We start from the raw sequence: 115,343 nt of genomic DNA on the forward strand, positions 1-115,343 counted from the left end.
ATGCTGTTATAATTATCATCGATTAAAACATTTTCACTTAGCGTGTCAAGTTTTGCAAAATGATTAACGCCACTGGCAAAAAACATATAGGCAAACAAGGGTAGTATAAATAATATACTAAGAACAATATGTTTTTTTTGAATTATCATAATTTACAAAAATAAAAAAGGCAGTCTTCAAATGGACTGCCTTATCGATGATTTAACCAATTTTTATACTATTTAATATCGTTTAAAAATCCCATGTGATATGACCATTAGTATATACATCTTCAATGTAGCCACCTTCAATTAATAATATGGCAACCAAATAAGAAATTAAGAAGACGGCAGTCCAAACTACAGCTCGTCTTAAGCCTTTGGTTTCATGCTCCATATGCATAAATGCCCAAGTAATGTAATAGGCTTTTATTATGGTTAAAATGATAAATATCCAGTTTAATATTGGTGTATTAATAAGTTTAGTTTCAACAAAAAAAGTTGGTCTTAAATAACCAAAAAAGACTTCAACAATCGTTAAAACCGAAAGGATGATAAATACCGACCAAATGCGTTTTTTTGCTGAAGATGAGTCCTGTGTTGTTGTGTCGTGAGTCATATCAAATATCGTTTAAAAAAATTATACCAAATAGAAAAATGTAAATACAAATACCCAAACCAAATCAACAAAGTGCCAATAAAGACCTACTTTTTCAACCATTTCGTAGCTACCGCGTTTTTCATAAGTACCCAGTAATACATTAAGGAAAATTATAGTTAAGATAACCACACCAGAAAAAACATGAAAACCGTGAAAACCAGTAATGAAAAAGAAAAAATCTGCAAACAAAGGTGCACCGTATTCATTTTTGGTCAAGTTGGCACCTTCAATAATACCTATGCCTCTGTTGTTGAGATAGTCTAATGAAGTTTGTCGATCTAATATAGTTTTATGCCCATTTTCATCCAGCTTCATCGTGCGGATTTTAAGGTTTTCTTTGGCAGTAAAACCTGTTTTAATTTGCTCTAAAGTAAATTTAGGTATGGGCTTTTCATCTTTTTTATACCAAATTCCTACGGCTTCTGTATGCCGTTGTCTATGGCTTTTGTTTTCACCCATAGCCACATTTTCTAAAGCCACGCGTTTGCCGTCGGCATCAACAAATTGAAGGATTTTTCCGCTTCGTGTTTCAACGGCACCGTATTCTCCTTTGATAAATTTTGACCACTCCCAAGCTTGAGAACCTAAGAAAATTGAGCCACCAAGAATGGTTAACGCCATATAAATTATCACTTGGTTTTTCTTCATATGATGACCTGCATCAACGGCTAAAACCATCGTCACAGATGAAAATATCAAAATAAATGTCATCAAAGCCACATAAAACATCGGTGCATCTACACCATGTAAAAAAGGAAAATGGTTGAACACCTCATCAGCAATTGACCATTCGGAAGAAAATTTGAATCTTGAAAATCCGTATCTTGCCAAAAACCCAGAAAAGGTCAATGCATCAGATAATATAAAAAACCACATCATCATTTTGCCATAACTGGCTTTTAGCGGTTGTTTTCCGATGCCCCAAAGTTTTCCTTCAGTTCCTGTTTTTGCAACAGCAGTCGTATCCATAGTTTAGGTTTTATTTAAGAATTAGGCAAAAATAGTTAAATTTATTATTTATAGAAACTTAAAAATAAAAACAAAAATAACCACAATACATCTACAAAGTGCCAAAACGTTGTACCTATTGTAAATCCAAGCATTTTGTTAGAATTGTATCGTTTTCTAAAATGATTATAAATTAGCACTAAAAGCACAATAATGCCAGCGGATAAATGTACTAAATGTGCCATCACCAAAACATAAATGTATGATGAATTAATGGTACTGGTTTCTCCAGTAAAATAATAACCGTTTTCAATTAAGGTTTCAAAGCCTTGTAATTGTAAGCCGACAAAAGAAGCCCCTAATAAAAATGTAATAAATAAGAATAACGAAGTGAGTTTTCTGTTATTTGATTTTAAAAATTTTTTTGATAAAAAAAGCGTTAAACTGCTCAATACAATCACAACGGTGCTGACGCTAAATATTTCTGGCAACTCAAAGTCAGACACCCAGTCAGGGCGTTTACTGCTTACCACATAGGCACTGGTCAATCCCGCAAAGGTCATGACCATACTGATGATACCAAACCACAACATCATCTTTTTGGATCGATCTCTTTTTTCTTGTTCTGAACGCTCTTCTATAGCCATATTCTAAATATTTTATCTCCTACGTAAACCAATTGTATTAAAGTTATATATGTTACACTCGCTAACATTAATTGTTTAGCCGATTTAGTGTCTCTTTTTTGGTAAAGCCGAATTGCAAAAAACAGCATTATTAAGCCTAAAAGTAAAACAATTACTGCTGAAATTATGGTCAATTTTAATTCGCCAGTAACACCAAACACAGGAATGATGGAAACTGCAATCGTCCAAACACAATATAAAATAATTTGAATGGCAGTGCCTGTATCTCTTTTGCCTGTTGGCAACATAAAAAAACCACCACTTTTATAATCGTCGTACAACCACCAACCTAAAGCCCAAAAATGAGGAAATTGCCAAAAAAATTGAATCATAAACAAAGTACCAGGTTCTATCCCAAAATTGCCTGAAGTAGCTACCCAACCTAACATAAATGGAATTGCTCCTGGAAAGGCTCCAATAAAAACAGATAGTGGTGTTTTGGTTTTTAAAGGCGTGTAAATCGCCACATAAATAAAAATAGAAACACCTCCAAAAAAAGCAGTTGTCGGGTTGATGATATACAACAATGTCAAACCGATTAGAGTTAAAACCACTGCGGTAATCCACGCGATGCTAATCGGCATTCGTCCACTGGGCAAAGGTCGGTCTTTGGTTCGCTTCATCAATGCGTCTAAATCTTTTTCTATAATTTGATTAAACGCATTTGAAGCCCCAACCATAGCATAACCGCCAACAAACAACAAAGCAAAGGTCAAGGATTCAAATTGTTGAGCACCTAACACATAACCCGCCAAAGACGAAAACACAACGCTTAAAGATAAACGGTGTTTAGTGAGGGTTTTAAATTCACTCAACCATGATATTTGAGCAGTATGCGTAATGGCTTCTGACAATTGTAATTTTTTGCAAAGATAAAATTTAAAACACGGTTTTTGGCTTGTATAAATCTTAATCTTTTCTAAGTTAAATTTTTAGTACATCAATGGCAAAATTAATACATTATACCTTCATCTTTTAATTAGAGTATCCTCATTCTTCTAAAAACTTACAGGGAAGAAATTGAAATCATAGAAAATGGATAAATCCATTCACAATCGAATATTTGCAAACTTTAAATACAAGATGACATCAATCTTGTTAAGCATTAGGTAAAAATGTCAGTGTTTTATAAATTGGTAGTATTTTTGCCGTTTAAAAATTAAATTGTTTTAATTTAAACAAATAAAATATTATGATGTCCTATTATATTCTTATCGGAGCCATTATGTTGGTCAGCTGGTATGTCAGTAATAAACTGAAATCAAAATTTAAAAAATACTCTAAAATTCAATTAGAAAATGGCATGAGTGGAGCTGAAATTGCTCGTAAAATGTTAGCAGATCACCATATTACTGATGTAGAAGTTATTTCAACACAAGGCAGATTGACTGACCACTATCATCCAACTAAAAAAACAGTTAATCTTAGCGAAAGTGTTTATAACCAACGCAATGCTGCTGCAGCTGCTGTTGCCGCACACGAAGTGGGTCACGCTGTTCAACATGCCAAAGCTTACAAATGGTTAGAGATGAGAAGCCAATTGGTGCCTGTTGTAAGCGTAGCTTCTCAATTGAGTCAATGGGTGATTTTTGGCGGTATCATTTTGATGACTATGGTTTCAGTAGGTGTTGGCCAAATGGTATTATTGGCAGGAATTATCATGTTTGGTTTAGGTACACTTTTCAGCTTCATAACCTTGCCAGTAGAATACGATGCGAGCAACCGTGCTTTAGCATGGCTTAAAAGCAATGGTATCGTCAATACTGACGAATATGCTTATGCAGAAGACAGCCTTAAATGGGTCGCAAGAACTTATGTTGTGGCGACTGTTGGTTCATTGGCAACTTTATTATATTTTATCACGATTTATTTAGGAAGAGACTAATTTATGCTTAAAAACGATTTATTTCTCAGAGCTTTAAAAGGTGAAAGCGTAGAACGTCCACCTGTGTGGATGATGCGTCAAGCTGGTAGATACTTGCCAGATTTTATGAAACTCAAACACAAATACGATTTTTTTACCCGTTGTCAAACTCCCGAATTAGCAACCGAAATTACCATCATGCCTGTTGATCAAATCGGTGTTGATGTTGCGATTTTATTTAGCGATATTTTAGTCGTTCCACAAGCGATGGACATTGAATTTGAAATGAAACCTGGCATAGGACCTTGGTTGTCAAATCCAGTTAACAGCGAAAAGCACATCAACGAAGTCAACATTCCTGATGTTCACGATCGATTAAGTTATGTATTTGAAGCCATAAAATTGACTAAAAAAACTTTAGACCATCGCGTGCCATTAATTGGTTTTGCAGGATCGCCGTGGACAATTTTTTGCTATTGTGTGCAAGGTCAAGGTTCTAAAAATTTTGATAAAGCCAAAGCATTTTGTTTTTCACGACCAGATTTGGCTCATGATTTATTGCAAAAAATCACAGACACTACTATTGCGTATCTCAAGGCTAAAGTTGAAGCTGGAGTTGATGCTGTTCAAATTTTTGATTCTTGGGGTGGCATGTTATCACCTAATGACTATCAAGAGTTTTCGTGGCGATATATCCAACAAATTATCGATGCTTTGAAAAATGATGCTCCAGTTATTGCTTTTGGAAAAGGCTGTTGGTTTGCCCTTGAGCAGATGTCAACGTCTGGAGCGTCAGCCATAGGTGTAGATTGGACGTGTTCGCCTAAAACAGCACGAAAGTTGACAAACAATCAAATCACATTACAAGGAAATCTTGATCCATCGCGACTTTTATCTCCTCCAAAAATCATCAGAAAAATGGTGCATGAGATGATTGATGAATTTGGAAAAGATAAATATATTGCCAATCTCGGTCATGGTATTCTACCCAACATACCTGTTGATCACGCTCAAGCTTTTGTTGATGCCGTAAAGTCTTATGAATGATTTTATTATTTTAATCAATTTTTAAAACCCGCGTTCTTTCTGCAATTGCTCGTAAGCTTCTTGCACTTTATTAAATTTTTCTTTTGCCCCTTTTTGATAGGCTTCATCCATGTTTTGTAGTTTATCTGGATGATATTTTTTCACCATTTTTCGGTAAGCTTTTTTAATTTCGGCATCACTTGCTTCTTCGTCAATTTCAAGAATTTTATAGGCTTCATCAGCAGATTTGACAAACATAGCCTTTATGCTTTCAAAATCTCTGTAACTGATCTGAAAATGACGTGAGATTTCATGTATTTTGTTGATTTCTTTCTCACTAATATGACCATCAGCTTGACCGATATTAAATAAAAAATGAATAATTTGAAGCCTGACTTCATATCTTACTCTAGGTCTTAAAAACTGACAAATATTACTGGCTGAAATCTGTCGTTTTTTGATAACCTCATTAAAAGTTTTAAAAGTTGCATTGGCTCTTTCCTTACCGTAAGCTTGCACAAAATACCCGCGAACATAATCCAATTCCTTTTGGCTTACACTGCCATCGGCTTTAATCACTAAACTTGCTAATGACAATAAATTTAATTCAAAATCGCCAGGAGAAACACTTTGCCTGCTTTGAAAAACATCACCAAAAGACTGTTGACTTCTTTTAGGCATAAACACTAAGTCTAACATGCTTCCTATTAAATAGCCAGCTAAAGCACCGACAAAACCACGAAAAAAAAAGCCAATAATAGCACCAACCCACTTTAACATAACAAAACAATATGATTGCAAATATAAAGGCAATATTACATTATGCTAAGGTTTTTATTGAGAATTAAACTTATATCATTTAAGCTCAATTCATAGAATGTTAGTGTATCATTAAAATTTAAGACTTTAAAATTCATTTCTTTAGATAAGCCTTATATTTGCATTTTAATCTAATCTAAATAATAAAAACACAATTCTGTGCAATTAAAAAAAGAAGATATATACAAAGCTTTAGAAACCATCAGCGTAGCTGGTGAAGGTCAAAATATGGTTGAAAGCGGTGCTGTTCAAAACATCATCACTTTTGCAGATGAAGTCATTGTGGACTTAAAATTATCAACACCAGCTCTACATATTAAAAAACGTGCAGAAGTTGATGTCATGAAAGCCATTCATGAGCACGTTTACGAAAAAGCAAAAGTAAAAGTCAACGTCAAAGTAGATGCACCTAAAGAGAAAAAAGTTAACGAAATAAAAGGAAAACCCATACCTGGTATTCAAAACATTATTGCTATCGCCAGCGGAAAAGGTGGTGTAGGAAAATCTACTATTACAGCAAATTTGGCCGTCAGCTTGTCAAAAATGGGGTTTAGAGTTGGTTTGCTTGACGCAGATATTTACGGACCATCCATCCCAACTATGTTTGATGTTGAAAACGAAAAGCCACTTTCAGTAAAAGTTAATGGCAAATCTAAAATGAAGCCAATTGAGAGTTATGGGGTTAAAATACTCTCTATAGGATTTTTTACTAAACCCAATCAAGCTGTCATATGGCGAGGACCGATGGCTGGTAAAGCTTTAAACCAAATGATTTTTGACGCCAACTGGGGCAAATTAGATTTTTTATTGGTGGATTTACCTCCTGGAACTGGCGATATCCATTTGTCTATCATGCAATCTATGCCTATTACAGGTGCAGTTATTGTAAGCACGCCTCAAAATGTAGCTCTTGCTGATGCCAGAAAAGGTGTTGCAATGTTTCAACAAAAAAGTATTAACGTGCCAGTTTTAGGAATAGTTGAGAATATGGCTTATTTCACACCTGAAGAATTGCCCGACAACAAATATTATATTTTTGGTGAAGCAGGGGCAAAGCGTTTGTCTGATGACATAAACATTCCATTTTTAGGCGAAATTCCTTTAGTACAAAGCATTAGAGAATCTGGTGATGTAGGAAGACCTGCGACCCTTCAAGAAGCAACACCAATTGTTGATGCCTTTGATGAATTAACCAAAAACGTAGTTCAAGAAGTGGTTGATAGAAACGAAAATTTACCACCAACAGATGCGATTAAAATTACAACAATGGCGGGCTGTAGTGCCGTTAAAAACAAATGATTATGACAGGACAAGAATTAAAACATAATGTAGAAAATGCACTTGAAGAAATCAGACCTTTTTTGCAAAATGATGGTGGAGACATTGCCTTACTTGACATTGAAAACGATGACACAGTAAAAGTTCAACTCTTAGGCACTTGTGTTGGTTGTAGTGTCAATCAAATGACACTTAAATCTGGTGTTGAAATGACCATCAAAAAACACGCTCCACAAATCAGGTCTGTGGTCAATGTAGAAACTGAGTGATTTATGACTGAAGTCAGTTTAAAGTAGTTGATAATTTAAAACATTTGTATTTCTAAATTTTAAATTTATGATTGAGACAGATATACTAATAATAGGTGCAGGGCCAACTGGGTTGTTTACAGTATTTGAAGCAGGTTTGCTAAAACTCAAGTGTCACTTAATAGATGCCTTACCTCAACCAGGTGGTCAGTTGAATGAATTGTATCCCAAAAAACCTATTTACGATATCCCAGCATTTCCTGAAATTCTCGCAGGCGATTTGGTAAACAATCTTATGGAGCAAATAAAACCCTTTGAACCTGGCTTTACTCTTGGAGAAAGAGCTGAAGATATAGAAAAATTAGATGATGGCAGTTTTATCGTTACCACAGATCAAGGCACAAAACATCATGCCAAGATTGTTGCTATTGCTGGAGGTTTAGGAAGTTTTGAGCCACGAAAACCACCTATCCCAAAACTTTCAGATTATGAAAACAAAGGGGTTTCATATATGATTAAAAACCCTGAAGTTTATCAAGATAAAGACGTAGTCATAGCAGGTGGTGGTGATTCAGCCTTAGACTGGAGTATATTTCTATCTGATGTTGCTTCAAATGTAACTTTAATTCATCGAAGAAACGAATTTAGAGGAGCTTTAGAATCCGTAGATCGTGTAAAAGAATTGAAAGATATGGGCAAAATAAAACTCATCACCCCAGCAGAAGTCATTGATGTTAATGGTAACGGACATTTAGAGAATGTAATAGTTAGAAAAAACAATGATCCCGATGAAAATTTTGAACTGAAAACCGATTATTTTATTCCGCTTTTTGGACTTTCGCCAAAATTAGGACCTATTGCTAATTGGGGATTAGAAATAGAAAAAAACGCCATAAAAGTGAACAATAGTTTAGATTATCAAACCAATATTCCAGGGATTTATGCCATAGGCGATGTCAATATTTATCCTGGTAAACTCAAGCTTATTTTATGTGGTTTTCACGAAGCTACACTCATGTGCCAAAGTGCTTATCAACGTATATATCCTGATAAAAAATATGTTATGAAATATACCACAGTTGGTGGTGTTACAGGCTTTGACGGCAAGAGAAAACAAGCACCTAAATCCGTTGTTAGAAGCATAGATTAGTATGTCAATGAGCAAAGATATCAATATCACAATAACCGATAGAGAAGGAAAAACACATAAAATATTAGCACCAACCGATATGGGAATGAATCTGATGGAAGTGATTCGTTCGTATGAACTTGCACCAGAAGGCACTATCGGAATTTGTGGCGGTATGGCTATGTGTGCGTCATGCCAATGCTATATCAAATCTGATACTGAACTTCCTGAAATGGAAATGGACGAAGAAGCTATGCTGGCAGAAGCATTTTTTGTCAAAGACAATAGCCGATTGGGCTGTCAAATCACAATTACTCCAGATTTAGATGGTCTTGAAATTGAACTCGCACCAGAAGAACCTTAGATTTTTATAAATTATAAGACTTGATTGACCACTCATATTAAGGACTTTGCTTAAATTTGTTGTAAAATTTATCAAAATGTCAAAAGACCAATTTGAATCACCAGATTATTACAACATAGACGATTTACTCACCGAAGAGCATAAACTTATTAGACAAGCTACACGAGATTGGGTCAAACGCGATGTAAGTCCGATTATTGAAGAAGTCGCTCAAAACGCCAAATTTCCAAAATCCATCATCAAAGGTTTATCAGAAATTGGGGCTTTTGGACCTTATATTCCTGAAAAATATGGCGGAGCTGGTCTTGATCAAATTTCTTATGGTTTAATTATGCAAGAAATTGAACGTGGCGATAGTGGTGTTCGTTCTACAGCTTCAGTCCAATCATCTTTGGTTATGTTTCCCATTTGGGCTTATGGCACTGAAGAACAAAAGCAGAAGTTTTTACCAAAATTAGCTTCAGGAGAAATGATGGGTGCTTTTGGTCTCACAGAACCCGATCACGGCTCAAACCCTAGTGGAATGGTAACTAATTTTAAAGATAAAGGTGATCATTATTTACTCAATGGAGCTAAAATGTGGATTTCTAATGCACCGTTTGCTGATGTTGCTGTAGTTTGGGCTAAAAATGAAGAAGGACGAATTCATGGCTTACTTGTTGAACGTGGAATGGAAGGCTTTTCTACACCAGAAACTCACAACAAATGGTCATTAAGAGCTTCAGCAACAAGTGAGTTGATTTTTAACGATGTCAAAATACCAAAAGATAATATTCTCCCTGGCAAAAGCGGACTTGGTGCACCTTTATCTTGTTTAGATTCTGCACGATATGGCATTGCATGGGGAGCGATTGGTGCGACCATGGATTGTTATGATACGGCTTTGAGATATGCTAAAGAACGAACGCAGTTTGATAGTACCATTGCAGGTTTTCAACTTCAGCAAAAAAAATTAGCTGAAATGATAACTGAAATCACCAAAGCTCAACTTCTCGCATTGCGTCTGGGTCAACTAAAAAACGAAGGCAAAGCAAGTTCAGCTCAAATCTCTATGGCCAAACGCAACAACGTAGAAATGGCTATTGATATAGCACGAGAAGCCAGACAAGTGCTTGGAGGAATGGGAATTACAGGCGAATACAGCATTATGCGCCATATGATGAACCTAGAAAGTGTGATAACTTATGAAGGTACACATGATATTCATTTATTGATCACAGGCTTTGACATTACAGGAATTTCTGCTTTTAAATAAACTTGGATTTTATAATTCTAATTGCTTATAAGTTCTATAAAACAACTTGACATGAGCGTTTAAAATTTTAATTTGATTATCAGTATAATTGCACTGCAATCGGTCAAAAATAATCATAAAATTTCCTTTGTTATTTTTAAATCTAAATGTAAACTCATCTTGTTGTGCATCGCCTAAGTCATCATATTTATCTGTGATGTTTTTTAGATACATACTCATGTCGGTTTCAAATAACACTTCATCATAATACCTTAAACTAATAATGTTTTTATCATCATAATACATGACTAAGGCTTTATCTTTCTCTCGATAGTTTTGCAAATTTAATTCAGTATAGTTTGTATAATCTGAGATGTTTTCAGCGTAATTTGGTTTAAAGGAATTTAAATGATAGCTGTTTTGAGGATTTGATTTGTGCTTTTTAGCTATGGCATCTTTAAGCGTTTGAGTTTTATCATCAGAGGCTAATATTTTAATGTTTAATTTATCAACTATTTTTCGAGGTAAATTATAAGATAGCGTATCAGAAAATAAACTATCTGGGTTAAAACCAAAATAAGCTTTTGTTTTTTCCATAGCATTACGCTCATTTATATACCAAATAATACTTTTAAATCGATCATATTCTTTATTGGTAAAGCTTCTTTCAGTTTTTTTGTCAACACTTTCCATAAGCTCAGCAAGCTCTTTGACTTGAGCATTAATTGAAATTTTGAAAGCTGATAATGGGTAAAATGTGCAAAGCAATATCAAAACGAACATCGATTTTGCATACAAACTCAATGCTTTTTTATGCGACACTAACATATAAATTAGCATCCCACAAATCCAAAACGCCAAAACCAAACCCAAATAGCGTAATTCAGTAAAATTATAATCTGCTATACGCCTATAAAGTGCAACAAACAAAAGCGGTAAAAGCGGTAGAATAGCATAAAAATAATAAGGGTAAAACTTTTGTATGAGTTTAGAAACATGTGTTTTTCTAAAAGGTTCAATACTGATGTGTATAACAAAAGCAAGTAAACTTAAACCCGATATCAAATAAGTTACAAAACCTTCGGGCAACTCCCATTCAATCAAAATTTTTAATGCATATACATACACGATAAGTAAATATAAAAGGCTTAACGGAATCAAAATATATAGCACTAATACTTCTCCAGCTTTAGGTAGTTCGAGTTGACCTCCTAATTTATCCAACCTTGGAAAGTCGCTTAAATACACAAAAGTATTGACTACACCTAAGCAAAAAATGAAAGTTTGAAAATAAATATTATCATTGAAATTAATTTTGAATAAAATTTCGAGCGTAGAAATAGCAATGGCTAAGCCAACATACAAAATCACAGTATAGATACCACTCCTGACCAATGCAATAATGATAGATTTGAGATAATCCCAAAATTTATATTTGTTCCAAGATTTGATAAAAGGAGCAAAAACAACAAAAACATGACCAGCAAGCATAAGCAAAGCCCATTGACCATAGGCTAACGAAGCATTAGGCAAATTCTCGCTAAGTCCGTAGATGTAATATAAAATCAAACCCGTTAAAACACAAAGTTTTAATACAAACCGATAGAGTATAGAATGGCTTAAAGCCTCAGAAACAAACTGAACAGCAATAAACCATGACACTCCTAAAATCAGGATTAATTGGATACCAGTATTTTTAGTCACTGTATCTAAATCATTCTGATTATAAATCATCATCAAATAAATACTGCCTAAAACTGACCAAGTTAAGGTTGCTGGAAATCGTTTAAATGCTAAAAAAGCTTTGTGAGATATATCCTTAAAAAAATTCATAATGGCTTATTTTGTTTATAACCTTAAAATATTTTATATTTTCGTTTTTAATTGAAGCTACTAACATAACACTATTTTTTATACTATGGCTGGACACAGTAAATGGGCAAACATCAAACACAGAAAAGGTGCCCAAGACAAAAAACGAGCAAAGCAATTTACCAGAGCTATAAAAGAAATTACAGTTGCTGTAAAAGAAGGTGGAAGCCCTGATCCTGAAACCAATCCTACACTGCGGAATGCTATTGCAAATGCAAAAGGTATCAACATGCCTAAAGACACCATTCAAAGAGCCATCAAAAAAGCAAGTGGAACAGATGCAGACCATTATGAAATGGTTACTTTTGAAGGTTATGGCCCTCATGGTATTGCTATTTTTGTGGAATGCACTACAGACAACACCAATAGAACGGTGGCTAATATACGCTCTATTTTTACCAAAGCTGGAGGCAGCCTAGGCAAAAACGGTTCGATAGAATTTTTGTTTGACCGTAAAGGCGTGTTTTTAATTGACAAAAGCTCCTTAGAAATAAACAAGGAAGAACTCGAGTTAGAACTCATAGAAGCCGGAGCTACAAATATAGAAGACGATGATGATGCACTAGTAGTTTACTCCGATTTTAATGATTTTGGAAAAATGAATGAAGCTCTAGAAAAACTCAATATAGAACCAAAAAACGCCGAACTTCAACGTATTCCAATTAACACCATCAAACTAAATATCGATCAAGCTAAAAGCATAATGAGTTTAATCGACAAATTTGAAGATGACGATGATGTTCAGAATGTTTATCACAATTTAGAAATTACTGATGAGTTAATAGATGAATTAGAATAAATTAAAAATTCAACAACACTCAAATTAATAAAAAGTTAAGCGAGGTATAGATTTGTAAAAATGTGATAAGCAATAAATAAAAAGTATTACTTTTGAAAAAACTAATTTTATCTTATGAAAAACAATAAAATAGCTGTCATAGGTCTTGGCTATGTTGGCTTACCTCTTGCTAGACTTTTTGCAACAAAATACAACGTGTTAGGATTTGATATCAATCAAACCAGAGTTGACAACCTTAATTCAGGTCATGATGATACACTTGAAGTTGACGATGACATTCTACAACGTGTATTGATCAAAGAAAACAAATTAGACAAAACAGAACACGGTTTGTTTTGTACCACCCAACTATCACACATAGAGTCTTGTAATATTTTCATCATAACTGTGCCAACACCTGTTGATAAAAATAACAGACCAATTTTAACCCCATTGATTAAAGCATCTGAAAGCGTAGCTCAAGTTCTTAAAAAAGATGATATAGTTATATACGAAAGCACTGTTTATCCAGGAGCCACCGAAGAAGAATGTGTTCCTGTTTTGGAAAACAACTCAGGATTAAAGTTTAATAAAGACTTTTATGTAGGCTATTCACCAGAACGAATCAATCCTGGAGATAAAACACATACGGTAGAAAAAATCCTTAAAGTAACCTCTGGCTCAACACCTGAAATCGGCAAAAAAATAGATAACCTATATGCTGAAGTTATAACAGCTGGTACACACCTTGCCCCTTCCATAAAAGTAGCAGAAGTCGCTAAAGTGATAGAAAACTCACAACGAGATATCAATATTGCATTTGTTAACGAACTAGCAAAAATCTTCAACTTGATGAAAATAGACACCAATGCCGTCTTAGAAGTCGCTGGAACCAAATGGAATTTTTTACCTTTTAAACCAGGCTTAGTCGGTGGTCACTGCATTGGTGTTGATCCTTATTATTTGGCTCAAAAAGCACAAGAAATTGGTTATCATCCTGAAATTATTTTAGCAGGAAGACGACTTAATGACTCAATGGGAGAATATGTATCAAGCCAAGTCGTTAAATTGATGTTGAAACACGATTTAAAAGTCAAAAATGCAAAAATTCTTGTTTTAGGAATAACCTTTAAAGAAAACTGTCCAGATGTCCGTAACACCAAAGTTGTGGATGTGGTCAAGCAACTCAGCGAATACGAAACAAATGTAACAATCTACGATCCTTGGGCAAATCCTGAAGAAGTGCTACACGAATACCATTTAGACTCATGCAAGGAATTACCAAATCAACAATACGACGCTATTGTGCTTTGTGTTGCTCATGATAAATTTCAAAATATTGATTTTGATAAACTCAAAAAACCCAATGCCGTTGTTTATGATGTCAAAGGTGTTTTAGGTGAAAAGAGTGATGCAAAACTTTAATTTTTAATATATGAATATTGAGTCATTAAAAAATAAAAAAATATTAGTTACTGGTGCGACTGGTTTTATAGGTTCAAATCTTTGTGAGTTTTTGTTAAAAAATGATATACAAGTCAGAGGCTTAGATAATTTTGCAACAGGTCACCATCAAAATATCAAAGAAATTTTAGACCAAAAGAAATTTGAATTTATAGAAGGTGATATTCGTGATTTTGAAACTTGTAAATCTGCTTGTCAAGACATTGATTTTGTTCTACATCAAGTCGCTTTAGGTTCTGTGCCACGCTCTATTGAAAACCCAATTCTGACAAACAAAGCCAATATCGATGGGTTTTTAAATATGCTTGTAGCTTCAAAAGATAACGGGGTTAAACGTTTTGTATATCTTGCTAGTTCTTCCACTTATGGCGATTCTAAATCTTTACCAAAAATTGAAGACAACATTGGTAAACCTTTATCGCCATACGCCATCACTAAATATGTCAATGAATTATATGCAGAAAACTTTAAATTGATATATGATTTAGATACAATTGGTTTGCGTTATTTTAATGTTTTTGGCAGAAAACAAGATCCCAACGGTGCATATCTGCCGTAATTCCAAAATTTGTCATTCAACTCATGAAGCACAGAAGTCCAACAATAAACGGTGACGGCACTTTTTCTCGTGATTTTACTTATATAGACAATGTCATTCAGATGAACATTTTGGCTTTAACAACAACTAACAAAAAAGCACTTAATGAAGTTTACAATACAGCCGTAGGAGATCGCACAACAATCAAACAAATGTCAAACTTGTTAAAAAAATTCTTATCAAAATACGATTCTAAAATTGCTGATATACCTATAAATCATGGTCCAAACCGCCAAGGCGATGTGCCACACTCATTGGCTTCAATCGATAAAGCCACAAATCTTTTAGGGTATAAACCTTCCCATAAATTTGAAGAGGGTTTACAACAAGCTGTAAAATGGTATTGGAAAAACTATTCTAAACATACTTAAATGTCATATCAAAAAAAAATACTGATTCTTGGTGGAGCAGGTTTTATAGGAAGTCATGTGGTTCGTAGATTTATAAAAAAATATCCAAACTTTCAAATTTTCAACCTTGACAAATTGACTTATGCAGGCAATCTTGAAAATTTAAAAGACATAGAAAAAGCTGAAAACTACACATTTTTAAAAGTAGATATTTGCGATAGAAAAACTATAGAACAACTCTTTAAAAAGCATAGATTTGACACCGTAATTCACTTAGTTGCCGAATCTCATGTAGATCGCTCAATTACTAATCCATTTGCATTTGTAGAAACCAATATTATGGGGACTTTAAATTTACTTCATGCAGCACAAAATGTGTGGAAAGATAGCAACAGCGAAAAATTATTTTATCATATCAGCACAGATGAAGTTTATGGTACTTTAGAAAAAACAGGACTTTTTACAGAAGAAACACCCTACGATCCCAATTCACCATATTCCGCATCTAAAGCCAGTTCTGACCACTTTGTAAGAGCATTTGGAGAAACTTATGGTTTACCTTATATTATCAGCAATTGTTCTAATAATTATGGACCAAATCAATTTCCTGAAAAACTCATTCCTTTGTTTATAAACAATATCATCAATCATAAACCTTTACCTGTTTATGGAGATGGCAATTACACAAGAGACTGGCTTTATGTTATCGATCATGCCATTGCAATTGATGTGATTTTTCAAAAAGGAAAACTTGGAGAAACCTATAATATTGGTGGTTTTAATGAGTGGAAAAATATCGATCTCGTAAAAATCCTTTGCCAACAAATGGATGATAAACTCAACAGAACAGCAGGCGAAAGTGAAAAACTTATCACTTTTGTAAAAGATAGACCAGGACATGATTTGCGCTATGCTATTGATGCCTCAAAAATCTATAAAGAATTAGGTTGGAAGCCTTCAGTTACCTTTGAAGAAGGCTTAAGCAAAACCATAGATTGGTACCTCCAAAACCATGCTTGGTTAAAAAATGTTACCAGTGGCGACTATCAAAAATATTATGAAAAGCAATATTTATAACTAATCTCAAAAATAACTCAAAATGAAAGGCATAGTACTAGCAGGTGGATCAGGAACCAGATTGCATCCACTGACTTTAGCAACGTCTAAACAGCTATTACCCATTTATGATAAACCGATGATATATTACCCTTTATCGGTGTTAATGCTCGCAGGTATAAAGGATATTCTAATCATTTCAACACCAGAAGATTTGCCAAATTTTAAGAGATTGTTGGGCGACGGTTCAAAATTTGGCATCGCATTGAGTTACAAAGAGCAACCTTCGCCAGATGGTTTAGCTCAAGCTTTTATTATTGGTGAAGATTTTATCGGTCATGACAACGTTTGTTTAGTTTTGGGCGATAATATTTTTCACGGTGCAGGATTACAAAATTTGCTCAATAATGCTGTAAAAAATGTTGAAAATGAGCAAAAAGCGGTTATTTTTGGCAATTATGTTAATGATCCTGAACGCTATGGCGTAGCAGAATTTGACCAAAACAAAAATGTAATCAGTATAGAAGAAAAACCTAAAATTCCAAAGTCTAATTATGCTGTAGTTGGGCTCTACTTTTATCCTAATTCGGTGGTTAGAATAGCCAAAGATGTTAAACCATCAAACCGAGGTGAACTTGAAATCACATCAGTAAACCAACAATATTTAAGTGAAGACAAGCTTAAAATGCAAATTCTTAGTCGTGGTTTTGCATGGCTAGATACAGGAACCCACGAAGCCCTTACCGAAGCTACCGAATTTGTAAAAGCTGTAGAAAAACGAACTGGTCTCAAAATTGCTTGCTTAGAAGAAATCGGTTTAAACAAAAATTGGATTGATAAACAGCATATCGCCAAACAAATAGAAAACACTAAGGGCAATTACTATGAATATCTTAAATCTATTCTAAAATAATAGTCATGAAAAAAACAGCCATCATTGTTTCGGGATATTTTAATCCGATTCACAAAGGGCATTTAGAATATTTTTTAAATGCTAAAGATCATGCTGATAAGCTTTTTGTCATCGTTAATAACGATTTGCAAAGAAAACTAAAAGGCAGTAAACCCTTTCAAGATGAAGATGAACGTTTGTTTATTGTCAGTAACATTAAACCTGTTGATAAAGCATTTCTGTCTATAGATAAAGACCGAACAGTAAAAGCATCTATCAAAAAAATATTTGATGAGTATAAAGATAATTACGAATTTATTTTTGCTAATGGTGGAGATCAAGACAATCAAAGTATTCCCGAAGCAGAAATTTGTAACAAATTAGGGATTAAGCTTTTAGATGGTTTGGGTGATAAAATTCAGTCCAGCAGTTGGTTGTTGGAAGACAATTGATAAACTAAAAATTTGATTAAAATAATTTACCATCAAAACTAATAACAACATCAAATTATTTAATTTGTCACAATAAGACAATAAACGTCCTATCGTGAGTAGGTATTTAGAAAGATTACAGGATATTAAAGCTTGGCTTAAGGCTGAGTCTATTGGCATTGGTGATATTCTGAAACGCTTAGAAGCTCAGGATATGAAGGTTTCTCGACGTCAAATCAATCGAGATTTTAGTGCTATTCAGTCTATGTTGGAGGATAGTGAAATGCTTAAGCATTTTTATAAAGATGGTCAAAAATATTTTTATATCCATACAGCAACTCCTTTTAAATCTGAAAGGGTTGCGATAGAAACCACCGAGATTTATCACACCAATTTCTACAATCAAATCCTTACTGATGAAATTCAGTTGTAACTAATCAGTGTCAAAAATAAGACTATAAATTTTGGATAATACAAACTGAGCATATATTTTCTTTGTGCTTATTTCAATTTTTTAAAAAAAATTTCAAATAAGCCACTCATTAGAGCTTGATTTTAAAAATCAGACCTTTATCAACATTTTTAACTTTTTGGATTGATAACTAATTGGTTAATAATTTGTTTGTTACAAACATACCACCCTACATTTGTAAGAAAAAAAGTTGGAAAAGGATAAGCTTATAGAATCACTCTTGCAGAAGGTAGAAGAACTTTCTAAAAAGCTAATTGCTTTAGAATTAGAAAATAGTCAACTTAAAGCACGACTTACCAAATATGAAACTCCAAAAAACAGTAATAATAGCTCCATACCACCCTCAAAGGATGAAAATAGACCAAAGAGGAAAAGCCTAAGAATAAAGACAGGGCGTAAGCCAGGTGGGCAAACAGGAAGAAAAGGCAATACTTTGAAGATGGTTGAGATACCTGATGTTACAGAAGAACACATACCAGATTATTGTAACTGTTGTGGAAACGACCTTTCATCACTTCCACATCAATATGCAGGAAGTCGACAGGTATTTGACATCCCTGAAATAAAAATAAAAGTCACAGAACCACAAGGTTTATAAAAAAGTTTGTCCTTGCGGTTGTGAAACAAAAAGCGACTATCCATCACAAGCAAATGCACCCGTAAGCTATGGGAATAATATTGAAAGTTTAATAGGATATTTTCATACCAGACAATACTTGCCTTTTAAGAGAATGCAAGAAATGTTCAATACGGTTTTTAATATTCCTATAAGTGAAGGAGGAATACACTATTTATTAAACAAACTTGTCACTAAAGCTGAACCTGCATATAATCTGATAAAACAAGAAATAGCAAACTCAAAATCACCTATCGGTAGCGATGAAACAGAGTAAAAGTATCAGGAGACAAAAACTGGGCGTGGACATGGCAAAATGAAAAAGCAACCTTTATTACCATAACTGATAATAGAGGACAAAAAAGTATAGAACAAACCTTTGAAAATGGTTTTGAAAATGCTGTGTTAGTGCACGATTGTTGGAAGAGTCATTTCAATACCAACGCTCAATCACACCAAATTTGCATGGCACATTTACTTCGGGATTTAAACTATCTAACTGAAAAATACGATCATAAATGGAGTAGAGCTTGCAAAAACTTATTTTTAAAAGCCATCAACTTTAAGAAAAATATAAAAGATATAGCCTTTAACAAGGATTGTCCAATAAAGAAAAGTATAGAAAAAAGAATGGATATCATCTTAAATCATGATCCGCCAAAAGAACATAAAGAATTAATAACTTTTAAAAAAAGACTTATAAAATACAGGAACTATATCTTTACATTCCTCTATCATCTGGATGTACCTCCAGATAACAACGCCTCTGAAAGAGCAATAAGAAATATAAAAGTAAAACAGAAAATCTCTGGACAATTTAGATCAGAACAGGGCTGTGATAACTTTGCCATACTTAGATCTGTAACAGATTCTTGTTTAAAAAATCAGCAATCAGTTTTATCTACACTAAATATTATTGCTAATTTGCGGACTGATTAGTTACATTCAGTTTAATTTAGAGTTGATACAAACCGCTATCAAGGAGCAAAAAAGGCTAAAAATAAAATTGATAAAAGACGATGAAACCAGTGATAATTTAGATGTTGATACTGAAAATGTAGTGGTTTGCCCTGTTAAGATGGTCTATCACAGAAACAGTTACTATTTGGCTTGTTTTAATGCTGAATTAAAAGAAGTCGAAGTTTTTGGTTTAAGGCAACTTAAAAATATTGAGTTAGGCAAACCTTTTAATAACTTCAAATTACTAGAAAATCAGGTTAAAAAGGAACTCAAAACCCGTTTTGGCGTAACCAAAAATATCAACAATAAAGTCTATGATATTGAAATTAAATTTACTCCAGTTTTGGGTCGGTTTATCGAAAATCATCATTGGCATGAATCACAAAAATTTAAAAGTGTTAACGGCGATTATATCTTATACTTAAAATGTGGTATCAATAGAGAGTTGATGGGTTGGTTATTTCAGTGGATGTATAATGTCAAAATTGTAAAACCTTTATTGCTCAAGCAACTTTACAAAAAAACTTTAAAAGAATCTGAATTAATTATAAAAGATCAAAATCCTTTTGTGTATAGAAATATCTTTACAGACAAAGTTGATAGTAGATTGTGAGATATTGTGAATTTTTACTTCTTTAGTCGTCAACTCGAAAACTTTAATTTTAAAGCCACGAATGCACTTTACATTGCCACGAATGCACTAATGGTTTCTCGTTTTATAATTCTTTTTTTATATTGCCACGAATGCACTAATGGTTTCTCGTTTTATAATTCTTTTTTTACATTGCCACGAATGCACTAATGGTTTCTCGTTTTATAATTCTTTTTATATTGCCACGAATGCACTAATGATTTCTCGTTATAATTCTTTTTTTATATTGCCACGAATGCACTAATGGTTTCTCGTTTTATAATTCTTTTTTTATATTGCCACGAATGCACTAATGGTTTCTCGTTATAATTCTTTTTTTATATTGCCACGAATGCACTAATGATTTCTCGTTATAATTCTTTTTTTATATTGCCACGAATGCACTAATGGTTTCTCGTTATAATTCTTTTTTTATATTGCCACGAATGCACTAATGATTTCTCGTTATAATTCTTTTTATATTGCCACGAATGCACTGCTTGTTTTATAACGAGCAATCATGACAGAGCTATTCCTTAATTTTGGACAGTGTTTGTTTTAAGTGATTTAAAACAAATTTCTTAAACCCAAATTATAATCCTCCATAATAGCGACGAATACACAGTTTTGTCTGGGTTTGTGGATAATTCGGGTTAAAAATAAAACCCAAAAGCACCAGTAATTCCAAAAGTTCTCGAATCTTGAATATCAAAATAGTTGCCTCTAAAGTGAAAGTCAATCCTAAAAACTCTGAAAATATTGCCTATTCCAAAACTATAAGAATAGTAAACATTTTGGTCTGGAGCCAATAAGACAGGGTTTGATGTTGAAGCGTTGAGCATTATACTTTCGTTAGACAATTTGCCATACATACTTCTGAAAGTGACGATTTCTCTTAAATCTAAATCTCTTAACAGAGGAATTCTGGCAAAAAGCCTACCGTTAAAATTATGCTCCATATGAAGGCTGACATATTCATCGGTTACAAATTCATAGTAATCCAACAAGGGAAAAGTTCCTTCTATAGAAAATAAGGTTTCATTGCCTGGGACGACATTAAGCAATCCGAGTGGTACGCCACCAAAGGTTTTTCCTGCTTCAATTGTTGAAGTAAACCGCCCAAATCCGCCCATTAAAATAGGTTGTCTGTAAAGGAGTTGTAATCGGTCGTAATCAAAATCGCTATCAATAACGCCTTTTAAACCTTTGGAATATTTGAGCATAAACTCTGGATATTTTCCAGGGTTAACCACGTATTGCTCAACTCCATAACCTGTTGCTTTTCTGTTTGGAGTATAATTTGCGGTTAAAGAAAGTTCGGTTTGAGTGATTTTTTCTTGACGTTGAGTTCTGGCTTCGTCTGTATAAAAAGCTAAGCTAAACACATTTGTATCAGCACCAACTAAGGTTCTATAGTTGCCTTCTAAACGCAAATTGAAGTTATAAAAAGGATCAAACTGAAGAGCGAGACTCGATAGATTGATATTGGTTAAGGTGTTGTTTGCCGAAAGGGTTAAAGGTGTACCAGACAACAAACTCCTTCCTAAAACATCATTTGAGCTGGTTAAGCTTCCCCCGAGTTGTTCTACATCACGACGGTTTCCTGCCGAAAGAATGAGTCTAGATTTGCGGTCTAGCATAACTTTACCAGATATGCCGTATTTGAATTTATCATCCTTGAAACCATAGGCGGTAAAACCTTGCAAACGCCAAGTATCATTTTGACTAAAATAAGTTCTTCCGCCAACTCTTAAACGCAAACCTTCAATATCATTATATCCGAATGTGGAAAATACTGGACCAAAATCCCAACCGTCAAAGCCATAATAGTTGGTTGCCAAAACGGTGGCAACATCATAAACTTGTTTAAAGGCTTTAACTGTTTTTAAGGTGTCAACTAAGGTGTATATTTCTTTTTCGTCTTTGTTGAGTGGTTCTAAACGGTTTTTTGCCCAAAAAATACTATCGCGATTAAAGACTTGTTCTTTGTATGGATCGGTTTGTCTATCGTAAAATTCTTTGTCTTTTTTTACATCAAATTTATAGTTATCATATAAGGTTGTGCGTTTACCGTAAACACCACGAGAATCTTCTTTTTTTCTAAAGGTAAAATCAGTCATAAAATAGTCACGTGTCATTAAGAAAATAGAATCGTTAAGCACGTCAAATTCTTGTTCTATATAAACATCCTTTACCCAGTTGATGTTGGCACTTTTGGTCATTGCCAAATTGATTTTTTTGATAGCCCAAGTGGTATCATTGACCCAAAAATCACCCTTAAAGGTCAATTCGTTTTTTCGTCTGGGGTAATAAACAATGTGGTAAGTCCATTTGTTGCCAATAAATGTGCTATCAGCCAAAACATAGTTGTAATTATCTATGCCAGTGGTTGATAATGGACTGACAAAACTTTTATCAAAAATCTTGATGTAATTGTCATAAACATTATATTCTGCATACAAATCTTTGATGAATGCGATAAGATTTTGGTTGTTGCTAAAACCTGAGTTTTTGTTACCCTGTAAGACTTCTTTTTCTTTATCGATGATGTTATCGCCGTAAACTTTAGAAACCGATTCATTGATAAAAATGGGCAAATAAGTTTTGCCTGTAACTTCATTGGTATCGGTTTGGGTAAAAATAAACTCCATGCCTTTAAACAGTCGGCTTTTGATTAAAGCACTATCAATGGTATTAAGGTCAAATTGAATTTTTTCATACTTGTCGTATTGGTATTGCTTAAACTTTTTGACACCGTTGTCTCTTCGGTTTTCCCAAATTTTCCTCAAAATATCAATAGCGGGATTGTTTTTCTTGGATGTTTTACCTGTATAAATCGTAACTTCAGACAGGGCTTCTGCGTCTGACTCCAATTTGATTTCGATATCATAAGTTGCACTTTTGTTTAAGGGTAAAGTGTAAGTTTTATAACCCATAAAAGACACTTCTATGGCTTCATAATCATTATCTGATTGGAGATAAAATTTTCCGTTTTCGTCAGTGATGGTGCCAACTCTTGAATCTTTAAAAATAACGTTGGCGTATGGAACTGGTTCGTCAGATTCGTCATAAACATAACCGCTGACTTTGGTTTGGGCTAATGAAAGAAACCCGCAAAATAAAACAAAATATGTAAAATAAAATTTATTCATAAAAATAAAAAAGCTTCACTTGCATTAAACAAATGAAGCTAGGGTTTAAGGTTGTTAATTTTAAATATACATTACTTTTTTCACCGCTTTAATCACATCTTCATGATTTGGCAACCATTCTTTAAGTAAAACGGGTGAATACGGTGCAGGTGTATCAGCCGTATTGAGTTTAATGATTGGTGCATCGAGATAATCAAATGCATAATGCTGAATATGATATGCAATTTCAGTAGAAACATTACCAAAAGGTAAAGCTTCTTCAAGACATACTAAACGATTGGTTTTTTTTACTGAATTTACAATCGCTTCATAATCTAAAGGTCTAACGGTTCTTATATCTACAATCTCGCAAGAGACGCCATCTTTTTCTAATTCTTCAGCGGCTTTGTAGGCTTCTTTGATAATTTTTCCGAAAGAAACAATGGTCACATCTTCACCTTCTCTTTTGATATCGGCTTTACCAATCGGAATGGTATATTCTTCTTCTGGCACTTCACCTTTGTCTCCATACATTTGCTCGCTTTCCATAAAAATGACAGGGTCATCATCTCTAATAGCTGATTTTAAAAGCCCTTTAGCGTCATAAGGATTTGAAGGCACAACGACTTTAAGACCTGGTGTATTGGCATACCAATTTTCAAAAGCTTGTGAGTGCGTTGCTCCAAGTTGACCAGCCGAAGCTGTTGGCCCTCTAAAAACAATAGGGATATTGATTTGACCACCTGACATCTGACGTATTTTTGCAGCGTTATTGATGATTTGATCAATTCCAACTAATGAAAAGTTAAAAGTCATAAATTCAATAATAGGTCGATTGCCATTCATAGCTGAACCAATACCTATACCACTAAAACCGAGTTCAGATATCGGCGTATCAATCACACGCTCTGGACCAAATTCGTCTAACATGCCTTTTGAAGCTTTGTAAGCTCCGTTATATTCCGCGACTTCTTCACCCATTAAATAAACCGATTTGTCAGCTCGCATCTCTTCACTCATGGCTTCACAAACCGCTTCTCTAAATTGTATTGTTCTCATATTTTTCAAAATTATAAAAGCACCACAAAAGTAAACAATCAAATGACTTAAAAGGTTATCAATTTAATAAAATTTTATTATGCATGCATAGTAATTTTCAACATAAAATATTATCTTCGCATACGTTATAATAATGCTAAAAATATCAAACAATGAAAATATTAGTATGTATAAGTCATGTTCCTGACACGACGTCTAAAATTAATTTTAAGGATAACGACACTGCTTTTGACACAAATGGTGTTCAATTTGTGATTGGTCCCAATGAAGAGTTTGGTTTAACCCGTGCTATGTGGTTTAAAGAAAAGCAAGGAGCATCTATAGATGTGGTTACTGTTGGCGAAAAAGATGCTGAACCAACTATGAGAAAAGCACTTGCTATTGGTGCAGACAAAGCGATACGAGTTGATGCTAAGCCCGTAGATGCGTTTCAAGTGGCTCAAGAAATTGCCGATGTAGCCAAAAATGGCGACTATGATTTGATCATTGCTGGTCGAGAATCTATTGATTACAACGGTGGCATGGTGCCTGGTATGGTGGCTAAAATGATAGGTGCTACTTTTGTCAACACCTGTGTGTCTTTAGAAGTAGAAGACCAAAAAGCTACAGCTATCAGAGAAATTGACGGTGGTAAAGAAACATTAACTTGCGATTTACCATTAGTTGTTGGAGGTCAAAAAGGTTTGGTAGAAGAAAAAGATTTGCGCATCCCAAATATGCGTGGCATCATGATGGCAAGAAAAAAACCTTTGGAAGTTAAAGACCCTGTTGCCGAAAATTCGTTAGTTGAATTTAAAAAATTCAGTAAACCTGCACCAAAAGGTGAAATCAAAATGATTGATGCTGAAAATTTAGATGAACTAATTGATTTACTTCACAACGAAGCTAAAGTGATTTAATACATTAAAAAAACAAAATTATGTCAATACTTATATACGCAGAATCAGAAAACAAAAAGCTAAAAAAAGTGGCTTATGAAGTGGCTTCTTATGCGGCTTCAATCGCTGAAAAAACACAAGACGATGTTGTAGCAGTAACCATAAATGCTGAAAACACTGACAGTTTAGGACAATATGGTGTGAACAAAGTTTTAAATGTTCAAAATGAAAGTTTAGATAAATTTAATGTAGAAAGCTATTCAGAAATTTTGACCAAAGCTGTTAGAGAAACCAATGCTGACATTGTGGTCTTAAGCCAAAGTGATAATGCCAAATATATAGCACCTTTACTTTCGGTTGTTCTAAAAGCAGGTTATGCTTCAAATGTGGTTGAACTTCCTGAAACTGAAAATGGTTTTCAAGTCAAACGAAACGTATTTACCAACAAAGCTTTTGGTATGGCTGAAGTCACTACAGATAAAAAAATTATCGGACTTTCTAGCAACGCTTTTGGATTGCATGAAAAAGAAACAAACGTTGAAACAGTCGATTTTAGTCCAGAACTTTCAGACACAAAAATTGAAGTTAAATCTGTCGATAAAAACAAAGATAAAGTTAGCATAGCCGATGCAGAAATAGTAGTTTCTGGCGGGCGTGGTTTAAAAGGACCAGAAAATTGGGGTATGATTGAAGAACTAGCCGAAGTGCTTGGTGCAGCTACGGCTTGTTCAAAACCAGTGAGTGATATGGGTTGGCGTCCACATAGTGAGCACGTCGGTCAAACAGGAAAACCCGTAGTCGCAAATCTGTACATTGCCATTGGAATTTCAGGTGCCATTCAGCACTTAGCGGGAATCAACGCTTCAAAAACAAAAGTAGTCATCAACATTGATGAAGAAGCCCCATTCTTTAAGGTCGCCGATTATGGTATAGTTGGCGATGCTTTTGAAGTTGTGCCTAGATTGACTGAAAAATTAAAGGAATTTAAGGCTAATAACGCTTAATTTTATAAATTGCACCTAAAATAGCGGTCTAAGATAAACGAGCAATTATCGTTGTTTTTTAGATCGTTTTTTATTTGAGTTTTATGGATTTAGTGCAATTAGACATTAAAGGAATTTCTTATAGTCAGACTCAGACTGGTGCCTATGCTTTATTGCTTAGCGAAATTGGTGGTTCAAGGCAATTGCCTATTGTTATTGGTGCTTTTGAAGCCCAATCTATTGCCATTGCTTTAGAAAAAGACATCAAGCCACCAAGACCATTGACCCATGATTTGTTCAAAACCTTTTCAGATAGCTTTGATATCACAATTCAAAAAGTCATTATTCATAAGCTTGTTGATGGTATTTTTTACGCCAGTTTAATATGTAAAAAGGGTAAAAATGAAAAAACTATCGATGCCAGGACAAGTGATGCTATTGCTTTGGCATTACGTTTTAAAGCACCTATTTTTACTTATAAAAACATATTGGATAAAGCAGGTATTCAATTGAAAACCTCAACATCTTCAAGCCAAACTCAATCCCCAAAATCAAAAGTTGAAACCGAAATTAAATCCAGTTTTGATTTAAAAAGTTTAAGTTTGAAAGATTTAAATAAATTACTTGAAGATGCCGTTCAAAATGAAGAATACGAAAAGGCGACTCAAATTAGAGATGAAATATCCAAAAGAAGTTAAGTTATACATATGAAAATATACGCCTTTCTCCTTTTATGTTTTGTTTTGGTTATAACCACTTCAAAATTAAAAGCCCAAAACAACCAACTTGATTCTTTACAAACACAAAATGACAGCATCCAATCATTTACCTCAACAGAAAAAACACTAAAGATAGGTGATATTGAAAAAGCACCACAAAAAATTATTCCTATAGAAGGCTTTAGCTTTAAAAGTTTGTGGCGTGGTCTTTTAGGAATGTTTGTTTTGTTGACTATTGCATTTGCTTTTAGTGCCAATCGAAAAGTCATCAGTTGGCGTACGGTTATTATTGGGTTAATTTTACAGTTGATATTGGCTTTTGGTATTTTAGAAATAGAATGGGTAAAAGCTATTTTTGATTTTGTCGGCAATATTTTTGTTCAAATCTTAAACTTTACAGCAGCTGGCGACGAATTTTTGTTGGGTGATTTGATGGATCAAGACACTTATGGTTATATCTTTTTGTTTCAAGTTTTACCAACCATCATTTTTTTCTCGGCTTTAACTTCAATTTTATTTTATCTCGGCATCATACAAGTTGTTGTTCGTGGTTTAGCCTGGCTTCTTTCTAAAGCTTTAGGCGTTTCAGGTGCTGAAGCTTTAAGCGTTGCTGGTAATATTTTTCTCGGGCAAACCGAATCACCTTTAATGATAAAAGCTTATCTAGAACGCATGACACGTTCAGAAATTTTATTAGTAATGATTGGTGGTATGGCTACAGTAGCAGGTGGTGTTTTAGTCGCTTATATCGGTTTTTTAGGTGGTAATAATCCAGCTATGCGATTAGAGTTTGCAAGGCATTTATTAGCCGCTTCGGTAATGGTCGCACCTGGTGCTATTGTCATTTCAAAAATTCTTTATCCGCAACAAGCTAAAGTTGACAATTCAGCAGAAGTATCTATGGATAAAATTGGCTCTAATATTTTAGATGCCATTGCCAATGGCACAACCGAAGGCTTGCGATTGGCCGCTAATGTTGGTGCAATGCTATTGGTATTTGTGGCTTTAATTGCTATGATCAATTACGGGTTAGACGCTTTTGGCGGTCTTGTAGGTTTAAACGATTTTGTAGCTCAAAACACACCATATGAAAAATTTTCTCTCGAAGCTATATTAGGCACTATTTTTTATCCTGTAATGTGGTTAATAGGTGTTGCAAAAGAAGATTCAATGTTGATGGGACAACTTTTAGGTATAAAACTGGTTGCCAGTGAATTTGTTGGCTATATTCAATTGGCTGAGCTAAAGGATTTGGGTAGTGCTATTCATTTTAAATATGAAAAGTCTATCATTATGGCGACTTATATGCTTTGTGGTTTTGCCAACTTTGCTTCTATTGGTATTCAGATTGGTGGTATTGGGTCTTTAGCACCAGGGCAACGCAAAACTTTATCACAGTTTGGTATGCGTGCTTTGCTTGGTGGCACATTAGCATCACTGATGTCTGCAACAATAGCTGGAATGATTTTAGGCTGAGATTAGCTCCCCAATTTTTGTCTATCGGCATCAAGTTTTAAAAAGATAAAAATCAAAATTGTAAATCCCCATAAGCCTGAACCACCATAACTAAAAAAAGGCAACGGAATTCCAATGGTGGGAATCAATCCTGTAACCATCCCGATGTTTACAAAAAAATGAATAAATATTATACCGAACACGCCATAGCCGTAAACCCGACTAAAAGTTCTTTTTTGACGTTCAGCAAGATATAGTATTCGACTTAAAAAAGCTACAAAAAGCAGAACAACAATTGCACTTCCAACAAACCCAAATTCTTCACCGACGGTTGTAAAAATATAATCAGTATGTTGTTCAGGTACAAATTTGCCCTGTTTTTGAGTGCCGTTTAAAAAACCTTTGCCTGTCAATCCACCACTTCCGATAGCCACTTCACTTTGATATAAATTATAACCGCTACTTTTTGTGTCTGCATTAGGGTTTATTAGCACTTCAAAGCGTTCTTTTTGGTGGGGTTTCAATACTGAATTATAAATAAAATTCACACTAAAAATAAAGCCGAAACATAAAATACCTATTAAAACGGGTTTTAAAATACTGTTTTTCCTTTTTTTTCTAAAATAAATAATGCTTATAAAGATAAGGCCAAATGCAATAGATGTAAGGGTTGAACCTAATACTAATACGCCTACAAAAATAGTTATAGCAAGTATAACACCCCAAATGTAAAACCCTGGCAAACCTTCTCTATATAAAGCTATAAGCAAAGAAAAATAAACCAAAGCACTACCTGTATCGGGTTGCAAAAGTATAAGTAAAACGGGAATAGCTATGATTAAAAAAACATTGACTTGATGTCTGAATTTGTTGATATTTACATTAAGACCACTTAAATATTTAGCCACGGCGAGAACAACTGTTGCTTTTGCAAATTCGGCAGGTTGCAAACTAAAACTTCCAAAAGAATACCACGCCGTTTGACCATTTATGGTTTTTCCAAAAAACAATAAACCCAGCAAAAGTATGAGAGAAAAAACATAAATGATAGAGCTGAAACGTTCATAAAATTTGCTTTCAATGGTTAAAACAAAAAGAATGATGACAAAACTTAAGATAATCCAAAGTAATTGTTTTCCATAAAAAGTAGATAAATCGAAGTAGTTCTTAGCTTCGGCGTCGGTCAAAGTTGTAGAATAAATACTCAACCACCCAAGTCCAACTAACAATGTAAAAAGCAAAATGCTTAACCAATCTATCTTAAAAAAAGTATTATTCATTGAGATTAAGATTCTCTAAAATGCTATCATTTTTGACCATAAAATCTATTTTTTCATAATCTTCTTTAGGGCTATTTTCTAAAAGCCAAGTTTCCATATCAGTTCTTGTAATTTTACCTTTTATGTATCTTTCAATCATCAAACTGGCTATTCTACCAGCATAACGCGAACCCCAATAGCCGTGTTCAATAAATACAGCAATAGCTATCTTTGGATTATCTACTGGAGCAAAAGCCACAAAAATGGAATGGTCTTTAAGTTGAACAACTTTACCATCTATTACTTTTTTGTTTTCTGCCGTTCCTGTTTTTCCTCCTATTTCTATGCCAGGGATTTGTAAATATTTTGCAGTTCCATATTTATAAACTTGATGCATCCCTTCTACAATAGGCTCAAAATGTTTTTTGTCAATTGTGGTGTAATGTTTTTTGGTATAAGTTGTATCTTTTATAGCATTGCCTTCAATAGATTTTAAAATATGCGGTTTGATATACCAACCTCGATTAGCAATAGTCGCTGTCATGTTTGCTAATTGAATAGGTGTAGCTAAAACTTCGCCTTGACCGATGGCATTTGAAATAGTGGCTGTTGCATACCATTTATAAGTCGGGTAATTATACATTCGGTTGTAATAGGATGAATCGGGAATAAACCCCTTACGACCAATGGGTAAGTCATAACCTAAATATTGACCTAAACCAAAACTTTTCAGATGATTGTGCCAAACTTCTATACCTTGTTGTGGAGTTTCAAAATTGTTGATAGTATTGAGATAAATTCGCGAAAAATAAGAATTACAAGAATGTGCAATTCCCGTTATCATATTGATAGGATTGGGATGATGATGACACCCTAAGACTTTTCCTCTTGCGTATTGAAACCCACCGTAGCAAGTGTAGCTGTCCTTAATATCTACAGCACCTTCTTGTAAAGCTATAAGACCCGTCAAGACTTTAAAAGGCGAGCCTGGAGCGTATTGTGCTTGCAAAGCTCTGTTGTATAGGGGTTTGGTAATGGTGTCGTAATATAATTTCGTATAATTTCTCGATCGTTTTCTGCCAATAAGAAAACTTGGTTCATAAGTTGGTTCAGTGATTAAAGTCAATATTTCTCCTGACTGAGGCTCGATAGCAACAATTCCACCTCGTTTATTTTTCATCAATTTTTTGCCATAAGCCTGAAGTTTGGCATCAATAGCTATCGTTAAGTCTTTTCCTTTTTGAGGTAAGGTATCATATTGACCGTTTTTAAAAGAGCCTAAATCATTATTAAATCGGTCTTTTTGTATGTATTTTACACCTCTTACACCTCTTAATTTTTTTTCGTAATACTGTTCTACACCTTGTCGCCCAATTAAATCTCCAGAGTGATAGTAAGGTTTTTCTCTAATATCTTTATTGGAGACTTCTTGGATATATCCCAAAAAGTTTGCTCCTAAATCTAATTGATAATCTCTTAAAGAACGTTTTTGAATGTAAAAACCCTCAAATTTATACATGTTTTCTTGTAGATAAGCATATTCAGATTTTGTGAGTTGTGCGGTTATCAGCGAAGGTGCATAATAAGAATATCGTTTGGCTTTTTCTATTCTTTTGATTAGCGTTTTTTTATCTAAACTTAAAAGCTTTGCCAATTCTACTGTGTCAAAAGCATCAAGGTCTCTGGGGACAAGCATGACGTCGTAGGCTGGTTGATTGCCAGCAAGCAAAACCCCATTTCTATCATAAATATAGCCACGTTGTGGATAATCGTATTCCACTTTAATAGCTAAGTTTTCTGATATATCTGTATAAGAATCACTAAAAACCTGAAGGTACAACAGTCTTATAAGGAATATTAGAGCTGAAAAAAAAATCAATATATATGGAAAAAATCTTCTCATTAGGGTTTAAATAATCTCAGAATTATTATAATTAAAATTGAACTAAATATACTTGAATATATAGTATTTTTTAAAATATCCAAGGCATAGTTTATGCTAAAATATTCCAAAGAAAACATTAAAAAATGATGTATTAACACCATCAACACCACGTAAATGATTTGTTTACTAAAATCTGCTTTTTTTAAATTTACACTATTGTAATCGTAGCTCAAACCAAATGACAATCTTAAAATAACTGGTCTAAGATAAGCTATTATCAAAGTGGAGCCAGCATGAACGCCACCAGTATCATTAAACAAATCTATCGTAATTCCTAAAACAAATGCTATGAGTAAAAGGTATAATCTGTTGATATCAAAGGGCAACATCAATATAAACATCATATAAATATAAGGATTAATATAACCTGACAAAAGCACATAGTCTAAAACAAGCACCTGAACGAGTACTAAAAGTATGAATTGTATGATATATTTTATATTAAAACTATTCATCATTCGTGTCTAATAAACGTTTGGCTTCTTTTATTTTTTTAGGAATGATAACATAGGCATGATTGATATTGGTCATGTCCTCAAATAGGTTGACTTCTATATTGTAGTAACCAATATTTTCATTTAGCTCATAATCTTTAATTAACCCAATTGGAATATTTTCGGGAAATATTAATGAGTTGCTACCCGTTACAATTGTATCGCCAACAATAAAACTTGCAGAGCGCGGCAGATCTTGAAGGTAAATGGTATTAGGGCTTAAGCCATCCCACTGAAGTGAACCAAAATGGTTGCTACCTTTTAATTTTGCATTGATTGATAAATTTGTATTAAGTATTGAAATAACTCTTGAATAGTTTTTAGTGCTTTTTTCAACAATACCAAGAATTCCGTTTGGTAAACTTACAGCATAATTTACATCAACGCCATCGCTTAAACCTTTATTGATGAGGACATAATTATCTACTTTAGAATATGAATTGGAAATGACCTGACAAGGTTTAAAAATATAAAGTGAATCTAAAAAAACAGTATCGTTTTCAGCAAGTTTGATATTATACAAACGTTGTTTCAAATAAATGTTTTCGAGCTGGAGTTTTTCATTTTCTATATCGAGCTCAAAATATTTAGTAAAATTATATCTCACATCTAATAAAAAAGCAGAAAATATATTAGTTGAAGATATCCATTTTGACTTGTGATAAGTGTGAGATTGAATAGTAAGCTGAATAGATATGACAAACAGCACAACAAATAAAATTCCTACTTTGTTTCGGATAAAGAACTTTATAATCTCTTGCATGCATATTCATTTATTTGATTAACACAGGCTTAAAGCGTTCAAGATCTTTTAGAGTAATGCCAGTACCTCTTACAATAGCTCTTAAAGGGTCTTCGGCAATAAAAACAGGAAGATCGGTTTTTTGAGAGAGTCTTTTATCTAAGCCTCTTAGCATAGAACCGCCACCTGCCAAGTAAATACCAGTATTGTAGATATCAGTCGCCAACTCAGGTGGTGTTTGAGACAAGGTTTCCATTACGGCATCTTCCACTCGTAGAATAGATTTGTCTAAAGCTTTAGCGATTTCACGGCTAGATATTTCTACTTGTTTTGGTTTTCCTGTCAACAAGTCTCGTCCTTGCACACTCATATCTTCAGGAGGAGTTTCCAAATCTTCTGTCGCCGCCCCAATTTGTATTTTTATCTTTTCTGCGGTTCGTTCACCTACAAAAAGATTGTCTCTTGCGTGCGCATATAATAGATAATATCATTGGTAAAAACATCGCCAGCAATTTTAACAGATTTGTCACAAACAATTCCGCCGAGTGCAATCACAGCAATTTCTGTGGTTCCACCGCCAATGTCCACAATCATATTGCCTTTGGGTTGCATGATATCAACACCAATACCAATAGCGGCAACCATAGGTTCGTGAATTAAATAGACTTCTTTGCCATTAACACGTTCTGCACTATCTTTTACCGCTCGCATTTCCACTTCTGTAATACCACTTGGGATACATATTACCATGCGTAATGATGGTGAAAACAAGCGTTTTTTTAAGGCTGGTATTTCTTTGATAAACATGCTTATCATTTGCTCACTGGCATCAAAATCTGCAATCACACCATCTTTTAATGGTCTAATGGTTTTTATATTCTCATGGGTTTTGCCTTGCATCATTGAAGCTTCTTTGCCAGCTGCAATAATTTTTCCAGACACACGATCTCTGGCAACTATAGACGGTGCGTCTATAACGACTTTATCGTTGTGAATAATCAGTGTATTGGCTGTTCCTAAATCAATCGCTATATCTTCGGTTAAAAAATCAAAAAAACCCATGCTTGTTGTTTAATAATCAATTGGCAAAAGTAATCAATTAATGTTTAAAATGTCGTATTCCTGTCATCACCATGCTCATATTATTTTCATTACAATAATTGATGCTCAATTCATCTTTGATAGAGCCACCTGGTTGTATCACGGCAGATATTCCTGCTTTATCAGCAATCTCTACACAATCTGGGAATGGAAAAAACGCATCACTGGCCATGACTGCTCCTTTTAAGTCAAATTTGAAATGCTTTGATTTTTCAATACTTTGCTTGAGTGCATCTACACGTGAAGTTTGTCCAGTTCCACTTGCAATCAGTTGTTTGTTTTTAGCTAAAACAATGGTATTAGATTTGGTATGCTTACAAATTTTTGAAGCAAAAACTAAATCATCTATTTCAGTATCAGACGGCGATTTTTGAGTTACTGTTTTAAAATGTTCTTTTTGGTCGGTTTTTAAGTCTCTGTCTTGAACCAAAACACCATTAAGACAAGTTCTGATCATTTTGTTTTTAAAAGCACTTTGTTTTAAAATAAGAATTCTTCTGTTTTTCTTTCCTTTTAAAATTTCAAGGGCTTCGTCTTCAAATTTTGGTGCAATGACGACTTCACAAAACAGCTGATGAATTTCTTCAGCTGTTGCTTTGTCTATTTTAGTGTTTGCAACTAAAATGCCACCAAAAGCCGAAACAGGATCGCCAGCCAGAGCATCTTTATAAGCTTCTAAAATTGTATCGCGTTGTGCCAAACCGCAAGCATTGTTATGTTTTAAAACGGCAAATGTTGGTGCTTCTCCTTGAAATTCGTTAATCAAATTTACCGCAAGATCTATGTCTAACAAATTGTTATAAGACAAAGCTTTGCCGTGCAATTGCTCAAAAACCTCATCAGAATTACCATAGAAATTTGCATTTTGATGTGGGTTTTCGCCATAACGTAAAGGCATAACCTCTTTTTTAGACAATCTCAACTCTGCATTGGTTTGGGGTTGATTGAGATATCCAAATATTTTAGTATCATAATGAGATGAAACAGCAAAGGCATTAACGGCAAAAGCTTTTCGCTCTTCAAAACTACTTTCAGCCACAGGCTTATTCAAAATATCTAAAACAGCTTGATAATCTGACTGAGAAGCCACACACAACACATCTTTATAGTTTTTGGCTCACGCACGAATCAGTGAAATACCACCGATGTCTATTTTTTCAATAATATCTTCATGATTTGATCCCGAAGCTACCGTTTCTTCAAAAGGATAAAGGTCAACAATGACCAAGTCTATTTCGGGGATGTCAAATTTGGTTAAAGTTTTTTTGTCACTTTCATTATCTCTTCTGCTTAAAATGCCACCAAAGACTTTTGGGTGAAGCGTTTTAACACGACCTCCGAGAATGGAAGGATAATTGGTAAGACTCTCTACAGCAGTTACCTTAGCACCACAAGATTCTATAAATTTTTGAGTGCCACCTGTAGAATATATTTGAATATTGTGTTTTTTTAAAGCTTCGATAATCGGCTCTAATCCATCTTTGTGAAATACAGAAATCAGAGCAGATTTTATAGGTTTTTGAGGATTCATAAGACTGTAAAATAGGTTTTTGCAAAGCTAAGTTTTTATAACTAAAAATGGCGTTATTTTAAACTTCAAATTGAACGTTTTCAAACAAAAATTAAAATTAATCATTCATATGCTTTGGATATTTTAACTTAAACCTTTTTATATACTGATATTCAGTTATTTACAGCACCATTTGAATAATTTAGAAATCTTTTAAAATAATCATCAAAAAACTTGCATTTTACGTCAAAAAATCTATTTTTGCAGAAATATTAAAATTTAAAGAAATGTACTGGACTTTAGAGTTAGCGTCATATTTGAGTGATGCTCCTTGACCGGCAACCAAAGACGAATTGATAGACTATGCCATACGAACTGGTGCACCTCTTGAAGTAGTAGAAAATTTACAGTCTATTGAAGATGAGGGTGATACTTACGATTCTATTGAAGAAATTTGGCCAGATTATCCTACTGATGAAGATTATCTCTGGAACGAAGATGAATATTAAATGATTTTCAAATAATTTAGTTATCCAAAGTCTCTTCAAAGAGACTTTTTTTATAAAATTTTTACATTTAATAAGATAATTTTGATGTCACAGCTTTTGGCAAAACCAAATGTTTCAACATCGAACCTCTCGACAAGATTGAGCAAACTTAGTCGAGATGTAACTTGCTCACCACTCCTATAGAACTTAAACAAAATGATTTCAATATCAATATGTTAACTAAAAATTAATTCACATAGGGTAGGTAAAATATTTTGAACACGCATGAGTTCTCTTTCAAACAAATTTCTGGTTTTAACACAACCTTGACAATTTGGCACAAAAAAAGATTAATCAACTAAATTTTAACGCAACTGACAATCTTAGCATACTTTTTGTTTTAACTTTGAAACTGCAAAAATTTATAATCCATTATGGGCATTTTAGATACCGTACTTAAAACTTTTGTTGGTGATAAAACCAAGAAAGACCTTAAACAAATATATCCAATTGTTGATCAAATCAAATCTTATGAGTCTGAACTCGAGAAACTTGATTTAGAACAGCTTAGACAAAAAACACTTGATTTTAAAGCTAAAATTAAAGCGGCTAACGCAGAAGAGTTAGACAAGATTGAAGCACTAAAAAAAGATGCCGATACTTGTGAAGATATCGATGAAAAAGAAAATATTTATACCCAAATAGATGACTTAGAAGACGTGGTCTATAAAAATTCTGAAAAAGTTTTGGATGACATTATGCCTGAAGCTTTTGCCGTTGTTAAAGAAACCGCCAAACGCTTTTTTCACAACACTGAACTTCGTGTAAAAGCTACAGAATTTGATCGTGAGCTTTCTGCTGAAAAAGACTACATCAATCTTGATGGTGATTACGCTATCTGGTCTAACTCTTGGGATGCCGCTGGAAAACCAATCACTTGGGATATGATACATTACGATGTGCAACTTATCGGCGGTATCGTTATGCATCAAGGCAAAATAGCCGAAATGCAAACAGTGGAAGGAAAAACCTTAGTAGCGACTTTACCGATGTATCTCAACGCATTGACGGGCAACGGTGTTCATCTCGTCACAGTCAACGACTATTTGGCTAAACGTGATAGTGCTTGGATGGCTCCAATTTTTCAATTTCACGGCTTGAGTGTTGATTGTATAGACTACTACAAACCCAACTCTGCTGAACGTCGCCGAGCTTATAAATGCGATATCATTTACGGAACAAACAACGAGTTTGGCTTTGATTATCTCCGTGATAACATGAGCCATTCAACTGATGATTTGGTGCAACGCAAACACAATTATGCCATTGTTGATGAGGTCGATTCGGTTTTAATTGACGAAGCTCGAACACCCTTAATCATTTCTGGTCCAGTTCCTAAAGGAGATGTGCATGAATATGACCAACTGAAACCTAAAATCAATCAGCTTGTTGAGATTCAAAGAAAATTCTTAGTCAAAGAACTTGCCGAAGCTAAAAAACTCATTGCTAATGGCGATACTAAAGAAGGTGGTCTGAAACTTTACCGAGTCTTTAGAGGTTTGCCTAAAAACAAAGCTCTCATCAAATATTTGAGTGAAGAAGGCATCAAACAACTCTTGCAAAAAACTGAAAACCACTACATGCAAGACAACAATCGCGAAATGCCAACCGTTGACAAAGACTTGTATTTTGTGATTGAAGAAAAAAACAACCAAATTGACTTAACCGACAAAGGTGTCGATTTTCTATCAGGAGAAGATGATCCTGACTTTTTTGTGATGCCCGAAATAGGAACAGAAATCGCTAAAATAGAAAATGAAGGGCTTTCTAAAGAAGAAGAAATTCAAAAGAAAGAAGAACTTTATAGAGATTTTGGCGTAAAAAGTGAACGTATTCACACTATGCGTCAATTGCTAAAGGCTTACACGTTATTCGAAAAAGACACCGAATATGTAGTCATGGACAACAAAGTGAAAATTGTTGATGAGCAAACTGGTCGTATCATGGACGGACGCCGATATTCTGATGGTTTACATCAAGCTATTGAAGCTAAGGAAAATGTAAAAATTGAAGATGCCACCCAAACTTTTGCAACTATTACTTTGCAAAATTATTTCCGAATGTATAGTAAACTGTCAGGGATGACAGGAACAGCGGTAACCGAAGCTGGCGAGTTTTGGGAAATTTACAAACTGGATGTGATTGAAATTCCGACCAACAAACCCATAGCACGAGACGACAAGGAAGATATGGTTTACAAAACTAAACGCGAAAAATATAACGCCATTATAGACGATGTTGTCAAATTATCAAAAGCAGGAAGACCAAGATTGATAGGAACAACTTCTGTTGAAATTTCTGAATTGCTTAGCAAAATGCTCAACATCAGAAAAATTAAACACAACGTTCTTAACGCCAAATTACACAAACGCGAAGCCGAGGTCGTTGCCGAAGCTGGAAAAAGCAGTGTGGTAACCATAGCGACCAATATGGCTGGACGTGGTACAGATATAAAACTTACCGATGAAGTTAAAAAAGCTGGTGGTTTAGCCATCGTCGGAACAGAACGCCACGATTCTAGACGTGTGGACAGACAGTTACGCGGGCGTGCAGGTCGTCAAGGAGACCCAGGAAGCTCACAGTTTTATGTCTCTCTTGAAGACAATCTTATGCGTTTATTTGGTAGTGAACGTATTGCCAAACTCATGGATCGTATGGGGCTCAAAGAAGGCGAAGTGATTCAGCATAAAATGATTTCAAACTCTATTGAACGTGCCCAGAAAAAAGTAGAAGAAAATAATTTTGGTATTCGTAAACGTCTTTTAGAATACGATGATGTTATGAACGCTCAACGTGAGGTGGTTTACAAACGTCGTTTTCACGCATTATTTGGCGAACGCTTGCGTATAGATATTGCCAATATGATTTACGATACAGCAGAAAGCATTGTCAACATCAACAAACAAGCAGAAGATTATGCCAATTTTGATTTTGAACTCATCCGCTTTTTCTCTATGGAATCACCTGTTGATGAAACGGAATTCAAAAAAACATCTATAGACAAGCTTATTGATAAAGTTTACGAAACAGCTTATAAACAGTATGAAGAAAAAATGGTAAAAAGTGCTGAGCAAGCTTTTCCAGTCATCAAACAAGTTTATGAAACTCAAGGCGATAAATTTGAACGTATTGCTGTGCCTTTTACCGACGGACAAAAAACACTTCAAGTTGCTACTAACTTGAAAAAAGCTTACGAAAGCAACGGTAAGCAATTGATAACTGATTTTGAAAAAAACATCACTCTCGCTATTATTGACGAAGCTTGGAAAAACCATTTACGCAAAATGGACGAACTCAAACAAAGCGTTCAATTAGCCGTACACGAGCAAAAAGATCCTTTGCTGATTTATAAGTTTGAAGCCTTTGAGCTCTTCAAAGTTATGCTTGATGAGGTCAATAAAGACGTGGTGTCATTCTTGTTTAAAGGAGAATTACCTGAAAGAGACAACACTCATATTCAAGAAGTTAGACAAACCCGCCGACCTGAAAAAGTTCAAACCCGAAAAGACGAAATTCAAAATCTAGATGAACGTGCAGCCGCTTCAAGACAGGCTGGTCAAAATGCTAGCAACCAAGGCAATCAAGTTGTAGAAACTATAGTTAGAGACAAACCTAAAATAGGAAGAAACGATATTGTGACCATTAAAAATATTGAAACTGGGGAAAACAAAAGCTTAAAATATAAAAAAGCTCTTCCTATGCTCAATCAAGGCCAATGGGTTTTGGTTGAACAAAATTAAGCCTAATAAAGTCATGGAAAAATTTAAAATTGAATTCAAATGGGCATCGATTTTTACTGGTATTAATTTGATTTGGATTTATATTGAAAAATATTTAGGGCTACATGACAAATATATCGATTACCAGTCTATTGTAAGTCTCGTTATGTTGCTTCCTTTAAGTTTGTGTATTTATATGAGTTTAAAACAAAAACGCGAAGACTACTATAAGGGCGAAATGACTTGGCAAAAAGCCTTTATTTCTGGTTCATTATTGAGTCTGCTCGTGGCAGGTTTATCGCCAGGACCCGTTTATGTGATGTCTCAATATGTCTCTCCAGACTTTTTTGAAGTGGCAAGAACGACCAATGTAGCAAGAGGAATGAGTGAAAAATTTGCCGAGCAACTTTTTAATCTAAACACTTATATCAGTCAAGCCATAATGTTTTACTTAGCCTTTGGCGTTATGATTTCAGCTGTGATTGGATTAGTTGTAAAACGTCAATCAACTCAAAAGTCTTAAAAGCTAAAGTTCAACTTAATTTTTTATATTTAACATTAAAAAAAGAAAATGAATTCAAATTTTAACAGCATTATTAAAAGTAAAACACCTGTTTTAATTGACTTTTATGCCGATTGGTGTGAAATATGTAAAATGTTAGCACCCATTTTAAAAGAGGCGAAATCTGAATTAAAAGACAACATCAAAATCATTAAAATTGATGTTGACAAAAATCAAAATTTAGCAAAACAATATCAAGTTCGCGGTGTTCCTACAATGATTTTGTTTAAAGACGAAAAACCCGTTTGGCAACAAAGTGGCGTTTTACAAAAGCAAGATATTATTAATATAATTAATCAACACTCATGAAAAATTTAGTTATAATTTTAATAGGTTTTTTACCTGTTTTAGGATTTACACAAACCGAAGAAGTTGTTATCAATAAAAACATTCAGGCTCTTAGAATTTCAGCAGGCATACAAGTTGAATTAACGACCAACGCTAAAGTCAACAAAATTGAAGCTGACAAACGTGTTTTGGAAGCCATAAATTATAAAGTTAGCGACTATGAACTCAAAATAGGTTTATCATTAGAAACTATTTTTGACGGTGATTTTCCTTTAAAACTTAAAGTTTACACTAAAAATATTGATCGACTTAATGCCGTTCAAGGTTCTACAGTAGAAATTCAAAACCTGATTAAAACAGACCGATTTTTTGTTCGTGCTACCGAAGGCTCAATTGTATCTGGCGAGTTTAAAACGCAATCTCTTGAGCTCAAAGCACTTTCAGGCGGAATCATTGACATTAGCGGAAAAAGTAAAGATCAAGATGTATTAGTCAATACTGGCGGTGAATACAAAGGGAAAAAATTAAAAACCGAAAACACAACTGTTAAAGTTACTTACGGAGGCAATGCGGTTGTTTTTGTTACAGAAAACTGCGAAGCCAAAATTGTTGTTGGTGGCAATATTGATGTTTATGGCAATCCAAAGTATGTGAATGAAAAAACCACTTTTGGTGGTAAAGTTAATATTTTTAAAGACTAATAAAAACTGATGGCTTAACTCAGTTTTTTAACATAACTAAAACATTAGTTAAAATAACTTGAGTTCGATTTATAGAAATCTATAAATCAGATGATTACATCTTTTTGTTAGCAAATTTTGACATTTCGAGCCTTTGGAAATTTTGAATTTCATTTAATGAAAAGCGACATTTTATGAGTTAGAATCGAAAAAATCGACCTACAAAAATTTATCGTAAAATTTGAAGTGAGTCCCGCACGTGCTGGATAGGCATTGAACGATAAATTTAGATAAATATTTGTAAGCCTAGACTTTTTTGTTGAAGCCTGTCCTGAGCACAGTTGAAGGGTTTTGGGCGATGCAAAAAAGAAAAGAATAAACGTTGTAATTATCTAAATATGTGAATATTATAAAAAAAACGTCATTGGTACGAAGAATGAGGATAAATCTCATCCTACTGAGATGTCTCGTCGCTTATGCTTCGCTCTGCTGATATGACAAATGATTAAATATCTGTATTTTATATGAATATCTTTTATTGGAATTTATATCGAACTCACGTTAAAATAAATCAAAACAGAAATATCTTAGCACAGAGCTATATCTTAAAGTGAATGTTTTAACTTTGTAAGACAAATTTTAAAAAATGATAAGTTTTAATTCATCCGATTTAGAAACACCAGAAATTTATGGATACTTAGTTGTCGCCGTTGGTCCAAGACCTATTGCTTTTGCAAGCACTTTGAGCAAAGATGGTACTCCAAATTTATCACCGTTTAGTTTTTTTAATATGTTTAGTTCCAATCCACCAAGTATTGATTTTTTCACCATTAAGGCGGATGAGAAACAACACAACAAAACACACGCTTGTCAATTGTAAAGAAACCAAAGAAGTTGTTATCAATATTGTTAATTATGATATTGTTCAGCAAATGTCTTTGTCAAGCACAGAATATAACGAAGGTGTTAACGAATTTGTAAAAAGCGGTTTAACGATGCTTAAATCTGATATTGTTAAGCCTTTTCGGGTTGAAGAATCTCCTGTTCAATTTGAATGTAAAGTAAAAGATATTATTGAGTTAGGTCAAGAAGGAGGAGCTGGAAATTTGATTGTTTCAGAAGTCGTAAAATTGCATATATCAGAATCTGTATTAGACGAAAACGGAAAAATAGATCAGTACAAGTTAGATCAAGTGGCTAGAATGGGAGGGAATTGGTACACAAGAGCCAACAGAGGTATGTTTGAAGTGCCAAAGCCTTTGTCGCAATTGGGTATAGGCGTAGATCAAATCCCTCAAAACATCAAAAACAGTAAAATTTTAACTGGAAATGATCTCGGTAAGCTTGGTAATGTTGAGACTTTACCAGAAAAACATCAAATAGATGAATTTTTGAAAGAAGAACATCTGCTTGAATTTGTTAAACATTCTGATGATACAGGATTACACCAAAAAGCTCATGAATATTTAAAAGGAGATGATACCTTTGCGACTTGGTGTATTTTATTATCAAAAAAATCATAATATTATGGAAGTAGAAGGCAAAATAAAAGTAATTGGCGAAACTAAAGAATACGGAAGCAACGGTTTTCGCAAACGCGAAGTCGTCATCACAACAGAAGAGCAATATCCACAGTTTTTGAACATTGAATTTATTCAAGACAAAACCCAATTAGTTGATAAATTTTCTGTAGGTGAAAACGTGAAAATCGGAATTAATCTTAAAGGTCGAGAATGGGTGAGTCCACAAGGCGAGACCAAATACTTTAACTCTATTCAAGGTTGGCGAATAGAGCGTTTAGACCAAAGCCAAAATCAAGATGCTTCAATTCCGCCAACAGATCAATTTGAACCTGTAGATGATCTTAACGAAGAAGATCCTGAAGATGACTTACCGTTTTGATTTGTGTAAAATTCTTTTGAAGTCTAATCAACAACTTTAATCAAAGTATCTTTTGAATTTGTAGTAAAGCCAAGCTTAGAATTTATACTTATTGTAAAAGTATAAATGCTGGTGTTTAATGTTTCAGGTACTTTAAAAGTTGTTTTTAAAGTTTTGATTTCATTTGCCTTTAATGTCTTAAGCTCTGGCAAGACTAAACGCACAGATTCAAATTTTGTTGGGTCGTCTTTTAAAAAAGCAATGTAAAAACTAAGAGGCATTTGTTTATCATCAAAGCGATAGTCAATATTGGTTGTGTTTGAAATTTCTAAAATGATATCATAAGTTTTCCCTTTTTTCAAAGTCTTATCCTTTATATCATATTTAATTTTGATATATCTTGAATCTTGATAGTAATCAACAAACCAACCTTTAAAAAGATTATCATTAAATTGATATTCAGAGGCGTAATGTGAATTCATATCATATATAAAAACTTTTTGTCCAAAATATTTTTTCTCCCAAGCCCACAATTCAAATTGGGTATGTCGTTTTCTATAAAAAGGTTTATTAGCCACTTTGGCTTCTGAGTTTGCAAAATAATAGGTCGCAGGTTTTTGAAAAGAACCTTTAAATATGACGGGTTTATCTTCTACAAATTCTTTCATTGTCTGGTAGTAAGATGTTTTATTGTCATCAAAACTCTGAGCTGGAAGTTTGTCTAACGAAATTAAAACTCTAGCTACTAAAACTAAACTAACCAAACTAACTACAACATATTTTATGGAATTATAAGATTGCGACAACTGGAGTAAATAGGGATAAACAATATAAATTATAGGAATACTTACAATAGTTGTCCAATGAGCCTCAACTCGACCTTTCAAAGTCATCAAGGTGAAAAATAATAGAATGCCAGCACCGACGAATCGCATAGTTTTTTTAAAATTATCATTTTCCTTTTTATTGAAAATTAAAATCAAAAACAAACTCAAGAAAAAAGGATTAAAAACAGCAAACTGTCCTGGTATAAATTCTAAAATGTATTTTATTTTAAAACCTTGAGAGCGATCAACTAAGTGGTATTTGAATGAAATAAAATCGTTTTGAAATAGCCAAATAAAATGTGGCAAAACAAGTATCAAAACCATTACAAAGAGAAACCAAAATCGCTTTTGCTTGATAAGTCGCCAATGCAAAACCAAAACTAAAAATATAATCAAAAAGGCGTGGTATTTGCTATAAATCATACCAGCAACAGTAATGGCTAACAAAAAGATGTCTGATGCTTTTCTTCGGGTTAAAAAATGCTTAAAAGCCCAAGTAAAGCCTGCAAAAAAGAAAAGTAAGGCTGTATCGGGTGCGGTCAAAAAACCATATACAGAAAACATCGGCAAACTAAAAGCCAATCCATAAAAGTACAAAACTTGTGAAGTAGTTTTTCTGTATTTATCATCTAAGGTTTGCCAAATTATCCAAACGGTTAATGTATGAACAACAACACTAAAAAAGCGTACTGCCCAAAGATCGTTAAAAAATAAGTCTCCAAGATAGGTTAACACTGCTACCATTGGCGGATGATCAAAATATCCCCAATCTAAATATTGACCCCAAACATAATAATAGGCTTCGTCGTGCTTTATACCTGTTGTTGAGATTTGAATTAAATCAATAATAAACCAAAGCCCAAGTAAAATATAAAATAGCGTTTTGCTATTTAAGGGTTTCATAAACAAATAACTGAATTAATTTTTTATTAATTAGACAAAATAAAAAGACGACTTAACAAAAAGATTTAAGCTTAAAAACCTGCAATAAGTTTTTGTAGATACAAAAAAATCCAAGGGAATTAAAATCCCTTGGAGAAGTGTTTTTATAGGTGAATAACCTCGCCATAAGCATCAGCAACCGCTTCCATAACGGCTTCACTCATGGTTGGGTGAGGGTGAATAGCTTTTAAGACTTCATGTCCTGTAGTTTCCAATTTACGAGCTACAACAGCTTCGGCAATCATATCGGTCACACCAGCACCAAGCATATGGCAACCAAGCCATTCGCCGTATTTAGCATCAAAAATCACTTTCACAAAACCGTCTTTAGTGCCAGCAAAGACGGCTTTACCAGAAGCTGAAAATGGGAATTTGCCAACTTTAAGTTCGTAACCTGCATCTTTGGCTTGCTTTTCAGTCATACCAACGCTTGCTATTTCTGGATTAGAATAGGTACATCCAGGAATATTGCCATAGTCAATCGGTTCAACTTTTTGTCCAGCAATTTTTTCAACACATAAAATGCCTTCAGCAGAGGCGACGTGAGCTAAAGCTGGACCGTGAGTAACATCGCCAATGGCGTAATAGCCTGGGACATTGGTTTGGTAATAATCATTAACTACAATTTTATCTTTATCGGTTTTGATGCCTACATCTTCTAAACCTATGTTTTCGATATTGGTTTTAATACCTACTGCAGACAAAACGATATCGGCTTCTAATGTTTCTTCGCCTTTTTTGGTTTTTACTTTAGCTTTGACTTTTTTGCCTGATGTATCTACGCTTTCTACAGAAGAATTTGTCATGATTTTAATCCCGCGTTTTTTGTAAATGCGTTCAAATTGTTTTGAAACTTCTTCATCTTCAAGAGGAACAACATTTGGTAGAAATTCCACAATGGTTACATCAGTTCCCATATCGCTGTAAAAACTAGCAAACTCAACACCAATGGCACCCGAACCAACAACTATCATAGATTTGGGTTGTTTGTCTAATGTCATGGCTTTTCGGTATTCAATCACTTTTTCGCCATCAATAGGTAAATTAGGTAATTCTCTTGCATGTGCACCAGTAGCTATAATGATATGGTCAGCTTCGTAGTCTGTGGTTTTGTCTTTGTTATCTTTTACGCTAACTTTTTTTCCTTTTTTAACTGTGCCATAGCCTTCAAGGACATCAATTTTATTTTTTTTCATTAAAAACTGAACGCCTTTACTCATCCCGTTGGCGACTTCACGGCTACGCTTGATCACAGCAGAAAAATCTTTATCGGCTTTTTCAACTTTTAAGCCGTAATCTTCAGCGTGATTCAAATAATTAAAAACTTGAGCGCTTTTTAGTAAAGCTTTTGTTGGAATACAACCCCAATTCAAACACACACCACCGAGGCTTTCTTTTTCTACAATTGCTGTTTTTAGACCCAACTGCGAAGCTCTTATGGCTGTAACATATCCGCCAGGACCGCTTCCTACTACTATGACATCATACTTACTCATGTTAAAATATTTTCTGATTATTATAATTTGCAATTTACTAATATTAGAGATAATGAGTGTTATTTTATATCTTTTTTAGTGGTTTACAGTGTAAATTTTAAAACGTTAAAATCTCTCTTTAACTTTTAGAAAACCTTATCAATTTAATATTCTTAGTTGTTATAGATTTTTTATCTTTAGACACTTTCAAAATAAAATTAAAAACTTAAATAATTATGGGAAAAGGATTTTTTCAAGTGCCACCAGCGGTCAATGAACCTATTAAGTCTTACGCTCCAGGTACACCAGAGCGAGAAGAAGTATTGCAAACGTATAAAACTATGTATGAGTCTCATATAGAAGCACCTCTGTACATAGGAAGTCAACAAATTAAGTCAGGCAATACAAAACCGATCAATCCACCTCACGACCATCAGCACGAAGTTGGTGTTTATCACAATGCAGAACAAAAACACGTACAACAAGCTATTGACGAAGCATTAAATGCCAAACAAGCTTGGGCGGATTTACCTTGGGAACAACGTGCGACTGTATTTCTTAAAGCTGCAGATTTAATTTCAGGACCTTATCGTCAAAAACTCAACGCTGCAACTATGATTGGTCAAGGCAAAAATGTTTTTCAAGCCGAAATAGATTCTGCTTGTGAGATTTCTGATTTCTTGAGATTTAATGTAGAATATATGAGTCAGATTTTTGAAGAACAACCAGAATCTGATTCTGAAGCGTGGAATCGTGTTGAACACCGACCTCTTGAAGGTTTTGTTTATGCTATTACGCCTTTTAATTTTACGGCAATTGCTGGAAACTTGCCTACTAGTCTGCGTTGATGGGCAATGTTACGGTTTGGAAACCTAGCGACAGTCAAATATTTTCTGCCAATGTTTTAATGGAAGTTTTTCAGCAAGCAGGTATTCCTGACGGTGTTATCAATATGATTATTGGTGATCCTGAAATGATTACAGATACCATTTTGGCTCACGAGGAATTTTCGGGTATTCACTTTACAGGAAGCACGACTGTTTTTAAAGGAATTTGGTCAAAAATTGGTCAAAATATTCACAACTATAAATACTACCCAAGAATTGTGGGTGAAACTGGAGGCAAGGATTTTATTGTTGCTCACAAATCTGCCAATCCAAAAGTGGTTTCAACAGCTTTGGCTAGAGGTGCTTTTGAATATCAAGGTCAAAAATGTAGTGCGGCTTCAAGGGCTTACATTTCCAAAAGTATTTGGCTAGAAGTAAAAAAAATGTTGATAGAAGATGTCAAATCTTTTAAAATGGGTTCACCAGATGATATGAAAAATTTTATCAACGCCGTCATTCATGAAGTCGCTTTTGATAAACTCGCAAAATACATAGATCAAGCCAAAAAAAGTGATGAAGCTAAAATTATAGTTGGTGGAAGTTATGATAAATCTAAAGGCTGGTTCATAAACCCGACAGTGATTGAAACCACAAATCCGAAATATGAAACCATGGAAACCGAACTGTTTGGTCCTGTGCTAACCATTTATGTTTACGATGATGATAAATATGAAGAAACCTTAGATTTAGTCAATGATACAAGCATTTATGCACTTACAGGTTCTATCATTTCAACTGATCGCTATGCGGTGGCTTTAGCTACCAAAAAACTTGAAAACTGTGCAGGAAATTTCTACATCAATGATAAATGTACAGGTGCTGTAGTCGGCAGACAACCTTTTGGTGGTGCAAGGTCAAGCGGAACTAATGATAAAGCAGGTTCTAAATTAAACCTACTGCGTTGGACTTCTCCACGATTGATTAAAGAAACTTTTGTGCCTGCAACAGATTATAGATATCCTTTTATGGGATAACAAGCTGAATTGACCTGATATTAAAACCCTACTGAGCTGTAAAAGTTTTGTAGGGTTTTTAAAATTTTAATAGATAAATATAATGATATTACGTGATTTGAAAACCTCTAATTCTAATAGTCTAATTTCGAGATTTAAGTCTCATGATTTTTTAGGGAAGAAAAGATATAGACCTTGGACAGTTATACAAAAAGAATTCTATCCAATCGCTTGACCTTGCATTCTGAGATGATAATCATTTAAAACCAATATAATCAAGGTGTTTTTTATGCTCTAAAGCGAGACCACATTTTTGTTGAAGACATCTTTTAGGCTTGTGCTATAGGTAAAAAATAAATATATTTACAAAACTATGGGATGTCATAAGTTTAATACTGATTTCTGTAATTTTTTAGTGGTTATTCAGGTTAACAAAAGATTCTATATACAAAAAATTGTGTAATCGTTTTTTATGCTAAGCATCTAGTTATGCTCGATACATACCTTGGTCAAAGCAATCCATTTGGACTGAAGTGCAAAGGTTATCATTTTGTGAATCAGATACTGCTTTAAGCGTTGCATTATAATATCTAACAAAAATTAAATTGTAACTTTGGGTAACAAAAGACCAATTTATATAAATTCATAAAAGGATGATTCATTAAACTTCTAAAGTTGAGATAGACTTTAATTCAAGCTATTAAAAGTGAAGTTTTACTTTAGCAAAATATTCAAATAAATGTTAATAATAAAAAATCTTAAGTTAGTAGTTCTGATTGTTTTATTTCCTTTTTATAGTTTTTATTCACAGGAATTGCTACCACCTATTACTAATTTTAGTCCAAATGTTTATAAAGTCTTTGCTCAAAATTGGGATATCGATATTGATGATAAAGGATTTGTTTACCTAGCAAATAATCAAGGTTTATTAAAATATAATGGATTAAGTTGGTCTATCTATGAATTACCAAGAAACAATGTCGTTAGATCTGTGCATGCAAAAGATTCTCTCATATATACGGGTGCTTATAATGAGTTTGGTTATTGGGAAAAAAACTCTACAGGCAAACTGGTCTATAAATCCCTAAAAGATAAAGCTAAAGATTTTTCTGAAATTGATGAAATATGGCAGATTATATCAATTGGAGAACTCATTTATCTCAGATCTTTTGGAAAAATCTACGTTTATGATGGAGAAGAAATATCAATTGTTGCACAGATGAATCCAGAAACTATGACGTCATTTCACAATCAATTGTATATTTCAGATCGGCATAGAGGGCTTTGTGTATTAACGGATGAAGGATTTAAAAAATTGGTAGATCAAGATAGTCTTGGCGGAGAAAAAATTTTGGATTTTAGCACATTTAGGAACAAATTAATAATAGCTACAAAAAGTACAATTTATGAATATTCTGATTTAAAAATTAAACCCCTTGGAAACATTTCTCTATGGGAAAAATTAAAAAAATGGGAAATAAACAAAATAGAAGTCTTAGATTCTCAAACTATTGTGATAGGAACTGTTAAAAACGGAATAATTGCTTATAACTTAAATAATAATGACATTCAAGTATTAAATAGAATTAATGGATTGCAAAATAATACAGTCCTTTCTTTAGAGAGTTTTGATAAAATATTATGGATTGGTTTAGATTATGGAATAGATAAAGTTGAGTTGAGTTCACCTATTAAGCTTTTCACAGAAAGTACAGGTGAATTGGGAACCGTTTATGATGTAGATTTTGTAAAGAACAAGACCTATATTGGAAGCAATCTTGGGGTTTATACTTTTAAAGACAAAAAACTAGAAATTTTGCCAGGTACCGAAGGTCATACTTGGAATCTTTATAACAATGAAGATACATTATATATCAACCACAATGCAGGGACTTTTTTTTATATAAACAACAAGCTTGAAAAGATTGAAACTAAAACAGGTAGCTTTAAGATTGAAAAATTACAAAACAAAAAAAAATCCGAATTTTTAATAGGAACTTATACAGGATTGAGACATTATAAAGACTCGATAAAAAACATCCCTAACTTAAATTTTCCTATTAAAGATTTTCAGTTATATAATAATTCAGATTTATGGTTATTAGGTCTTTATGAAGGTTTATATAAGGTTGAATTCGATTCTACTTTTAGCAAAGTTATTGTTGAAAAAGTTGAAATACCCAATGGTAAAATTGATGCAAATACAAGGATAATGAGTATCAAAAATCAGTTTACTGTTTTCAATAACGGCGAGTGGTTCAAATACAATCCTTTTGAAGGTAAATTGGAAAGTTTTGAAGATTTTAATTTTTTAAAAAATAAAAAACCAATATTTAATGATGCTAAGATATTCTGGTTTTTAGATATAGAGAGTAAAACTTTTTATATGACAGATTTTGATGATTTTCATATAGACCTTAACTCAAAACAACTAAAAGACAGACTTGTCAAAAATTTCGAGAATATAATTTTTAAAAAAGATTCCATTTATTTGATAACTTTAAAAGACGGATTCTCTGAAATCGATCTCACTAAACTTGATCATCACATTCCTAATAAAGTTTATCAAAAACCTGAAGTTGTTGGAATCAGAAATGAAAAAGAAAGATTCAATTTAGACATTCAATATTTACCCTATAAAAAGTCAAGAGATATTTATATAGACATCGCTTATCCTTTTTCTATGAACATCGATTTAAAATATAAATTAAACTCTTATGAAACTTTAAAAAAAGGAACAATAAATGATGGTGTGATCAATTTTCAAAATTTAAATCACGGAGACTATGTGCTTCATTTTTATACTGAAGACACAAAACGAGGTATAGTAAACTTGAGTTCATATAAATTTACTATCTCTCCACCTTGGTATGCTTCTGTTTATATGAGGATAGTTTATGTTTTATTATGTTTATTGATAATTTATTTGATTTTTAAAATTAATAAATATAAACTAAAAAAACATAGGCAGAAATTAATTGCAGACTATGAAAGACATAAATTAGAAGAATCCAAAAGACAAGAAAAAGAAAAACTTATTGATAAGCTTAATTTTAAAAGTAAAGAATTAGCTAATACTACACTGACTTTAGCCAAGAAGAATGAAATCTTATTAGAACTTCAGAAAGAGATAAAAAATAATCAAGACGCTTTTAAAAATAAATATAAACTCAAAAATATATTGACTAAAATCAATAATGCTTTAAACAATAAAAATGAATGGGATGTTTTTGAAACTAACTTAAATGAAATTCATGACGAGTTTTTTAAAAAACTATTGAAATCATATCCAGATCTTACTAATTCAGACTTGAAACTCTGTGCTTATCTTAAAATGAATATGACCTCTAAAGAAATTGCTCCACTTTTAAGAATTTCACTAAGAGGTGTAGAAGTGCATAGATACAGGTTAAGAAAAAAACTTAACTTAAAAAGTAACCAGCATTTAAATAATTTTTTGATAAAAAATTTTTAAAATATCCGAGCAATATTTCTTTATTTTATACTGAATTTCAGTAAAATAAGTCAAAATAATAGATGGATAAAATTAGCCTATCATTTTCCTTGGGATGAATGTGTTAAAATTTATTCCAATTACTTATGGGGAAAAAATTGAAATCATAGAAAATGGATAAATCCATTCACAATCAAATATTTGCAAACCCTAACCAGCGGTTTAAATCGTTGGCTATGGGAAATGCACAATCCTAAGCGTTTCAACGGTTTTAAATAGCATTATTCGTTCAAATTGGTATAAATTGACGTGAGTTCGATTTGTTGAAAACTGTAAATCAGATGATTGCATTTTTTTGTAAGCAAATTTTGTCATTTCGAACGAAGAATGAGGAGAAATCTCATCCAACTGAGATGTATCGTCGCTCATGCTTCGCTCTATCGACATGACAAATGATTAAATATCTGTATTTTATATGAATATATTTTATTGGAATTTATATCGAACTCACGTTAAATTACTTATTTCGTCGGTCACATTTTAAGCAAAAAAAGCTCGGCAAATGACCGAGCTTTTTTGATTTTTAGCGAATTGTAAATTTAAACTGTACCTTGAGCAAGCATTGCATCTGCAACTTTTACAAAGCCTGCAATGTTAGCACCTTTGACATAATCTATACTGCCATCTTCAGTTTTGCCATATTTTATGCAAGCATCATGGATGTTTTCCATAATGTCTTTCAGCTTTTGGTCAACTTCTTCAGAAGTCCAACCGTATCGCATAGAGTTTTGCGTCATTTCAAGACCTGATGTTGCTACACCGCCTGCATTAGAAGCTTTGCACAGTGAAAAAATCACATTTTCCTTTTTAAAATGATTAATAGCATCTAAGGTACATGGCATATTGGCACCTTCAGCAACAACTTTAACTTGTTTGTTAACTAGTTTATAAGCATCGTCACGGTCAAGTTCATTTTGAGTAGCACAGGGCATTGCAATATCAATTTCTGTACCAATATCCCAAGGTTTTTTTCCTTCAAAATACTCAACATGGTCAAATTCATCTGCCATTTCATAAATTCTCCCTCGGCGAACATTTTTTAGATTTTGTAAATAGGCAAATTCTTTTGAGTGAAATCCTTCTGATGAATATACAAATCCAGATGAATCTGACAAGGTAACAACTATTGCTCCTAACTGAATTGCTTTTTTATATGCATATTGGGCAACATTTCCTGAACCAGAAATTGCAATTTTCTTGCCTTTTATTCCTTCATTTACATATTTCAACATATTTTGAGTATAGTAAACTACACCAAATCCTGTAGCTTCTGGTCTCATAAGTGATCCACCATAAGACAGACCTTTACCAGTCAAAACACCTGTAAATTCATTTTGCAGGCGTTTGTATTGCCCAAACAAATAGCCAATTTCTCGAGCACCTACGCCAATATCGCCAGCGGGAACATCTGTATCATTCCCAATATGTTTGGCTAATTCTGTCATAAAACTTTGACAAAAACGCATCACTTCGTTATCTGATTTTCCTTTAGGATCAAAATCTGAACCGCCTTTTCCGCCTCCAAGTGGAAGTGTGGTTAAGCTGTTTTTAAAAACTTGCTCAAATCCGAGAAATTTAAGAATACTCAAATTTACGGAAGGATGAAATCTTAATCCGCCTTTATATGGACCAATAGCAGAGTTAAATTGAACGCGATAACCTCGGTTAACTTGTATTTGACCTTCGTCATCTAACCAAGTTACTCTAAAGGTGATGATACGCTCAGGCTCTACCATGCGCTCTAAAAGCATTTTGTCTTGATATTGTGGGTTTTTCTCTATAAAAGGAATAACTGTTTCTGCAACTTCTTTTACAGCTTGCAAGAATTCTGTTTCTCCTGGGTTTTTTTGTTCTACTGAGTTTACAAATTCTTCAATTTTTGATTTCATAATTATGGATATGGTAAAAAATTAGACTTATTTTAATAAAACACAAATATAAAAATATTTTAGGCTTTTAAATTAAAAAAATGATAAAACAAAGACATATTTTGCAATTTAAGTTTAAACCCGTTTTATAATTTTTATAATTACATTTACAGTCTAATATCTACAATAAAACATAGACTGATTTAGTTATATTTATATGAAAGTTGTAAAACTAATTTTTTGTCTTTTTATCTACAATTTAGGGTTGGCTCAAGATTTTTCTAATCAATGGACGGGCTATTTTTCATACTTAGATATCCGAGATATTTCAGTAGGCAATGACAGGGTTGTTGCAGCTGCAGAAAATGCTATTTTTGAATACAATCCTATTTCTCAAACTCAACTTAAAACGGATGCGGTTAATGGCTTAGAAGGTAGCGAAATCAGTGCAATTCATTATTCTGAAGCTTTTGGTTTAAGCATTATTGGCTATGAAAATGGTCTATTGCAAGTAGTTATGGATAACAATGGGCAAGTGTTTACCATTGTTGATATTTTGAATAAACAAACCATTGCTCCTGATAACAAAAGCATTAATCATTTTTTAGAGTTTGAAGATAAGGTGTTTATCTCAACAGAATTTGGCATTGCAGAATATAATCTTGCCAATTTAGAATTTGGAGATTCTTTTTTTATAGGTCAAAATGGAGAGCAAATCAATGTAACACAAACCGCAGTTTTTAACTCAACTATTTACGCTTCAACTTTTGGCGGTTCTGTTCGATTTGCCAATGTTGATGATCCAAATTTAGTTGACTTTGATGTTTGGCAAACCATAGGCTCGTCCGACTGGCGTGGCATTATCAATTTTGAAAATCAACTCCTTACCGTTAGAGTTGACAATAGTTTATTTGAAATAGAAAATAATAATTTAAACTTTATCAGGCAGTTTCCTAATGAAGTCAAGCAGTTAAATCAAGATGAAAACCAACTCATTGTTGTGACACCAAATACCGTTCACATTTTAAATGCTCAACTTAATGAAATTGGTCTTGTCAATGCTTTATTTGAAGACATAGAATTAGATACCAATTTTAATACAGCTAGAATTTTAAATGACAATTTATTTATTGGCGATGCTAAGTTGGGTCTTTTGCACATGGACGATATCAACGCCACCACATTCCAAAGAGTAAGTCCAGATGGACCAATTTTAAATTCTGTTTTTAGCTTGACCAGTTTTCAAGATGAACTTTGGGTTGTTTATGGTGGTTATAATCATTTTTTTGTTCCTTTTAGAGTAGAAAATCGAGGCGTGAGTCATTTTACTGGTGAAAATTGGTCAAATTTAACGACTGAAGATCTCGGAAATACTAGGCTGATAAGTGATGCAACTGTAGATATCAATAATCCAAGTCGTGTTTATTTATCGAGTTACAGAGATGGTTTACTGATTTTAGAAAACGAAGAAGTTGTAATCCGATTAGATCCAACAAATTCAAATTTAGAAAATACTGATGGAGGGAATGGTCCTATAATAGGTAACACAAGAATTGGAGCTTCGGTTTTTAATAACCAAGGCGATTTATATATGAGTAATTCTATTACAGAAAATCCTTTAAAACGATTAACAGGCAATAATCAAATTGAAATAGCAGATTTATCAGACACTTTTATTGAACCTTTTGGCACAAGTTCTGGCAAAGTTGCAACAGATAATCAAGGTAATGTCTATTTAGCAACTTTTAGATTTGGGTTGTTTGGTTATCAGCCATCAACAGGTTTAAGCGGTAAAATTGCTAGAGATGTTGAGGGCGTTGATCTACCAGAGGTGTTTGAGCCTAATCCTGCCATAACGGCTATGGAATTTGACCACAACAATAGACTTTGGATTGGTACAGCAGAAGGACTACGTGTGGCTTTCAATCCACAAGCAATGTTTGATGAAAATGCTCAACTTAATGTATCGCCTATTATTTTTTTAGAAGACGGCGTACCTCAAGAGTTGTTGTTTCAACAATTCATCACAGACATTAAAGCCGATGGTGCTGGTAATATGTGGATAGCCACAGCAGATTCTGGCGTATTTCAAGTTAATTCTACAGGTCAAGAAACTTTAAATCAATTTACACAAGACAATTCGCCATTGCCTTCCAATAGTGTAATTAGCATTGAAATCAATGGTGCAACAGGCGAGGTCTTTTTTGGTACTGATAGAGGTTTGGTTTCGTTTCAGAGCAGAGTAACTGACGGCGTTGATAATCTAGAAAATGTCAGGGTGTTTCCCAATCCAGTAAAACCTGGTTTTTCTGGTGTTGTTACCATTGATGGTCTTACTGATAATGCCAACGTAAAAATCACCGATGTTACGGGTAACTTGGTGTATGAAAAATTTGTCTCTGGCGGAAGTATTCAATGGGATACACGTGCTTTTGGTAAACATTTAGTGGCTTCAGGCGTCTATATGGTGCTTATTACTCGTGAAGATCAAATTGAAAATCAAGTAAGTAAAATTATGATTATCAGATAATGTTTGTCAAAACCCAAGCTGTTGTTATTTCTAACGTAAAATATCGTGACTCTGACTTAATTGTAAAATGTTATACCAAGGCTTTAGGCAGTGTAACCTTTATGGTAAAAGGGGTTTTGAAGTCAAAAAAAGGAAAATTTAGAGCTTCTATGTTTCAGCCTTTAAGCTTGATCGATATTGAAATGCAATACCGCAACAAAAGCCATTTAGAATATTTTAAAGAAGTTCAACTCTCACATCATCTCAACGAGTTACAGAGTAATGTTTATAAATCATCTTTGGTGATGTTTTTATCTGAAATCCTAAAGTCAGTCATTGTTGAAGAAGAACAAAATGTAAAACTATATAAATTCATAAATGAGAGTGTTTTATATTTAGAAAACACAACAAAATACGCCAATTTTCATATTGCTTTTATTTTAAAACTTTCTTCATTTTTAGGCTTTTATCCACATCTTTCAACTCATAAGGATGAAATTTATTTTAACCTCAGCGAAGGCTTATTTCAAAATTTTGAAAGTCCTTATACATTAAATCTTGGACTCTCAAATCTGTTTTCTGAATTTATAAGAAACGACTTTAACAATAACCAACATTTGCAACTATCAAAAAAACAACGCTCAGATATTTTAAAACTTCTAATTAATTATTATGAGTTGCATATTGAAAATTTTAAATCGCCTAAGTCACTTGAAGTTATAGAGCAAATTTTTAGTTAGTTTGATTAGGATACCAATCTAACAGACTAACTTCTATTGCATCGTTCTGAGATAAAACCAATTCTTTAAATTTTTCTACATCATAAATGTATGGTTTATCATCTTTTAAACCCCTGTAATGATAAGGCAAAACTTTTTTAGGCTGAAAAGAAAGCACAGCTTCGGCGACTTTTTCTGGAGACATGGTATATGGCAAATTCATACACATAAATGCAAGGTCGATATCTTTTAGACTTCTCATTTCTGGAATGCCTTCAGTATCGCCACTGATATATACCTTATAATTATCTTTAGAAAGCACATAACCGTTGCCCCGACCTTTTGTATGAAACTTCAAACGCCCTTCAGTAACATTATACATTGGAATACCTTTTATGTTAAAACCATGAAAATCAAAAGATTCACCGTTTGAAAGTATTTTAGTTTTATTTTGTAATTCTTTTGGCATCTTTTCATAAACCGCTTTAGGTGCAACTATATCATAAGTTTGCGGTATATTTTGTAAAGTTTCTATATTCAAATGGTCTGGATGAATATCAGTAATTAAGACTAAACTTGGCTTAGGCATATCTCTAAAAGCATCGGCTCCGCCAGTGGGGTCTGCATAAATCACCTCATCAGCCCAAGTCATCACAAAAGTAGCGTGCTCTATTGGCATCACTTTAAAAGGACTTTCTTTTTTTGCTTCAGTTTTTTGTTGATGTTCTGAAGTTTTGTTGTCGCTTTTAGGTTCAGATTTACAACTTACAATCAATAATAAAATGGAGAGTTTAAAAAAGGCTTTCATAATGTCAAAATTTTATTACAAATATAAATAAAAACATTGAAAACCTGAGAATCAAATTTTGAGCATCATCAAGACATCTTGAGAGTATTTTAATGTGAGTTAGATTTATTGAAAGCTGTAAATCAGATGATCACATATTTTGTAAGCAAATTTTGTCATTTCGAACAAATAATGAGGAGAAATCTCATCCTACTGAGATGTCTCGTCGCTCATGCTTCGCTCTTTCGACATGACAAATGATTAAATATCTGTATTTTATCTGAATATATTTTATTGGAATTTATATCGAACTCACGTTATTTTATAATGTCAAAAAGCCTTGTAAACATTAGGCTGTGAAGTTGTAGCGAGGAGCAGTCCCGAAGTGTGGGGAGAACTACCGTACGCCTCGGGCGTATATGAATCCGACGCTCACAAAAACAACAAAGAAATACAACAAATTTCCTATTGCAATACGTATAGCAAAAGACAGAGAAACCAGATATGTTTTCACAGGTAAATACGTAGCATAAAAAGACAGGGATAGCTATAACAGCAGATTAAAAAAAACTCATCCCAACTCTGCTTGAATCAACAATAACAACTGAATCAAAAAGCTCACTGAAGCTGATAACGCCCTGTTAGAAGCGACTTCACATGATGAAACAGTAAGCAAATTCAAAAGAAAGTAAAACGGAAAGCTAAAAAGGTTTCTTTTTTCAAGCTTACCAAAAAGAATGCTTTGAACAGGCTGAGAATTTTAAGAAATATAATAGGTGACTTTTTTAGGTAAACCAAGTTAGCGTTTCAAGGTAAAATGTCCTGTAAACACTCTGCCATCCTCACGTTCTACCCTGAACCAGTAATCGTTTAATGGCATAGCTTTACCGTTAAAAGTGCCATCCCAGCCAATTCCTGCTGGATTTATATCAGCGATTAATTTCCCGTATCTGTCAAAAATGTAAATCTTGGTAAATATTTCCTGAACTGAATTTATGATTTGCCACCTGTCATTAATGCCATCACCATTTGGAGTGAAAAATTGAGGATAATCCAATAAATAAACCCTTCGTAAGATTTCACCACAACCATTTTTATCTCGGATATAAACCAAATATTCATAGTCTGTCAGAGTGTTGAAAATATTAGAATCCTGATAATTTATTCCATCTATTGAATATTCATAATCGCCTTTGCTTTCAACAAAAATAGTGATTGAATTGTTGTTTTGAGACCAATCTACAACCGTAATATCGTTTATTGAAGCTTCGTTAGACAATAGTACTTCAAAACTTTTTGAAGTTTCACAACTTAATTCTGGGTAATTAATAGTTGCTGTAATTTCATAACTACCTGGCTCTGAAATTGTAATTGATGATGAAGTTTCCTCGTTAGACCAAAGGTATTCATCATAACTGTTATCAATGCTAATAATCAAAGGTTCACCCTGACATAAAATGAGTTCATCTTCAAGGTTTATAATTGGTGTTTCTAAAACTTCAATTTCAAAAGATGTGGTTGAAAAACAGGGTGTTGCATTATTGTTTTCTAATCTGACATAAAGGGTTTGTGGATTGTTTTCATTAGTGTAGTTGCCTTCAATAGGGTTTAAATTATTTTCAGCATCAGCTAAAGTTTTGTGGTAAGAGATAGAATTTTCAGTGCCTGACAAACCGTTTAAAATAGCTTCATTTTGCTGACTCAAATCAAAAGGTTCTACATTATCATTTTCTAAATCACACAAGTAAAGATTCTCGGGTGTAGAAGCTATTGGTAAAAAGTCAATGCCAAGTTCAAATTCAGTAATGGCAAAGCAATTATTCAAATTACTGCTATCTGTAACCCTAACCCAAATGGTTTGAGGAAGTGAGGTGTTTTCAAAATTAGTTGGACTAGATATAAAGTTTATGCCAATTTCAGTATCAGCTAAAGAGGTGTGGTAACTGACTAGTAAATTGCTTGTATCTTCTATATTACTTAAAACTTCATCTTCAACAAGAGTCAAATCAAATAATGCAATATCATCTTCATCACTATCACAAACTCTTAATTCAGCTGGGCTGTTTAATTCGGGAATAGGAACAGCCCGGAGTAATATTTCAAAAATTTGTTCGCAATTTGTAGAATTATCTAAAGCATTAACATAGATTGTTTGTTCACCTTCTGTTTCGTTTTGATAAGGTGATGTCAAAGAATTGGTTTGAGATGAAGCATCATTGAAAGAAGTATGAAAACTAAGACTTATTTCAGGGAATCTCTAAAAACCAAATTTCACTAAAAAACATCAAAAATAATTATTTTATATGATTGATATTTAGTATTTTAGCGGGTATTATGAAGTGATATAAAAGACACAGAGATTACGGTTTTTTTGACCAAGATATTAGATTAAGTAAGTTATCTCAATTAAGAGATCCATTGGTTAAATTAGTCCAAAATATTGAATTTGAAATGTTTAGGGAAATAATTGAAGTAGGCTTATCAAAAGAAGCTAAAGGACAACACTGGTGCACCTCATGAATTTCATTTAACTTTACCCTTTGGAGAGACCATGGCAGAACAACGCAAACCCGTAGCAGACTATTACAACTCTTGGAAGTTTACAGGAAAAGAGTTAGATGAAGAAACAGGCTTATATTATTTTGAAGCAAGGTATTACCAACCGAGTTGGAGTGTGTGGTTGAGTGTTGACCCGCTGGCGGAGAAATATCCAAGCATCTCACCGTATGCATATGTAGCTAATAATCCTATTAATGCAATTGATCCAGATGGCAGGGAAATTATATGGTTAAATTGGGGTGGTAATTATTCTAAAATTATTAGAGCTCTAAACAGAACAGGAACTTTTAATACTATTTTCACACGTTTTATTAAAAATCAAGATAATGTATTTATATCTCCATCTTCTGGGGGTTATATGGGTTATGCCCCATCGACAAGAGGTGCAAATGGATATAATATTAATGTAGGAAGTAATGGTTTTTTAAATGGAGGTAGATTAACTGCTGACCCTACTTTGATTGCAAAAGTAATAATGCATGAAGGTTTGCATAGTAGGTATCATATGGCAAGAGCTGAAGGAAATCTATCAGATTACCCTACACTAGAAAGGCATTATAATAAACAAGGTACAACACCAGGGTATGAAGGAGACCATGAAGCAATGGCTGAAGGCAATATTCCCACGTTTGTGCAAGGAATGAGAGAGTTTGATGCTTCTTATGGTACAGAGCATTCTGATGACTGGTACAATGCAATGGCTTGGTGGGGTAGTTTAAGTCGTGCTACTGATGATTGGAAGAATTTAGATGCATCCACGCAATCTACGTATAAGTCTATACAAAATAACGAACGAAAATACATGAAATATTTAGATGCTAGAGCGACTTATTTAGGAGATAAGACAAAGGCTAATCGAAACGCAATGAATACTGCTAAAGGAAATGTCGATTGGAAATTATATAAACAAACTAGAACTGCAACAGAATGAAGTATTTATTAAAAATATTGATTGTGTTTCTTTTTGTTTCCTCTTGTAAGCAGTCAAAGCCTGATGTAACGCAAAACAATAACTTAAATGGTTTTTCGATTACGAAATCCTCAAAAGAAGTAGTAAAAACAGATGCCGTTAAGGAACAAAAATTTAGATGGATACAGTATAAAAAAGTTCCAATTATGGATACAAATGATACAATACCAGTAAAAAACTGTTACTTGACAATAAAATCCAACGTTGTATCAATTTACGTAGATGAAGCTCTAACTGAAAAACACAATTTAGTTAGAGATAATCAATATTCTTTTCCAAGTTATTATTTTGAAGATAAGCCTGATGATATATTGCAATATCTTGATAAGGAGCAAAGTAAATTAGTTATCAAGCGGGATAATTTTGATGGAATACAGGAGATACTATATCAAAAAAAGTTTCTAAACCCAAAGCCTCGAATTAATCGGGGCTTTTACTTTACTACATAATACTCTGCAATTTTGTTTGTTTTAAAAATGCATCAAGGAGGGCGAAAACGTGCTGTTTTTCGTCCTCTTTTAGTTTTTGGATGTCAAGGACACGGTTCACAATGTTTTTTTCCAGTAGCGTGTCTGTAGCGCCCACAAGGTAATCCAAGGACACTTCAAGAGCTTCGACCAGCTGTGTACTATCTCAATAGACGGCTTTACTTCATCCCGTTCATATCTGCCAATTACAGCACCGTGAACACCAACGAGCTTGCCGACTTCATCCTGCGACATCTTTTTATCTTTTCTCACTTCCGTGAGCCGTTTACCAAAGCTGTTAGACTTCATAAATGTATCAAAAACTACAGTTAATTAAACAATACGGCAAAGATACAAAACATAAATGTAGTATCAAAAACAGATATAGTTTGGTTGTTTGAAATAGATATGTTACTTTTGCAACAGATTTGTAGTCAAAAATAATTTTAAACTTTTTTCTGATGGAAATCCACGAGATTAAAAGCAAGCTTACTTTAAAAGAAGTCCTGAACCATTACGGCTTTAAACCCGACAAGCACCAGCGGTTAAACTGTCCGTTCCACAACGACAAAACCCCAAGTATGCAAGTGTATTAAAACACAAACGGCATATTGTTTTAGTAGCAACGGCAAGACCCACGCAAAAAGTTTCATTGACTTCATAATGTATAAAGAGAACCAAAGCAAAGAAGACAAGAAGGTATTACAAAAAATCTTACAAAACCAGACCTTTGCAGAGCCTGAAGAAAACTCAGAAGCCTCAGCCATATTTTATTACCATGCCGACCATTTGGGGAGCAATGAAATTATTACAGACAACAATGGTGCACCTCATGAATTTCATTTAACTTTACCCTTTGGAGAGACCATGGCAGAACAACGCAAACCCGTAGCAGACTATTACAACTCCTGGAAGTTTACAGGAAAAGAGTTAGATGAAGAAACAGGCTTATATTATTTTGGAGCAAGGTATTATCAACCGAGTTGGAGTGTGTGGTTGAGTGTTGACCCTAAAGCACACCTGATGCCAGCTTGGTCGCCATACAACTATACAATGAATAATCCGATTAATTATGTAGACCCGGATGGACGGAGTGTGGAGGAGCCAGATGATGTCATAATTAAAGATAAAAATGGTATGGAAATTGGAATTTGGTATAGCAATATTTTAGATGGTGAAATTTATTTAAATACTTCAATTGGAGATGGTATACCGAGTACAAAATTTTTACCAAACTTATCTATTGATGAATATGTACCAAACAAAATAGATGCAATCGGGTTTGAAATAGGAGGTAAAATAGCTATAGGTTCTGGTGTTGAAGGTTTGTTTGAGTATATTCAGTTAGAGAATAAATCATCAGCAAAAGGTTATAAAGTTGCGGGCTTAAGTTTTGGGTTTGATGCTTCTATTGGTATTCAAATTAATTTTTATAAAGCAAAACAAGGAAAACGCTTAAACAAGTTTTCTTTTGAAGGAATAGCTGAATCTGTTTCTGCAGGTTATGAAACATTTGATTTAGAATTTACCAATTCAGATGATTTTACAGGTGTAGGTATTTCTTTAATTAAAGGTGCAGTACCTGTTTCAGGAAGTTTAAACTTTCAGCGGTCCAAATTAAGTGGTACTGAGTTTGAAATTGGTAATTTTCTAGGAGCCGATATAAGAAACCTAAAAACTGGAGACAAATTGATTAATATTAATAAAAATTTTTAAAGCTTTGAAAACTGTATATTGCTTGTTCATATTTTTACTTTTTTATTCATGTAACAAGGATTTTGATTTTAATAAATTTAAACCACTAGAAAGTCCTATGGAGGTGACAGTTACTAATGAATATTGGAGCGATTCTAAAAAAATAAAAATAGAAGATAAAAACATAGTTGATACTATTTTTAATATGGCTATTAATCATAAAATTTCACAGAATCAAAACTTTATGCCTGTAAATTTGTCAGAAGAGTTTTATGAATTCGAAATGATGCACAAAAGCGGAGATAATTATATTTTTTCCTCAGGTTTAATAATTTTTGAAAACGGAGACAAGAAGGGATTTTTGTATGTTTTTAAAAAAGAAAATTCTAAAGAACTAATAAGGTATAGGTTTTATGATGATAGATTACCTTTTTATATTAATCAAATAGTAAACCAAAAATTGGATCTCGGATGGACGGAGTGTGGAGGAGCCAGATGATATAATTTTCACAAATAGTTGTGGAGACGAAATAGGAAGAATAATATTACCTGGTGATGATATAACACATCAAATTAAAACCGATTATGTCACTAATGATCCATTAAAGGTAGACCCTATAAAAATTGCTAGACAACTTGGAATTGATTCAGAAGATATAGATGCTGTGGGGATTGATCTAGGATACACAGGAGTTTTGGGAGGTGGAATGCATTTTGGAGAAGGTATAATACATTTTTTAGATGGTGATAGTGAAGGAGAAACCTATTTATTTGGTTATCGTGGAGGTGGTGTAGGATTAGATGCTGGAGTAGGAATGTCAGGGTTTATTTCAAATTTTGATGATAATTCCAAAGAGCGATTTTTTAATGCTGAAAATTGGGAAGGAAATTATGCGGGATATTCAATAGGTGGTGGTAAAGAAAATATAAATTACAGTTGGGGAAATGAAGACAACATTAAAGGGCAATTATGGACTGGACAACAGTACACTTTAAGAAAGTCAAGTCCACCAACTTGGCACACTTGGACAGTTGGTGGAGCCTTCTCTGGTGAAGCAAGAGGAGGGGCATCAGTTTATTGGGGTGAATCGTTTTTACAGAACAAATTCTAATGAGGAAGATTATAAAAATAGCTTTATTCTTTGTTGCCTTTGTTGCTTTTGTATGGCTTTTAAATTTTTTATCAAACGATAGAGCAATTAAACAAGAAATAAAACAAGAATTTAAGGGATTAATTGTTGGTGATACTACTTTTAGAAGGAGATCTCAACCAACTCATTTAATAATTAAGGAAAAAGAAGAGTATTTATATATAACAGGAACTGAAAATTTGGATAAATTTTATAAGATAGGCGACAGTATCGTAAAACCAGCAAATCAAAATAAATTAATAATTATCAGAGATGGTGTTAAGGAAGAATTTATTTATCGCCCAAATTGGAAGCCTAATAAGTAACATGATTATTTATAAATGTAGTTTTTTTAAATGTGGATAAACCATTATAAAATTTAGATGATATTGACAGAACTTCGAATGAATAGTTTTTATTCTGGGAAATTAAGTAAAGTAGCTAGTCAGGCTCTATATGAAGAAAAACACAGAACTACAATTGCTTTAACAAAACAAGAAAAAGAATATAATAAGACTGCTTGGCCAGATGATCGGATTTCTCCTAGTTTATCTAGTTTTAAAATTGATTTAAGTTTTCTTCCAAAAGATTTCAAATATAATAACGATCTAGATATAAATCTTAATTTAGAAGGCATGAAAGTCCAAAGTTATTCAAGCGGTTATTCTGAAACTGATATTAATATAAGATATTTTTCAAAAGTAATAGAGGGAAAATATATAAACCAAGGCATCTACGACGGGCATTCTAACACATCCCTTTTATTTGGAAATCAGTCAAAAGAAAATATTCTTATTATAAATTTTTCGAAAGAAGAATATAAAAAAATCAATCAATATCATAATAACAATTAAAGTTGTATGAGAAAGAAACTTACATTTTCTATAATTGTTTTACTTATTTTGGGATTATTATATATAATAATCAGTTATTATCGATATTTAGATCAAATAAAAGAAAGTCATAAAAATTTAAAATATTTATATAAGACGTACTCTTTAAATTTTATTGATTATTATCCATATTCTAATAAAGATATTTTATTTGCATATGATTGGTTAAATCATACTTCTGGAGAAAAACATTTTGATGATTTTCTAATTAAATATGGTTTTGGTGTTGCAAACGATTCTTCAGAAAATGCTATAATATACTCTTATGGCAAAGATAATACTGACAATAAATTACTTAACAATAAATTTATTGACTATGACAAATTTATTAAAGAATATTCATTCACTGATTTTGTATTTAATGATAATATTGATATTCCTTTATTTAAAATAGAAATGTATAAAATTAATTGTGATACTATACTTGGTGAATTAGATCAAGACCCATTTAGACACTATAAACTCTTAAAAAAATCCGAATATATTTGGTCTGATGAAAATTATAGGATGAAATTCTTAAAACTTTTAACAAGTTTAGAAAAATCACTGCTAAATGATGATATTAACAACTACTCTGGAAGAAATATATTAGTTATTTTCAAGCATAATAATGTAAGGCTTTACTGTGATTTATTACTTTCGAAGAAAAATGAAAAATTACTTATCAATAAGATAAAATCATTTTTGAATAAGAATGATAATTTTTTTGATTATGCAGTTTTTACTTTAAGAGTACCTAAATCAATGGTAAATAAATAGTCCCCTCCCTAGCGCTCGTTTATAACGAGTGCTAAGACTCTTTTTGCAATCACGCTATCGCACTCTCTGAAAGTTAAATTAGGATTCGCTTTTCAAATGCCCCGCTCTTCGATGACTGAGATTTGAAGCTTTATAATTACTTAAGAAGCATAAAGCATAGTAGAAGTCTGTAACGACTTCACATATCAGCTTTTTTAAAGAATTCATTGATTTGTTTATATTGCCATCATGTTTAGCAATCTAGACGGTAAAATACGAGACTAAAACAGTGCTGAAGATGGTAAAAGAAGCGGGTATGTATTATATGGAAATAAATCAGGCTTATCACTCTAATCGGAGTTTAAAACTTAACACAACAAGTTCAAATAATTTTGCTCACGGCTATGCTGGTGACTTGCAACATGTAGAAGTTTTTTATTTTCACAGTGACCATCTCGGTTCTTCAAATTATGTGTCAAATTATGATGGGGACATTAGCCAACACGCCGAATATTTGCCATTTGGTGAGCTCCTCACCGATGAACACCTCAATTCCCACAACACCCGTTACAAATACAATGGCAAAGGATTTGACCAGGAAACGAGCAACTATTACTACGGCGCCCGCTATTATAATCCCAAAACCAGTTTATGGCTGAGTGTTGACCCGTTGGCTCATAAGTTCCCCAACATATCACCATACGCAGCATTCAATAACAATCCGATCTATTTTGTTGACCCAGACGACCGAGAAAATATACCTGCATTAATCTGGGTAGCTAAGAATATGGCTAATAAGGGAATTCCATTTGGTGTCTGGTATGGCGGAGATGGTGGTTGGACATATAAAGCGGGTAAAGTTCCAACAGAAACGGTTTGTTATGAAAGTTGTTGGACATCTTATATGAATGGTGCTGATGCATCAGCTATGACAACATTAAAAACTGGATTTTCTACAAAAGGCGGTGGGTTTAAGGGTCGTTCACACGAAACTGGCGGTATGAATTGGTTTAAAGCTGGAGATGGAACAGATAGACAATTTGTTTCTGATATTTCTAAAGGAGAACTTGGCGATATTACATTTATGGGAGAGGTTGGAGATATGGCTGGTCACGCAGTTTTATTAGCGAGTGACATAACAAAAGGATCGATAGAGGTTGATGGCAAGACCGTAGAAACTATGTCTTTTTATGCATTAAGTACTTCATCTGATACTGATGCAGGTAATTATGGTGGCAGGTCATTTACCTTTCAAAATGTTGACGGTAAATGGCTTCTTGATGGTAATGGATATGAGTTTAGAGGTTTTGGCCAAATGAAAAATGTAAATGCAACAGATGAACAAAAACAAGAAGCCACAAAATTGATTGATGATATTAAAACTGGGAATTAATGAGAAAAATAAAGGTTTTAATATTAGCGTTTTGTTCGTTCGTTTCATTGAACGTTATCGCCCAGTCTTTTGATATAGATAAGTATAATGAAGAAAAGGAAGCGATTTTAAATGTTGTTTTGAATAGTGTTCAGTTTGATAGTATTTATTCTTCGAATAGAGTCTATTTTGTTTCAAACGAATTACTTTCTACATCATCTTCATTAGTGTTGAAGAAGGGGAAATGTCGAGCTAAAGTTTTGGAGCGTGAAAAATTAAAGAAAAAACATTATGTTGGACTGGGAGACTTTACTATGCCAAAAAAAAATCCGAAATATGTTAGGGTTCAAATTTATTCATCGTCTACCAGTAAAACGTTAAATTTAAGATTAGAAAAAAATAAAGATGATTGGGTAATAGTCAATCATCTAATAATGGAAGATTAGATACAAAGCCATCCAAATCGGGTGGCTTTTTAGCTTTTACAGAGTAGCTACATTTTTTTTAAAGAAGTTATCTGTTTTTTCACCTCTCGGGACTAAGCGAAGTATGAAGCACAGCAACTACAATAATGGTTTTGTTAGGCTCATCAATGGTGTAGTGAATCATAAAAGGAAACACATCTAAAACGGTACAGCGTGTATCATCATAACGAACAGCAGAAGCTTTTGGATTTTCACGAATAAACAAAACTTTAGTTCGGACTTCTTTGATAAATCGTTTGCCTAAGTCTTTTTGTTTAGAATTGTACCAAGAGGTAGCTTCGGCAATATCCAGTTTGGCAAGGGGTAAGATAATGGCTTTATACATCTACAAATCCTTTTCAATGTCGTCCATAGTGGCATCAAAATCCAAAGCCTGTTCAGGGTTATTTTTGTAGTCGTCAAGACGTTTACGGACTTCTTCTATCTGCCAAGAAGGAATATCAACTTGCTCAATATCCTTGTATTTGTTTTTAAGTTCGTTCCATTCCGAAATCGGAATAAAAACCCCTGTGGTTTTGCCCGTATTATCTGAAATATATTGAAGGTTCATAATCACATTAATTTTTGTTGAGTTGTAGAAAGCTGTGCTGTCTGCAAAAGGGAATCCAGCACGTGCAAAATAGCATCACGTTCCTTTTGACTGACCTTTTGCAAAGTTCTAATCGATAAAGCATTTTTTTAGCCACATTAATTGAGGGTATTATTTCTTCACGCTCATACCTGCCAATTATAGCATCCGAAGTGCCGACCAATTTGCCGAGAGTATCCCTTGATAGCCCTTTTTCTTTACGTAAATCAGATATTTTATTAACTATGTTCACAACTTATAGTTTAAGAAAAGCCCTTAAAAATAAAGGTATTCTATGATTAAAACAACTAAAAAATGTTAAAATTTTCAACAGGTTCTAAGCTGCGTGTTTCATAGTATCCACATACGGTTCATTTCTATTTACAACAGCAAAAATTCTTGACAGTAGTTTGTTTCTTATTATGTTTATCGTACTCATTTTATTTTTTCCGTGGGCTACTCTTTTTTCATAGTATATTTTCATTTCAGTATTGTGTTGAATACTTGTTTTTGCACACAGATCAAGTAAGGTTTTTATCTTTTTATTGGCTAGATGACTAACTTTAGTTTTACCCCTTATACTTGTTCCAGACTGATTCTGAAATGGTGCTATGCCACAATAAGATGCAAACTTTCGATACGTTTTAAATTTTGTAAAATTAGCGGTGTATGCTATGATAAAAAGAGCTGTTTGTGGACCAATACCATTTATAGAGGTTATAAGTTTAAAGTTGTTTAAAATTCTTTCATTGTCTTTTAAAATAGTCATCATTTCGTTCTCGACTTCCTTAATTTGTTTTGTTAAGTAAGTAATCATTTTCTTCTGAGTAGATAAGAGCGTTTTGTTATGTTTTTTAATCAGAACTCGCTTCTGCTCTTTTAAAGAAGCTTTATAGCCAGATCGTTGCTTAACTAATCTTTGGCGAAGATTAAGAAGGCGTTTAATACTTTGTTCTTCTTCGCTAGAGAGCTTTGTAGGGGTGATTTCATCTCTCATTCTGTAACCATACTTAGCAATCAGCTTTGCATCAGCTTTATCACTTTTACCTCTAACCATTCCCATAGATTTCTTGATTTCAAGACCAGAAACTAAAAGGAAAGGAATATTCTTTGAGGTTAGATAAACTGATAAACAGTGGGAGTATAACCCCGTATGTTCAAAAACAAATAGGATACTTTCTTTAGACAGATCTGAACTTTTATAAGCCCAATCGACTAATTTCTTGTAGTCCTTTTTTGTGTTTTTAAACTCTCTGTTTTCTTGGTTAGAATGAATACATGCATCAAAAGTTAATTTGCTCATGTCAATGCCAACTGTGTCTTTAATTTTCATAATTTTATATTTTTAAAATGGTTACTTTGACTAACACCTTTAAAAGGTAAATAAATACTGGTATTCTATTTGGTCCTTGTAACCTGGTTAATAAAGAATGGGGACTAATACGGAAAATAGGTCATTAACCTGGACTACAGAAAAGTTCACCCCATTCTTTTTTTATTTAAGTTATCAACAAAATTACAGTTATTAACAAAGAAAAAAAGAAGCAAAAAAAGAAAGATACATATCATAATCATTATTTCTTTTTTTAACAATTAAATTTGGTTTTCAAATCTAAAGGTACTAACAATGCTAAAGAGAATGGAGCGAATGCCTTCGTAAGTGTTCACATAAACTCTGCGGGTAACGAGGACGCAAGTGGATTTACTGTTCTGTACAAAGGCAATGGTACAAATGCGGATAATAATAAGGCTTTGGCAGAATCTATTTCAGCTAATCAAACTGTAATGGATATAAGAGGAGATGGCATTACTGAAAGAAATGGCTTAAGAGTTTTAAATGAGTTTAGCTCTACTGGTCCTGCTGTTTTGATTGAAGTTGGGTTTATTACAAACAAAAGTGACGTTAGTAAGATGTCTACACAATCTAATAGAATAGGTAAAGATATCGCAACTGGGATTTATAGTTATTTTAATGGAGGAGCGCCACCGCTAACTCCAGCTATTGACAGTTCACTAAAAGGTGTAAAACAATGATGAAACTAATTTTTTTGTGCATATTATTTGCGGTCTTAAGTTGCAAGGATTTAAGTCTGAAAAACAATGTTAACGAACCTACAGTCTATTCAAAAATAGACAGTACTAAATCTAAAGACACTCTATCAATAGGGTTACCAAATAACCTTAAAGAATTCATTTCAAAGACTGGAGACTTATGGTTGCAAAGTTGGACAAAGAATGAACCTAACTTTAATCTAAATGACTTTTCACAAGAATTTAAGAAATCATTTAGTTATGAATGGGAAGACTATAACAGGGATAGTTTTGTTACGCTTGATGAATTTACTAAAGAGTCAAAATTTGGCTGGACAGTAGATTTATATTCCTATCACACAGTAATAGAGTCAGTTCAAAACATTTCTTTTGGAGTTGACCAAAAAGTGTACATCTATACCGACAATCAAATAATGGACTTTCTTACCTTGGGTTCAGATGAGTCTATCGAAGATGCTTTTTGGTTAAATGATGGCAAGAAACTTGTACTTTTAGGATATTACAATGACGGTAAAATAAAACCAATCATTTGGTGGTTTGATTTTACAAAAAAGGAAGAAGTAAGATATATAAACAGTTCTATTTCTGCACCCGAAAGAAATCCTTTTATTGTTGACTATTTAATTAATCGGTAGATATTAACATTACACATTCAATCCCTTTAGCTTCACATTGTTAATCATTGCATCAATGGTATAGAGAATACAATTTTTGTCGTTCTCTGGAAATTTAGCAATATCATTTAAACGCCTAAGCATTGTAGGGTCTTTTAACAGCTCTCTTTCTTCGGTCTCACCAAGAAGATAACCTACGGTAGTTTCCAATACATTGGCTAATCGCTTAACCACGTCAATAGTGGGTTTTACTTCGTCACGCTCATACTTGCCAATAATGGAATGGTAGGTGTCGATTTGCTTCGCCAGTTCAGTTTGTGAAAACCCTTTTTCACTTCTGCACTCTTTTAATTTACTTCCAAAACTTGCCATATTGTAATATTTATGGTATTAAAAACCTTGTATAGGTCTGATAACGCAAATATATAGACAAATATTGGTAGATAAAAACCATAAATATTTTGTGAATTGAAATACATCTTGTAGATTTGTACCAAATATTGTCGGAGGATAAATTTTAAACTTTTTTCTGATGGAAATCCACGAGATCAAAGTCAAGCTGACATTAAAAGAAGTCCTAAGCCATTACGGGCTAAAGCCCAACAAGCACCAGCGGTTAAACTGTCCGTTCCACAACGACAAAACCCCAAGCCTGCAAGTGTATTAAAAACACAAACGGCATATTGTTTCAGTAGCAACGGCAAGACCCACGGAAAAAGTTTCATTGACTTCATAATGTATAAAGAGAACCAAAGCAAAGAAGACAAGAAGGTATTACAAAAAATCTTACAAAACCAGACCTTTGCAGAGCCTGAAGAAAACTCAGAAGCCTCAGCCATATTTTATTACCATGCCGACCATTTGGGGAGCAATGAAATTATTACAGACAACACTGGTGCACCTCATGAATTTCATTTAACTTTACCCTTTGGAGAGACCATGGCAGAACAACGCAAACCCGTAGCAGACTATTACAACTCTTGGAAGTTTACAGGAAAAGAGTTAGATGAAGAAACAGGCTTATATTATTTTGGAGCAAGGTATTACCAACCGAGTTGGAGTGTGTGGTTGAGTGTTGACCCAATGGCACATGCTTTACCCTCTTGGTCACTATACGTTGCATTTGGCGACAATCCAATAAATAACATTGACCCAGACGGCAGATACTTTATAGGAGTAAATGATAAAGCGGTCAAATTCAAACAGCGAAAAGATGGAACTCTAAAAATAGGTCGCAATGCTTCAGCTGATTTAAAGCACTTGGTAAAAACCGTAAATGCTTCCGGTAGCGGAACGGCAATGAACCAAATATTTGAAGCAAGTCAAAATAAAACCAAAATCCATGTCAATGTAGAATCTGAGATACATGATAAAGCAGGGCAATTGGGTTATGGATTATTAGGCTTACACCAAGCCCATGATGCAGACGGAAACGCATTGAAATGGAACAGTGATAAAGGAGATTTTGACGGCACACCTGCTTATGTAGAAGGGGAAGAAGGGGTGTATAAGGAAGCAACGATAACCATTTTTAAAGGTAATATAGAAGAATCTGGAGGGAATGGTCAGTACTATGGTTTTGATATAACTATTGACCAGGAAATAACCAATACCTTTCAGCATGAATCACACCATGACACTGATAAGGAGTTTATTCAGGACTTGAGAAATAAACGAGAAGGTAAACCGAATGAGGGAATAGATCCTCATCAAAATATCCACCCACAGGAACAGAAAGTTTATCAAGAGTTGCACGATAGTAATAAGAAAAAATCTCCATGATGAACGTAACAAGATATTTCACCAATACTGTCCAAAATGCGATTGTTCTCATCCTTTTTTTGATGATAAGTGCTACAAGTGTTTTTTCTCAAGGTGCTTGGGATATCAAGTATATTCCCCTTGATTCCCTGAGTCCTGAATTAATCGGAAAAGAAGTAAGAATAGATTTTAAAACGTCAGTCACAGATACATTACAAGGAGAAGTGAAGGCATTAGACATCAGAAAATTGCTCTCCAAAAAAGATACTGTTAGTTTGGTATTAGGTGGCGAGCTTGTAAAGTTTAAAGAGAGTTGGAAATTATACGTTGACCACGGAGCATTAAGGGAACAAACTTTGGAAAGAGTTGAAACCACTGGAGATGAAAGAATTTATATCAGCGAAATGTATTTGGGGTCAATTGACGAAGTAACACTAACTTTAGAAGTAGTGGTTTGCAAACCTTCTGGAAAAAGTAAAGAATCTGTCATTGTCAATAAATCAAATGTAAAAGGCTTCTTGCTTCGGATTTAATATAGATTGGATAATTTAAATCCCTAGCGACATTGGAGTTTTAAACTTCAATCCAATTCCAGGCTTTCAATCATGTCTTTGAGTTCATTGGGTTTTAGGTCGGCTTTTTCTCCTTTCTAAGGGTGCTGATTTTGGTTCCTATGTTCAACGTATTACTCATATACAGCCTTTATTACAGTGAAAACACAAAGATAAGAGAACTTTGTTCCATAAAAAAGTAAGACGTTGTTTGCCTGAATGAGAAATGATTTATAGTTTTACGAAACATGTTACACATATTAAAAAGCAAAACTTTTTTCAAATGGAGATACACGAAATCAAATCCCAACTCACTTTAGCCCAGGTATTGCACTACTATCACCTGAAACCCGACAAGCACCTGCGGTTGAACTGCCCGTTCCACGAAGATAAAACACCGAGCTTCCAAGTGTACTACAAAACCCAAACCGCTTACTGTTTTAGTTCCAACGGCAAGACCCACAGTAAAAGTTTCATTGACTTCATAATGTATAAAGAAAACCAAAGCAAAGAAGACAAGAAGGTATTACAAAAAATCTTACAAAACCAGACCTTTGCAGAGCCTGAAGAAAACTCAGAAGCCTCAGCCATATTTTATTACCATGCCGACCATTTGGGGAGCAATGAAATAATTTCTGACAACACTGGTGCACCTCATGAATTTCATTTAACTTTACCCTTTGGAGAGACCATGGCAGAACAACGCAAACCCGTAGCAGACTATTACAACTCTTGGAAGTTTACAGGAAAAGAGTTAGATGAAGAAACAGGCTTATATTATTTTGGAGCAAGGTATTATCAACCGAGTTGGAGTGTGTGGTTGAGTGTTGACCCAAAAGCGGAAGATGCACCAGGTTGGTCACCATACAGGGCTTTCTTCTGTAATCCAATTAATTATACTGATCCAACAGGGCTTTTAGAAAATCCAATTTATGATAATGAAACTAGTGAGTTTTTAGGAACTGACGATAAGGGTTTACAGGGTGAAGCTATCATAATGGATAAAGAAGATTTTACTCAAGGAATGTCTCATAAAGAAGCAGAAGAAAAGGGGAAATATTATCATCAGTTAGATAAAGTAGAACAGTTTAGGTTTATGGAAAGTGGTTATGGGCATTGGCAGGGATTGAAATATAGACCGGACTATGATGGAGTTGTAACTTTTGATGAAGCTTTGGATTGGTATCATACAGGAGAAGGGCAACCTCTTTATGTTGATGTAAGTAAGATTGATCTTAAAAGTAGCAAATTATCTGTGGATGATTTTGATGGAATTTCTTTAAGTGTTAATTTCTTTAATATAGTCAATACACATCCTTTTAATTCTAATATTTTATATAGACCAGCAGTCGATAATAACTTATCTCATGTTTATGGAACTTTAGGAATGACATTATTGAATCCTAATACAGGAACAATAAGACTTAATACATATGCTCGCTATAATGGTGGTATTGATAGATTTGATTTTAATATATCCTTATTTAAGTATATTGCAGATAAATCAAGAGAAAATGGCAATCCAACACCATTTAATTTCATGGGGTATGGATTAGGAACAATACATACAACACCATAGTTTTACAAAAGGAATTATATATGAGATTATATCTTAAAATAGTATTTATTGTTGCTTTAAGTTTTATTATTATTTCTTGCAGTAATTCTATACGTCTTCTTCCAGCAAAATTCAGAGCAGAAAAAGATGTTGCTTTTAAAACAGCACTTAATAAAGTCACTATTTATGAAATAAATGTAGAAGCACTTAACTTTTCTGACTTAGAAAATTACCCCGTTATAAAAGAAACTAGTTATCGTTATAAAATACAAAAATGGCGGAAGTATAATGGTCTGGAGAAAAAGGAACAAATTAGAATACTTAATATGGTGAAAGAGAATAATGAATACGGAGATTATAATCATATTATTACTCTTGTAGAATTATTACAAACCAACAAAGATGTATATTTTTCTTCTCTTTATAGTGAAGAAACAAAAGATGCTTCGGGAAATCCGACTATATTTTATGATACAATGTATTTTTTAGATGCTGTAGGTGAAAAGTTATATGAATTGCACCATATATATGATTATTAAGAACAAAAAGCCCCAAAACAGGGGCTTTTTTATTGTGTATAAGCCTTCCTTGTCTTTGTATCTCTTAGAAAAGCGTCAATATTAGCTAGAATACATTTTTTATCATCTTCATTTAGGGAACTAATATCCTTAACCCTTCTAAGCATTATCGGGTCTTTAAAAAGCCCTGCTTCTTCCGTATCTCCCAAAAGGAAACCAGCCGTAACATTAAGAATATCCGCTAATTTTTTAACCACGTCAACCGTGGGCTTTACTTCGTCACGCTCATACTTGCCAATAATGGAATGGTAGGTGTCGATTTGCTTCGCCAGTTCAGTTTGTGAAAACCCTTTTTCACTTCTGCACTCTTTTAATTTACTTCCAAAACTTGCCATATTGTAATATTTATGGTATTAAAAACCTTGTATAGGTCTGATAACGCAAATATATAGACAAATATTGGTAGATAAAAACCATAAATATTTTGTGAATTGAAATACATCTTGTAGATTTGTACCAAATATTGTCGGAGGATAAATTTTAAACTTTTTTCTGATGGAAATCCACGAGATCAAAGTCAAGCTGACATTAAAAGAAGTCCTAAGCCATTACGGGCTAAAGCCCAACAAGCACCAGCGGTTAAACTGTCCGTTCCACAACGACAAAACCCCAAGCCTGCAAGTGTATTAAAAACACAAACGGCATATTGTTTCAGTAGCAACGGCAAGACCCACGGAAAAAGTTTCATTGACTTCATAATGTATAAAGAGAACCAAAGCAAAGAAGACAAGAAGGTATTACAAAAAATCTTACAAAACCAGACCTTTGCAGAGCCTGAAGAAAACTCAGAAGCCTCAGCCATATTTTATTACCATGCCGACCATTTGGGGAGCAATGAAATTATTACAGACAACACTGGTGCACCTCATGAATTTCATTTAACTTTACCCTTTGGAGAGACCATGGCAGAACAACGCAAACCCGTAGCAGACTATTACAACTCTTGGAAGTTTACAGGAAAAGAGTTAGATGAAGAAACAGGCTTATATTATTTTGGAGCAAGGTATTACCAACCGAGTTGGAGTGTGTGGTTGAGTGTTGATCCGTTGGCAAGCGAGTTCCCCAGCTGGTCACATACTCTGCGTTTAATAACAACCCAATTTATTTCATAGACCCTGACGGACGTGCAGTTGTGCCAGCAGATTGACCACCAAAGTGGTGGTCATCGAATGTCAATAAGTGGAACCAATTGAACAATAAAGAGAAGAATATTATTAGATGGGATCCTCAATTCTATAAAGCTTTTGATATTGAAAAAAATGCCAATTCTGCATTTGCAATGACAGAAGCAACCTTTGGAAAACAAGGTAAAGGTGATGAAAGTGATGCGTTTAGACACGCTTTTTGGCAAGCTACAAATACTCAAGATGTTGGAGAAGGTTTTACGAGAAAATGGTCAGATGCTCACGAATACGGAACACCAACAAATGAAGTTAAGACAGACCTTTATATGGATATTCATAATAATGATGTAGGGATAGAAATTGGAAAAGCAAATCCCAAAGCTACACCAGAAGAATTAAGGGATATTATTTTAGATAGAATTTCAAAAGGAGATTTATTGATAATAAACAGTAATAATAAGTTGATAAAATCTGATGGTAGCGGTTTGAAATCTTCAGAAATAAGGCAGTATGATACGGCAAAAAAAATAGCTACTGAAATTCTTAAAAACCCTAATGACCAAAGAACAAAAGATTATGAGTAGTAAAAGTTTCTTTTTAATTATTATGGCTATAGGTTCTCTCTTTTACTCCTGTTCTAATGAACCAGAATACAAAGAGTATAAAATAATTGACTTATCTAAACCAATTTCAGATACTCTGAAATTTGAAAAAGACGGTAGAATTATTGGGGTTGAAATCTTAATAACAGGGTTTGTAAATGGGAAATCAGTTTTGGAGTTTAAAAATGGAGCAGGTAGATTTACAAAAATTGACTTAGAAGATATTGTAAATGAAAAGTATGAAACAGAATGGTATAGCCCGAATCTTAATTTTAAATATTTGCCTGAATCACAAATTTTAGGCGATAGTTTGGTTTTAAAGTATAGAATGTATTAGATATCAAAAGCCCGAGCAATCGGGCTTTTTTCTTACATAATAGACTGCAACTTAGTTTGCTTGATAAAAGCATCAAGGAGGGCGAAAACGTGTTGTTTTTCGCTCTCTTTTAGTTTTTGTATATCAAGGACACGGTTTACAATGGTCTTTTCCAGTAATACATCGGTAGAGCCTACCAAATAATCCAAAGACACTTCGAGAGCTTCGGCCAACTGTGTGACTATCTCAATAGACGGCTTTACTTCATCCCGTTCATATCTGCCAATTACAGCACCGTGAACACCAACGAGCTTGCCGACTTCATCCTGCGACATCTTTTTATCTTTTCTCACTTCCGTGAGCCGTTTACCAAAGCTGTTAGACTTCATAAATGTATCAAAAACTACAGTTAATTAAACAATACGGCAAAGATACAAAACATAAATGTAGTATCAAAAACAGATATAGTTTGGTTGTTTGAAATAGATATGTTACTTTTGCAACAGATTTGTAGTCAAAAATAATTTTAAACTTTTTTCTGATGGAAATCCACGAGATTAAAAGCAAGCTTACTTTAAAAGAAGTCCTGAACCATTACGGCTTGAAACCCGACAAGCACCTGCGGTTAAACTGTCCGTTCCACAACGACAAAACCCCAAGTATGCAAGTGTATTAAAAACACAAACGGCATATTGTTTTAGTAGCAACGGCAAGATTCACGGAAAAAGTTTCATTGACTTCATAATGTATAAAGAGAACCAAAGCAAAGAAGACAAGAAGGTATTACAAAAAATCTTACAAAACCAGACCTTTGCAGAGCCTGAAGAAAACTCAGAAGCCTCAGCCATATTTTATTACCATGCCGACCATTTGGGGAGCAATGAAATTATTACAGACAACACTGGTGCACCTCATGAATTTCATTTAACTTTACCCTTTGGAGAGACCATGGCAGAACAACGCAAACCTGTAGCAGACTATTACAACTCCTGGAAGTTTACAGGAAAAGAGTTAGATGAAGAAACAGGCTTATATTATTTTGGAGCAAGGTATTACCAACCGAGTTGGAGTGTGTGGTTGAGTGTTGACCCATTAGCGGAGGAAATGCCGAGCTGGTCGCCGTACGCATATGGCTTTAATAATCTTATACGATTCATCGACCCAGACGGCAGAAGTCCTTGGGATGTAATCATAATCATAACAGGAGAAAAATCTAAGGAGGCATTTAAACAACTGAGTGCTTCGACTAATCTTAGACTTAAAATGGATGAAAGTGGAAAAGTTACAGCTAAAGGCAATGCAAAAACTGATGCTGACAAAGTTTTATTAGAAGCGATAAACTCCAAGACCGTAGAAGTAAATATAAATGCGACTGGTAGTAATTTTACGGATGAAGGCAATTGGTTTGTGGGTGGTGCTTTTGGAGGTAGCGAAGTAAATGGGGATGGGAAAGTAATCACCAGTCAAACGGTTAACCCTGAAATGACTGGAAAAATTGATGAGTTTTATGGTGTTCAAAATGGGGTGTCCGTTTTGCACGAAGTGATAGAATCCTATATAGGCGGAAAAGAATCGCCCGGTATTGGTTCTCCAACCTTTGATGATGTACAGAAAAAAACGCCAACAGGAGTTGGGTACTTAAACGCTCATAATAAGACTGAGGCTTTAGACCCAAGACACGTTGCTCCAAACATTATTGCTGACCCCAACGGAATCTTTATTAGCAAGTTCCCGTATGACCCAAATATTCCTAAAGAATTAAATCCAGAGATTTTGATAAACGACTTAAAAAAATGAGAATAGTTAAAATAATACTTTTAATGGCTTTTGCTACAAATACCTTGAATGCACAAAATGATACTGTTACTTTAAAAGTAATAAGTATTAAGGAATTAGACAGTAAAGTTTTTGAAATAAGAGGTGTAGATAGTTCAAAAGACACTCTAAGAATATTGTCATTAAAAGACGATATTAAAGATAGCTGTTTGTATGAGAAAATAAGACAAGGGGCAAGTTATCAATTTAATTTAAAGCCCAAACCTGCTTATATAGACAATTATGTGGTTAGAGTTGGAGAAAAGATTTATTGGGAAATAGGGAATCCTTATAGAGAGATGCCTTATTTTGCTGATAATATAAAAAGTAATTACATAAAAAAGGATTAGAAAGGGACATTTTCAAGAGTGTTTCACTTTTGGTGCTAATCGCAAAATCAATAAAATTAAAAAGCTAATATTGAAAAGCCCAAGTGTTCCGCTTGGGCTTTATTTTTTCTTCCTGTTCTGCTTCGCAGAACCAAAAAAAGGGGCAAAAAAATGTGTGGCAAAGCCACGAATAAAATTGTAATTGCTTCGCAAATTTTCCGTTTTTGGGTTTAAATCGTCCATTTTTAAGGCTTCAAAAAGGCAATTTTAAAAAAGTTATCCACAATTTGTATTTTTTCATAATGCTTTGATTTTGTTTGCGTTACCTCGTTTTCCGCTCTTTTTCTTTTTTACCCAATCCGCTTGATTTTCAGAGGTTTTGGAACGGTATTTTTCTTTTTTAGGTCTTGTTTTTTGTCCGTTTTTAATGAACAATTTTGGGGTTTTCGGGGCTTTTTCTTTGGCGGAAAATCCGCCAATAATTTTTTAATGGCTTATGCCATTATTAGACTTTTAAAAGTTAATTTTTTCGGTTTTTAACCGATGATTTTTTTGCTAAAATCGGGTTGCAGTTCCGCAAATTGCGGACAAAAATTTTCGGGGCTTTGATGGAACTGTAACACAGTTAAACAATTTTGAAAACAGAGCGAACCACGTAGGGAAACCAACAGGAGACGTCAATAATTATAATTCTATCGGTATAGAAGCAGTCGGTATGTCAGTAGATAAAGACGGAAACCCAACAACGGATTGGCGGAAGGCAACAGGTTGGGAATCTTTAACAGGTGAGCAAATCGAAAGTACAGCCCAATCAGTCAACGCCATAATGGGAGAATATGATTTAGGTATAGATGACATTTTCCCTCACGAGGATGTTTCGAGAAAAGTAGATGGAGAGGGAGGAACAGTATTAAATGCTATTAAGGCAAGAATGAAGAACTTAATGCTCTACCACCACAAACGCCTCCCATTGATTCATCACTTGAAGGAAGCCTATTTTTAGATTAAAAATTTTGAAACCTATGATAAATAAATTAATATTTTGTTTTATTGGATTGACTGTCTTTTTGTTAGGTTGCACTTATAACGCAAAATCAAGTAACAACAATGCCAATAAAAACACTGAACAGAAAAGAGAGATTTCAGTACAACAAGATAGTACCGAAATAGGTTACTTGGACTACAAACTAATCGGAACACTAAAAAAAGTAAACCAAGACCAAGAGCGTTACAAAGAATATTTTGAGAAGTGTACGGATTGGGATTTTAATGAAAAGTCGATTTTTAACCTGCTGAAAAAAATGAGAAAGGTTGAAGCTACAGAAGCGTATGCCCGTTGTTACCAATATTCTTGTTGGTATGAGGGGAAAGTAAGTAATGAGGATGCCGATTACGAAATAGCAATATACGCATGAGCATTCGTAACTCTAAGCAATGATGATGAAACGTTACACTTCATAATGGAAGAAAAATCGGATTTGTTTGTTGATTTTTGTAATTGTTGTGAAGACAATTAAAGGTTTTTTTCTTCTGAACAAAACAACAAAACCCCAAACATATCAGGGCTTAAAAATTGTAGCGAGGAGCAGTCCCGAAGTGTCGGGAGAACTGCCGTACGCCTCGGGCGTATATGAATCCGACGCTCACAAAAACAAGAAAACCCCAAACATATCAGGGCTTAAAAATTGTAGCGAGGAGCAGTCCCGAAGTGTGGGGAGAACTGCCGTACGCCTCGGGCGTATATGAATCCGACGCTCACAAAAACAAGAAAACCCCAAACATATCAGGGCTTAAAAATTGTAGCGAGGAGCAGTTCCGAAGTGTCGGGAGAACTGCCGTACGCCTCGGGCGTATATGAATCCGACGCTCACAAAAACAAGAAAACCCCAAACATATCAGGGCTTAAAAATTGTAGCGAGGAGCAGAATCGAACTGCCGTACGCCTCGGGCGTATATGAATCCGACGCTCACAAAAACAAGAAAACCCCAAACATATCAGGGCTTAAAAATTGTAGCGAGGAGCAGTTCCGAAGTGTCGGGAGAACTGCCGTACGCCTCGGGCGTATATGAATCCGACGCTCACAAAAACAAGAAAACCCCAAACATATCAGGGCTTAAAAATTGTAGCGAGGAGCAGAATCGAACTGCCGTACGCCTCGGGCGTATATGAATCCGACGCTCACAAAAACAAGAAAACCCCAAGCATATCAGGGCTTAAAAATTGTAGCGAGGAGCAGAATCGAACTGCCGTACGCCTCGGGCGTATATGAATCCGACGCTCACAAAAACAAGAAAACCCCAAGCATATCAGGGCTTAAAAATTGTAGCGAGGAGCAGAATCGAACTGCCGTACGCCTCGGGCGTATATGAATCCGACGCTCACAAAAACAAGAAAACCCCAAGCATATCAGGGCTTAAAAATTGTAGCGAGGAGCAGAATCGAACTGCCGACCTCCGGGTTATGAATCCGACGCTCTAACCAACTGAGCTACCTCGCCAGAGGAGCGAAGTTGCTTGTCCCGAGTTATTCGGGAAGCTACCTCGCCATTTTGAGTTTGCAAATATAAAATTATTATTTTTTTTAGATGATACTAAATCCGATTTTTGGAGTATAATTTTAAATTACTTTAAATCCAATTTTATAACTTTTGCTTTTACCCTTAGAAATAAATCCATATATTGCTTTTCTTTAAAAAACTGATTATTATGAATGATAAAGTAAAATTTGAATTAGAATTCCCTATACAAGCTTCTCCCAGCTTACTTTACCAATATATTTCAACACCTTCTGGACTCAGTGAATGGTTTGCTGACAATATCAACTCTCGCGGTGAAATCTTTACTTTTATTTGGGGTGAAAGCGAAGAACAAGCTAAACTACTAACCAAAAAAAGTGGTGAACGCATTAAACTTCGCTGGGTTGATGATGAAGATACACCTTACTTTTTTGAAATGCGAATTCAAGTTGATGAAATTACTAAGGATGTTTCCTTGATGATTACCGATTATGCTGAAGAAGATGAAGTCGATGAAAACAAAATGCTTTGGGAAAATATGGTTGCCGATTTAAAACAAATATTGGGGTCAAAATAAGCTTATTTTTTTATGATTAACATTAACGGCGAGCTGTTTAAACCAGAAAATGCTCAAATACCTTTTGACAACAGAGGGTTTCAATATGGCGATGCATTATTCGAAACCATTAGAGTGATCAATTCAAAAATCATCTTTTGGGAGTCCCATTATTTTAGATTGATGTCTTCTATGCGACTATTGAGAATGCAGATTCCTTTGCAATTTTCACCTGAATTTTTGGAAGAAGAGATATTAAATCTTATCAAATCAAACCATTTAGATAACCAACCTGCTAAAGTTAAAATCAATATCAGCAGAAAAACTGGTGGGCTTTATTATCCTGAAAATAGAGATATTGATTACTTTATATCTTGTGATTCTATTGAAAATCCTTTTTTTACTCTTGATGATGATTTTTATGAAATCGAATTGTTTAGAGACCATTTTATCAATTCAGGATTGTTGTCAACTTTAAAGACCAATAATAAATTAGTCAATATTTTAGGAAGCATTTACGCTAAGGAAAATGGCTATGACAATTGTTTACTGCTTAATGAAAAAAAATCAGTTGTTGAATTTACTAATGCTAACATATTTTTAGCAAAAGGCAATACTATCAAAACACCTCCAACTTCTGATGGCTGTTTGAAAGGCGTGATTAGAGAAAAATTGATTGATGTAATTGAAAAAACTGAAAAATTTGAACTCAAGGAAGAAAGCATTTCACCTTTTGAATTGCAAAAAGCTGACGAAATGTTTTTGACCAACGCAATTATAGGTATTAAACCAATATCAAAATATCGTAAAAAAGAATACGAAAATACTGTTGCTAAAGAATTGTTGGGTAAACTCAATGTCCAAGCCCGATTGGTTTAGTTATAATTTGGATTATCTGGTGCATTAGACCAAATTAAATATTCACCACCAAGAGACTTTATGGTTTTATTCCAAAAACTGGTGTCTGAACAGCTGATAAGTTCTTGATTTGTGATATCATCTTTTAATATCCAAACCTCGTTGTTGATTTCATCTTGAAGTTGATTTGAAGACCAGCCAGAATAACCAAGAAAAAACTTGATTTGATTGTTATTTACTTCACCTTGATTGATTAGCCTTACCACATCTTGTTGCTGACCACCCCAATAAATGTCTTCTGTGATTTTAATTCCACCAGAAATAAGCTCAGGAACTGAATGAATAATAAACAATTTGTCTCTTTCTACTGGACCGCCATCAAACACTTTAAAATCTTTGTGTACATCGTGAACTAAATTTTGCAAACCTTCATTTAAAGGTTTATTAATCATAAAACCAACGACGCCTTCTTCATTATAATCTGCGATGAGTATCACAGCTTTATTAAACGTTATGTCGCCTAACATGCTTGGTTTACCGATTAAAATATTGCCTTTTTGGATTTTTGTATTTGAAATCATTTATGCAAGTTAGAGATTTTTATACAAAAAAAAAGACCTTATTGTTAAAAAAAATAAGGCCTTGAGAATGTTGTGCGTTAAAATTTAGTTTACAGCTTTCTGTAAGTCAGAACCTGCTTTAAATTTTACTACATTTTTAGCAACAATTTTGATAGTTTTACCAGTTTGTGGGTTTCTGCCTTCACGAGCGACTCTTCGAGAAACTGACCAAGAACCAAAGCCTACTAAAGATACTCTGTCACCTTTTTTTAAGGCACCTTCTACGTGGTCTAAAAATGATTCTAATGCTTTTTTAGCAGCTGCTTTTGAAACTCCAGCGTCTTCAGCCATCGCATCGATTAAGTTTGTTTTGTTCATAATAATAGTTTTTAAGATTTAATTAAACAATAAACACTTCACAAATTTATATGGAATATCAATCTACGCAAGCCTTTGGTCTATAAATATAAATAATTGTTAATAAATTTAACATAATATTAACAAAAACAACCGTAAATTTTGTTTTAAGTCATTTTAGCAAGCTCATTTATGCTATATCCATTTAATAAATCTGCAGTTTTCAGTAAACGTTTTCCAGAAAGCTTGATTTCTTCAATTTTTATAAAACCATCCTTAACTGCAACAAGCATATTTTTATCTTTTATAGAAATATGACTATTATGAAAATTGTGTTTTTCTTTTTGAAAACTCACCTTTGAAATTTTGCAATTAGTTTTTTCGCTAATATTATCAAGAGTTGACCACGCCATAGGATAAGGTGAAAGTCCTCTGACTAAATTGTAAATTTCTTTTCCAGATTGATTCCAATTTATCTTAGTATTTTCTTTATTTAATTTTGGTGCTGTTTTTAAATTTTCTTTTTCAGTTTGTGGTTTTAGTTCGATTTTATTTTCAGCTATTTGTTTTAAAGTTTTTAAAACCAATTCCACTCCTTTGGGCAAGATTTTCTCATAAACATCTTTTACGTTATCAGTTTTTGAAATGGGCAGTGTTGTTGTATCAATAATTTGACCTGTGTCAATTTTGTCATCAATAAAAAAAGTGGTTAGTCCAGTTTGGGTTTCGCCATTTATAATCGCCCAGTTTATCGGTGCAAGACCTCTGTAATTGGGCAATAAAGAAGCGTGTAGGTTAAAGGTGCCAAATTCTGGAAATTGCCAAACTTGCTTAGGCAACATTCTAAAAGCCACAACAACAATAAGATTTGGGTTCAATGTTTTGAGCTGGTTTAAAAATTCATCAGATTTTAAATTTGTAGGTTGTAAAACTTCAATATTTTGCTTTTCAGCAAAGACTTTAACAGCAGATTTTTTAAGCTTTCGTCCTCGTCCAGCGGGTTTATCTGGTGCTGTAACCACAGCTGATAACTTGTGCTCACTTTGGTAAATAGCTTCTAACATTGGCACCGAAAATTCTGGCGTTCCCATAAATAAAATTCTAAGTGTTCTCATTTTTTTAAACTATAATGATTATTTGGCTCTACTTTTATTTTTTGATGTGCAAGCAATTCTTTTATCACGACTTCTAATTGATTTTGATTGCAACCTATTTGTTGTAATAGTTCAGATGAAGGTTTTGAAGATTGAGCCAATATATTTAAAACTTTGGTTTCTAAATCTAATGGATTTGATTTTTGTTTTGAAGTTGCGTCCAATTGTTTTATACAGACAGAACATATTCCGCAATTTTCAGGATTTTCTTCGTCAAAGTGTTTTAACAACTGGACTTGTCTGCAATTTGTATCGTTTTGAATATAACTGACAACTGCTTCAATTTGTCTGATTTTTTGTTTTCTATATATTTTAATATGCTTGATATGCATATTGATGCTTAGATCGTCTTCTCTAGGTTGAAGCATTTTTATGCTTAAATCTTGCTCTTGAAGTTTAAGTGTGATAATTTCTCTTGATTCAAGGGTCTTTAAATCTTTTATAATTTTATTTTGATTAACTTTAAGTGTCTTGGCTAAAAAATTTAAATTAATATTGGTCATCAAATCAAAAACGCCACCATAAGTTCTTAAAATTAAAGTCATTAAATCTGAAAGTGATTTGTTTTGCCTTAAAAAATTAAATAAATTTTGATGTGAAATTAAAATCTGCAATCTGGCATTGATCTGATAATTTTGATCAAGACTTATCACACTCAATCGATCTAAAAGTTTTAAAACCTCAAAACTTTGGTTCAAATTTAGATTGTATTTGTGGCAAAATTGATTCAAATTTATATCAAAATCATCGCCTTCGCCTTCGCCATAGGCTATTTGCAAGTAACTCATCAGATGTTTATAAAGTGTTTTAATCGACTTTATATCAGGCAAATATCTTAATTGCATAAACTTCAATTTTTCAATATCAGAATCAATAAAAACTAAAGTCGCTTGTGCCCGTTTGCCATTTCTACCTGCTCTGCCGATTTCTTGATAGTAACTTTCAAGGCTTTCGGGCAAATGCATATGAAATACCAAATCTACATCGGGTTTATCAATGCCCATACCAAAAGCGTTGGTGGCTACCACAACTTTTTTGCGATTGCTCAACCATTGTTCAAGAATATCTTTTCGTTCTTGATTGAGCAAACCACCGTGAAAAGCTGAGGCACTAATCTTATTTTGTTCTAAAAGTGTAGCCAATTCTAAAGTCAACTTTCTACTTCTCACATAAACAATCACTGAAGATTTTGCATTTTTAACCTGCTGAACCAAGGTTTGCCATTTGTTATCTGTTTTTAAAACTTGAATAGCAATATTGGGTCTTTTAAAACTGCTTTTAAAAACTTTTGGATTTTTAAGCTTGAGTTGGGTTTTAATATCGTCTTGAACCTTTTGTGTCGCCGTAGCTGTCAAAGCCATCATAGGCACTTCAGGATGAATTTCTCTCAATTTGTAAATTTCTAAAAAAGCAGGTCTAAAATCGTGACCCCATTGCGAAATACAATGTGCTTCATCTATGGCAATCAAATTGATATTCAAATATTTAAGACGTTCTAATAATAGAGGATTTTGCAGTTTTTCAGGTGAAAGATATAAAAATTTGTATTTGGCATTATTGATGTTGTCAAATATTCTATTCGTGTCATTGTAAGATAAACCGCCTTTAAGATGTATAGCTTTAATTCCTTTGAGCTTTAGGTTTTGCACTTGGTCTTGCATCAAACTAATCAAGGGCGAAATCACAACACAAACACCTTCTTTAGCGAGAGCAGGCACTTGAAAACACATAGACTTGCCACCTCCAGTTGGAAAAAACACACAGCAATCCTGTTGATTTAAACTGGCTTTAATAACTTCTTCTTGAAGTCCTCTAAAACTGCTAAACTTCCAGTATTGATATAGTATGTCTTTAGGTTTTTTCATTTTAATTTTAGATGTGACATTAAAAAATTTAGACGGTCTTCAATATCAGAATGTGGCATTTCAATTAAATCATAATCTAATGATTTATAGCTTTTTATCAAATGTGTTTCAATGTTTTTTGCCAGTTGTTCATCTTCGTATCTTTCTTCATCTGAGGTATAAATATTTTTCCAAAAGGGAAACCAAAATACTTTATCATATCGATATTTCTCATTAGCTAATTTAAATTTTTCAGGATAATGCATTTTTATCATATCGAGATAAGCTGTAATGTCAGGCAAACCTCGATCAATAAAGATTGGCGATTGATTTAAGGCTTTTGCACTTAAAAATTGATGGATTCGTCCGTTTAGAAGTTTTTCGCTAAACAGTAAAGGTTGTTCTCTAAACAAATGTTCAACGCCTTCATCACGAGCTTCTTGAGTGACTTGACGTGAAATTTCATCATAACATGTATAGCCTTTGTCTTTTAAAGCATTAATTACAGAAGTTTTACCCGTAGAAGGTGCTCCAATAAACAGCACGATGGACGTTTGAGAATCAAAAATCATATATTAAATTATTATGATTTGCAAAATAAATATATTTAACAAGACGGCTTGTTTTTAAAATAAAAAGATAAGCTTATATTTGTAAAAAAGTGAGATTTGGATTCTAAAGCTGAAGACTTTTATAATAAACTCGAACAACGATTGCAAGAAACTTCAAATTGGCCAAGTGAATATATTTTTAAATTCATCATACCAACTGATCAAGCTAAGATTGATAAAATTTCAGAAATTTTCAATTATACAGGTGCGGTTATTAAAACCAAAACATCATCTAAAGGAAATTACACCAGTATTTCTGTTCGTTTACATATGAAATCGCCAAACGCGGTAATTCAAAAATATAAAATCGTTGGCTATCAAATAGAAGGTGTTATTTCTTTATAAACTTGCGAAAATCGGATATAAAATAGTAAGAGTTCTCATTACTGTTTAGTTTAATTTTGACAAATCACCAACTAAAATCGCTAGTTTCAATCCTTGTTTTTGGTGGAATTGGTTTTTAAGTCTGCTTGGCTTTAATTCAAAAATCATTCTCATTATGTTTCAATCCTTGTTTTTGGTGGAATTGGTTTTTAAGATCTTCATCCACAAAACTAAATTCGTTGTGGTCTCCGTTTCAATCCTTGTTTTTGGTGGAATTGGTTTTTAAGACCGAGTTCAACCTTTTTAATTCCAGCCTTGCTATCGTTTCAATCCTTGTTTTTGGTGGAATTGGTTTTTAAGTGATAATTTTATGATAAGATGTATTCAGTTTTTTTGTTTCAATCCTTGTTTTTGGTGGAATTGGTTTTTAAGAAAATAGTTCTACGGCTTAAACTATAAGTAGAAGCAGTTTCAATCCTTGTTTTTGGTGGAATTGGTTTTTAAGACTTTTTGAAAACGTGCAATATAACGAGGTGAAAGGGTTTCAATCCTTGTTTTTGGTGGAATTGGTTTTTAAGACCGAGTTCAACCTTTTTAATTCCAGCCTTGCTATCGTTTCAATCCTTGTTTTTGGTGGAATTGGTTTTTAAGGCAACCCCATCTGGGATGTTTAGTTCGAATCTGTTAGTTTCAATCCTTGTTTTTGGTGGAATTGGTTTTTAAGTTAACTTTTTTGTCAACGAGTTGTGTTTGAAATTCGTTTCAATCCTTGTTTTTGGTGGAATTGGTTTTTAAGAAAAATGATGCCTGTACGAACGTTTAAAACGTATAATGTTTCAATCCTTGTTTTTGGTGGAATTGGTTTTTAAGTGAAAAGACCTTCAGGAAAAGCTTTGTATCAACGTCGTTTCAATCCTTGTTTTTGGTGGAATTGGTTTTTAAGTGATTCCTCGATTGTTGTTCTTAATCAAGGTACCGGTTTCAATCCTTGTTTTTGGTGGAATTGGTTTTTAAGTCAAAAAAAGCAAAAAACCGTTTGCGAACCGCATGTTTCAATCCTTGTTTTTGGTGGAATTGGTTTTTAAGGGAAGCAACTTAGCACTAATGACTTTACGAATGCACGTTTCAATCCTTGTTTTTGGTGGAATTGGTTTTTAAGCTTAGGGCTTTGATAGACTTTTACAGATTACCAGAGTTTCAATCCTTGTTTTTGGTGGAATTGGTTTTTAAGAGTTCCAGCAGGTTTGATGTGTGCAAAATATTGCTCGTTTCAATCCTTGTTTTTGGTGGAATTGGTTTTTAAGGCCTAACGTCATGGAAGGCGATTATGACTGGATTCTGTTTCAATCCTTGTTTTTGGTGGAATTGGTTTTTAAGAATTCACAGTTATAATCAAACTTATTTGCTTTATCTTGTTTCAATCCTTGTTTTTGGTGGAATTGGTTTTTAAGTTCTGTCCAGCGTTCAAGATTTTTAACTTCTTTTTTGTTTCAATCCTTGTTTTTGGTGGAATTGGTTTTTAAGATCAGAGGAGCAATTAGCACTGCTATTTTTTTTGCGTTTCAATCCTTGTTTTTGGTGGAATTGGTTTTTAAGCTTTACTTTGCCAGGGGAAGCTAACAATACTATTTTGTTTCAATCCTTGTTTTTGGTGGAATTGGTTTTTAAGTGAATACACAATACAGAATTATGAAAAAAACTGGATGTTTCAATCCTTGTTTTTGGTGGAATTGGTTTTTAAGTGATACTAGTGAATACAAGACTTTTGACAGAACCGGGTTTCAATCCTTGTTTTTGGTGGAATTGGTTTTTAAGAAGTTGGTCAGCAAATACAGTTACAGCACCTATTGGGTTTCAATCCTTGTTTTTGGTGGAATTGGTTTTTAAGTTCTATCCCCATTAATTACAATCCTTCCTTGTCTTGGTTTCAATCCTTGTTTTTGGTGGAATTGGTTTTTAAGGCTCTCTGAACCAACTATAAGGAGAGGCAAAACTTTGTTTCAATCCTTGTTTTTGGTGGAATTGGTTTTTAAGACACATTGTTGATGAATTCAGTGCTTTCTACATTGTTTCAATCCTTGTTTTTGGTGGAATTGGTTTTTAAGTGACCAGGAGAGGTGGCAAGCTACTACATCTGGAAAGTTTCAATCCTTGTTTTTGGTGGAATTGGTTTTTAAGCCTGAGTTGCTTCGCGCTGACTCGTTAACGTTACCGTTTCAATCCTTGTTTTTGGTGGAATTGGTTTTTAAGCCTGAATTTGAATATTGGGTGTTTAGCACTATTGAGTTTCAATCCTTGTTTTTGGTGGAATTGGTTTTTAAGTTTTAGCAGCCTTACGCAGAATAGAAGGTAAGCAACTGTTTCAATCCTTGTTTTTGGTGGAATTGGTTTTTAAGTCTGCTTGGCTTTAATTCAAAAAGCATTCTCATGATGTTTCAATCCTTGTTTTTGGTGGAATTGGTTTTTAAGATTGTTAACACCGATGTGATTTTTAATAAGTTTGAAAGTTTCAATCCTTGTTTTTGGTGGAATTGGTTTTTAAGAGATGATGAAAAAGATAAAACAAGGTTACACGGAATGTTTCAATCCTTGTTTTTGGTGGAATTGGTTTTTAAGAAGCTGTAATAGTCTTACCACTCCTAACTTCTCCAGCGTTTCAATCCTTGTTTTTGGTGGAATTGGTTTTTAAGCCAGTGGCATTTGACTACAAAGAATTGAAACCAGCCAGTTTCAATCCTTGTTTTTGGTGGAATTGGTTTTTAAGCCGATGCAATTATATTTGCAGGGAATGGTAATCTGTTTCAATCCTTGTTTTTGGTGGAATTGGTTTTTAAGGTTTTCATCCACCAAACTTAAATCCTTGTCTGATACGTTTCAATCCTTGTTTTTGGTGGAATTGGTTTTTAAGTATAAAGCCAATTTTATCAAAGAGAAGTTTCAAGGGTTTCAATCCTTGTTTTTGGTGGAATTGGTTTTTAAGACTGGTAAGTACTTTGTTTCAATATTGGTTGACACGTTTCAATCCTTGTTTTTGGTGGAATTGGTTTTTAAGCCATTATGTATTATTACAAAGCTGAATTAGAATTATGTTTCAATCCTTGTTTTTGGTGGAATTGGTTTTTAAGCTACTACAGGCTTTTGCTTAACTTTACTAAATTGTAGTTTCAATCCTTGTTTTTGGTGGAATTGGTTTTTAAGGTGTTGACATTGACACAGCGTTAACAACTATAACGCGTTTCAATCCTTGTTTTTGGTGGAATTGGTTTTTAAGCAGACCTGGTGCTACTTCAATTGCAGGGCGACCTGCGTTTCAATCCTTGTTTTTGGTGGAATTGGTTTTTAAGAGTTCCATATACAGGTCGTCAACTTTTTGTATCGATGTTTCAATCCTTGTTTTTGGTGGAATTGGTTTTTAAGTAATGGCAATTTTAGGGAACGATAGAATATTACTCAGTTTCAATCCTTGTTTTTGGTGGAATTGGTTTTTAAGACGTTAATTGATTTACCCCATTCATCATATTGTAGTTTCAATCCTTGTTTTTGGTGGAATTGGTTTTTAAGTTTAAAACAAGTGAAGTCACAATATCACGTCAAAGTTTCAATCCTTGTTTTTGGTGGAATTGGTTTTTAAGAGCAAATACAAGCGTATTACAATTAGGCGAAGCCTTGTTTCAATCCTTGTTTTTGGTGGAATTGGTTTTTAAGTATATTCTTGTCGCCGTTCAGTATCGGCACGATTAAGTTTCAATCCTTGTTTTTGGTGGAATTGGTTTTTAAGGGAAACATTAGAGTGGTTTTTATAGGAAATTCTATTCGTTTCAATCCTTGTTTTTGGTGGAATTGGTTTTTAAGTTGATGATGATGACATTCCTGAAATATATTTTGAATGTTTCAATCCTTGTTTTTGGTGGAATTGGTTTTTAAGATTGCAAGAAGAACGTAAAGCTAATTTAGAGGAGCGTTTCAATCCTTGTTTTTGGTGGAATTGGTTTTTAAGTATTCTGAAAAATCCATAATTAATATTTTTTATCGTGTTTCAATCCTTGTTTTTGGTGGAATTGGTTTTTAAGAATAATGTTGGGAATATACAACAATACAAAGATGATGTTTCAATCCTTGTTTTTGGTGGAATTGGTTTTTAAGCTGGTGGCTTTTTTGTCTTATAGCTAAATGGAGTGTGTTTCAATCCTTGTTTTTGGTGGAATTGGTTTTTAAGTTAAATAGTAGTGTTTTATCAACTTCGCAATTTATAGTTTCAATCCTTGTTTTTGGTGGAATTGGTTTTTAAGAAATTTTGGTATGGCTCCAAACAATTTACTAAACAGGTTTCAATCCTTGTTTTTGGTGGAATTGGTTTTTAAGACAAGATATTAACGAAGCTATTCAACTTGAAGTTTGTTTCAATCCTTGTTTTTGGTGGAATTGGTTTTTAAGCCTGTAATTTTTTGATAAGTTCTTCTACTTTCATAAGTTTCAATCCTTGTTTTTGGTGGAATTGGTTTTTAAGCACCTACTGGTTGACCGTTAATTAAATTTATAATGTGTTTCAATCCTTGTTTTTGGTGGAATTGGTTTTTAAGATCACTTCCGTAAGTGCAATCTTTGAGCTTTGGCGGTTTCAATCCTTGTTTTTGGTGGAATTGGTTTTTAAGTCTCTACTTTCCTTTTCTTTAACAAGCCCTTTTTCGTTTCAATCCTTGTTTTTGGTGGAATTGGTTTTTAAGGGTTTACCGTGGCGTTATTTTGGTTTCCTGTTTTGAGTTTCAATCCTTGTTTTTGGTGGAATTGGTTTTTAAGAGCTTATCACCGTTTTGGTCAAAAAATTCTTCTTCGTTTCAATCCTTGTTTTTGGTGGAATTGGTTTTTAAGCAAACTTAACCTCTTGTGTCATTAAGTCCGACTGAGTTTCAATCCTTGTTTTTGGTGGAATTGGTTTTTAAGTTCGCTCGATTGGTCGCTTGCTGTTATTGAAGTGTTGTTTCAATCCTTGTTTTTGGTGGAATTGGTTTTTAAGACCTTAAACCTTGTAACGCATTCTAACCAAACAGTTTGTTTCAATCCTTGTTTTTGGTGGAATTGGTTTTTAAGTAAAAGAGGGGTTCGATTCCACCTCTGCGCTCAATGTTTCAATCCTTGTTTTTGGTGGAATTGGTTTTTAAGTTGTTGCTATTGTCGCAGGTCTTATTTCTACTGGCTGTTTCAATCCTTGTTTTTGGTGGAATTGGTTTTTAAGTATATGAACCAGGTTCAGGGTTATAGACTTCAACACGTTTCAATCCTTGTTTTTGGTGGAATTGGTTTTTAAGTTAAGGTCCCGCAAAATATTATCATACCGTTTGCATTAGTTTCAATCCTTGTTTTTGGTGGAATTGGTTTTTAAGAGTGTCTTGCAACGGCTCACCTTTAATTAGGGTCTTGTTTCAATCCTTGTTTTTGGTGGAATTGGTTTTTAAGCGAATGTCATAATGCGTGAAAGTAGAGTAATCGCTGTTTCAATCCTTGTTTTTGGTGGAATTGGTTTTTAAGAGGGTGCTTGATTGATGCCCTTGGCAACTATTAATTGTTTCAATCCTTGTTTTTGGTGGAATTGGTTTTTAAGAAAAAAATGTTACCAACCACATTAATTGCCGGATTGAGTTTCAATCCTTGTTTTTGGTGGAATTGGTTTTTAAGATTGCCAAAGGCTTTCAAAAGAAACTATTGGGCTATGTTTCAATCCTTGTTTTTGGTGGAATTGGTTTTTAAGAGGTCATTAGTCGGCGCATAGATTCTGTAAGCATTGTTTCAATCCTTGTTTTTGGTGGAATTGGTTTTTAAGCTAAAACCTTATATATATTCAAAAATGGTAATTTAAGTTTCAATCCTTGTTTTTGGTGGAATTGGTTTTTAAGCTAGCCTACAAGACCATGCATTGAATATTATTAATGTTTCAATCCTTGTTTTTGGTGGAATTGGTTTTTAAGTAGTAGTGGTAACAATTGGTGTAACTGAAAAGTCAGGTTTCAATCCTTGTTTTTGGTGGAATTGGTTTTTAAGTCCTTTGTTATTCCTTTATGATCCTGCCAGTTCGGGGTTTCAATCCTTGTTTTTGGTGGAATTGGTTTTTAAGCAAAACTTAATAACGCTTTTTTAACGCCCTCAATAGTGTTTCAATCCTTGTTTTTGGTGGAATTGGTTTTTAAGCTTTATCAGTGTTTATCGTCTCTAAATTTAAGTCCCCGTTTCAATCCTTGTTTTTGGTGGAATTGGTTTTTAAGTGGCTCGTGATGAAAAATTAAGCAAAGATCAGAGAAGTTTCAATCCTTGTTTTTGGTGGAATTGGTTTTTAAGAAAGCAAAGTTGACAGCTTTTGACAATTTAGGCTCGCGTTTCAATCCTTGTTTTTGGTGGAATTGGTTTTTAAGTTTTATAGCCTGTGTTGTATGTCTGGTGCGACTTGTTTCAATCCTTGTTTTTGGTGGAATTGGTTTTTAAGTAGAAACGTTTTTTATTGAGGAAAATTCCGCAGTAAGTTTCAATCCTTGTTTTTGGTGGAATTGGTTTTTAAGTGCTATAAAGAGTGATGCAGTTGGAGATAAATACTTGTTTCAATCCTTGTTTTTGGTGGAATTGGTTTTTAAGCAATATCAATGTTGCCACCAGCTAGCCACCTACTGTTTCAATCCTTGTTTTTGGTGGAATTGGTTTTTAAGATTTGAGCATATTTGGGTTGAAAAAGGCACAATAAGTTTCAATCCTTGTTTTTGGTGGAATTGGTTTTTAAGTAAAGCCTAATTCTTTCAATAGATGTCAATTCGAGGTTTCAATCCTTGTTTTTGGTGGAATTGGTTTTTAAGTTATGAACTGGATCAAATTTTGAAGAAAAATTGAGAGTTTCAATCCTTGTTTTTGGTGGAATTGGTTTTTAAGCAGTTATGTTTGGAATTGGCAACGATATATTTACAATGTTTCAATCCTTGTTTTTGGTGGAATTGGTTTTTAAGTTTAAAAAGCAATTAGCCACAATTACTGAAAGGATGTTTCAATCCTTGTTTTTGGTGGAATTGGTTTTTAAGATTTGAAAGCGGTTCAGGAGGTGAGATGAAAGTTTGTTTCAATCCTTGTTTTTGGTGGAATTGGTTTTTAAGCAATATCAATGTTGCCACCAGCTAGCCACCTACTGTTTCAATCCTTGTTTTTGGTGGAATTGGTTTTTAAGATTTGAGCATATTTGGGTTGAAAAAGGCACAATAAGTTTCAATCCTTGTTTTTGGTGGAATTGGTTTTTAAGTAAAGCCTAATTCTTTCAATAGATGTCAATTCGAGGTTTCAATCCTTGTTTTTGGTGGAATTGGTTTTTAAGTTATGAACTGGATCAAATTTTGAAGAAAAATTGAGAGTTTCAATCCTTGTTTTTGGTGGAATTGGTTTTTAAGCAGTTATGTTTGGAATTGGCAACGATATATTTACAATGTTTCAATCCTTGTTTTTGGTGGAATTGGTTTTTAAGTCAATATTAACACTATATGCACTGAATTAGGTTTTTGTTTCAATCCTTGTTTTTGGTGGAATTGGTTTTTAAGAGTCCACAAGTCCACAACGCTGAAAACCAGTAAGTTAGTTTCAATCCTTGTTTTTGGTGGAATTGGTTTTTAAGTGACATTAGTGTTGATGGGTCCGTGGTCACGATGAAGTTTCAATCCTTGTTTTTGGTGGAATTGGTTTTTAAGTTACTCTACTTTCACGCATTATGACATTCGCGGATAGTTTCAATCCTTGTTTTTGGTGGAATTGGTTTTTAAGCATCACTTCAGATATTGAGGTGTTTAACCATTTTTCGTTTCAATCCTTGTTTTTGGTGGAATTGGTTTTTAAGAAAATCTATAATGCTATAAGAAAGTTAATATATTGGAGTTTCAATCCTTGTTTTTGGTGGAATTGGTTTTTAAGATTGCAAACAGTACCAATTGGATATACAGATTGTGTTAGGTTTCAATCCTTGTTTTTGGTGGAATTGGTTTTTAAGCAGGTGCAAGCGTTAGTAATGGCGGTGGTAATGGTGGTTTCAATCCTTGTTTTTGGTGGAATTGGTTTTTAAGGCTACTTTGATTATATTATTTTTTTGGTATGAATATTGTTTCAATCCTTGTTTTTGGTGGAATTGGTTTTTAAGATAGGTCTTTGTAGGTTACACTTCCTCCATTAGCAAGTTTCAATCCTTGTTTTTGGTGGAATTGGTTTTTAAGTGGTATGGCTTAGACAAAGCCAAAGCCGATATCATGTTTCAATCCTTGTTTTTGGTGGAATTGGTTTTTAAGAAAGTAATTGCTAACTTCAATCTCTGCTCGTTCGTTTCAATCCTTGTTTTTGGTGGAATTGGTTTTTAAGATTGATATCGGTTTCTAATAAGTCGTATTTTTCCAGTTTCAATCCTTGTTTTTGGTGGAATTGGTTTTTAAGAAGTATCAATCAAAAGTTGACAGTTTAATTTCAGTTTGTTTCAATCCTTGTTTTTGGTGGAATTGGTTTTTAAGCCATTCTCACTAAATCATCAATAGATTTTCTTTCTCGTTTCAATCCTTGTTTTTGGTGGAATTGGTTTTTAAGTAAATTCTTCTATACCGAGAGAAGTCAACGAATCTTGTTTCAATCCTTGTTTTTGGTGGAATTGGTTTTTAAGTAATACTATAACTATGTGTTGGACTTGTTGGACTTCGTTTCAATCCTTGTTTTTGGTGGAATTGGTTTTTAAGTGAAAAAAATGAACTAGCTGCTTTAAAAAACAGCATGTTTCAATCCTTGTTTTTGGTGGAATTGGTTTTTAAGTTATGGAAATTCGACTCTGCCAAAAACGTTAAAAAGAAGTTTCAATCCTTGTTTTTGGTGGAATTGGTTTTTAAGTTATATCAAAACACAAGGAATAGACAGCTATACCTGTTTCAATCCTTGTTTTTGGTGGAATTGGTTTTTAAGTTTGGCATATCGGTTGTAAAAGTTACACCTCTATAAGTTTCAATCCTTGTTTTTGGTGGAATTGGTTTTTAAGGAAGCTCCCTAGCCCGCCTAAGGCGGGGAATTAATGTTTCAATCCTTGTTTTTGGTGGAATTGGTTTTTAAGCTCTGGTGTCAGCTGTATATCGTATTTCGCTTTCTGGTTTCAATCCTTGTTTTTGGTGGAATTGGTTTTTAAGCGACTTGGCATCTTCTATAATCAATTGTCGATTTTTGTTTCAATCCTTGTTTTTGGTGGAATTGGTTTTTAAGTTTTGATGGAAGGCTTCAAGCTCATAATGGAGGCTTGTTTCAATCCTTGTTTTTGGTGGAATTGGTTTTTAAGCAGGCACTTCGCCAGTAGTGTCGTCAAATACAGGGAGTTTCAATCCTTGTTTTTGGTGGAATTGGTTTTTAAGTTCGTTTTCTTTTTCATCCTCTTTTAGCCATTTTCGGTTTCAATCCTTGTTTTTGGTGGAATTGGTTTTTAAGCCTGTGGCATTAGCTTTAACATTTTTAGTTGTAGCGTTTCAATCCTTGTTTTTGGTGGAATTGGTTTTTAAGAAAAATACAATAAACTTGCATATACGCAAGTTTAGTTTCAATCCTTGTTTTTGGTGGAATTGGTTTTTAAGTAAATATATTAACTCCATTAGATAACTCAAAACGGTTTCAATCCTTGTTTTTGGTGGAATTGGTTTTTAAGCATTAATTTCAAGGGAATCACCAGGATGCATAGCTTGTTTCAATCCTTGTTTTTGGTGGAATTGGTTTTTAAGGGAAACATCACGGCAATATAGATTTTTGAAAAAAAGTTTCAATCCTTGTTTTTGGTGGAATTGGTTTTTAAGATTTCCAATTCATACAAGTGCAGTTGTTTGAACATCGTTTCAATCCTTGTTTTTGGTGGAATTGGTTTTTAAGTCTAACGACTATATCTTGAAACACACTAGCAATGCGTTTCAATCCTTGTTTTTGGTGGAATTGGTTTTTAAGGCTATCTGAAACCAATCAACTTGTAGTAGATGAAAGTTTCAATCCTTGTTTTTGGTGGAATTGGTTTTTAAGTAATTATTGCAGAATGGGCGGGCAAATTGTAGACCTGTTTCAATCCTTGTTTTTGGTGGAATTGGTTTTTAAGCCGATTTTTTGCTTGTTGCTTGTTTTTACTATACTTTTCACTGTATTTACCTTTCTTAAAATCATATTTTCTAGTATGTCAAAGAACTTAATTTGTTGTTTTTTTGATGTTGTTCCGTATTCTAAACTGACTTTTATCGTTGACATTACACTGTATTTTTATTGGCTTTAAAATAAATTTGTCCTCGGAAAACTTATTTAATGCAAATATTTCTATAAGTGCAATTTAAACATCTTTTTTTATAACTTGTTGCTCTTGGAAATTTATTTTTACTTATGATGTCAGTCATTGCTTTCATACTGTCTTGTATTTTTTGTTTATCTTTTTTTGAGACTTCTACTTCAATAAGTTTATGCTGACTTCTTATATAGACCAAGAAACCTTTATTAACTTTTGACTTAAAATTTTTTTCTATTAAAACGGCATAACAAAATAGCTGTTGCTTATAGGTTTCATACACTTTGTCTTTCCAATGAGCAAATTTATAATCTAATGGAGCAAAATTTCCGTCGTTCAATTCTAAAACCTCATCAACTTTGCCTCTTAAGCCTTCAATACCGAGATATTGGTCAAGGCACTTGTTTTTCACTCCTATTTTCTTTCTTAGATATGCTTTATTTTGTTCTAGTTTTTTGTTGTGTATTTCTCTTCCTCTTTGAACTTTGTAAAATTTATCTTCCTGCTGTGGAATGCGTAACACATACTCAAAATAGGTGTATCTTGGGCAATATAGATATTCAATGATTTGTGATGGATAAAAGCTTAGCATTAGAAAAAAAGAGATTTAATTTCGTCGGTCACCAGTTTATCGTCAAAGGCTTGTCCTAACATACTACATTCTTTAAGCTGTTCTTTGTTCATTCTGAAAATATATACTTTATCGGTATCTTCATTAATAACTTTTTCTATTTGTAGTTCTAATGTGTCTTTTTCATTGGCATTCATAGTCCCAAGAAAACATGAGTATTGCACTCGATATAGTCCTGATTTAAGACAAGCTTTGGATACAAAATTTCTTGCACCGTCGTTTTTTATGTCGTATAAAACCCAGATAATCATGTTGTTTTGTTTTTATAAGTTTCAATGTGAATGGCTGAATGAAATTATTCTAAATAGCAAAAAACATTCAAACATTCTACCATTCTACTATTCAAGCATTCTCTTACTCATACATTTCAAAACTCTCTTAGTATCTACTCAATCAAGGTATTTGCAAACCGATGTGCATCTAACTGCATAGCGTTCATTCTGGTTTGCAATCTGCCTTTATATCTTATTTTATCACTATCGATATAATCTAAAAAAGGTCCAACAAAAAAGCTTTGCCATCTTCGTTTAGTGAAATACCAGCTTTGAACGTGTCGAAATAGCTTTTGTTGATTTTCTTTCCTGTAAAAAGCCTAAATATAAAGCGTTCTGCGTGAATGCGATAGGATTCGATATAATCAAAAACTAGGCTTTTTGAGTTGTAATCGTCTCTGTGCATAAAACCGATGTATGGATCTAATCCTGCCAACATTAATGCCCGTTCGGTTCGGCTGTACAAAATTCCATAGCCATAATTTAGCATTGCATTAAATTCATCTTGAGCGGGTCTGAAACTTCTTCCTTTAAAGGTAAAATCATTTGGCATACATTTGGAAAGTGCATCAAAATATTGTCGCCCAGCAGAACCTTCCCAACCTCGGAATGATTCGGCTATATCATTGACATTTTCTGCTTTTTTTTGTTGAATTTTTTGACGGTATTCTAAAATATTTTCAATGGCGTTATTGAGTTCTTGATGCAATTTTTTACGATGCTTTTTTAAATCTTGTAAAAAATCGGCTTGATTTTCAAGTTTTTGGCTTAACCAATTTTTTACCCATTTTAAGCCTTCTTGATTTAAAGATGCTTCAAGTTGTTTTTTTCTAATCTTTGAAGTGCTACCGAGTTTGCTGTGCCAAAACCTGCCCATAGGATGACCGTTGTTTTCTACAATCACAATATCAATATTGTGTTTCAGAGCTAATGCAATAGCATCGGTAGATAGTGCCGCTCCTTTTGAAATCACAAAAGATGTAATTTTGTGGGCTGCAATGTGATTGATTTTTACAGGTTTGGTTTTGTCTTCACGAATCTTTATTTCAAACATCTCGTCTTTGACGTGAAGATAAGTGCCGTATGTGTTGATAAATATTTGCATTATTGTTTTTGAATTGTTCCAAAACCCCTCGAAACGGACTTGCCTAAGCCTATGTCATCTGGAAGTAAAGCGTTTAAAATAAAACTACCCGTAAATGCCAACATACTTTTATCTTTAAACTTGGTTTGTTTTTGTTTTACATCTAATTTTGTCATCAATCTTTCATTTGGTTTTAATTCAACGCCGATGTTTCTAAACAGGCTTAAAACATGACCGATTACAATACGTTTGAGCATGTCTTCCTTTTCGGTTTCGGTTTTAAATGCTATGTATTTTTGATGATTGTTTTGGTTAAGTGCAAGCCAAAGGGTTTTAAATTTGTATTCATTTAAATCTTTTGTAAATCCAACTTCATAAGCCTGATTGCTGATATTTTTAGAATGGATGACATAATTTTTGCCATCTATGTCTAATTGATTGATTTTTAAAAACAATTGGGTTAGCAATTCACCGCCTTCATTTATACCGACCAAAATAGGGGTTTTGTCAATGACTTTATACTGCACTAAAGGATAGCGATAACGTAAACTGCCATCTTCATAATGGTTGCTTAGCAGTGGTGAATGTTCTTTAAATAAGAGCCCAAAATATCCGCGTAATTTGTGAGCATCTCTGGTTCTTAATTCTATTTCAGGAAATTGAACTTTGCAAATTTGGATGTTTTGGGTAGAAACTTCTGACATCTTTAAATTTCAAGTGGGTTAACTAAATCTAATTTTTCAATATGTTGAAAATCTTTTGTGTTAGCAGTAGATAGAGGCAATTTATGGTTTATGGCAATGGTTGCGATGATGGCATCACCTATGCTCATTGATTTTTGCTTTCTAAATTCAATAGCCAGGTTAATAATCGTTTTAGAAACAGGTAAGCATTGAATATTCTTGAAAAATTGTTCTAACAATTTTTCCTCTTGTGATCGTAGTTTATGATATCCAAAAACTTCTAGTCTTGTAATTTCGGATACTAATAATGTAGTATTTTCTATTTGTGAGATGTCAAACTTTCCATTTGCAACACCAATGATAATATTAGAATCCAAGAGTAATTTATTCATCTCTAACAATGTTACGATCTTTACGCTGTTCTTTTTGCCAAGCTATTGGGTCTTTGATGTCTTTAAAAGTCCCCATTTTTCTTAATTCTTTGAGAGCCTCAATGGTCGCTTCTTTCTTTTTTTCTTTTAGTAGCTGTTTCTTTGAGATTGTTAACCCTAAACTTTTAGCTAAATCCTCAACTTGCTGTAGTCGTTTTTTATCTTTTCCTGAAATGGTGATTTGCATGGTGTTTTATGTTTTAAAGATGGGTAAAAATTTGTAAGTTTTTAAAATGTTAAAATATCAATTTCTTCATAGATATATCCCTCTTTATTTAAGCTAAAATCTGAATTACAATTATATATAGGCTTCGACTGATTATCAACATCAATAAAGTAAAATCCAAATTTCGGTTCTATAGGAAGACCAATATCCTGAGCATCAAAAGGGATATTGATATTTATTACAAAATCATAAAATTTTGCCTTTATTTCTGAGAATTGTTTTTTCTTTTCAAACGGATTTAAGGCAAAATTTTCTTTTATCTGTATAAATTTTCTCCAAACTGCTTTAGCTTCCTTATTAAGACCAATAAAAATCGATTCTGATTTTGTGTTTTCTATGAGTTGAAAATTTCCTGTTTCCTCAAAGTTGAGAGCTAACAAGCTCTTTAAAAATCTATTTTCTGAATAAATAGAGAGATCTTTAACTTGCTCAAAGTATTTTTGAATTAGCAGTAAATATTCATTCTCTTGAATATTCTCAAACTCTTTTAAAACATTCTCTGTTTTCTTAATTAAATCAGCACCATAAATGAAACTAGTTACTTTTTCTAATTCTTCAATTTTATAAAGATATACTTCACTCACTCCTTCTTTTTCATCGTATCTATTAGCTCTCCCTGTCGCTTGAATGATTGAATCTAATGGAGCTAAAGCTCTAAAAACAGTATCGACAGAAATATCAACTCCAGCTTCGACAAGTTGAGTGCTTACAATTATTTGACGTTTTGATTTATTCTTTGATTTTATTTTTTGAATGACTTTTTTTCTTTCAAATGGAGTAATAAGTGTTGTAAGGTAAAAGAGCTCATTTTTCTCGCCATCAAAGCTCACACTAATGGTTCGATAAGTTTCTAAAGTTATCTTTTTAGTATTCAATATGATCAAAATATCCTTATTGGGATTATTAATAGCATAGTTTGCAATTGTTTCAGTAAAATTCTCAAATGAAATGGATTCTTTTGTTTTATTAATAAGTTTTGTGCGGTTAAAAAAAGAGAAATAATTTTGGTAATTTTCTACGAGCTCTATAATTTCTTCTTGAGGTCTAAAAATTAAAGGTTGAGTTGCAGACATTAAAATGATATAGCAATTTAAATGTTCTGCAATAGAAAAAAAAGATTGTCGGATTACTTCCCAAAGTGAATGTGGTATTTGTTGAACTTCATCTAAGATAATCACAGAATTAGATAATGAGGAAAATTTAAGAAGTTTCGTTTTGTTGTTTGTAATCAAACATTCTATAAGTTGTACAAATGTTGTAACTACAACAGAACTCTGCCAAGTTTCAATTAGATATTGACTTTCTTCAGATTCTCTTACTACATCTTCACTCTCTTTATATTTGGGTTCAGCTAAGTGATGATGTTTTAGGAGTAATGTATTTTCAGGGTCATTGAAAACTTCTTGATATACTTCATAATTTTGATCAATAATACTAGTAAAAGGTATTGCTATTATAATTTTACCATCTGTTAATTCTGCTAATTCTTTTAGTTTTAAGGAAGCCCCAAGCGAAGTTAGTGTTTTTCCTAAACCAGTTGGTAATGTTATTGAGTAGAAATGTTGAGAAGGTCTAAAACTTCTTTCCAGCGTCTTTAAAACAGAATAATAGGCTTTGTTTTTAAGATTATTAATTTTAGATGAAGTCTTATTAAAACCTTTATCATGTCTATATTTCGTTAGATAATTTAATGCAACTTGTTTTATTTTTGGTAACCCACCTTCTAATATCACATCAGATTTATCAGAAAATAACAATGTTCCAAACATCCATAAAAAGAGATAATATGTCTCTGATTTTTTAGAATTTTCCCATTTTTTTTGAAAGTTTAATTTGTAAAACTCAATTAATTCGAAACGTGTTGCTTTAGAGAATTCTCCTTCTTCAAACCAATTTATAAAGTCAATCCAATCAATTGAGTTATCTAAGTGTTTATTTCCTTCCTGAATAATAGACTGAATTGCTTTTGCATCGATAGACTTAAATTGAGTTTCTAAATCTTCTTTGAAATTGTCGATACCAACTTCACTGATAAAATTTCCAAGATTGCCATGATGACGTCTAACAACTATTAAACAAATTGTAGATAATAAAAATACATAATCTGCTCCAAAACCTCTGCTTTTTAAATATTTTTGAGCAACGTAAAAAACAAAAACTGCCGATGGGAGAGAGTGATTTTTTAAACTATTATGTTCACCATCTGGATTTCTCAAATATTTTTGAAAAAATGATGTAGCTTTTCCTAAATCATGATAGAATCCACAAATATAGAGTAATTTTTCTTTCACTTCTTTATCCAAATCAAAATCAGTCTTACTTTTTTTGGCTATATTTAAACAGTTCTTAGAAACTTCTCTAAGATGTTTGATTAACGGTACTCCAGGGTGTGATTCTATTGTCATCATATAAATTGAATATTACCTTCATCTTCAATTGAAAAAGATTTATTGTTAGGTAAAGCCCTTACGCAATCACCATTCATCTCTACCAAAACTTCACCGTAACGTTTTATTGTTCTATCAATTTGCATATCCAGCGGAAAGGTTTCAACCTGAAAAGTTCTTTCTTTAATAAAATCAATATCAATGGGAGCTTTTTCCGATTGTACTTCCGAAAGATTAATAGCGGTATTAAAATCAGTATAACCCGTTTTAGAGATTTCAATTAACTCTTTTTCTGCCACAAACTCAATGTTGGCTGTCATTTGACTAATTCCTAAATAAGGATTAAAATGAAAATTTTTGTTTTTCAAGCGTTCAATTAATTCATTTTTTAGTGGATGTTCCCAGCTCAAATAAACTCTAAACTTCGGGTCTTTTAAAATTTCATATTCTATTTGTGTTCTACCATGCTCATTTTTTTTATTTTCTATATTGAAATAAGCATTATCAGATTTCGTATTGAGAAGATTAAAGCCAATATTGACTTTCTTTATTTCTGAAAGAGGTCTAATTGCGAGAAAAGCATTTTTATTGGAGAAAACTTCTCTTAAATGCTCTTTTTTTTCTCTTATTTTATTTTGAGAATCTTCTCTTTCTATACCTAAAACTGCACCAAGAAGCCCAAAAACAGCTGATGGTGTTGGTATGCTATAGGTAAGTGGAGAAGTAGTGGTGTTGAATTTTCTAAAATGACCATATTCCCCATAAACGTCAAATATGAGGGTTGTTTTAGAATTCATCTACTTGGTATGTCTTATTTTCTAGGTTGTATTTCTTTCCTTCATTTAAAAATTCCAATCGACTATCAACTTTAACTTCAATGGATTCTATTTTATCTTTTTGAGCTTTTATTTCTTTAAGAAGTCCAGTTAGGTCAATTTTATAGTCATCTGTATTTCTAATTTGTAAATCACTTTTATCTGATTCTATTTTTAAGCGCTGTCTCAAACCTCCTATGTAATATGGTTCATTATAATTCACAGTAAAAAGAAACAAGGGATTTTGTCCAAATTTTGATCGAGAAATTAGATTTTTAGTACCGTTCCATATCCCTTCCAATAATAGCTCGCGATCATTGTTGGTCATTTTTGTGTATGTAGCGACTTTTTCATTTATAATTCCATTAAAACCAATAAGTGCATAAGGGACTTTATATTCTGTCCTAAATGTAGTTTGTTTCTTTTTATCACCAGATGCAAAAGCTCCCGTTCCTTGTTCAGTAATAATTTCTGTTTGATGCAATGATTTACCCATTTGAAATTGGACTGGACCAGTAAAAGTAAAAGTGTCTTTTTTTATTGGTAATACTCCGCCAAAAACACGAACATCAATACAAGTCTCTAAAACCTTATCACTACTTTCTTTAAACAATTCAGCTCTTCTTGAGCCAGATGCTATATATTCTTCATTTCCATCTGAATACTTTGTTTCACGTACAAAAATATCTTTATTATTAGAGCCATTATAGCCCTTATATTCAAACCAATAATCTCTAATTGTTCTCTTTAACCTAACATCTGAGACAAGGACTTTATTTTCTTCATTGTCAAAACGAGGTCGGTTTTCGTTTAAAGGGTCTCCATTGGGGTTAGCATTTTCTATTTCAAATAGAAATAAAATTTCTGAACGGTTTTTAATTTCTTCCATGTTTTTAGATTTTGATTGTCTTTATGATTTAAATTTTCTTCCTAATTCGAGTCCGCAAACAAAATTGAATGAGATTTCTTGATTAGACATCTTTTTAATTTGGTTTTTATTGACCATTAGTTTTTCTGCAATAAATTCTCTGAGTTCTTTATATGTATTTTGATAGGAATATTGATTCACTTTTTCCACTGCTTCTTTATAAATCCTTTCAACATCTTTAGCAGATAACTGAAGCCCTTTAAGCTTTTTTTCAAATGGTGTACTATTTAAATTAGCTTGTTGCATACTAAAAACTAAATGAACTAATACACCTAGTCCAAAAATTCCAGTTGAAGCCTCATTATTTACAAAATTTGAATTTTCTGTGATAAAGCTTTTAAGCTTATCAAAATCAAAAGAAACTTTGTTGATGATTTCTTTTTTTTCTTCTTCGGTTACCATAATTTTAAATTTTAGTTATCATGTTTAATTAAATTGAGTTCTTCAAAATAGCTTTGAAGTAAATAGGTTTTGGCTATTAACAAATCTCCTCTTTCAACAAATCCTTCGTTATTTGTTCTTTTAATGTAATTTACACGAATAACTCTCATATAATTTTTATACAATTCTTTTTGACTTATTTTCCTACCCATAAAAATTTTGTAAGTTATTTCATAAAACTCATCCTCGAAGAATTGCTTGATTAACCTAAAGCTAAAATGCAAATCTTGTTTTTCCTTTTTTTTGTAGTGGTAATCTATATCCTTAAAAAGAGGATTCTTATTTATTATTTTTGGGACTTCTATAAATAGTTTTCTAAAACGTGATGGTGGTATTTCTTCCAGCATCATCTTTATTTTAATAGCTTTTGTTGTTGCATTCTCTTCATAAAAAAGAAGATTTAAGGTAAATAAATTAGCATCAACTTCACCTATTTTCTTCATCAAATAATCCTCAGTAGCACCAATAATTTCACTGTTTTTTATTTGATAATCAATTTCATTAAAAAGACTCAAAGCATTGTCTAAAGAATCTTTATCATCTGGAAAAACAGCTTTGGGAATTAAATAATAACTTTTACCAAAAAAATATTTTGTAAGATATTTTATAATGTAGTTTTTTCCTAACTCCATTTCAATCGCACAACTTTCACAGATTGGATAATTTATCCAATTAGCTTTTTGATTAAAAAAACCACTTACTGTTCCGGTTTTATCAACTGTACTGTATTTAAATGGAGAGCCAAAACCAAAAACTTCAGGCTTAACTTTATGACAAATACTACATTTTGAATTTTTTCCTTTCGAAGTAACACCATATTTTTTGTAATTACTTTCAATACCATTTTTAGCTATAAGTTTCTTTACAGAATTAAAGTAAGAAAGAAGTTTCTTTTGTCCGTCAATATCAATAGCTAAAGAAAATGCACTCGCAAGCTTGTCTTTTTTTTCTTGTTTATCGTAAACATCTTGCAGTTCCTCTTTAATTTTTTCGTAATTCTCAATAAATGAATGTTTCCATTTTTTATAAAAACCTACTTTATTTGGTTCTTCTTTTTCAGAAAGCTGTATAAGGTTTGGGAACTGTGTTTTTAAAAGTGTATTTAACTTTTTGTCTAAATCTCCAAACTTAGTAGTAAAGGTTATGTCACCACCTCGTGATGAACCTTTTCTGTATGCATACTCAGAAAAATTTTGCTCATTCACATTTTTAGTGTCAATTCCTTTAAAAAGTATGTTATCATGTTCTAGCTTAAATTCAATCAATAGCATTTTACATACTTTATTAGGATAAGGCTCTTGAGTGAAAAGTTCGTAAGGCTTCAAGTCCTTATTTTTTAAGAACTCTAATTTTCCTATATCGGTAACAGCTCTATCTTGCATAATTTTATTTTAAAAAAACAAATATAAATAATATTTTTATATGTAACAAATTAATGCTATTTTTGTTCATCTATTTAAATAGGATTGAAACTATGTTACCAATTAATATTGTCCAATATAATAAGGATTGAAACTCACACCCCTATAGCTCAATTGGATAGAGCGTGGCTACCGAAAGCTGAGGTTTCGGGTTCGAGTCCTGATGGGGTTTTTTTTTTAACAAAAACCTATCCCACATACTCTTCCCTTCACTCTGCCATTCCCCAATTTTTAATAACGTTTGTAACATACTTTATAAGTCTAGCTACCAAATTTATTAAAAAAATCTTAAAAAATTAACCTTTATTACTTATTTAAAAGTTTTTTTCAGCATACAGGTTTTAAAATCATAAAAGTTTAAATCTCCCTAAATTTTTTAAATGCTTTTTTAGTATGGTTTAGTATTTTAAACTTCCATATATGCAAATACATCTAATGATTTTTAACAACAAACAAACAGACAGATGTTTGTATCAACCGCTAAATATTCATTAAAAAGCCATTAACACCTATGATTTGGTCAAAATTTCCAGATATATACATCAAAAATATATTACACCAATTTGAATGAATAATATATTGTCAAAAAAATGAAATTATAATACCATCATATTTTATAGAAATATTTATGAGATATTTTATACCTCTTATCTGTATTGCAATTCTAAAAAACACCAACATATTGGAGTCAAGCCGAGCCAAAACTTCAAATTTACCTTGCATCTAACAGACCACTTTTTAGCAAACCTGCAAATAGATACCAAGTTTGAGTCGTCTAAAAAATGACAATATAACTTCAATCATTCTCAGCTATCCTTTCCAAGAATCACGTAACCCTACAGTTTTGTTAAACACCAATTGCTTAGAAGTTGAGGTTTTATCTACACAAAAATAACCAATACGTTGAAATTGAAATCGTTCTTGTATTTTGGCATTTGCAAGACTTGGTTCTAAATAACCTGTAATAGATTGAAAAGAATCTGGATTGATATGCTCTAAGAAATCAACATCTTTGTCTTGTGATGGATTTTCTACTTTAAATAATCGGTCGTAAAGGTTGACTTGTGCTGTGATAGCGTGATTCACAGAAACCCAATGCAAAGTGCCTTTGACTTTACGTTTTGAGGCTTCGGTATTACTTCCACTTCGGGAGTCTTTGTCATAGCTACAACGCACTTCTATGATATTGCCGTCATCATCTTTAACACAGCTTTCGGCTTTGATGATGTAAGCATTTTTTAACCGAACTTCTTTTCCGAGTTTGAGCCTAAAAAATTTTCTGTTAGCTTCTTCTCTAAAGTCTTCTTTTTCGATGTATAATTCTCTTGAAAATGGAACTTTGCGACTTCCAGCTGACTCATCTTCGGGGTTGTTTTCAGCTTCGAGCCATTCTTCTTTATTTTCGGGATAATTGGTAATGACAACTTTTAAAGGGTTTAAAACCGCCATGACTCTTTGTGCTTTTTTGTTGAGGTCTTCGCGAACGCAAAACTCAAGATGCGAAAAACTCACGGTATTTTCGCGTTTACCAATACCTATTGATTCTGCAAAATTGATAATGGATTCTGGTGTGTATCCACGGCGTCTCATCGCTGAAATGGTCGGCATTCTTGGGTCGTCCCAAGATTTGACAAATCCTTTTTCTATCAATAACAAAAGCTTGCGTTTGCTCACTACAGTATGACTTAAATTTCGCCTTGCAAACTCACGTTGTTTAGGTTTGAGTTTGTCAGCGACTTTTACTTTTTTGGCAAACCAGTTATAGAGTTCACGATGAGGTTGAAATTCGAGCGTGCAAAACGAATGCGAAACTTGTTCAATATAATCTGATTGTCCGTGTGCCCAATCGTACATCGGGTAGATTTTCCATTCAGAACCTGTGCGATGATGCGGTTTGTGCAAACATCTATACATAATGGGGTCACGCATCAGCATATTTTTGGCACCCATACTGATTTTGGCACGCAAAACGTCTCGACCTTCTGGTGTTTCGCCGTTTTTCATTGCTTCAAACATTTCGAGATTTTCTTCCACCGTGCGATTTCGATATGGACTTTCAATGCCTTTGGTTGTTGGAGTGCCTTTTTGTTCAGCAATAGCTTCAGAAGTTTGACTATCAACATAAGCATCGCCGTTTTTAATCATTTCTATTGCCCAATCGTAGAGCTGTTGAAAATAATCAGAGGCATAACATTCTTTAGCCCATTTGTAGCCTAACCATTTCACATCGCGTTTGATGGCATCGACGTATTCTTTTTCTTCTTTGGTAGGATTGGTATCGTCAAATCTTAAATTGACTGGTGCATTATACTTAAGACCTAAGCCAAAATTAAGACAAATAGACGAGGCGTGACCAATATGCAGATATCCATTGGGTTCGGGCGGAAATCGAAATTTTAATTGCTCTCTGGTATAATTATTTTTTAAATCATCTTCGATGATTTGTTCTATAAAATTTAATGATTTTTTGGGCACTGACATAAGTTGATTTTAAACTGCGAAAATACTTAAAATCATTGAAATAAGTTTCTATGGTTTATTTAATATAAATCAGTATAAATTAAAAGATATAAGCATTTAATCTTACAAAAATATATTATAAATTTTTTATAAAAACCTATTATTCAGTAGTATATGATTTTTGGCATAACCTTTGTTTATATTGAATCATAACCCTTAAAACCTAATATGATGAAACGATTTATTTTTTTACTCGTAGGGTTTGTGTTTTTCAGTATGTCTGGATGGGCAAATCATTCAAATTCGGAATTTGATGTCGTATCAAATCAATGGAATTATGCACAAGGACAAGCATTTATCTTTATGGAAAATGGTATTGAATTTTCTGTGTTTCAAGATGGTCAATTTGATTTTTTTATTCCTAATTACGGTCCAAATGTAAGTGTTAATTTTTCAAGTGCCAATGTGAATTTTAGTTTTAATACAGGCTATAATTATAATCCTTATGTTCAATATGACGGCTATGGTGCGGTTATTCAAATTCAAAACACACCAATTTTTTATGACCGTTACGGTCGTGTTAATCAAATTGGAAATGTGTGGATTGACTATAATTATCACGGTTTAGTAAGTCGAATTGGCGGATTGCAAATCTATTACAGAAACAATGTTTACTGGAGACAACGTGGTTTTATCAATCGATACAATCGAAGATATGTATATAAACCTTGGCACAGATATTATGCTATACCAGCTGTGCAATATTGTCTGATAAGTCCAATACCCTATAGACAATATTATAAACCAGTAAGACACATCTATTATAGACCATATCAAAATAATGTCAGACATTTTAATTTCGACAGACAAAATCCTACTGTAAGACATCGAGCAAATCGATCAAACATAAGCTATACACAATCTCCTAGAAACAATAGGGAAAGACAAATAAGATCTAATGTAGAGAAACAAAATCGTGAAATCAGAAGAACACGAAATGCTGGAGTTGCTAAATCAAGTAGAACTAATGTCAAAAGAGATGTCAGTATTTCAAGAAATTCCACTATGATTTCTGAAACAAATAACAGAACAAATAGAAATCTAACTTCACGTAATATTAGAACAGACAGAGTTACTGAAAATGATAGAAATGATAAATCTAATAAAGTTTATAGAAGCAGAACATCTCATAATAGCAAAAAGGTAGATAGAAAACCTTCAACAAGACAAACTTCTGTTACCAATAAGCGTTCGGCTTCAAATAGAACAGTTAATAAATCGAGTAGAACTAAAAGTTCTTCTGCAAGTAACAATAGAAGCAGACGATAATTTTTGTTTGTTTTTTGGTTTGTGAAACCCCTTTTGAAATTTTCAAAAGGGGTTTTGTTTTATAGTCTCATATTACAAAAAAAACATAAGTCAATTGAGCCTGTTTGATTCATAACAGAGGTTTTATTTTTAAAATACCAAAGTTAGAAATTCATTTTCGGTCATAACATTTTAAATTATGATTTCACTTGATAGCACGTTAAAAAATAATTTTAAAAGATTACCAAATTCTCACACGATTCTCTGGTGCTATATAAAGACTGTCGCCAGGTTTAATATCAAAAGCTTCATAAAAAGTATCCACATTTTGTAAAGGCACATAAGCACGATACATTCCAGGAGAATGTGGATCGGTTTTGACTTGTGTTTTAAGAGCTTCGTCTCGCATTTTGGTTCTCCAGATTGTTGCCCAAGACAAAAAGAAACGTTGTTCTGGTGTAAAGCCTTCTATTTTTCCAGGGTTGCCATTGTCTTTGAGATACATTTGTAAACCATCGTAAGCGACTAAAACGCCACCTAAGTCACCAATATTTTCACCGAGTGTAAATTTGCCATTGATATAAACGCTGTCTAAAACTTCAATATTGCTATAAAACTCAGCGAGTTTATCGCCTCGTGCCGTAAAGTTTTCTAAATCCTTGTCTGTCCACCAATTTTTAAGATTGCCATTGGCATCATATCTTGCACCGCTATCGTCAAAGGCATGCGAAATTTCATGCCCAATCACAGCACCAATCCCACCATAATTCACTGCCATATCGGCTTTATAATTGTAAAAAGGCGGTTGAAGAATAGTTGCTGGAAAGACAATCTCATTGTAAAATGGGTTAAAATAGGCATTAACCGTTTGTGGTGACATGCCCCATTCGGTTTTATCAACTGGCTCGCCTATTTTGCTTAGGTCATCTCTAAAATTCCATTCGTTAACGGCAAGACGATTTTCATAATAAGAGTTTTCTGGTTTGACGTCTAAATCTGAATAATCTTTAAACTTATCAGGATAACCTATTTTTACGGTAAATTTATCGAGTTTTTCTATAGCTTTTACTTTGGTTGAATCGCTCATCCATTCTAAATTGTCAACACGAATTTTAAAGGCTTCTATCACATTTTTCACCATTTCTTCCGCTTTTTCTTTAGCTTCTGGAGGGAATTTTTCCTCGACATATAATTTTCCTACAGCTTCACCAATAGTATTATTTACAACCGCTAAAGCACGTTCATCAAGGGGTTTTTGGGCTTTAGCACCGCGAAGTCTTTTGCTATAAAATTCCCAATTACGACGTTCAAAAGGCATTGACAGACTAGATGCTACATCATTAAGTGTTGACCATTTTACAAGTGTTTTTAAGTCTTTAATTGGAGCGTTTTTAAACACAGAATCTAAAGTTTTCATGTATTTGGTCTGCATCACCAAGATGGTATCAGGTTGTTTTTCAAGACCTAAATCAGTTAAGTATTTTGACCAATCAACGCTTGGACTCAAAGTTTTGATATCTTCAACGGCATAGCGGTTATTGTAATTTCTAAAGTCACGACGTTGAACTTTATTTAAACGTGGTTTAGCAAGAATAGTTTCATATTTTAAAATTGTTTCGGCTTGAGATTTTGCAGTTTCAGGTTTTTCGCCAGTCATTTCAAGTAAATCAGCAATAAAAACTTTGTAATCTTCACGAATTTTTTTGCTGTCTTGATCATCTTTTAGATAGTAATCTCTTTCGGGTAATCCGAGACCGCCTGTTCCGATGTAAGCTACATTAGTGTCGCTATCGTTAGGGTCAGAATACACAAACAAGCCCATAAATGGCGAGCTCAGTTCAACTGGATTTTGAGCCAACACAGTTTGCAAATCTTTAAGGTTTTTGATGGAGTTTATCTTTTCAAATGAAGCTTTTAGAGGTTCAATACCTGTTTCATTTCTAGTATTGGTATCCATTATTGAGTTAAAAACTTGAATAGCTTTACCCTGATCAGAATCCGCTGAATATTTGCCAGAATCTTCTGCTTTTTTTAAAATTTTTAAAACATCAGCATCGGTTTGTTTTCTTAAAATCCCAAAACCACCCCATCTGACTTGGTCGTCAGGAATTTCAGTGTTTTCAACCCATTTGCCATTGACATAAGTAAAAAAGTCGTCTTGTGGTCTTACCGAAGTGTCCATATATTCGGTTTCAATACCTGGTAAATCGGTTTCTGTTTTTGGTTCATTTTGACATGCTATAATAAGCAGTGATAAACACACCAAAAGACCAAATGTTTTGAATTGTAAAGAGTTCATATTTGTTGATTTAAGTTTATTTTCAGTGTATTGGACATTATTTTTATAAAAAAGTTACATTTCAGACCAAATTCAATTGAAATTTAGTTTCTCGCTCTAATGTTTCAACAAATTTTTGAAGTGAAGCCTTGTCTGCAATTTGTGTGTTGATGCTAATTGAACGCTTTTTAGTTTTGATAACGATGTCACCAGCAAAAAATTCAACTTCTTTTATATCTTTAAAATATATTCTTGGCTAACCAAATTGTGATACAATCTTTTGGCTATCGTAACGGACAATTTGGTAATATAAAAATCCACACCATAAAATGATTTGTAGAAGTGAAGCGATAAAAGTCAAAACATTTAGATCAGAAAATAAAAATCCCCACAGACAAACAAGAAAAAATATAATCACAAACACGCTGAATGTTCTAATAAATAAACTTCTTCTTTTGTTATACTTCACAACCATAATTCAAATTTACAACATTTTTAAAAAACACATTGATGATTGAGAATGAAAGCATTTTTATTACTTTTACGGCATGGGATTAGATTTTTTAGACTTTAGAATTCTTGACCTTATCGATATTCTTTTGGTTGCTACTTTATTGTATTACATCTACAAACTAATTCGTGGAACGGTAGCCATCAATATATTTATAGGTATTGTCATTATTTATTTAGTTTGGAAACTTACTGATTTTTTGAATATGGAAATGCTCAGCAGTTTTCTCGGACTGTTTAGCAGTGTTGGTGCTGTGATGCTTATTGTGGTTTTTCAACAAGAGATACGGAAGTTTTTTATTCTGATTGGTTCAACAAATATTACCAGTAAAAATGGGATTTTTAAAAGTTTTAATTTCAGTAAACGTTCAACAGAAGACTTAAGTCATATTGATGAGGTGGTTAATGCTTGCCAAAAAATGAGTGAAACTAA

At 33.3% G+C, this 115,343-nt stretch carries 102 protein-coding genes, 2 tRNA genes, 9 pseudogenes and 1 CRISPR repeat array (2 of these 114 running past the window's edge); of the genes and pseudogenes, 64 read left to right on the plus strand and 49 right to left on the minus strand.

The genetic code is table 11. The annotated features are described in order from the left end of the window. From IGB25_RS12845 to cyoE, 5 genes are all read right to left on the minus strand, one after another. On the minus strand, positions 1-149 hold the 5' end (the start) of the coding sequence (locus tag IGB25_RS12845) for a hypothetical protein (RefSeq protein WP_211065341.1). 508 nt of this gene lie to the left of the window's left edge; only the first 149 of its 657 coding nucleotides appear in the window; it begins with the start codon at positions 147-149; its stop codon lies off the left edge, out of view. Between the two features lie 82 nt (positions 150-231). Further along, on the minus strand, positions 232-597 hold the full coding sequence (locus IGB25_RS12850) for a cytochrome C oxidase subunit IV family protein (RefSeq protein ID WP_211065342.1): 366 nt from the start codon (positions 595-597) through the stop codon (positions 232-234). A gap of 21 nt (positions 598-618) precedes the next feature. Next, positions 619-1,608, minus strand: a complete 990-nt coding sequence (locus IGB25_RS12855; protein WP_211065343.1) for a cytochrome c oxidase subunit 3 — start codon at positions 1,606-1,608, stop codon at positions 619-621. A gap of 44 nt (positions 1,609-1,652) precedes the next feature. Then, complete coding sequence (locus tag IGB25_RS12860) at positions 1,653-2,234, minus strand: cytochrome c oxidase subunit 3 (protein ID WP_211065344.1); 582 nt, start codon at positions 2,232-2,234, stop codon at positions 1,653-1,655. Continuing rightward, positions 2,225-3,127, minus strand: coding sequence for a heme o synthase (gene cyoE / locus IGB25_RS12865; protein WP_211065345.1), 903 nt, complete (start codon positions 3,125-3,127; stop codon positions 2,225-2,227). Before cyoE ends, IGB25_RS12860 begins: the two co-directional genes overlap by 10 nt. Positions 3,128-3,465: 338 nt before the next feature. Here cyoE and IGB25_RS12870 point away from each other — a divergent pair, with 338 nt between their 5' ends. Together IGB25_RS12870 and hemE are read left to right on the plus strand one after the other, a co-directional pair. Continuing rightward, a complete protein-coding gene (locus IGB25_RS12870) occupies positions 3,466-4,158 on the plus strand; it encodes a zinc metallopeptidase (RefSeq protein ID WP_211065346.1) in 693 nt (230 codons plus the stop codon). 3 nt (positions 4,159-4,161) lie between these two features. Continuing rightward, the gene (gene hemE, locus IGB25_RS12875) at positions 4,162-5,184 is read left to right on the plus strand and encodes a uroporphyrinogen decarboxylase (protein ID WP_211065347.1); all 1,023 of its coding nucleotides are present in this window, start codon (positions 4,162-4,164) and stop codon (positions 5,182-5,184) included. A gap of 21 nt (positions 5,185-5,205) precedes the next feature. On the opposite strand, the gene IGB25_RS12880 is transcribed toward hemE, so the two are convergent. Continuing rightward, positions 5,206-5,943 carry a TerB family tellurite resistance protein gene (locus tag IGB25_RS12880; RefSeq protein WP_211065348.1) on the minus strand — a complete coding sequence of 246 codons (738 nt, stop codon included), beginning with the start codon at positions 5,941-5,943 and terminating at the stop codon, positions 5,206-5,208. Positions 5,944-6,141: 198 nt separating this feature from the next. Here IGB25_RS12880 and IGB25_RS12885 point away from each other — a divergent pair, with 198 nt between their 5' ends. The 5 genes from IGB25_RS12885 (at position 6,142) to IGB25_RS12905 (ending at position 10,256) form a co-directional block, all read left to right on the plus strand. Further along, a complete protein-coding gene (locus IGB25_RS12885) occupies positions 6,142-7,281 on the plus strand; it encodes an Mrp/NBP35 family ATP-binding protein (RefSeq protein ID WP_211065349.1) in 1,140 nt (379 codons plus the stop codon). Positions 7,282-7,283: 2 nt separating this feature from the next. Further along, a complete protein-coding gene (locus IGB25_RS12890; protein WP_211065350.1) occupies positions 7,284-7,529 on the plus strand; it encodes a NifU family protein in 246 nt (81 codons plus the stop codon). Positions 7,530-7,596: 67 nt separating this feature from the next. Further along, complete coding sequence (locus tag IGB25_RS12895) at positions 7,597-8,658, plus strand: NAD(P)/FAD-dependent oxidoreductase (protein ID WP_211065351.1); 1,062 nt, start codon at positions 7,597-7,599, stop codon at positions 8,656-8,658. A 7-nt stretch (positions 8,659-8,665) separates the two neighbouring features. Beyond that, positions 8,666-9,001, plus strand: a complete 336-nt coding sequence (locus IGB25_RS12900) for a 2Fe-2S iron-sulfur cluster-binding protein (protein WP_211065352.1) — start codon at positions 8,666-8,668, stop codon at positions 8,999-9,001. Between the two features lie 76 nt (positions 9,002-9,077). Continuing rightward, positions 9,078-10,256, plus strand: coding sequence for an acyl-CoA dehydrogenase family protein (locus IGB25_RS12905; RefSeq protein ID WP_211065353.1), 1,179 nt, complete (start codon positions 9,078-9,080; stop codon positions 10,254-10,256). 9 nt (positions 10,257-10,265) lie between these two features. Here the strand turns inward: IGB25_RS12905 and IGB25_RS12910 are convergent, their stop codons facing one another. Then, positions 10,266-12,068, minus strand: coding sequence for a DUF4153 domain-containing protein (locus tag IGB25_RS12910; RefSeq protein ID WP_211065354.1), 1,803 nt, complete (start codon positions 12,066-12,068; stop codon positions 10,266-10,268). Positions 12,069-12,153: 85 nt separating this feature from the next. Between IGB25_RS12910 and IGB25_RS12915 the strand changes: the two genes are divergently transcribed. The 11 genes and pseudogenes from IGB25_RS12915 to IGB25_RS12965 all read left to right on the plus strand — a co-directional run bounded on the left by IGB25_RS12915 (position 12,154) and on the right by IGB25_RS12965 (position 20,337). Further along, the gene (locus tag IGB25_RS12915; protein ID WP_211065355.1) at positions 12,154-12,906 is read left to right on the plus strand and encodes a YebC/PmpR family DNA-binding transcriptional regulator; all 753 of its coding nucleotides are present in this window, start codon (positions 12,154-12,156) and stop codon (positions 12,904-12,906) included. A gap of 114 nt (positions 12,907-13,020) precedes the next feature. Further along, entirely contained in the window at positions 13,021-14,310 is a 1,290-nt protein-coding gene (locus IGB25_RS12920; protein WP_211065356.1) for a nucleotide sugar dehydrogenase, read from the plus strand. A gap of 10 nt (positions 14,311-14,320) precedes the next feature. Further along, a pseudogene (locus tag IGB25_RS12925) lies at positions 14,321-15,318 on the plus strand (SDR family oxidoreductase). Then, positions 15,319-16,374 carry a dTDP-glucose 4,6-dehydratase gene (rfbB, locus tag IGB25_RS12930; protein WP_211065357.1) on the plus strand — a complete coding sequence of 352 codons (1,056 nt, stop codon included), beginning with the start codon at positions 15,319-15,321 and terminating at the stop codon, positions 16,372-16,374. Positions 16,375-16,396: 22 nt separating this feature from the next. Next, a complete protein-coding gene (rfbA, locus tag IGB25_RS12935; protein ID WP_211065358.1) occupies positions 16,397-17,266 on the plus strand; it encodes a glucose-1-phosphate thymidylyltransferase RfbA in 870 nt (289 codons plus the stop codon). 5 nt (positions 17,267-17,271) lie between these two features. Continuing rightward, a complete protein-coding gene (locus tag IGB25_RS12940; RefSeq protein WP_211065359.1) occupies positions 17,272-17,697 on the plus strand; it encodes an adenylyltransferase/cytidyltransferase family protein in 426 nt (141 codons plus the stop codon). A 94-nt stretch (positions 17,698-17,791) separates the two neighbouring features. Then, positions 17,792-18,109 (plus strand): hypothetical protein, encoded by a 318-nt coding sequence (locus tag IGB25_RS12945; protein WP_211065360.1) that lies wholly within the window; start codon positions 17,792-17,794, stop codon positions 18,107-18,109. Positions 18,110-18,338: 229 nt separating this feature from the next. Next, positions 18,339-18,746 (plus strand): DUF6444 domain-containing protein, encoded by a 408-nt coding sequence (locus tag IGB25_RS12950; RefSeq protein ID WP_211065361.1) that lies wholly within the window; start codon positions 18,339-18,341, stop codon positions 18,744-18,746. 76 nt (positions 18,747-18,822) lie between these two features. Beyond that, positions 18,823-19,041 (plus strand): annotated as a pseudogene (locus IGB25_RS15225) (transposase); the annotation flags it as partial. Positions 19,042-19,055: 14 nt separating this feature from the next. Further along, positions 19,056-19,703 (plus strand): annotated as a pseudogene (locus tag IGB25_RS12960) (transposase); the annotation flags it as partial. A 22-nt stretch (positions 19,704-19,725) separates the two neighbouring features. Continuing rightward, positions 19,726-20,337: a WYL domain-containing protein gene (locus IGB25_RS12965; RefSeq protein ID WP_256437281.1), complete on the plus strand. Its 612-nt coding sequence runs from the start codon at positions 19,726-19,728 to the stop codon at positions 20,335-20,337. 671 nt (positions 20,338-21,008) lie between these two features. Here the strand turns inward: IGB25_RS12965 and IGB25_RS12970 are convergent. Together IGB25_RS12970 and IGB25_RS12975 are read right to left on the minus strand one after the other, a co-directional pair. After that, on the minus strand, positions 21,009-23,507 hold the full coding sequence (locus tag IGB25_RS12970) for a DUF5686 and carboxypeptidase-like regulatory domain-containing protein (RefSeq protein ID WP_211065363.1): 2,499 nt from the start codon (positions 23,505-23,507) through the stop codon (positions 21,009-21,011). A 60-nt stretch (positions 23,508-23,567) separates the two neighbouring features. Continuing rightward, a complete protein-coding gene (locus tag IGB25_RS12975; protein WP_211065364.1) occupies positions 23,568-24,545 on the minus strand; it encodes a pyruvate dehydrogenase complex E1 component subunit beta in 978 nt (325 codons plus the stop codon). A gap of 152 nt (positions 24,546-24,697) precedes the next feature. On the opposite strand from IGB25_RS12975, the gene IGB25_RS12980 reads away from it, so the two are divergent. The 4 genes from IGB25_RS12980 (at position 24,698) to IGB25_RS12995 (ending at position 28,601) form a co-directional block, all read left to right on the plus strand. After that, positions 24,698-25,444 carry an electron transfer flavoprotein subunit beta/FixA family protein gene (locus tag IGB25_RS12980; protein WP_211065365.1) on the plus strand — a complete coding sequence of 249 codons (747 nt, stop codon included), beginning with the start codon at positions 24,698-24,700 and terminating at the stop codon, positions 25,442-25,444. A 20-nt stretch (positions 25,445-25,464) separates the two neighbouring features. Then, complete coding sequence (locus IGB25_RS12985) at positions 25,465-26,427, plus strand: electron transfer flavoprotein subunit alpha/FixB family protein (RefSeq protein ID WP_211065366.1); 963 nt, start codon at positions 25,465-25,467, stop codon at positions 26,425-26,427. Between the two features lie 83 nt (positions 26,428-26,510). Beyond that, entirely contained in the window at positions 26,511-27,104 is a 594-nt protein-coding gene (locus tag IGB25_RS12990; protein ID WP_211065367.1) for a bifunctional nuclease family protein, read from the plus strand. 9 nt (positions 27,105-27,113) lie between these two features. After that, positions 27,114-28,601, plus strand: a complete 1,488-nt coding sequence (locus IGB25_RS12995; RefSeq protein WP_211065368.1) for a NupC/NupG family nucleoside CNT transporter — start codon at positions 27,114-27,116, stop codon at positions 28,599-28,601. Positions 28,602-28,603: 2 nt separating this feature from the next. Here IGB25_RS12995 and rodA read toward each other — a convergent pair whose 3' ends face one another. The 6 genes and pseudogenes from rodA to purH all read right to left on the minus strand — a co-directional run bounded on the left by rodA (position 28,604) and on the right by purH (position 35,652). Beyond that, the gene (gene rodA / locus IGB25_RS13000; RefSeq protein WP_211065369.1) at positions 28,604-29,860 is read right to left on the minus strand and encodes a rod shape-determining protein RodA; all 1,257 of its coding nucleotides are present in this window, start codon (positions 29,858-29,860) and stop codon (positions 28,604-28,606) included. Next, the gene (gene mrdA / locus IGB25_RS13005) at positions 29,853-31,742 is read right to left on the minus strand and encodes a penicillin-binding protein 2 (RefSeq protein WP_211065370.1); all 1,890 of its coding nucleotides are present in this window, start codon (positions 31,740-31,742) and stop codon (positions 29,853-29,855) included. Before mrdA ends, rodA begins: the two co-directional genes overlap by 8 nt. Then, positions 31,742-32,239 (minus strand): rod shape-determining protein MreD, encoded by a 498-nt coding sequence (locus tag IGB25_RS13010; protein WP_211065371.1) that lies wholly within the window; start codon positions 32,237-32,239, stop codon positions 31,742-31,744. The genes mrdA and IGB25_RS13010 overlap by 1 nt, the downstream gene beginning before the upstream one ends. Beyond that, on the minus strand, positions 32,232-33,041 hold the full coding sequence (mreC, locus tag IGB25_RS13015) for a rod shape-determining protein MreC (protein ID WP_211065372.1): 810 nt from the start codon (positions 33,039-33,041) through the stop codon (positions 32,232-32,234). Before mreC ends, IGB25_RS13010 begins: the two co-directional genes overlap by 8 nt. Before the next feature lie 10 nt (positions 33,042-33,051). Beyond that, positions 33,052-34,082 (minus strand): annotated as a pseudogene (locus IGB25_RS13020) (rod shape-determining protein). A 37-nt stretch (positions 34,083-34,119) separates the two neighbouring features. Beyond that, positions 34,120-35,652: pseudogene (gene purH / locus IGB25_RS13025) on the minus strand (bifunctional phosphoribosylaminoimidazolecarboxamide formyltransferase/IMP cyclohydrolase). Between the two features lie 266 nt (positions 35,653-35,918). On the opposite strand from purH, the pseudogene IGB25_RS13030 reads away from it, so the two are divergent. The 7 genes and pseudogenes from IGB25_RS13030 to IGB25_RS13060 all read left to right on the plus strand — a co-directional run bounded on the left by IGB25_RS13030 (position 35,919) and on the right by IGB25_RS13060 (position 43,330). Continuing rightward, positions 35,919-36,140 (plus strand): annotated as a pseudogene (locus IGB25_RS13030) (DUF2795 domain-containing protein). 413 nt (positions 36,141-36,553) lie between these two features. Further along, positions 36,554-39,919 (plus strand): preprotein translocase subunit SecA, encoded by a 3,366-nt coding sequence (gene secA, locus IGB25_RS13035; RefSeq protein ID WP_211065373.1) that lies wholly within the window; start codon positions 36,554-36,556, stop codon positions 39,917-39,919. Between the two features lie 13 nt (positions 39,920-39,932). Beyond that, on the plus strand, positions 39,933-40,421 hold the full coding sequence (locus IGB25_RS13040; RefSeq protein ID WP_211065374.1) for a DUF4199 domain-containing protein: 489 nt from the start codon (positions 39,933-39,935) through the stop codon (positions 40,419-40,421). Between the two features lie 48 nt (positions 40,422-40,469). Further along, the gene (trxA, locus tag IGB25_RS13045) at positions 40,470-40,769 is read left to right on the plus strand and encodes a thioredoxin (protein WP_211065375.1); all 300 of its coding nucleotides are present in this window, start codon (positions 40,470-40,472) and stop codon (positions 40,767-40,769) included. Beyond that, on the plus strand, positions 40,766-41,449 hold the full coding sequence (locus tag IGB25_RS13050; RefSeq protein ID WP_211065376.1) for a head GIN domain-containing protein: 684 nt from the start codon (positions 40,766-40,768) through the stop codon (positions 41,447-41,449). The genes trxA and IGB25_RS13050 overlap by 4 nt, the downstream gene beginning before the upstream one ends. A gap of 625 nt (positions 41,450-42,074) precedes the next feature. Then, positions 42,075-42,951 (plus strand): annotated as a pseudogene (locus IGB25_RS13055) (flavin reductase family protein). 4 nt (positions 42,952-42,955) lie between these two features. Beyond that, positions 42,956-43,330: a DUF3127 domain-containing protein gene (locus tag IGB25_RS13060; RefSeq protein WP_211065377.1), complete on the plus strand. Its 375-nt coding sequence runs from the start codon at positions 42,956-42,958 to the stop codon at positions 43,328-43,330. A 23-nt stretch (positions 43,331-43,353) separates the two neighbouring features. Here the strand turns inward: IGB25_RS13060 and IGB25_RS13065 are convergent, their stop codons facing one another. Continuing rightward, positions 43,354-45,039 carry a glycosyltransferase family 39 protein gene (locus IGB25_RS13065; RefSeq protein ID WP_211065378.1) on the minus strand — a complete coding sequence of 562 codons (1,686 nt, stop codon included), beginning with the start codon at positions 45,037-45,039 and terminating at the stop codon, positions 43,354-43,356. A gap of 143 nt (positions 45,040-45,182) precedes the next feature. After that, positions 45,183-46,574 carry a dihydrolipoyl dehydrogenase gene (gene lpdA, locus IGB25_RS13070; protein WP_211065379.1) on the minus strand — a complete coding sequence of 464 codons (1,392 nt, stop codon included), beginning with the start codon at positions 46,572-46,574 and terminating at the stop codon, positions 45,183-45,185. Positions 46,575-46,789: 215 nt separating this feature from the next. Between lpdA and pruA the strand changes: the two are divergent. Together pruA and IGB25_RS13080 are read left to right on the plus strand one after the other, a co-directional pair. Beyond that, a pseudogene (pruA, locus tag IGB25_RS13075) lies at positions 46,790-48,414 on the plus strand (L-glutamate gamma-semialdehyde dehydrogenase). A 718-nt stretch (positions 48,415-49,132) separates the two neighbouring features. Continuing rightward, the gene (locus IGB25_RS13080; protein ID WP_211065380.1) at positions 49,133-51,868 is read left to right on the plus strand and encodes a LuxR C-terminal-related transcriptional regulator; all 2,736 of its coding nucleotides are present in this window, start codon (positions 49,133-49,135) and stop codon (positions 51,866-51,868) included. 578 nt (positions 51,869-52,446) lie between these two features. On the opposite strand, the gene gdhA is transcribed toward IGB25_RS13080, so the two are convergent. Then, on the minus strand, positions 52,447-53,796 hold the full coding sequence (gene gdhA / locus IGB25_RS13085) for an NADP-specific glutamate dehydrogenase (protein ID WP_211065381.1): 1,350 nt from the start codon (positions 53,794-53,796) through the stop codon (positions 52,447-52,449). A gap of 196 nt (positions 53,797-53,992) precedes the next feature. On the opposite strand from gdhA, the gene IGB25_RS13090 reads away from it, so the two are divergent. Both IGB25_RS13090 and recO read left to right on the plus strand, forming a co-directional pair. Continuing rightward, a complete protein-coding gene (locus tag IGB25_RS13090) occupies positions 53,993-56,305 on the plus strand; it encodes a T9SS type A sorting domain-containing protein (RefSeq protein WP_211065382.1) in 2,313 nt (770 codons plus the stop codon). After that, the gene (gene recO / locus IGB25_RS13095; RefSeq protein WP_211065383.1) at positions 56,305-57,024 is read left to right on the plus strand and encodes a DNA repair protein RecO; all 720 of its coding nucleotides are present in this window, start codon (positions 56,305-56,307) and stop codon (positions 57,022-57,024) included. The genes IGB25_RS13090 and recO overlap by 1 nt, the downstream gene beginning before the upstream one ends. Here recO and IGB25_RS13100 read toward each other — a convergent pair. Together IGB25_RS13100 and IGB25_RS13105 are read right to left on the minus strand one after the other, a co-directional pair. After that, positions 57,017-57,811 carry an MBL fold metallo-hydrolase gene (locus tag IGB25_RS13100; RefSeq protein ID WP_211065384.1) on the minus strand — a complete coding sequence of 265 codons (795 nt, stop codon included), beginning with the start codon at positions 57,809-57,811 and terminating at the stop codon, positions 57,017-57,019. The two genes, recO and IGB25_RS13100, sit on opposite strands and share 8 nt — an antisense overlap. Positions 57,812-58,589: 778 nt before the next feature. Continuing rightward, entirely contained in the window at positions 58,590-59,981 is a 1,392-nt protein-coding gene (locus tag IGB25_RS13105) for a T9SS type B sorting domain-containing protein (RefSeq protein WP_211065385.1), read from the minus strand. Positions 59,982-60,338: 357 nt separating this feature from the next. On the opposite strand from IGB25_RS13105, the pseudogene IGB25_RS13110 reads away from it, so the two are divergent. Then, positions 60,339-61,280, plus strand: a pseudogene (locus tag IGB25_RS13110) (RHS repeat-associated core domain-containing protein); the annotation flags it as partial. Then, positions 61,277-61,768, plus strand: a complete 492-nt coding sequence (locus tag IGB25_RS13115; RefSeq protein ID WP_211065387.1) for a hypothetical protein — start codon at positions 61,277-61,279, stop codon at positions 61,766-61,768. The pseudogene IGB25_RS13110 and the gene IGB25_RS13115, both read left to right, overlap by 4 nt. Before the next feature lie 96 nt (positions 61,769-61,864). Here the strand turns inward: IGB25_RS13115 and IGB25_RS15725 are convergent, their stop codons facing one another. Next, on the minus strand, positions 61,865-62,095 hold the full coding sequence (locus tag IGB25_RS15725) for a helix-turn-helix domain-containing protein (RefSeq protein ID WP_371815911.1): 231 nt from the start codon (positions 62,093-62,095) through the stop codon (positions 61,865-61,867). A gap of 152 nt (positions 62,096-62,247) precedes the next feature. On the opposite strand from IGB25_RS15725, the gene IGB25_RS15050 reads away from it, so the two are divergent. From IGB25_RS15050 to IGB25_RS13160, 9 genes are all read left to right on the plus strand, one after another. Beyond that, complete coding sequence (locus IGB25_RS15050) at positions 62,248-62,382, plus strand: CHC2 zinc finger domain-containing protein (protein WP_247653524.1); 135 nt, start codon at positions 62,248-62,250, stop codon at positions 62,380-62,382. 67 nt (positions 62,383-62,449) lie between these two features. Then, a complete protein-coding gene (locus tag IGB25_RS13125; RefSeq protein ID WP_247653525.1) occupies positions 62,450-63,502 on the plus strand; it encodes an RHS repeat domain-containing protein in 1,053 nt (350 codons plus the stop codon). A 4-nt stretch (positions 63,503-63,506) separates the two neighbouring features. Next, positions 63,507-63,980, plus strand: coding sequence for a hypothetical protein (locus IGB25_RS13130; RefSeq protein ID WP_211065388.1), 474 nt, complete (start codon positions 63,507-63,509; stop codon positions 63,978-63,980). Beyond that, on the plus strand, positions 63,964-64,593 hold the full coding sequence (locus IGB25_RS13135) for a hypothetical protein (RefSeq protein WP_211065389.1): 630 nt from the start codon (positions 63,964-63,966) through the stop codon (positions 64,591-64,593). Before IGB25_RS13130 ends, IGB25_RS13135 begins: the two co-directional genes overlap by 17 nt. Continuing rightward, positions 64,593-64,937, plus strand: coding sequence for a hypothetical protein (locus IGB25_RS13140; RefSeq protein ID WP_211065390.1), 345 nt, complete (start codon positions 64,593-64,595; stop codon positions 64,935-64,937). Before IGB25_RS13135 ends, IGB25_RS13140 begins: the two co-directional genes overlap by 1 nt. 57 nt (positions 64,938-64,994) lie before the next feature. After that, positions 64,995-65,465 (plus strand): hypothetical protein, encoded by a 471-nt coding sequence (locus IGB25_RS13145; RefSeq protein ID WP_211065391.1) that lies wholly within the window; start codon positions 64,995-64,997, stop codon positions 65,463-65,465. A 6-nt stretch (positions 65,466-65,471) separates the two neighbouring features. Then, positions 65,472-66,263, plus strand: a complete 792-nt coding sequence (locus IGB25_RS13150) for a hypothetical protein (protein WP_211065392.1) — start codon at positions 65,472-65,474, stop codon at positions 66,261-66,263. A 277-nt stretch (positions 66,264-66,540) separates the two neighbouring features. Then, positions 66,541-67,635 (plus strand): RHS repeat domain-containing protein, encoded by a 1,095-nt coding sequence (locus IGB25_RS13155; protein ID WP_247653526.1) that lies wholly within the window; start codon positions 66,541-66,543, stop codon positions 67,633-67,635. After that, positions 67,635-68,060 carry a hypothetical protein gene (locus IGB25_RS13160; RefSeq protein ID WP_211065393.1) on the plus strand — a complete coding sequence of 142 codons (426 nt, stop codon included), beginning with the start codon at positions 67,635-67,637 and terminating at the stop codon, positions 68,058-68,060. The genes IGB25_RS13155 and IGB25_RS13160 overlap by 1 nt, the downstream gene beginning before the upstream one ends. A gap of 79 nt (positions 68,061-68,139) precedes the next feature. Here the strand turns inward: IGB25_RS13160 and IGB25_RS13165 are convergent, their stop codons facing one another. The 4 genes from IGB25_RS13165 to IGB25_RS13180 form a co-directional block, all read right to left on the minus strand. Continuing rightward, the gene (locus tag IGB25_RS13165; protein WP_211065394.1) at positions 68,140-68,424 is read right to left on the minus strand and encodes a type II toxin-antitoxin system RelE/ParE family toxin; all 285 of its coding nucleotides are present in this window, start codon (positions 68,422-68,424) and stop codon (positions 68,140-68,142) included. Beyond that, positions 68,425-68,649, minus strand: coding sequence for an addiction module protein (locus tag IGB25_RS13170; RefSeq protein ID WP_211065395.1), 225 nt, complete (start codon positions 68,647-68,649; stop codon positions 68,425-68,427). Between the two features lie 7 nt (positions 68,650-68,656). Then, positions 68,657-68,920 carry a helix-turn-helix transcriptional regulator gene (locus IGB25_RS15730; protein ID WP_211065396.1) on the minus strand — a complete coding sequence of 88 codons (264 nt, stop codon included), beginning with the start codon at positions 68,918-68,920 and terminating at the stop codon, positions 68,657-68,659. Positions 68,921-69,004: 84 nt separating this feature from the next. After that, the gene (locus tag IGB25_RS13180; RefSeq protein WP_211065397.1) at positions 69,005-70,000 is read right to left on the minus strand and encodes an IS110 family transposase; all 996 of its coding nucleotides are present in this window, start codon (positions 69,998-70,000) and stop codon (positions 69,005-69,007) included. A gap of 266 nt (positions 70,001-70,266) precedes the next feature. Between IGB25_RS13180 and IGB25_RS13185 the strand changes: the two genes are divergently transcribed. Both IGB25_RS13185 and IGB25_RS13190 read left to right on the plus strand, forming a co-directional pair. After that, positions 70,267-70,701, plus strand: a complete 435-nt coding sequence (locus tag IGB25_RS13185; RefSeq protein WP_211065398.1) for an N-acetylmuramoyl-L-alanine amidase — start codon at positions 70,267-70,269, stop codon at positions 70,699-70,701. After that, positions 70,698-71,354 carry a hypothetical protein gene (locus IGB25_RS13190; protein WP_211065399.1) on the plus strand — a complete coding sequence of 219 codons (657 nt, stop codon included), beginning with the start codon at positions 70,698-70,700 and terminating at the stop codon, positions 71,352-71,354. Before IGB25_RS13185 ends, IGB25_RS13190 begins: the two co-directional genes overlap by 4 nt. A gap of 9 nt (positions 71,355-71,363) precedes the next feature. Here IGB25_RS13190 and IGB25_RS13195 read toward each other — a convergent pair whose 3' ends face one another. Together IGB25_RS13195 and IGB25_RS13200 are read right to left on the minus strand one after the other, a co-directional pair. Continuing rightward, on the minus strand, positions 71,364-71,705 hold the full coding sequence (locus IGB25_RS13195) for a helix-turn-helix domain-containing protein (protein ID WP_211065400.1): 342 nt from the start codon (positions 71,703-71,705) through the stop codon (positions 71,364-71,366). A gap of 182 nt (positions 71,706-71,887) precedes the next feature. Beyond that, positions 71,888-72,058: a hypothetical protein gene (locus IGB25_RS13200; RefSeq protein ID WP_211065401.1), complete on the minus strand. Its 171-nt coding sequence runs from the start codon at positions 72,056-72,058 to the stop codon at positions 71,888-71,890. A 10-nt stretch (positions 72,059-72,068) separates the two neighbouring features. On the opposite strand from IGB25_RS13200, the gene IGB25_RS13205 reads away from it, so the two are divergent. The 4 genes from IGB25_RS13205 (at position 72,069) to IGB25_RS13220 (ending at position 75,742) form a co-directional block, all read left to right on the plus strand. Then, complete coding sequence (locus IGB25_RS13205; protein WP_247653527.1) at positions 72,069-73,115, plus strand: RHS repeat domain-containing protein; 1,047 nt, start codon at positions 72,069-72,071, stop codon at positions 73,113-73,115. Next, on the plus strand, positions 73,115-73,627 hold the full coding sequence (locus tag IGB25_RS13210; protein ID WP_211065402.1) for a hypothetical protein: 513 nt from the start codon (positions 73,115-73,117) through the stop codon (positions 73,625-73,627). Before IGB25_RS13205 ends, IGB25_RS13210 begins: the two co-directional genes overlap by 1 nt. Positions 73,628-73,928: 301 nt before the next feature. Further along, positions 73,929-75,224 carry an RHS repeat domain-containing protein gene (locus tag IGB25_RS13215; RefSeq protein WP_211065403.1) on the plus strand — a complete coding sequence of 432 codons (1,296 nt, stop codon included), beginning with the start codon at positions 73,929-73,931 and terminating at the stop codon, positions 75,222-75,224. A gap of 20 nt (positions 75,225-75,244) precedes the next feature. Further along, positions 75,245-75,742, plus strand: a complete 498-nt coding sequence (locus tag IGB25_RS13220) for a hypothetical protein (protein ID WP_211065404.1) — start codon at positions 75,245-75,247, stop codon at positions 75,740-75,742. Between the two features lie 29 nt (positions 75,743-75,771). On the opposite strand, the gene IGB25_RS13225 is transcribed toward IGB25_RS13220, so the two are convergent. Then, entirely contained in the window at positions 75,772-76,116 is a 345-nt protein-coding gene (locus IGB25_RS13225) for a helix-turn-helix domain-containing protein (protein WP_211065405.1), read from the minus strand. 182 nt (positions 76,117-76,298) lie between these two features. Beyond that, a complete protein-coding gene (locus tag IGB25_RS13230; RefSeq protein WP_211065401.1) occupies positions 76,299-76,469 on the minus strand; it encodes a hypothetical protein in 171 nt (56 codons plus the stop codon). A gap of 10 nt (positions 76,470-76,479) precedes the next feature. Here IGB25_RS13230 and IGB25_RS13235 point away from each other — a divergent pair, with 10 nt between their 5' ends. The 3 genes from IGB25_RS13235 to IGB25_RS13245 all read left to right on the plus strand — a co-directional run bounded on the left by IGB25_RS13235 (position 76,480) and on the right by IGB25_RS13245 (position 77,844). Further along, complete coding sequence (locus tag IGB25_RS13235) at positions 76,480-76,893, plus strand: RHS repeat domain-containing protein (RefSeq protein WP_211065406.1); 414 nt, start codon at positions 76,480-76,482, stop codon at positions 76,891-76,893. A gap of 77 nt (positions 76,894-76,970) precedes the next feature. Beyond that, the gene (locus IGB25_RS13240; RefSeq protein WP_211065407.1) at positions 76,971-77,489 is read left to right on the plus strand and encodes a hypothetical protein; all 519 of its coding nucleotides are present in this window, start codon (positions 76,971-76,973) and stop codon (positions 77,487-77,489) included. Beyond that, positions 77,482-77,844 carry a hypothetical protein gene (locus IGB25_RS13245; RefSeq protein ID WP_211065408.1) on the plus strand — a complete coding sequence of 121 codons (363 nt, stop codon included), beginning with the start codon at positions 77,482-77,484 and terminating at the stop codon, positions 77,842-77,844. Before IGB25_RS13240 ends, IGB25_RS13245 begins: the two co-directional genes overlap by 8 nt. A 32-nt stretch (positions 77,845-77,876) precedes the next feature. Here the strand turns inward: IGB25_RS13245 and IGB25_RS13250 are convergent, their stop codons facing one another. Then, on the minus strand, positions 77,877-78,212 hold the full coding sequence (locus IGB25_RS13250; RefSeq protein ID WP_211065409.1) for a helix-turn-helix domain-containing protein: 336 nt from the start codon (positions 78,210-78,212) through the stop codon (positions 77,877-77,879). A gap of 152 nt (positions 78,213-78,364) precedes the next feature. Between IGB25_RS13250 and IGB25_RS13255 the strand changes: the two genes are divergently transcribed. The 5 genes from IGB25_RS13255 to IGB25_RS13275 all read left to right on the plus strand — a co-directional run bounded on the left by IGB25_RS13255 (position 78,365) and on the right by IGB25_RS13275 (position 81,382). Further along, positions 78,365-78,499, plus strand: a complete 135-nt coding sequence (locus IGB25_RS13255) for a CHC2 zinc finger domain-containing protein (protein WP_211065410.1) — start codon at positions 78,365-78,367, stop codon at positions 78,497-78,499. Positions 78,500-78,567: 68 nt separating this feature from the next. Beyond that, on the plus strand, positions 78,568-79,620 hold the full coding sequence (locus IGB25_RS13260) for an RHS repeat domain-containing protein (protein WP_247653528.1): 1,053 nt from the start codon (positions 78,568-78,570) through the stop codon (positions 79,618-79,620). Then, positions 79,617-79,988, plus strand: coding sequence for a hypothetical protein (locus tag IGB25_RS13265; RefSeq protein WP_211065411.1), 372 nt, complete (start codon positions 79,617-79,619; stop codon positions 79,986-79,988). Before IGB25_RS13260 ends, IGB25_RS13265 begins: the two co-directional genes overlap by 4 nt. A gap of 559 nt (positions 79,989-80,547) precedes the next feature. After that, complete coding sequence (locus tag IGB25_RS13270; RefSeq protein ID WP_211066932.1) at positions 80,548-80,970, plus strand: N-acetylmuramoyl-L-alanine amidase; 423 nt, start codon at positions 80,548-80,550, stop codon at positions 80,968-80,970. Positions 80,971-80,989: 19 nt separating this feature from the next. Then, positions 80,990-81,382 (plus strand): hypothetical protein, encoded by a 393-nt coding sequence (locus IGB25_RS13275; RefSeq protein WP_211065412.1) that lies wholly within the window; start codon positions 80,990-80,992, stop codon positions 81,380-81,382. A 1,009-nt stretch (positions 81,383-82,391) separates the two neighbouring features. Here IGB25_RS13275 and IGB25_RS13280 read toward each other — a convergent pair. Continuing rightward, positions 82,392-82,465 (minus strand) — tRNA-Met (locus IGB25_RS13280). Positions 82,466-82,673: 208 nt separating this feature from the next. Here IGB25_RS13280 and IGB25_RS13285 point away from each other — a divergent pair. Together IGB25_RS13285 and IGB25_RS13290 are read left to right on the plus strand one after the other, a co-directional pair. After that, positions 82,674-83,060, plus strand: coding sequence for an START-like domain-containing protein (locus tag IGB25_RS13285; RefSeq protein WP_211065413.1), 387 nt, complete (start codon positions 82,674-82,676; stop codon positions 83,058-83,060). A gap of 12 nt (positions 83,061-83,072) precedes the next feature. Beyond that, entirely contained in the window at positions 83,073-83,918 is an 846-nt protein-coding gene (locus IGB25_RS13290; RefSeq protein ID WP_211065414.1) for an aminotransferase class IV, read from the plus strand. On the opposite strand, the gene IGB25_RS13295 is transcribed toward IGB25_RS13290, so the two are convergent. The 5 genes from IGB25_RS13295 to IGB25_RS13315 all read right to left on the minus strand — a co-directional run bounded on the left by IGB25_RS13295 (position 83,915) and on the right by IGB25_RS13315 (position 88,384). Next, positions 83,915-84,478 (minus strand): YqgE/AlgH family protein, encoded by a 564-nt coding sequence (locus IGB25_RS13295; protein ID WP_211065415.1) that lies wholly within the window; start codon positions 84,476-84,478, stop codon positions 83,915-83,917. The genes IGB25_RS13290 and IGB25_RS13295 overlap by 4 nt on opposite strands. Before the next feature lie 84 nt (positions 84,479-84,562). Further along, positions 84,563-84,835 carry an HU family DNA-binding protein gene (locus IGB25_RS13300; protein WP_211065416.1) on the minus strand — a complete coding sequence of 91 codons (273 nt, stop codon included), beginning with the start codon at positions 84,833-84,835 and terminating at the stop codon, positions 84,563-84,565. 146 nt (positions 84,836-84,981) lie between these two features. After that, positions 84,982-85,929: a methionyl-tRNA formyltransferase gene (fmt, locus tag IGB25_RS13305; RefSeq protein ID WP_211065417.1), complete on the minus strand. Its 948-nt coding sequence runs from the start codon at positions 85,927-85,929 to the stop codon at positions 84,982-84,984. After that, a complete protein-coding gene (locus IGB25_RS13310) occupies positions 85,926-87,833 on the minus strand; it encodes an ATP-dependent DNA helicase RecQ (RefSeq protein ID WP_211065418.1) in 1,908 nt (635 codons plus the stop codon). Before IGB25_RS13310 ends, fmt begins: the two co-directional genes overlap by 4 nt. Then, on the minus strand, positions 87,830-88,384 hold the full coding sequence (locus tag IGB25_RS13315; RefSeq protein WP_211065419.1) for an AAA family ATPase: 555 nt from the start codon (positions 88,382-88,384) through the stop codon (positions 87,830-87,832). Before IGB25_RS13315 ends, IGB25_RS13310 begins: the two co-directional genes overlap by 4 nt. A gap of 96 nt (positions 88,385-88,480) precedes the next feature. Here IGB25_RS13315 and IGB25_RS13320 point away from each other — a divergent pair, with 96 nt between their 5' ends. After that, positions 88,481-88,768, plus strand: a complete 288-nt coding sequence (locus IGB25_RS13320; protein WP_211065420.1) for a DUF493 family protein — start codon at positions 88,481-88,483, stop codon at positions 88,766-88,768. 83 nt (positions 88,769-88,851) lie between these two features. Then, a CRISPR array of direct repeats spans positions 88,852-98,858; the repeat unit is 37 nt; unit sequence GTTTCAATCCTTGTTTTTGGTGGAATTGGTTTTTAAG. A gap of 193 nt (positions 98,859-99,051) precedes the next feature. Here the strand turns inward: IGB25_RS13320 and cas4 are convergent. From cas4 to IGB25_RS13375, 11 genes are all read right to left on the minus strand, one after another. Continuing rightward, positions 99,052-99,627, minus strand: a complete 576-nt coding sequence (gene cas4 / locus IGB25_RS13325) for a CRISPR-associated protein Cas4 (protein ID WP_211065421.1) — start codon at positions 99,625-99,627, stop codon at positions 99,052-99,054. Then, the gene (cas2, locus tag IGB25_RS13330; protein ID WP_211065422.1) at positions 99,627-99,917 is read right to left on the minus strand and encodes a CRISPR-associated endonuclease Cas2; all 291 of its coding nucleotides are present in this window, start codon (positions 99,915-99,917) and stop codon (positions 99,627-99,629) included. The genes cas4 and cas2 overlap by 1 nt, the downstream gene beginning before the upstream one ends. Positions 99,918-100,155: 238 nt before the next feature. Further along, positions 100,156-101,043, minus strand: a complete 888-nt coding sequence (gene cas1 / locus IGB25_RS13335) for a CRISPR-associated endonuclease Cas1 (RefSeq protein ID WP_247653529.1) — start codon at positions 101,041-101,043, stop codon at positions 100,156-100,158. Next, positions 101,043-101,726 (minus strand): CRISPR-associated endonuclease Cas6, encoded by a 684-nt coding sequence (locus IGB25_RS13340; protein ID WP_211065423.1) that lies wholly within the window; start codon positions 101,724-101,726, stop codon positions 101,043-101,045. Before IGB25_RS13340 ends, cas1 begins: the two co-directional genes overlap by 1 nt. Before the next feature lie 2 nt (positions 101,727-101,728). After that, positions 101,729-102,097 carry a type II toxin-antitoxin system VapC family toxin gene (locus tag IGB25_RS13345; protein ID WP_211065424.1) on the minus strand — a complete coding sequence of 123 codons (369 nt, stop codon included), beginning with the start codon at positions 102,095-102,097 and terminating at the stop codon, positions 101,729-101,731. Beyond that, a complete protein-coding gene (locus IGB25_RS13350) occupies positions 102,090-102,323 on the minus strand; it encodes a hypothetical protein (RefSeq protein WP_211065425.1) in 234 nt (77 codons plus the stop codon). Before IGB25_RS13350 ends, IGB25_RS13345 begins: the two co-directional genes overlap by 8 nt. A 41-nt stretch (positions 102,324-102,364) precedes the next feature. Next, positions 102,365-104,770 carry a CRISPR-associated helicase Cas3' gene (gene cas3, locus IGB25_RS13355; RefSeq protein WP_211065426.1) on the minus strand — a complete coding sequence of 802 codons (2,406 nt, stop codon included), beginning with the start codon at positions 104,768-104,770 and terminating at the stop codon, positions 102,365-102,367. Further along, entirely contained in the window at positions 104,767-105,546 is a 780-nt protein-coding gene (cas5b, locus tag IGB25_RS13360; protein WP_211065427.1) for a type I-B CRISPR-associated protein Cas5b, read from the minus strand. Before cas5b ends, cas3 begins: the two co-directional genes overlap by 4 nt. Then, complete coding sequence (gene cas7b / locus IGB25_RS13365) at positions 105,536-106,453, minus strand: type I-B CRISPR-associated protein Cas7/Csh2 (RefSeq protein ID WP_211065428.1); 918 nt, start codon at positions 106,451-106,453, stop codon at positions 105,536-105,538. Before cas7b ends, cas5b begins: the two co-directional genes overlap by 11 nt. A 21-nt stretch (positions 106,454-106,474) precedes the next feature. Then, positions 106,475-106,894, minus strand: a complete 420-nt coding sequence (locus IGB25_RS15230) for a TM1802 family CRISPR-associated protein (RefSeq protein WP_211065429.1) — start codon at positions 106,892-106,894, stop codon at positions 106,475-106,477. An 11-nt stretch (positions 106,895-106,905) separates the two neighbouring features. Then, positions 106,906-108,315 carry a TM1802 family CRISPR-associated protein gene (locus tag IGB25_RS13375; RefSeq protein ID WP_211065430.1) on the minus strand — a complete coding sequence of 470 codons (1,410 nt, stop codon included), beginning with the start codon at positions 108,313-108,315 and terminating at the stop codon, positions 106,906-106,908. 137 nt (positions 108,316-108,452) lie between these two features. On the opposite strand from IGB25_RS13375, the gene IGB25_RS13380 reads away from it, so the two are divergent. Next, a tRNA-OTHER gene (locus tag IGB25_RS13380) sits at positions 108,453-108,526 on the plus strand. Positions 108,527-109,164: 638 nt separating this feature from the next. Here the strand turns inward: IGB25_RS13380 and IGB25_RS13385 are convergent. Continuing rightward, positions 109,165-110,835 carry a glutamine--tRNA ligase/YqeY domain fusion protein gene (locus tag IGB25_RS13385; protein WP_211065431.1) on the minus strand — a complete coding sequence of 557 codons (1,671 nt, stop codon included), beginning with the start codon at positions 110,833-110,835 and terminating at the stop codon, positions 109,165-109,167. Between the two features lie 210 nt (positions 110,836-111,045). On the opposite strand from IGB25_RS13385, the gene IGB25_RS13390 reads away from it, so the two are divergent. Then, positions 111,046-112,143 carry a hypothetical protein gene (locus IGB25_RS13390; RefSeq protein ID WP_211065432.1) on the plus strand — a complete coding sequence of 366 codons (1,098 nt, stop codon included), beginning with the start codon at positions 111,046-111,048 and terminating at the stop codon, positions 112,141-112,143. Between the two features lie 220 nt (positions 112,144-112,363). On the opposite strand, the gene IGB25_RS13395 is transcribed toward IGB25_RS13390, so the two are convergent. Next, on the minus strand, positions 112,364-114,421 hold the full coding sequence (locus IGB25_RS13395; protein ID WP_211065433.1) for a M13 family metallopeptidase: 2,058 nt from the start codon (positions 114,419-114,421) through the stop codon (positions 112,364-112,366). Between the two features lie 527 nt (positions 114,422-114,948). On the opposite strand from IGB25_RS13395, the gene cdaA reads away from it, so the two are divergent. Then, on the plus strand, positions 114,949-115,343 hold the 5' portion of the coding sequence (cdaA, locus tag IGB25_RS13400) for a diadenylate cyclase CdaA (RefSeq protein WP_211065434.1). It continues 385 nt past the right edge of the window; the window shows 395 of its 780 coding nt (coding positions 1-395); its start codon is at positions 114,949-114,951; its stop codon lies off the right edge, out of view.

This window comes from Flavobacterium sp. CS20, assembly GCF_018080005.1.
Classification (GTDB): domain Bacteria; phylum Bacteroidota; class Bacteroidia; order Flavobacteriales; family Flavobacteriaceae; genus Psychroflexus.

Bases quoted from the DNA above. Each gene is read 5' to 3' on its own strand.
- IGB25_RS12970 (WP_211065363.1), bottom strand. From the start codon at position 23,507: ATGAATAAATTTTATTTTACATATTTTGTTTTATTTTGCGGGTTTCTT.
- IGB25_RS13345 (WP_211065424.1), bottom strand. From the start codon at position 102,097: ATGAATAAATTACTCTTGGATTCTAATATTATCATTGGTGTTGCAAAT.
- IGB25_RS13040 (WP_211065374.1), top strand. From the start codon at position 39,933: ATGGAAAAATTTAAAATTGAATTCAAATGGGCATCGATTTTTACTGGT.
- IGB25_RS13295 (WP_211065415.1), bottom strand. From the start codon at position 84,478: ATGATTTCAAATACAAAAATCCAAAAAGGCAATATTTTAATCGGTAAA.
- IGB25_RS12890 (WP_211065350.1), top strand. From the start codon at position 7,284: ATGACAGGACAAGAATTAAAACATAATGTAGAAAATGCACTTGAAGAA.
- IGB25_RS13210 (WP_211065402.1), top strand. From the start codon at position 73,115: ATGAACGTAACAAGATATTTCACCAATACTGTCCAAAATGCGATTGTT.
- IGB25_RS13205 (WP_247653527.1), top strand. From the start codon at position 72,069: ATGTATAAAGAGAACCAAAGCAAAGAAGACAAGAAGGTATTACAAAAA.
- IGB25_RS13180 (WP_211065397.1), bottom strand. From the start codon at position 70,000: ATGAAAATTAAAGACACAGTTGGCATTGACATGAGCAAATTAACTTTT.
- IGB25_RS13115 (WP_211065387.1), top strand. From the start codon at position 61,277: ATGAAGTATTTATTAAAAATATTGATTGTGTTTCTTTTTGTTTCCTCT.
- cas2 (WP_211065422.1), bottom strand. From the start codon at position 99,917: ATGATTATCTGGGTTTTATACGACATAAAAAACGACGGTGCAAGAAAT.
- mreC (WP_211065372.1), bottom strand. From the start codon at position 33,041: ATGCAAGAGATTATAAAGTTCTTTATCCGAAACAAAGTAGGAATTTTA.
- IGB25_RS12990 (WP_211065367.1), top strand. From the start codon at position 26,511: ATGGATTTAGTGCAATTAGACATTAAAGGAATTTCTTATAGTCAGACT.
- IGB25_RS13250 (WP_211065409.1), bottom strand. From the start codon at position 78,212: ATGAAGTCTAACAGCTTTGGTAAACGGCTCACGGAAGTGAGAAAAGAT.
- IGB25_RS13165 (WP_211065394.1), bottom strand. From the start codon at position 68,424: ATGTATAAAGCCATTATCTTACCCCTTGCCAAACTGGATATTGCCGAA.
- IGB25_RS13300 (WP_211065416.1), bottom strand. From the start codon at position 84,835: ATGAACAAAACAAACTTAATCGATGCGATGGCTGAAGACGCTGGAGTT.
- trxA (WP_211065375.1), top strand. From the start codon at position 40,470: ATGAATTCAAATTTTAACAGCATTATTAAAAGTAAAACACCTGTTTTA.
- IGB25_RS13145 (WP_211065391.1), top strand. From the start codon at position 64,995: ATGATATTGACAGAACTTCGAATGAATAGTTTTTATTCTGGGAAATTA.
- cas3 (WP_211065426.1), bottom strand. From the start codon at position 104,770: ATGATGACAATAGAATCACACCCTGGAGTACCGTTAATCAAACATCTT.
- IGB25_RS13375 (WP_211065430.1), bottom strand. From the start codon at position 108,315: ATGCAAGATAGAGCTGTTACCGATATAGGAAAATTAGAGTTCTTAAAA.
- IGB25_RS12985 (WP_211065366.1), top strand. From the start codon at position 25,465: ATGTCAATACTTATATACGCAGAATCAGAAAACAAAAAGCTAAAAAAA.
- IGB25_RS12995 (WP_211065368.1), top strand. From the start codon at position 27,114: ATGAAAATATACGCCTTTCTCCTTTTATGTTTTGTTTTGGTTATAACC.
- recO (WP_211065383.1), top strand. From the start codon at position 56,305: ATGTTTGTCAAAACCCAAGCTGTTGTTATTTCTAACGTAAAATATCGT.
- IGB25_RS13220 (WP_211065404.1), top strand. From the start codon at position 75,245: ATGAGATTATATCTTAAAATAGTATTTATTGTTGCTTTAAGTTTTATT.
- IGB25_RS13290 (WP_211065414.1), top strand. From the start codon at position 83,073: ATGATTAACATTAACGGCGAGCTGTTTAAACCAGAAAATGCTCAAATA.
- cas7b (WP_211065428.1), bottom strand. From the start codon at position 106,453: ATGGAAGAAATTAAAAACCGTTCAGAAATTTTATTTCTATTTGAAATA.
- IGB25_RS12900 (WP_211065352.1), top strand. From the start codon at position 8,666: ATGAGCAAAGATATCAATATCACAATAACCGATAGAGAAGGAAAAACA.
- IGB25_RS13150 (WP_211065392.1), top strand. From the start codon at position 65,472: ATGAGAAAGAAACTTACATTTTCTATAATTGTTTTACTTATTTTGGGA.
- IGB25_RS13255 (WP_211065410.1), top strand. From the start codon at position 78,365: ATGGAAATCCACGAGATTAAAAGCAAGCTTACTTTAAAAGAAGTCCTG.
- IGB25_RS15725 (WP_371815911.1), bottom strand. From the start codon at position 62,095: ATGAAGTCTAACAGCTTTGGTAAACGGCTCACGGAAGTGAGAAAAGAT.
- cas4 (WP_211065421.1), bottom strand. From the start codon at position 99,627: ATGCTAAGCTTTTATCCATCACAAATCATTGAATATCTATATTGCCCA.
- IGB25_RS13235 (WP_211065406.1), top strand. From the start codon at position 76,480: ATGTATAAAGAGAACCAAAGCAAAGAAGACAAGAAGGTATTACAAAAA.
- IGB25_RS13170 (WP_211065395.1), bottom strand. From the start codon at position 68,649: ATGAACCTTCAATATATTTCAGATAATACGGGCAAAACCACAGGGGTT.
- IGB25_RS12870 (WP_211065346.1), top strand. From the start codon at position 3,466: ATGATGTCCTATTATATTCTTATCGGAGCCATTATGTTGGTCAGCTGG.
- IGB25_RS13265 (WP_211065411.1), top strand. From the start codon at position 79,617: ATGAGAATAGTTAAAATAATACTTTTAATGGCTTTTGCTACAAATACC.
- IGB25_RS13195 (WP_211065400.1), bottom strand. From the start codon at position 71,705: ATGGCAAGTTTTGGAAGTAAATTAAAAGAGTGCAGAAGTGAAAAAGGG.
- IGB25_RS13315 (WP_211065419.1), bottom strand. From the start codon at position 88,384: ATGATTTTTGATTCTCAAACGTCCATCGTGCTGTTTATTGGAGCACCT.
- IGB25_RS13010 (WP_211065371.1), bottom strand. From the start codon at position 32,239: ATGAATAGTTTTAATATAAAATATATCATACAATTCATACTTTTAGTA.
- IGB25_RS13245 (WP_211065408.1), top strand. From the start codon at position 77,482: ATGAGTAGTAAAAGTTTCTTTTTAATTATTATGGCTATAGGTTCTCTC.
- IGB25_RS13285 (WP_211065413.1), top strand. From the start codon at position 82,674: ATGAATGATAAAGTAAAATTTGAATTAGAATTCCCTATACAAGCTTCT.
- IGB25_RS13190 (WP_211065399.1), top strand. From the start codon at position 70,698: ATGATGAAACTAATTTTTTTGTGCATATTATTTGCGGTCTTAAGTTGC.
- IGB25_RS13395 (WP_211065433.1), bottom strand. From the start codon at position 114,421: ATGAACTCTTTACAATTCAAAACATTTGGTCTTTTGGTGTGTTTATCA.
- IGB25_RS13340 (WP_211065423.1), bottom strand. From the start codon at position 101,726: ATGTCAGAAGTTTCTACCCAAAACATCCAAATTTGCAAAGTTCAATTT.
- IGB25_RS12910 (WP_211065354.1), bottom strand. From the start codon at position 12,068: ATGAATTTTTTTAAGGATATATCTCACAAAGCTTTTTTAGCATTTAAA.
- IGB25_RS13275 (WP_211065412.1), top strand. From the start codon at position 80,990: ATGATAAATAAATTAATATTTTGTTTTATTGGATTGACTGTCTTTTTG.
- IGB25_RS13125 (WP_247653525.1), top strand. From the start codon at position 62,450: ATGTATAAAGAGAACCAAAGCAAAGAAGACAAGAAGGTATTACAAAAA.
- IGB25_RS12915 (WP_211065355.1), top strand. From the start codon at position 12,154: ATGGCTGGACACAGTAAATGGGCAAACATCAAACACAGAAAAGGTGCC.
- mrdA (WP_211065370.1), bottom strand. From the start codon at position 31,742: ATGAGAAGATTTTTTCCATATATATTGATTTTTTTTTCAGCTCTAATA.
- IGB25_RS12975 (WP_211065364.1), bottom strand. From the start codon at position 24,545: ATGAGAACAATACAATTTAGAGAAGCGGTTTGTGAAGCCATGAGTGAA.
- IGB25_RS12920 (WP_211065356.1), top strand. From the start codon at position 13,021: ATGAAAAACAATAAAATAGCTGTCATAGGTCTTGGCTATGTTGGCTTA.
- IGB25_RS13100 (WP_211065384.1), bottom strand. From the start codon at position 57,811: ATGAAAGCCTTTTTTAAACTCTCCATTTTATTATTGATTGTAAGTTGT.
- IGB25_RS13080 (WP_211065380.1), top strand. From the start codon at position 49,133: ATGTTAATAATAAAAAATCTTAAGTTAGTAGTTCTGATTGTTTTATTT.
- IGB25_RS12860 (WP_211065344.1), bottom strand. From the start codon at position 2,234: ATGGCTATAGAAGAGCGTTCAGAACAAGAAAAAAGAGATCGATCCAAA.
- IGB25_RS12855 (WP_211065343.1), bottom strand. From the start codon at position 1,608: ATGGATACGACTGCTGTTGCAAAAACAGGAACTGAAGGAAAACTTTGG.
- fmt (WP_211065417.1), bottom strand. From the start codon at position 85,929: ATGAGAACACTTAGAATTTTATTTATGGGAACGCCAGAATTTTCGGTG.
- IGB25_RS12850 (WP_211065342.1), bottom strand. From the start codon at position 597: ATGACTCACGACACAACAACACAGGACTCATCTTCAGCAAAAAAACGC.
- IGB25_RS12880 (WP_211065348.1), bottom strand. From the start codon at position 5,943: ATGTTAAAGTGGGTTGGTGCTATTATTGGCTTTTTTTTTCGTGGTTTT.
- IGB25_RS13350 (WP_211065425.1), bottom strand. From the start codon at position 102,323: ATGCAAATCACCATTTCAGGAAAAGATAAAAAACGACTACAGCAAGTT.
- IGB25_RS13140 (WP_211065390.1), top strand. From the start codon at position 64,593: ATGAGGAAGATTATAAAAATAGCTTTATTCTTTGTTGCCTTTGTTGCT.
- secA (WP_211065373.1), top strand. From the start codon at position 36,554: ATGGGCATTTTAGATACCGTACTTAAAACTTTTGTTGGTGATAAAACC.
- IGB25_RS13310 (WP_211065418.1), bottom strand. From the start codon at position 87,833: ATGAAAAAACCTAAAGACATACTATATCAATACTGGAAGTTTAGCAGT.
- IGB25_RS13200 (WP_211065401.1), bottom strand. From the start codon at position 72,058: ATGAAACTTTTTCCGTGGGTCTTGCCGTTGCTACTGAAACAATATGCC.
- rfbB (WP_211065357.1), top strand. From the start codon at position 15,319: ATGTCATATCAAAAAAAAATACTGATTCTTGGTGGAGCAGGTTTTATA.
- cas5b (WP_211065427.1), bottom strand. From the start codon at position 105,546: ATGAATTCTAAAACAACCCTCATATTTGACGTTTATGGGGAATATGGT.
- IGB25_RS15230 (WP_211065429.1), bottom strand. From the start codon at position 106,894: ATGGTAACCGAAGAAGAAAAAAAAGAAATCATCAACAAAGTTTCTTTT.
- IGB25_RS13065 (WP_211065378.1), bottom strand. From the start codon at position 45,039: ATGAAACCCTTAAATAGCAAAACGCTATTTTATATTTTACTTGGGCTT.
- IGB25_RS15050 (WP_247653524.1), top strand. From the start codon at position 62,248: ATGGAAATCCACGAGATTAAAAGCAAGCTTACTTTAAAAGAAGTCCTG.
- IGB25_RS13260 (WP_247653528.1), top strand. From the start codon at position 78,568: ATGTATAAAGAGAACCAAAGCAAAGAAGACAAGAAGGTATTACAAAAA.
- IGB25_RS13160 (WP_211065393.1), top strand. From the start codon at position 67,635: ATGAGAAAAATAAAGGTTTTAATATTAGCGTTTTGTTCGTTCGTTTCA.
- gdhA (WP_211065381.1), bottom strand. From the start codon at position 53,796: ATGAAATCAAAAATTGAAGAATTTGTAAACTCAGTAGAACAAAAAAAC.
- IGB25_RS13390 (WP_211065432.1), top strand. From the start codon at position 111,046: ATGAAACGATTTATTTTTTTACTCGTAGGGTTTGTGTTTTTCAGTATG.
- hemE (WP_211065347.1), top strand. From the start codon at position 4,162: ATGCTTAAAAACGATTTATTTCTCAGAGCTTTAAAAGGTGAAAGCGTA.
- IGB25_RS13215 (WP_211065403.1), top strand. From the start codon at position 73,929: ATGGAGATACACGAAATCAAATCCCAACTCACTTTAGCCCAGGTATTG.
- IGB25_RS13060 (WP_211065377.1), top strand. From the start codon at position 42,956: ATGGAAGTAGAAGGCAAAATAAAAGTAATTGGCGAAACTAAAGAATAC.
- IGB25_RS12980 (WP_211065365.1), top strand. From the start codon at position 24,698: ATGAAAATATTAGTATGTATAAGTCATGTTCCTGACACGACGTCTAAA.
- IGB25_RS12905 (WP_211065353.1), top strand. From the start codon at position 9,078: ATGTCAAAAGACCAATTTGAATCACCAGATTATTACAACATAGACGAT.
- IGB25_RS13155 (WP_247653526.1), top strand. From the start codon at position 66,541: ATGGTAAAAGAAGCGGGTATGTATTATATGGAAATAAATCAGGCTTAT.
- lpdA (WP_211065379.1), bottom strand. From the start codon at position 46,574: ATGAGTAAGTATGATGTCATAGTAGTAGGAAGCGGTCCTGGCGGATAT.
- IGB25_RS13230 (WP_211065401.1), bottom strand. From the start codon at position 76,469: ATGAAACTTTTTCCGTGGGTCTTGCCGTTGCTACTGAAACAATATGCC.
- IGB25_RS13050 (WP_211065376.1), top strand. From the start codon at position 40,766: ATGAAAAATTTAGTTATAATTTTAATAGGTTTTTTACCTGTTTTAGGA.
- rfbA (WP_211065358.1), top strand. From the start codon at position 16,397: ATGAAAGGCATAGTACTAGCAGGTGGATCAGGAACCAGATTGCATCCA.
- IGB25_RS13225 (WP_211065405.1), bottom strand. From the start codon at position 76,116: ATGGCAAGTTTTGGAAGTAAATTAAAAGAGTGCAGAAGTGAAAAAGGG.
- rodA (WP_211065369.1), bottom strand. From the start codon at position 29,860: ATGAATAATACTTTTTTTAAGATAGATTGGTTAAGCATTTTGCTTTTT.
- IGB25_RS13385 (WP_211065431.1), bottom strand. From the start codon at position 110,835: ATGTCAGTGCCCAAAAAATCATTAAATTTTATAGAACAAATCATCGAA.
- IGB25_RS13090 (WP_211065382.1), top strand. From the start codon at position 53,993: ATGAAAGTTGTAAAACTAATTTTTTGTCTTTTTATCTACAATTTAGGG.
- IGB25_RS12940 (WP_211065359.1), top strand. From the start codon at position 17,272: ATGAAAAAAACAGCCATCATTGTTTCGGGATATTTTAATCCGATTCAC.
- cas1 (WP_247653529.1), bottom strand. From the start codon at position 101,043: ATGCAAATATTTATCAACACATACGGCACTTATCTTCACGTCAAAGAC.
- IGB25_RS12895 (WP_211065351.1), top strand. From the start codon at position 7,597: ATGATTGAGACAGATATACTAATAATAGGTGCAGGGCCAACTGGGTTG.